Genomic DNA, 115,343 nt, shown 5'->3' on the forward strand with positions numbered 1-115,343 from the left:
CAGAGGCTACAGGAACATGGGACGAAGGCCAATCGAGACCTTTTTGATCGGCAAAAAGCGGCGGGAGGAACTCTCCGGGGTCGCCGCCTAAAACCACTCGCCCGAGAGGCCAACTGTCCGGCAGGTCCTTGACTTTTACAGTTTGAGGCTCAACTTTAGGCTAATATGCTGCAGAGGCGAGAGTATTGAAAAGAATTCAATATGTCAGAAAATAATACTTTTAATCTTGTACGATTTTTTGCATTTTCCATCAATCTTGAGCCCTACCGGTGTGTCTATCCCGGCTGGAGCATTTGTGACTGTTTCACTATTGACTTGTACTTGCATTACTTTAACCGAATACCAATTGTTACTTGAATTTTTGATTAATAGTAGCGATCCAGGTATCAACTCAACACCACGAGAATAAATACAAACTATGTTATGATTATAAACAGCAATTGGTAATCCATGATCAGTGCCATATTTTGCAATATAATTTATGAAAGTTTGGTTGATCACCGTTGTAAGGCCTTTACAATACGCGCTTAGCATATCACAATATGGGATAATTTCACTATGAGCAAGCACATTTGATGTATCGCCATGTGCAACCTCATTTCTCCGCACTACAAGATCATTAATCAAGTCAAGAACAGTTTCTGGTCGTTCGTTCGACGCAATACGATCATATGATTTGAGAAAAGCATCAAACTCATCAGTTTTAACACATCTGCGACTTGCTGACTCTATACCTATACGCCCAAAAAACTCATCAACCATTGGAACCCTAAAATTTGAGGTATGGTACCTCATAGATTCAACTATAAACCTATAAGGAATTTTTCCAGAGAGACATCCTGAAAAAGCATCAACAATTTGAATCGCATCATAGCGCCCATCATAGCGACTACCACGTGTGCGCTGAAGGTGGCTTACAGTTAGATCAAAATGAGCTTCCCTGAGCTTATCGGGTAGGGCATCATATGTAGGTGCCACTTTTACTACATTAGTAATGAACTCTTCAGCGATTTCCTCAATGAAGCGCTCCAATACCCCATAGAGAAGGACTATTGAGCAGGCATAGTCGTAAGTCCTACCCGGAGAAAAATTTGAAATTTTGTTTGCCCATTCGAATGCAGGACCGGCAACATTTAAATCAAGAGTCAATAAATGCTTGACCGCCGTAATCTTATTCTCGGATAATTCTGAAAAACATCGCAAATCATCCAAGCGAGCCAATGCAGTGGAGAGCGCTGCATAATTCACGATAAAATGCTCTCAAAGAGTTTAAAAAAAAGATCATTACGAACTCTTAGGTTCTCACGATTTGTATAACGTCCTTGGAATTGACTATTCTCAGTTTCATAAAGGTCCCTAATTGCTCTGACTATTTCATCTTTCTTGGCGATTAAGTTCTCGCTTCGATCAAGAAATTGACTGAGAGCGAACATCAATGGATCGTAAACGACAGTTGTAGGGCGTCTATACCACAGCCATCCTGTTGTTCGCTTACGCCAAAGAAAAAATGCTTCTTCACCCAAAAGTTGACATGCTAAGTCAATCGTATTTCTAAAGAGACCTTCCAACGCGCTAAGAACTTCTTCGGTGAAGAGATTTGCTCGTTGTAAATAAATATCCATAAAAATTTTTAATGGCCCATCCTGATTCAATAGTCGTTGACGGTACGCGAAAAATCGAAGAACCAACTCGACATCATCCATTCGACGAAAAATATCATTTTCACGGGTAATCTCATTAATTTCTCCACCCGCCAACTCAGTCTCATCAGGTTCGGGAATTCCCCACGTTCGACAAAGCGCAGGGGTTCGACTCAACTTTATGCACAACCGGTTCATCTTGCCATCGAATATTGCATTACGGCTTTCCTGGTCGGACAGGCTTACACCACCACTATTGATCCGCTCGAATACTAACTGCTTTAGGCGTTGAGCTTCAGTTGGATCACTAGCGGTTTCGCGCATCAGAACCACTGAAGATAAATATCTGCGATCCACACCACGCCGAACAGCTTCTGGTAAAGTCTCATATGTTCGGCCATTTAATTCCGGCCATTCTTCTAAACCCGCCAATATCAATTTGCTCTGATAGAAATCGCTAATAGTAGTTAATCGCTGCAATCCGTCCATTACTTCATATTTAGCATAGCCTACTTCATACAAAAATACTGGGGGTATCGGTACGTTAATGATGAATGATTCAATCAAGCGAGATTTTTTTATGTTGTCCCACCGATGTCTTCTTTGGAAATCCGGGTCGAGCCGATAGTCTGAACTCGCAACCATTTGCGGAATTTGAGGCAATGGATACCTCGCTTGTTCTGTAACTATTCGGACAGCGCCAGCGTTGTATCTTTCGTTCAAAGCATCGTCACTTGCTTGAGTTGGGTTCGGACCTTTCTCCACAGTAAAATCGATCTTTTCATTTTCAAAAAGAAAATCTGATTGCATATTCTGAACCATCCCGTGGGAAGAGTTAAAACTTTTCAATATTTCTTTTGAGCATACTCTCCTTAAAACATAAGAAAATTATGCGGGCTGGGAGAGGAAGGCTCAGAAATCCGTATAGTAGAATATACCAAAAATTGTCAAAATTCAACATACATTGAAGAACTTGATCGCTCGGGACGTAAGCACCATCTGAATTACCGGCTTCCCGACCTGCCCAATGAGCCCGAAGTATGCGGCCGGGCAAACGGTTTGATAGCGCGCGCCCTGGCTGCTCTTGCCTCAAGGTTCAACAGCACGGATGTCAAGGTGGACGTGACCGTTGGAAACGCTGCCCGAATATGGAAGCTATACGGCACGATGGCGTGCAAGGGTGATGACACCCCCGGCAGGCCACACCGCATAAGCTCCCTGTTTAAAGGTGCCCCCCTGGTACTTGGGGATGTCCCCGTATCAGACAGAGATGCGTTGGAGCGACTTGCCGCCACGGCTCCGACTGCTGCAGGAAAGGGTCGGCAACGTCAGCCATCGTCACCCGGAAAAAACAAGTCTCTTCCTCAAGACGGAAATCTTGGGCCGATAAATATTCCCGCTTATTTGAATCATTACGGTGTCACTTTTAGAGGCACCAAGCAGGAAGGGGCCGCGACGTATTATCTGCTGGAAAACTGCGTATTCGATCCTGAGCATACGGACGGCAAGGCCGCCATAATCGGATCTCCTGAGCCCCCCTATCTTTCTTACGCCTGCTTTCATCAAAGCTGTTCAGGCAAAACCTGGAAGGAAGCCAGAACGGCCATATCCGGCGATGACCCGTTGGCGCGTTTTTGTGACGGATACGACCCTGACTGGCAACCGGAACGCAAAAAACGAATGTTGCGCGACCGCTCCGGCAATGAGCCTGCGGCGATTTGTGAATCGGCGGGAAATGTTGACAAAAGCAACCTATTTGACGTTGATTTTGAGGCCCTGCCTTCAATTCCGACACCCAAAGAAGTTGACCCGCTATTATTTTTCGATCTTGGGCCTGAAGGGAAACGCAAAAGGGGCAGCTTTGTTGAAATGAAGATGGCGCAATACCTTTCCCTGTATTTTGCGCCCATCCTTAAAACCAACGGAAAATTCTATCAATTTAAAGATGGGGTTTGGAAAATCCTTTCCGAGACCGTGATAGAAAAAGCAGTGGCGCATTCGCTGAAAAACCTCTGCAAGGCTCCACATCTGGACAGTTCTATAAGAGTGTTCGGAGCACAGGTAGGCCAGGAAGAGGAGGAGTGGCCCGATTATCCCAACCTGATCAACTGCAAAAACGGCATGGTGAATATGGAGGCCGACTATTTGGAGTTCAAAGGCAAGAGCAGAGACGTTTTGCTCCCTCACGATCCCAAGTACGGCAGCCGGGTGCAACTGCCTGTCGAATACGATCCTGAGGCAACGTGCCCCAGGTGGGAACAATTTTTACAGGAAATTTTTCCGACAAGCCCGGAAAGGGCGGCTTTGCTGCAGCTATTTTCGGGTTACGTGCTCTTGCCGCATACAAAATTTGAAAAGGCCCTGTTCCTTTTCGGGACCGGAGCCAATGGCAAGAGCACGGTCATCTCCGTGCTGGAAAAGATACTTGGGCCTGAAAACGTTTGTACTGTCTCATTGAGCGAGCTCAGCAGACCATTTTCGGTTCTGTCCTTGCAGAATAAGCTGCTTTCTGTGGCCTCTGAAATGGAAACCAAAGAGGCGCAAAGCACGGAGGTTTTAAAGAAGGTCATATCCGGCGACTCCATATCGGGGGAGGAAAAATTCGGAAAGCGGATCGAATTCAAAAGCTGCGTCAAATTCATGTTCGCCATGAACAACCCACCCGCCGTCTCGGATAAGACTGAAGGCTTCAAACGAAAAATTCTGGTGTTATATTTCGACCAGAGGATTCCTGACTCAAAAATGGACAGGGGCCTGGTTGAGCACCTTGTACGTGAAGAATCCGCCGGGATATTCGCCTGGATGGTCATGGGGGCTGCAATTTTAAACAAGAAGGGCGGCTTCCTGAACCTTGGAAAGATTGTTGAAAACGACACGAACAGCTTTATGCATACCTTGAATCCGCTTTTGGACTTTCTGGATGAGAAAACCCACCTGGACCCGGAAGCAAGCGTGCCGAGTGATGATTTTTATCGGGCGTACAAGGCTTGGAGCGAAGACAGCGGCTTGAGGCCTTTGGGCAAAGTTCAGCTAAATTTGCAGCTTCTAAGCGCCATGCCCAAGGTGAGCAAGAAAAAGATAACGGTCCCATTCGGTGGAACCGAGAGCCGCCGCCACTGCTATACGGGCATAAGACTTCTGTCATAGGGCTGAGCCATGCACAAATGACGCGAGGAATTAATAAGGGTTGTGGGTTTTAAGGTGGAGCAAGCCCCGTGACGATATTTGAAAAAGCCTTAGTACCGGTCTGGAGTACCGTTGCCGCCGCAGCGCCGTTGTTCGGCATGGGCGAAAGGCGCGTGATAGAGCTTATCCGCTCCGGCATGGTAAAGGGTTATCAGGCGAACCAGCAGGACGACGCCCGGCGCTCGTGGTGGGTGGACACCAGGAGCCTTGACCGGTATCACGGAGACAGGGCGGCACAATACCAGGGCGAAGCGGATCTTGTGGCGCAGGACGCCCTTCGCAGGATGCGCAAATGAATCCTTCTTGCCCAACAGATAGTCTTCGTGCTACCTTTCCCTCCATGAGACTTTTTGAACGAAACGGCATATGGTACGTCCAGGTTCGCAGAGGCCAGAAAATCAGCCTCAAAACCTCGGACCGCAAGGTGGCAGAGTCCGCCTTCCGCAAGATGCAAAAAGAGGCTCTTGAGGGTCGTTTGTTCCAGTTGGACAAATCCGCCCGCATCCCCCTCCGGCAATGGGGAGAGGAATATCTCAAAAGCCGGGGGCACTTGGCTGACGGCACCCTCAAAAAAGACCGTATGGTCCTGGGGCTTTTGGGCGATGTGATCGGCCACGACATCGCAATTAAAGCTGTGACTAAAGCGAAACTGGACGAGTTCGTCCGCGCATGTCTCGCCCGTGGCGTATCCAAGCCAGGACTCAACTCCTATCTCCGCCACATCAGGGCCTGCCTCAATGCCGCCGAGGAGGCAGGGTACCTGGAAAAGCCCGTCAAGACCAAGATGGTCAGGGAGCCTTCCAGGTATCCAGGCATCCTGTCCCCGGAGCAAATCGCACAGGTAATCGCCTATGCCGAAATCCATGACCCGGAGATGGCCCGCATAATCCGTTTCGCCGTGTGGACCGGCTGTCGTCGCGTGGAAATCATCGGGCTGCGGTGGGAGCACGTTAAAGGAGACCTTGTCCATATTATAGGCAAAGGCGACAAGGAGCGGCACGTACCTCTGCTGTCAGGGGCGCTGGAAGCGATGGGAGATGTCAAGCATATCGGCCCGGTCTTCTGGCAGGTTCACCCGGATGTTGTCACCCATCATTTTAAAGACATTGCCCGCGCCTGTGGCATGGAAAACGTCCATTTCCACAATTTAAGGCACAGCTCAGCCACACAGATGCTTTCTTCCGGGATTCCGCTCCACATGGTCCAGGAAGTTTTGGGCCATTCCAGCATCGCAACGACACAAATTTACGCCAAGGTTTTAAAGGAGACTTTGACCAAGGAGATGCAGAAACTCAAGTGGTGATGCACCCAAAAGGCACCCAAGCCGCTATAACCATCTGAAATCATTCACCGCGCCAAAGCACTTAAAATCCCTCGATTCTTGCAATCGTGCCGGTTCGATTCCGGCTCCGGGCACCAGTAAAATCTGTACCACAATCGGTTCTGTCCAGACTGCGGTGGTGGCCTGAAAAGGCTTGTAAGGCATGCTCCAAGCCATACCGGCCAGCGCGGCCTTGTGCATTTATTGCGGCAGAGCGCTGAAGGTGAGCGATGATTTGCCCTTGAACGCAACAGTGGCCAGAATGCCGTCCGATGCCGTTGCAAGATATGTGATGTCGGCCTGATCCAGTTGAGCCGATAGAGCGATGCCGTCTTTGATGCGCAAGTTTACCAGATGCCTGTTGAGCATCGAAAGCCGTTTCGCAACCTCCGCCCTGATGTCCCAGTTGAGTTCACCCTGTATGCTTTTCACAAAATCATCATGCAGAAGGTAATCGGCGGTCTTGACCAGAAGATTATAGGTATCAAGGTCGTAGTCGAGCTCCTCCACCCAGAGCCGGTACGTTTCCGGGCTGAAGCGCAGCTTGCCGGTAAGGAACACGCTTCCCTTGGTATCGAAGGCCATTCCGGGCGAACGGGCGAGGAAATCTGCGCGCACCACGAGCGCCGGGCCGTTGCCGTAAATGTCGATGCCGGAGAGCGTCACCGTAACGTTCTTTTTTACCTTGTACTTTCGCCCGACCAACACCTTGCCCGCTATTTCCCGCGCCTGGCCGTAGTGGAGCTTGACCGGCGCGTTAATCACGAAACCGGGCTTTACCTCGCCCTTTTGAAGAGGTGGCAGGGGGCCGACTTCCCGGTCTGCCGGGCATGGCCCCACAAAGGTCGAGACCAACGCGTTCAAGCCCACAAGGATTCTGACCGCGTCCCCATCCTGGCCGAAACCGGAGTAGCTGAAATGATTCGGCGTTATGACCAGCCAGGTCTCCGGGCTTTTTGCCAGCAGAAGGGGTTTGCGGCACATCTCCCAGATTCTTTCGGCCTGCGGCCTCAGTTGCACCTTTTCCGGAACTTCCAGGTCGAATCTGGCGAGCGCCTCGTTCCATTTGGGCTTCACCTTTCCTTCCAGAAGCCCCTGGCAGCTAACCGGGATCAGGCCGAAAAGTTTGAACTCGGCTTTTTGGGCGAGGAAATCCCCGACCGTGTTCGTGCAAAGCCGCCAGTCCGGCGTGACGGCGATTGACGAGATTGCCGAAAGGTCCGCGATAACGTCTGCAGTTTCGCGGATACCCGCCTTTTCCGCAGTGATGGAGCCCTTTAGCCTGGTTCCGATGGAAACCCGGTTGTCATCCACCGATATCGTCAAATCGCCCCGCCTTACATCGGCCCTCCATTTGGCGCTGACCGTCGCCACTTTTATGTCATCCTTGAAAACCCCGTCTATGGGCCAAATATCTGTCAGGCCGCCAGCCCCGGTGCCGATGCTTATCTGTTTGGAAACCACCCCGGACTCCCTGAACTTCTGTGGGACCTTGCTTTCCAGGAGAGCCTTTAAGACATCGATGGGGATGGAAATGGCCATGTTGGCCACGGAAGCCTGGGGCGGCGGAAGCGCCGGGGACTGAAATTCGCGCGGCCTTATAGGCTCGATGCTTTTGGCGCAGCCCGAAAGCGCCACTGCCAGAAAAATCGCAAGTATATGGAATAAATATGGATGACGGCCAAAATGCCGACGTTTTGAAAAATTTTTCATCACCTGCCTCCTTAACGAGGCCTTCATGGTAACGCCTATCGTGCATTCTTTCAACAACTGTGGCACGGTGTCCTGAAAGCATTCCACAGAAGGCAGGCACTCAAAAAAAATGCGGATCACCGGCGTGATTGCAGGTACCGATCGATCCGGTGGATTTGGAGGAAAGGAAAAACCGGCTTTCGGAAATTGCCAGCCGGTTTAACCTTTCTTAGTCACCCAGGGTATACGAAGATAGAACTGCCGCAGGGCATTGGGCCAGCCCTTACGATTCTCCCCCGCTTTCGGCCTGATCTCCCTTGATCTTGTTGGCGAAAAAGCCCGTGAGCACCGCCGCCAGACCCTCTATGGCCCCTCCGCCGCCCGAAGCCCCCCCCGCCTGAACCTGGGGCACTATGGAAATCTGGTTTTCCGCAAGGGTCCGTATGACGTTTATAAGGGCCGTGCCGTCGCGCCCCATCGCCTTCACCTGCTCCTCGTAGCCCTTGGCCTGGGCTAGCCCCGTGGCCTCCACCTCGGCGGCCTTGGCCCTGCCCGTCTCCCTTATGTAATAGGCCTCGCCGTCAGCCTGGGCAGTGCGCGCCCTCGCGTTGTTCTCGTTGACCTTTATTCCGATCTCAGAGCCTATCAGTTCCTTTTGCTTGTCGGCCCTGGCCCCGGAGCTTTCCCTGGCCACCCTTTCGTCCTCGGCGAGCTTTTCCTGCTTGTAGGTCTCTATCTGCTGCGCCGCAATTTCACGATCCTGCAAAACCTTCACGAGTTCAGCCGGAAAAACGACGTCCTGGATATATACGCCCCTGGTTTCAACCTCGTACTTGCCAAGATGCATGGTCACGTGCTCGGATGCCTGCCTCTGAACCTCTTGGCGGGTGGAGATGAAATCCACAGCAGCCAGGGTCTGGAGCTTATCCCTCATGTGGTTTCCCACGGCGGCCTGCAAGACCTCGTTCACAAGGTTTTGCATTGTTCCCACCATGGAGATTATCTTCGGGGCCTTGGTATCCGGCACGTGAATCTGGACCTGCAGATCGATCTTGAAAACAAAGCCCTCCTTGCTCTTGGCCTCGATCTGGGAAAGTTTGGAATCAAGGTTGTGCGCCGCAGATGTCGCCGCCGCCCAGTTTAAGGTAAGAATGGAAGTGGGGACTATCTCAACTTTGTAGCAGCGCGGATTGATGGGGAATTTGCCTGTTCTGAGCGGTTCCTGCCAGATTCCCCTGTGACCGGGGCGCACCAGGGAGCCGAACTTGAAATTTTCACCGGAGGTGTCCTTGGTGGCCTGGCCCACGTAGGATTTCACAACCGCAACCTGCCCCTGCTGGACCACTGTCATGGGCACAGTTTCCACCTTCACCAAAAAGGGATTCAAGGCATAGGCCCCGTACATCAAGACGTCGTATTGAAGCCCTATGCGGCCTCCGTTATCGAGAAAAGCCTGGAAATCCTGATAGTTGTTATGGAGATCGTTCTTGTTGCCCAAAAGAACCTCTATTAGCTGGGCGTCCGATTTTTCCTCCCTTTCCAGGGTTTCCATGTCATCGAAACCGCCCAGTCGGCCTGCGATATCCCCGGACGGCAGAGGATTTCCCTCGAACACGGTGACGATTCCTATAACGTCCGTCACCTCGCCGGGATTGCCGTCTTTCTGGGGTTCGATGACGGTGAGCCTGAATCGCGCCGGTTCTATTCCAAAGGCGTCCGGGCTTAGATGGCCGTCTCTGGAGGTCCCGGCCCTCAGTTCCTCGGAAATGGGCACTCCGTAAACGTTATCGGCTGTAACCACCAGGAAAGCCACCGGGTGTATGGGAATCGTTGAACCGGGGGAAAGGACCGGCCTTTGTATGCCTTTTTGGCCGCCGTTATTAATGAAGGTGTTGACGTTTCTGAAATCGCCGAACTCCCGCTTGTATTGGGCGGACTTGGCCCCGATGGGAAGCTCGGAGCCCACCTGGGCTATGACAACCCCTATCTGGCCTGCCGGGACCTGCACCCAGGGATGCTTTTCAACGGCGTACACCGGCCAGAGCATGAACCGGAGGCCCGGCATTAGAAGCTCGGCCTGATACCCCGCCTCGCCGTTGAACGCTATGGGGTTGTCTCCTTCCAGTTTTTTGACCGCCACGCGCTTAATGACGAGTCCTATCTCGTTTTCCCCGATGTTGTGAAGGGAGCGCGAGGTTATGATGTGGGCCGCAATGCAAAGAGCGGCAAAGCAGATCACTATTATGCCAAGCGGGGAAAACAGGAAGGAAAGGCTCATTTAGATTTCCTCTTCGTTAACCGGTTATAAGACACCATCCCGAAGATATTGAAACTCACCGTCAATGCCCGCGCGACAGCAGGTGATCAATCATTCGCGTCCTTGCATTATGCTTTCAGGACGAAAACGTCAGGACATACATACTTCTTGCCTGTTCCCGTGCCCGTTTGAACCGGCAAGAGCGCGGTAGCAATTTTGTTTCAAGATATCAGCGCCTACCATATTCGACATGTTTATCGCAACATTTTCAGCGTAAATCGTCTGGCGGGCTTCGAGGGAAGGCGGGGTGTGCTTGCTTTGGGGCGGACGGCTGGCAAGGCCTGACGTGTGACGATCTGTAAAGCGGGTCCTGATCCTTAAACAAAAGCGACGGATCAAAGCCTTATCCGTAATTCTTCCTGTTGCGCTCCATGCTTCTTCTTCCTTTCCTTCATTTTTTTTCATGACCATGAAACTTACATTTTCAGGAAGCCTGCTATTGGTTGCCGTAGCCGTTAAGTTGTGAGCATTCCGGGCACTGCCACTGGATGCCGTTGCAGCTTAGGGTCCAGAAATTCTCGTCCATGCAGGGCTGGCACATGGCGAACCCGCACCGGCAGGTCCAGCAGAAAAGGTATTCCTTTTTGCACAACTGGCAGACCCGGTTCCTGGCCCGCCTGCCGGGCCGCCCCTTTTCCGCCCTGACCGGCGAAACCTCGTCTTTTGGCCTGTTTTCGTCCATTCCGTCATCCTCCAAGCGCCCTGCCCTCCTGTTTGAGCCCTTCCGCATCGCGTTCTTGAGATTGCAGACAATAGATGATAGGAATTTTGGAATCAACCGCAAGTATTACGCACCCCAAAATAGCGAGCCCCAATTCATGCCCCAGTCATTTTACATCATAGACGGATCCGCCTTCATCCACCGGGCCTATCACGCGGTGCGCGGGCTTTCCACATCGAAGGGCTTTCCCACAAACGCGATTTTCGCCTATACCCGGATGCTCCTGGCGCTCATGCGCGACAAGCGCCCGGATTACGCCGTGGTGGTTTTCGACGCCAAAGGCCCCACGTTCCGGCACGAAATGTACGAGGCATACAAGGCCAACCGGCCGCCCATGGACCCGGAACTTGCCATGCAGGTCCCCTACGTGCGCACCATCACCGGGGCGCTTTCCATTCCATACATCGAACTCATAGGCTTCGAGGCCGACGATATCGCCGGAACCCTTGGGAAACAGGCCCTTGGCCACGGCCTTGACGTGGTTTACGTAACCGGCGACAAGGATTTTCTTCAGCTTGCCGCCCCCGGCGTTTCGATAATGGACCCCATGAAGGAGACCTTCAAGGATTACGGGACGATCAAATCCGAGCTTGGCTTCGAGCCCGCGCGTTTCCGGGACGTGCTGGCCCTTTGGGGGGACAGTTCCGACAACATTCCGGGCGTTCCGGGAATCGGCGAAAAAACCGCGATGGCGCTTATAAAGGAATTCGGAAGCCTTGAAGGTGTTTACGAAAACCTCGACAAGATCACCAAAAAGAAGCAGAAGGAAAACCTTGAATCAAGCCGGGAAAACGCGTTTTTGAGCCTTAAACTCGCAACCATCGATACCAATGTTCCGGTGGAGTTTTCGCGGCAATCCCACAAGCCGGGGGAGCCTGACCGGGAAAAACTCGCGCCGGTTTTCGAGGAGCTGGAGTTTTCAAAGCTCGCTGCGGAATTTGCGGTGATGGCGGAAACGCCGCCCGCCCCCGTCCTCCCCCCGCCGGAATACGTGAGCATCACCGACGAGGACGCCCTTACGGCCCTTGCCGCCGAGCTTTCCCGATGCGCCGAGTTTAGCCCTGGTGGGCATCAGCCTCGCCACCGGCCCGGGCCGGGGGTGGTACGTCCCGGTGGATCACACGGCCCTTGCCGCCCCCAGGCAGGCGGGCCTTGAAAGCGCTCGCCGGATTCTCGGCCCGGTATTTGCCGACCCGCGCATCAAAAAGGTGGGCCAGAACATCAAGTACGATCTCATCGTGCTGGTTCGACACGGTTTTAAAGTGGAAAACATAGCCTTCGACACCATGATCGCCTCCTACCTCTTAAATCCCTCCTCCCGCGCCCACGGCCTGGACAGGCTTGCCTCCGACCTTCTGGGCCACAGGATGATCCCTTACGAGGAGGTGGCCGGAAAGGGCAAGGGGGAGGTAGGCTTCGACCACGTGCCCGTAAAGGAGGCCACCGCATATTCGGGCGAGGACGCGGACATCACATTGCAGATCAAGGAAAAGCTCGCGCCCATGCTGGAGGCCGAGGGCCTTTCAAGCCTTTTCGCGGAAGTGGAAATGCCCCTGGTGAGGGTTCTGGCGGATATCGAGATGAAGGGGATAAGGGTTGACACCGATCATCTGAAAACCCTGTCCCGCGAGTTCGAGGCGGAGATGAAAACCGTGGAAGCCGCGATTTTCGGGCTTGCCGGAGGCCCCTTCAACATCGCCTCGCCCCAGCAGCTCGGCCACGTGCTCTTTGAAAAGCTGGGCCTGCCCACCCAGAAAAAGACCAAGAAGAAAACCGGCTACTCCACCGACGCGGCGGTTCTGGAGCAGCTTGCGCCCAGCCACGAGCTTCCGGCCCAGGTGCTGCGCTACCGGACTCTCGCCAAGCTCAAATCCACCTACGCCGACGCCCTTCTTTCCCTGGTGAACCCGCATACGGGCCGGGTCCACACTTCCTTCAACCAGAACGTGGCCGCCACGGGCCGCCTTTCAAGCTCGGACCCCAACCTCCAGAACATCCCCATCCGCACAAAGGAAGGCCGACGCATCCGCGAAGCCTTCATACCGGAAAAGGGAATGGTGATGTTTTCGGCTGACTACTCCCAGATCGAGCTACGAGTCCTGGCCCACTGCTCGAACGACCCGGTTCTGATCGACTCCTTCAAAAAAAACGAGGACGTGCACACCCGCACGGCAAGCGAAATTTTCGACCTCGACCCGGCCTTTGTGACGGGTGAGATGCGCCGGCAGGCGAAAAGCATCAACTTCGGCCTCATCTACGGCATGGGGGCGTTCAAGCTCTCAAACGAGCTTGGAATCAGCCAGTCGCTTGCCAAGCGCTACATCGAGCGCTACTTTTTAACGTACCAGGGCGTGAAACGCTTCATGGACCTTTCCATCGAAACCGCGCGGGCCACCGGGAAAACCACCACCCTCATAGGCCGCATCCGGCGTCTGCCCGCCATAAACGGCAAGGACCGGGTGGAGCGCGAGGCGGCGGAGCGCATAGCCATCAACACCCCCATCCAGGGAACGGCGGCGGACATCATAAAAATCGCAATGATCCGGGTTCAGAACGCCCTTATCGAACGGAAGATGAAAACCGCCATGCTGCTTACGGTTCACGACGAGCTTGTTTTCGAGGCCCCGCCGGATGAACTTTTAGAGGCGAAAAGCCTTGTGCGGGATTTGATGGAAGGGGCGATGGAGCTTCTGGTGCCGCTAACCGTCAACATGGCCGAGGGCGAAAACTGGGCAGAGGCGCATTGAGGGGCAGGGTCGGCTCGACTCTTGAGTTTTTCTATCTAATCTGCAGCTTCTGAATATATATTATAATCTAACGCATCGTCAATTCGAGAATTTAAGATATCAAGCTCATCTTTGGCTTTATTTCGATCATGAATTCCAACATCTGTATCATGTATAATTTGATGTAATATCCTACATCTCAATTTTTGATGTACCATTATATCTTTACCTTCAATTATACGCCAGTATCTTGAAGCTTCTTTCCAGTTTTCTTTAGAAACATATAATTTACATTTTAATCCGTTGACAACATCCTTTTTATCAGGCCTCGGACCAAATTTTTTTTCAATTTTTTCAATCAGATTTTGTGCCTCATCATATTTAGAAAGTTCTATATATATGTCAGCTAGATTTGACAAATTCTCAAATCTAGGAGTATATTGCATTGATGTTTTCTCAGCGAAACTTAACGCTTCCTCATAAAAGCCTTTTGAAGAATAAAATATCGACATTCTATGATTATAACTACTATCGTCGCCAGCGCGTTTTAATAAATCTAATTTTTCAATTGCTTTATCATATTGCCCGAGCTTAATATATATTAGAGCTGATAAATCGAGAAGTAATGGGTTTTCAGCCTTTTGGCCTTTAATGCTTTCAATCGTATTTTTTGCATCTTTAATGCGTCCTGATGCTATAAGTGTATGAATTAAACCATGATAAGTAGCAACAGATCTATTTCCTGCATCTATTGCATGCTTAAAATATTTCGACGCTGCTTCGAATTCGTATCTCTTCCAATGAAAAAAACCTTTTAAATAAAGACAGTCATCAAATTTTTTATCACAAATAATTTGTAAAAGTTTTTTTGCATTATCCCATTCAGCCAGTCTAATATAGGTTTTACATAATAATGATGCTGCCTTTCGATTGTATTCTTGTATTTTTAATACATTTTCTAATAAATTTTTAGCAATTATCCATTCTTTTTGTCCACCGATATTGTAATAATCCCTTGCATTTCTCAGCAACATTGATGGAATAACAAAAGATTTGAAATCATCATTAATTCCTTTTTCTGATCTTATACTTGCTTGTATCGTACAATCAATTACATCCATTCTTGGCGATGTATTGATTATATCCCATATGTTTGTTTTCAAATTTGATAATATTTCATTATATTTTTCAGGGCTAATTCTACCTAACACTCTATTAACAGTAGATTTTATTGGTGATGCAATTATAAATGTTTCTTCTAATGCATAAATTAAGCAAAAATTAATAAGCTTTTTAATAATTTCGGTTAATCTTTCGGTTTTAAAGCGTGATATTATCTGCAGTGTTTGATAGCTTATAGCTGAATTTTCGGCGATATATTTTAATATAAATTTTTCATCTTCATGTAGAATTAATTTTTCAATTATTGGCGCATAAGCTTTGATTTGCAGATTAGATAAAAATTGTTTATCATTAAATAAAACCTCGACAGTGTATTGTTTTGCATAAGCTACTGATAGTGATACAGCAGGTGGAAATCCAGCCATGTAATATGATAGTTCTTGAATTTGTTCTTCATCTAGAGCGATATTCGCATCTTTAAACAATAAAAAAATTAAGGTTTTGGTATTTTCTAAATCAATAGGCGGAACTTTTAAATATATGGGGTCTAAAAAACTCCAATCTTTATCTTCAATAGTTGGTCTGAATTGATGAATTACAGCAAAATATTTTTCTTTATATTTTGATAAACTTTTAAAAAGTTGTATAGCTTCATTAGTATATCTAGATAGCGAATCTGTTAATGCTCCATTGTCAATAATTGTAGGCAATTCATTTTTTCCAGATGTCGATGTAAGCAATAAAGCAATTTCATTTATTTGATCTTTTAAATTAAGTTTTCGAAATCTATTCATTTCACTATTAATTTGATCTTTTGAGTATAATTCACCTGATTCATCGATTAATGCCATATATAAACTGTCCATCCCATCATCTGGGTCTAACACTATCTGTGGACCAAGATTTTGCGAAATAATGTCTTTGGCTACTTTTGTCAAAAATGTTCTTCTGCCTACATTGGGTAAGCCACCAAGTATAATTAAATTTTCATATTCATGGCCAATTCTTTTTCGCAAACTTGCCGAAAATGAATCTTGTAAATTTGATCTACCAAGACATTTAAATGTTTTTCCCATATCCAGTAATCTATTTAAACTTGATTCAATTATTCTTGATGCTCTACCAGGGTTCGTAACTTTTTCAATTATTATATGTTTCATCCATTCTGGAATATTATCAATTTCTGTATCATCAATTATTATTACAATTGCTTTCTTAATAATATTTAATGAATACAACTCTTGAGCATAGTTTATTTCAAAGTTTACCCAAGATGATTGCAATGAATTTTTACTAGCTAATAAAACGAAAATGCTGGTCTCTTTAAGTTTTGAACGAATTTCATCAATCAATAATTGACCAGTTTCAAAACAATATTCATCGAGAATAATATTGCGACGCTTTAATCTGTTAGCCAAGGTTTCAACAAATGCCTTTTCTTTTTTTGAATGACACAAAAAAGCTCTCATGATTTAGCTCCTTATAGGCTTTTTTTGTCTATTTCAGCTTATCAATTGCCGTTTTGGCCATAGACATATCCCACAATGAGATAAGGAGGTCAACTTGTCGGCAAGGTCCTCGAATTCGATAAGTTAAACTTCAAATTAGACTCTCAAGCTTCCTTCCTTTCCGGTTATGATTATGGAACGATTTCGTACAGATGTTTCTATCCTATTTTGTTCCAACTCGCTTTTCCAATAACTATTTTATACTAAGGATTTTTTTGAATATCAAGTCCCAACTGTATCCTGAAAAATTTTCTGTGTGGGGGAACCACCTTAAAAATCCTCTTGCAATTATTTTGAAGCTCGTTTACTCTTTGAACCGGATTCAATAAATGAACTTAATTTCACTTCGGCGGTTTCCTCTGTCCCCCAAAACAGGCGGAAAGCCGCCCTCACCGCTTTTCCATAATTAATCCCGGAGGCGTCATGGACTTTCAATTCACCAAGGATCAGTTGATGTTCAAGGAGGAGGTCATCCGCTTCGCAAAAAAGGAGATCGTCCCCCGCGTTCAGGAACACGACCTTAAAAACGAGTTCGATTTCGAATCCTTCCGCAAAATGGGCGAGTTCGGCATTCTTGGCCTGCATTTCCCCGAGGAACTGGGCGGCCAGGGCGCGGACGTGATCACCACGGTGCTGGCTGGCGAAGCATTGGGGGAAGCGGGCGTTGACGGCGGACTCACCCTGGCCTACGGCGCACATACCTTTTTATGCGCGGACACCCTCTTCCGCCACGGAAACGACGCCCAGCGCAAAAAATACATCCCGAAACTCGCAAGCGGCGAGTGGATAGGCTGCATGGGCCTCACCGAGCCGGGCGCGGGGAGCGACGTGGCCTCCATGACATCCACCGCCGAAAAACGGGACGGCAAATACATTTTAAACGGCAACAAGATGTTCATCACCAACGGCCCCATTGCAGACGTGGCCGTGGTCTACGCCAAGACCGACCCGGCGGCCCACCACGCGGGAATCTCTGCCTTCATCATCGAAAAAGGGACCCCCGGATTTTCCGCAGGCCCGCCCCTCATCAAAATGGGCGTTCACACGTCCCAGACCTCGGAACTCATAATGCAGGACTGCGCCATCCCGGAGGAAAACCTCCTTGGCCAGGAAGGCATGGGCTTTCTGATGGCAATGGGCACCGTTGAATGGGACCGCTCGGCGCTTCTTGCCCCCTTCATAGGCTCCGGGGCGTATCTCCTTAAAAAATGCACCCGCTACGCCAAGGACCGCGTGCAGTTCGGCAGGCCCATCGGCCAGTTCCAGGCCACCAAGCACAAGCTCGCCAACATCCGCATAATGCTGGAAGCGGCCAAGGCCCTTGTTTACCGCATCGCCTGGTGCAAGAACACGGGAAAGCCCTTAAATCACCTGGAAGCCGCAGTGGCCAAGCTCTTTGCGGGCGACTGGACCCTAAATCCCATGAACGACGCCATGCTCCTTTTCGGCGGCTACGGCTACTGCCACGAGTACGACGTGGAGCGCTGCTTCCGGGACAGCCGCCTCGCCCCCATCGGCGGCGGCACCAGCGACATCCAGAAGATGATCATCTCAAAGATGCTGTAGAGGCCGCCTCAAAACGCGATCTGCTGTGTTGTGCTCAAAGCCAATTCCGTCACGTACGAAAAGTACGCTTGACTCATTGGCTTATCGCACGCCTTGCAGCTCATCGTTTTGAGACAGCCTCTACGGGCGGCGCATTTGAACATCTTGGTGGGCTCTTTGAACAGGCGGGAGCCGAACCGAAGCAAATATAAAGGAGCAATAACATGAACTTCGAGTTCAACGAAAAGGAACAGGCATTTTTGACCCAGATTGAGTCAATAATGACCGATTTTGAGCCCATGGCGGGAAAGAGCGTGACCGAGCCCCTGGCCGCCATCCTGGAAAAGCTCGCAGCCACCGAATATCTTAAGCTCGGCCTGGAAAAGACCGAGGGAATGGGCGTCCCGGTCATTCTGGCCGCAGCCCAGGAGCGCTTCGCCGCCGCCTACCCCTCGCTCTATCTCACTGTTGAAATGAGCGCCAGGGTTTTCGGGCGCATCCTTTTTTATCACGCGGACGCCGCCCAGAAGGCGAAATACCTCGCGCCCCTTCTGGCCGGAAAACTCGTCGGTGCGCTGGCGCTTTCGGAAAGCTCCATGAACGTGGACAACGAGCCGCTTTCCACCACGGCCACGGCTGACGGCGGCGGATACGTGGTTTCCGGCGCGAAAAGCTACGTGGTGAACGCGGGCGTTGCGGACGTGATCGCCGTCGCCTGCCGGGTAGACGACAAGGTGGGCTTCGCGCTTGTGGACAAAAATGCTGCTGGCCTTACCATCGGAAACCCCTACGCCACCCTTGGCTTCGAGGGAGCCCTGATAGCGAGCCTCACCCTTGAAAACGTGAAGGTGGAAAAGGGCGCTTTCCTTGGTCCTTACGACGCCAAAACCGCGCTTTCGGCGGTGCGGATGTTCGAAAACCAGGTCCTCACCGGAGCCGCCGTGGGGGCCATGAAGGCCGCCTTCGAGGCCGCAAAAAAGCACGCCAAGGAACACAAGAGCGGCGGAAAGCCGGTCATCGCCTTCCAGGAGGTGGCCTTCAAGCTGGCGGAGATGCTGACCTCGCTTCAGACCGGCGAGCTTTTCGCCATGCGGAGCGCCTGGGTTGCGGAAACCACACCCAAGGAAGCGGAGGACATCATCCTCTGCGCCAAGGTCTTCTGTTCGGAATCGGCGGAAAAGGTGGCCTCGGACGCCCTCCAGATTCTGGGCGGCGCGGGCTTCACCATCCCCAACGCGGCGGAGCGGGCCTACAGGAACGCCAAGTATACGGCCATCGCCGGGACTTCCACGGAAATCTGCCGGGTTAAAATCGGCGACTCGGAACTCGGATACAGGTAAACCATTCGCCCGTCTAAAAACGCGAATGGCGGTGTCACGCATCACGGCACGGGTCGTCATGTACGAAAAGTACTACTCCTCCCCGCGCCGCTCGCGAACCTTAGCGTTTCATCGCCAAAACTCAACAACTGACATCCAGGCTTCATATCAAGCCTTTTTCAACGGACTCATAAATGACTGAAGCGGCAAAAAACGGAACGGTTTCAACAAGCGCCCTTCGCAGGCAGAGGGAGCGGGAGCAGCGGTATCAAACGATATTGTCGGTGGCCGAAAACCTTTTTTCCACAGAGGGCTACCACGCCACCAGCATGGACAGGATCGCCCAGGCGGCGGAGGTCTCGGTAGGCACCCTGTACTTTTACTTCAAGAACAAGGAAGACCTTCTGGTCCAGCTCTTATCCGACATCGGCTTTCGCATAAGGGAGCTTGTGGGAAGCGAATTTATCCGCTCTGACGCGACACTCGTTGGTTTCGAGCAGGCGGGCCTTTCGTTTTTCACACAGTTTTGCGTTAAGCACCCGGAAAAGATCACCATTTTTTTCCGGGAATCCGTAGGCCAGGGACAGGCCGTGGAGGCCATGCGGAAAAAAATATTCAAAAAGTTCACCGCCGATATAGTCGGCGCCCTTGAGCGGCTTTCCAAGAAACTTGGCGTGACCTTCAGAAGCGGGCTTTCCACCGAAGTGATGGCCGTGTCCATTGTGGGCATGTACGAGAAGGTGGCCTACCAGTATCTTATCTGGAACGACAGGTCGGACGAGCTTCAGCGCGTGGCGGAAGACGCCCTTGCCTTCATCGTGGGCGGCGTCAAAAACCTGTGCAAAGAGTAAAGCCATGCACTTGAAAGGCGCACTCCACGTACACACCACCTGCTCGGACGGCACCCTGTCCATAAAGGAGGCCGTGGAAGCCCACGAGGCCCAGGGCTTTGACTTCATGGCCCTCACAGACCATGATTTTCTGATGCGCAAGGGCTGCTACGACGTTGTTTCGCGCCTTCGCACGGACATGATAATTTTTCTGGGCGAGGAGATCATGTTCCACGAGAAGGGCTACATCCACATAAACCGGGTGCAGGGCGACCGGGAAGTTCTCCACGTTTTCAACCATCCGTCGGAGCTTGGGCTTCCGGTTCCCCAGACCATCGAGCGCATGAGGGCAGTTTCCGAAAAACTGCGCCTGGATGCGGTTGAAATCACCACCAGGGGCTTTTACACGAAGGAATTCGACGTCCCAGAAGTATGGCTTAAAAAGATCGCAACGGACGACTCCCACGAGCGCCACATGATAGGACGCGCCTGGGTGGAGATGGACGCCCCGCGCGACAAGGACGCAATTTTGCGGGCCATAAAAAACGGGGATTTCTGGAACTGCTTCGCATCGAGAAGGCACAGATAAATATCTTTGTGGCTCTGAACTATTTTCAGCAAAGCGCTTTTCCTGGGAGCGCGGGCGTCCCGCCCGCTTTTGCAGCGTAATGCGGGCGGGACGCCCGCGCTCCCAGGGTAAAAGTTTCCTGTCCATTTTACGGCAAAGTTGAGAATAGCATAAAGCCACGAAGATTTTTTCGGAAGGGCGCGACAATCCGCGCCATTTTTCAATCACTGGCATAAAAGGCTTCGGAGGGTTCAACCATGAACAAAGTCGGCATCTGCGCGGTTGCGCAAGGTCCCTTTGAACGGAACACCTGGCACGAGCGCTTCCAGGGCATGGCCATGCCCGTACTGGAATCGCTCCTTTCGCAAACCGGCCTCGACTTCGCCGAAGACACGGGCATAAACGTCATCGTCTCCTGCTCGGACGACGTTTTCGACGCCCGCACCATTTCGGACAACGGCATGACCGATGTTCTGGGCGGCCACATGCGCTGCGAGGAAAAGGTGGCCCAGGACGGCATCCAGGCGGTCTACTACGCATCAAGCATCATAATGAGCGGCTACACCGACGTGGTGCTGGTTTTGGGCCACTCGAAGGAATCCCAGGGCCAGAGCCGCAACATGGTGACGCACCTTGCCTTCGACCCATTCTACACAAGGCCTGTGGGGCTTGATTTCACGGCGGCGGCGGGGCTCCAGGCAAGGGCCTACGGAAAACTTTCCGGCGTCTCCGAAGAAGAACTCGCCGAAATCGTGGTGAGAAGCCGCGAGAACGCGAAGAGAAATCCGCACACCCAGGACCTTGCGCCTGTTTCGATGGACGACGTTCTTTCCTCCCCCATGCTGGCCGACCCCATCCGCCAGCTTCACGCCTACCCGGTATCGGACGGCGTTGTGGGAATGATCTTCGCTTCCGAGGAACGCGCCAAAAAACTCTGCAAGAACCCGGTCTGGGTCACGGGCCTGGGTAACTGCATGGACGGCTTCTTTCTGGGAGACCGGGACATCGCCGACAACTTCGCTCTTAAAAAGGCGGCGGAGCGCGCCTACAAGCGGGCTGGAATCACCGACCCGGCCAAGGAAATCGACATCTTCGAGGTGTCCGATCACTACGCCTACCAGCAGCCCATGTGGCTTGAGGGCCTGGGGCTCGCCGAAACCGGAAAGGGCCCGAAGTTCCTGGCACACGGAGGCAAGGACCGGGTGAATCCTTCGGGCGGGATGCTTGCCGGAAACCCCCTCATGCTGGGCGGCCTCGTTCGCGCGGCGGAAGCCGCCGTGCAGCTTAAAAATGAGGCCGGGGACAGGCAGATTCCGGGAGTGAAGAAGGCGCTCGCCCACGGAGTTATGGGGCCGGCGGGGCAGTTCCATGGCGTTGCGGTTTTATCAAAGGACTAGGAGGAATAACGATGAGCAAACACAAGAAAAACCGCAACGTGGGCGTCGTGGGGGTGGGCATGTCGGTCTTTTCCAGCCACCGCGAGGAAGTGAACCAGCCTGAAATGATTTTCGAGGCAGTGGCCGAGGCCCTCAAAAACGCCGGAATAACCATGGATGACGTTGATTGCGTGGTTCACGGCAACATGGAGCTTTTTGAAATGGTCCATCAGCCGGACCTCTGGCACACCCTCGGCACGGGCTCGCGCGGGAAGGAAGTCTTGCGGGTCACCACCGGCGGCACCACCGGCGCGACCCTGGTCTGCGCGGCGGACGCCCTGGTTGCCTCCGGGCTTCATGACATAGTGCTGGCCATCGGCTTCGAAAAGCTCCAGGAAGGCCACACCACGGGCGGCATCACCAATATGGCGGATCCCTTGTGGGCGCGCCAGCTTCAGACCGGGGCTCTCACCGGCATGACTGCAGCCGACATGATAGAGGAGTTCGGCGAGGAGAGGGCCAAGAAGGTTTCCATGCGTTACCGCATCCTCATGGATGAAAACTGCATGAAAAACAGGAAGGCCCACCGCCGCCTTGGCCTCACCATGGATCAGGCCGACGATCTTGCGGTCAACTCCCCGGCCCTGGTGGGCGAGCTTCGCATGATCCACATGTGCTCCCAGAGCGACGGGGCCTGCGCCATGATCTTCGCCTCCGAGGAAAAGGCGAAACAGCTCTGCAAGCGGCCCGCATGGATAAAGGACCACATCACGGTCCACCGGGAGGAGATGTTCTGCATCTTCGGCGATGCCCCATACAAGACCACCATGCGATACGCCGCCGAAAAGCTCTTTGAGCGCAACGGCGTGAAAAATCCGGTTGAGGAATTCGACGTTTTCGAGATGTACGACCCCTCCTCCTGGTGGGCCACCGACTGGCTGCGGGAGTTCCTGCTTCTCGAAGGCGACCAGCACCTGAAAATGGTGGAAAACGACGAGATCGCCATAAACGGGAAACTGCCCATAAACCCGTCGGGAGGCGTCATCGGTTCCAACCCCATCGGGGCCACGGCAATGGTGAGGGTAGCGGAGGCCGCCATGCAGATAATGGGAACAGCCGGGGAGCACCAGGTTCCGCACGAAGTCAACAAGGCCCTTGCATCGGGCTTCGGCGGCACCATGTGGACGGTCCTGTTCATTTTAACCAGCGAAGTTCCCCAATAGGCGAAGGGAGGAAGATAACATGAATCTTGGAAATTACCTGGACGAGGCGGTCAGGAAGTACGCCCAAGTGCCCTACCTTCGCTTTTACGACGAGACCGTCACCTACGCCGAATTCGGGCGAAGGGTGAACGTCCTTGCCAACGCCCTTAAAAAGCACGGCGTGAAAAAGGGCGATTTCATTCATGTCCTGGTGCAGAACAGCCCCTACACCCTGGTGAGCTATTTCGCCATAATGAAGATTGGCGCGGTGGCGGGCCCCATCAACGGCTGGTGGAAGGCCAAGGAAGTCGAGTATCTGTTGAACGACTCCCAGGGCCCCGGCCTCATCATCGAGGACCAGTATCTCGATATTTTGAAGGAAATCCGGCCCAACTGCCCCAATCTCAAAACCGTCATCCAGGTTAACGGGGAAATCCTGCCGGGCCACCTCGATTTCGACGCCCTCCTTGCCGAAGGCGACGAGACCCCTGTCGTCTGCGAGGCAGCGCCCGACGACGACGCCTACATTTTCTACACCTCCGGCACCACCGGAAACCCCAAGGGCGTGCTTTTGGCCCACAAGAGCGTTCTCGCCGACATCAACGGAGTGAACGCGGCGCTCAACACCGAAGAAGGCATGGTGGTTCTCATCTTCCTGCCCCTTTTCCACGTGAACGCCATGCTCTCCACAAGCTCCTCCATGCAGAAGGGAAACACGGTGGTGCTTCGGAAGCAGTTTTCGGCGTCCGAATTCTGGGAGGTGGTGGATAAGTTCAAGGTCAATTTCTGGAGCGCGGTCCCGGCGGTTTACCAGATACTTTTAAAAGACCCCGGTCGCCAGAAGTTCGATCTCTCAAGCCTCAAGTTCGGCGTCTGCGGCGCGGCCCCGCTTTCTACCGAGACCATGAACGAATTCCAGGCCACCTTCAACATCCCCATAGTCGAAGGCTACGGACTCACCGAGGCCACCTGCGTCTCCACCATCAACCCCCGCGACGGCGTGCGCAAAATCGGCTCCATCGGCCTGGCCCTTCCCGGCCAGGAGGTGAAAATCCTGGACCCGGACGGAAAAGAGTGCCCGCCGAACGTTCCGGGCGAAATCTGCATAAAGGGTGACGTTGTGATGAAGTGCTATTACAACCGCCCGGAAGCAACCGCAGAGACCATAAAGGACGGGTTCCTGCACACGGGCGACGTGGCCTACAAGGATGATGACGGCTACATCTTCATAGTGGACCGCATAAAGGACATGATCATCCGTGGTGGCGAGAATATCTACCCCAAGGAAATCGACAACGTGGTGATGGGCCACCCGAAAGTGGCCGAGGCCGCAACCGTTGGCGTTCCCGACAAGACCATGGGCGAGGAGGTCCAGGTCTTCATAGTGCCGCGCGAGGACGACATCACCGAAGAGGAAATCATCGAGCACTGCAAAAAGCACTTGGCGTCCTTCAAGGTCCCGAAATACGTCACCTTTTTGTGGGACGAGGACATGCCGCGTAACGCCGTCGGCAAGACCCTCAAAAAGGAACTTCGCCAATACGGAACAGCCCCCCGGCCCAAGAAAACCGGAGGCCCTGTCGTAACAGTGGCCGACATCTTCGGTACCATGGAAAGCCGGGTCAACCCCGAAGGCGTGGCGGGAATCACCGCCAACTACGGCTACATAATTACCGGCGAGGGCGGCGGCGAGTACACGGTCTCGGTGAAAGACGGAGTGGTGAAGGTACTCTCCGGCATAGTCGACCCCGGCGTCACCACCATGGTGGCTGCCAAGGACTGGATAGCGATAACCCTGGGAACCCTGGACGGCATGACGGCGTTCACATCCGGCAGGCTCAAGGTTGAGGGCGATTTCGGCCTTCTGACAAAGGCAACCAAGTTCTTCAAGAAATACACGCCGCCCGCTGCGGCCCCCCAGGCAACGGTTGCCGACATCTTCGGAACAATGGAGTCCCGCGTCAATCCCGAAGGCGTGGCCGGAATCACCGCCAACTACGGCTACATCATAACCGGCGAGGGCGGCGGCGAGTACACGGTTTCGGTGAAGGACGGCGCGGTGAAGGTTCTCTCCGGCATAGTCGATCCCGGCGTCACCACCACCGTTTCCGCCAAGGACTGGATCGCCATCACCCTTGGAAAACTGGACGGCATGACAGCCTTCACCTCAGGTCGCCTGAAGGTGGAGGGAGACTTCGGACTTCTTCCCAAGGCCACCAAGTTCTTCAAGAAATACGCTCCGCCCGCCCCGGTTGCCGAAGCCACCGTGGCAGACATCTTCGGAACAATGGAGTCCCGCGTCAACCCCGAAGGCGTTGCCGGGATAACCGCCAACTACGGCTATATGATCACCGGCACGGGCGGCGGCGAGTACACCGTGTCGGTGAAGGACGGCGCGGTCAAAGTTCTTTCCGGCATCGTCGATCCCCAGGTGACCACAACCTGCTCGGCCAAGGACTGGATCGCCATTACCCTTGGGAAACTGGACGGCATGACCGCCTTCACCTCAGGGCGCTTAAAGGTTGAGGGCGATTTCGGACTTCTCACAAAGGCCACCAAGTTCTTCAAGAAGTACGCCCCGCCAAGCGCTGCGGCCGACGAGCCCAAGGATGAGCTGATCGTCCTCAAGCAGGTCCTTTCCATTCCCCAGAAGTTCTCCACAGGACCCGTGATGGGAAAATTCCTGAGGAGCCTTAAGGACAAGAAAATAATCGCCAACAAGTGCCCGAAATGCGGACGCCTCCAGCTTCCCGCCCGCGAAGCCTGCGCCGAGTGCCGCGTTCGCGCCACCGACTGGGTGGAGGTCGGCCCGGAAGGCGTCCTCACCATCACGGACGTGGCCTTCTACGCCTCGCCCGACCCTCTCACCGGCGACACCCGCGAGACGCCCTACTGCGCCGCCCACATCCTTCTGGACGGCTGCAAGGACCACGAAACCCTTTGGCACGAGCTGAACCCGGACGACATAGGCCGCGCCAAAAAGGGAATGCGCGTGAAACCCGTGTGGGACGACAAGCGCAAAGGAGCGATAACGGACATAAAGTACTTTACGCTAATTGACTGACAGCCCGTCTAAAAACGCGAACTGACAGTGCCAGAGCTTCAAAGCCAATTCCGCCACGTACTTTCAGTACGCTTGCTCATTGGCTTATCGCTCTCCTTGCATTTCATCGTTTTTATCCAGGCTGTAATCCAAGCCTTTTGGGGACGGCTGTTAAAAGGAGGAAATGACATGAGTCAGGAACATAGAGACTGCTTCGTGGTGGCTGGCAAGCTCGCCCTTCCCTACCAGTATTTTGCGGGAAGCACGGGGTCGAAGTTCATCACAACGCTTAGGGACAAGAAACAGATTCTCGGAGTCAGGTGCGACAAGTGCAACAAGGTTTTCGTTCCGCCCCGCAAAAACTGCGAGGTCTGCCTGTCGCCTACCGGCGACAACTGGGTTGAACTGAAGGACACCGGCACGGTGGTCAACTGGACCGTCATCCGCTACGCCGAGCCGCACCAGCCCGTTGCGCCGCCATACATTCTGGCCCTCATCAAGCTGGACGGCGCCGACACGCCCTTCGCCCACATAGTGACGGGCATCGCCGCCAGCCAGATGAAGGAAGGCCAGAGGGTCAAGGCCCGCTTCGCCAAAAAGACCACCAACACCATCATGGACATAGAATGCTTCAGGCCGCTCCCGCCCAAATTCCAGGTGGGCTACACCTACGACGAGCTTGAAATCGGCATGTCCGCAAGTTTCACCAAGACCATCACAGAGACCGACGTCTACCTTTTCGCGGGCATTTCGGGCGACTTCAACCCCATGCATCTTAATGAGGAATTCGCAAAGCTTACGCCCTTCGGCACCCGCATAGCCCACGGAGCCCTTCCCCAGAGCCTCATCGCAAGTGTTCTGGGCATGAAGCTTCCGGGCCTTGGCACGGTGGCCCTTGAAATCAACACGCGCTTTCTCGGCCCCACCTACTTCGGCGACACGGTGACAGCCTCCGCCGAAGTTGTGGAAAAGCTCGAAAAAAAGCGCTGGGTGCGTCTCAATCTTTCCTGGACCAACCAGAAGGATCAATTGATCGGCACGGGCACAGCCTTGGTCATACCTCCCGCCCCCGTGCAGACCGACTAAAAACGCGAATCGCTGTGTCAGAGCAAAGCGGGCGGGTCGTCATGTACGGCAAGTACTATTCCTCCCCGCCCGCTTCACTCTTCCTTGCGCTTCATCGTTTTTATCCGGTCTGCATGTGAATGCCTCCGGGCAGCAGTCCGATTAGTCATGGGGTTTTCCATTATGGGGGGCTTGTCCATGATCGATTTTAAAAGCATCGCCCGCGATTTGAAGGCGGGCAGGCCCCCGGCCCTGGGGGATTTTCCGCCCCGGATGCTGGATTTTTTCGCCGAAGCGGCGAGTCTGCGGGGCAAATTCTCCACCCTTTCCAATCTCGAACGCCTCACATGCTGCATAAGGCACAAATCGCCCGACCGGGTTCCGGTTACGCCCCTGGCCAATGCCGCATCCAGGCAGATTCTCGGAATCAGCTTCCCCGATTACTCCCAAAAAGCGGAATCAGCAGCCGACTGCTTCATGGCGGGGCTTAATCTCCTGGGCGGGGACATGGCGGTGCTTCTCGTTGATCTTTCGGTGGAAGCCGAGGGCTTCGGCCAGAAGATAATTTATCCGCTCAATTCCACCGCCCGTCCCGACTACGGCGATCCTGTGGTCAAATCAACCGACGATTACGAAAAAATCCGCCCGGTCCTGCTTGAAAATTCAAAGCGGATGAAAGAATTCGTGAAGCTGTGCGAAATAATGGTCGCCCGCTGCGGATTTTCCTATATGGTGAGCGGCTTCGTCTTCGGGCCGCTTGGGGTTCTGGCCATGATGCGCGGGGCCGAGCACCTTTTTAAAGACTGCGTGCTTCACCCCAAAAAAGTGATGAAGGCCCTTGAGGCGATAACCGAGACCCTTTGCGAATTCACCCAGGCCCAGTGCGACGCGGGCGTGGGCGCAATCGCCATAGACACCCTTTTCGCCTCCTATAACGGGCTTTCCAAGGAGCTTTGGGAGAAAATCGAAGGCCCTTTTGCGAGGGAAATCGCCCAGGTCATCAAGCGAAACGGCAGGGTCGTGGGCATCCACAACTGCGGCCACGGCATCTATTTCGACGCCCAGATAAGAAGCATGGAGCCTGAACTCATCAGCTTCGCCCATCTTCCGGACGACTGCGCAACCGAGCGCGACCTCGTGGAGCGCTACGGCGACTCCATCACCCTTGTGGGCTGCGTTCCCACCCCCCTCCTGATTCACGGAACGCCCCAAGAGGTCATGGACGAGAGCCGAAGGCAAATCGACGTTTTCGGAAAAAACGGCGGCTTCGTGCTTGCCCCCGGCTGCGAGTATCCCCCCAACGTCCCCCTTGTGAACGCCCTGGCCCTGGTCAGGGCCGCAACGTCGTGAGGAGAGAGCTATGAAACAAGTGGTTTCGTATGAAGCTGTTTCTTCCGACATCGCCCGCGCCGTGGCTTTGAGGGACTCGGAAAAACTGGACAGCCTTGTCATCACCGCCAAAAATGCTGACATGCCCAAACATGATGCAATGGCGGCCCTCACACGCGGCATCGAAGTGGCCAGGGGCGAATTTTCGGCAAACCGCCTTGCAATCCCTGAATTTCTGATCTGCCTTGATCTTATGAACGAGGCGATGGACGCTTTTTCCGATCTGCCCGACTCCGGGCCTTCACTGATAAATCGGCCCCGCATGGTGATAGGAGTTGCGGAAGGCGACGTTCACGACCTCGGCAAAAACGTGGTGGCGGCTGTCTGCCGGGCCTATGGTTTTGAGGTGACTGACCTTGGCCGCGACGTTACGCCTGCGGTTTTCATCAATGCGGTGAAGAAAACGGAAGCTCACGTTCTGGCGGTTTCGGCCATGATGTCCACTCCTTTGAACGCCATGCGGGAGACCGTGGCGCTGTGCCGAAGGGAATGCCCGGAAACCCTTGTTTTCGTCGGCGGGGCCGCAGTTGACGAAAAGCTCGCCCTTGGCATGGGAGCAAACGCCACGGCGGTAAACGCGGCTCTTCTGCCCGGAGTCTTTTCAAAGCTCAGGCTTCTTCCGTCTCCCTGAAAAACCCAAGGAGGAAACTTACGTGAAAATCCGCAAAAGAATGATCGCCGCCTTGATTGCGCTTGCGGCGCTTCTCTTTCTCATGGCCGCTCCCGTGCTGTCCGGGGCTCCTTCCTACCTCCCCATTGACGGCGACATAATCTTCCAGACCTCAAAATCATCCCAAAGCCGCCTGGTGCAGACGGCCACGGCCTCCCCCTTGAGCCATATGGGGCTTGTGTTCATCGAAAAGGGGCGTCCGGTGGTGTACGAGGCGGTAGGCCCGGTCAGGGTCATGCCCTTAAAGGACTGGATCAAAAGGGGGGAAGGGGAAAAATTCGAGGTGAAGCGCCTGAAAAACGTGAAAGAGCTTCTGAAGGCGTCGGCTGTAAGGAAGTTGAAGGCATCCGCCCGCACTTTTCTCGGCAAAAATTACGACGCCCGTTTCCAGTGGAGCGATGAGAGCATCTACTGCTCCGAACTGGTGTGGAAGGCTTATGACAGGACGCTTGGCATTAAGCTTTGCCCCTTGAAAAAAATGAAGGATTTCAACCTGGCTGACAAGGCCGTGAAAACCGAGCTTGAAAAACGCCACAACGGGCGAATCCCCATGGACGAACCAGTCGTAGCGCCGGTGGACATTTACCGTTCAAAGCTCCTTGTAACAGTGGTCGGCAAGGCTTCATAACATGTCTTTATAATTGTCTTTTCCGTGGGGGGACAGCCCATCAGGAGGATAAAATGTCTTTCGAGTTCAGCACCAAGGCAGGATGCCAGGAGTACTTCACCAAGGCCCACGAGATGTTTCGGAAGGCCGTGGCGGATTTCGTGAAAAAGGAGATACTCCCTTTTGTGGATGAGTGGGAGGAGGCGGGCGAGTTTCCCCGCGAGCTTTACAAAAAGGCCGGTGACGCGGACATATTATCCATCTGCTACCCTGAGGATGTGGGCGGAACACCGGCTGACGTGTTTTTCGCGGTAACGCTCACCGAAGAGCTGATGAAATGCACCTCGGCGGGGCTTGTGGCAAGCCTGGGAAGCCACGGGATCTCGATTCCGCCCATAGTGCGCCACGGAACGCCGGACCAGAAAAAGCGCTTCGTGGAGCCGGTTTTGAGGGGCGAGAGGATTTCCGCCCTTGGAATCACGGAGCCGGGGGGCGGCTCGGACGTCGCCAACATCCAGACAACAGCCTTGCGCGAGGGCGATTTCTACTTGGTGAACGGCTCCAAAACCTTCATCACCTCCGGCTGCCGGGCGGACCAGATAACGACAGCGGTGCGTACTGGCGGGCCGGGTCACGCCGGAATCAGCTTTCTTCTCATCGAAACGAACACCCCCGGTTTCAAGGTGGGGGCGAAACTCAAAAAGATGGGCTGGTGGGCCTCGGACACCGCAGAGCTTTATTTCGACAACTGCAGGGTTCCGGCTGAAAACCTTATCGGCGCGGAAAACGGCGGGTTTTACATCATAATGGAAAACTTCCAGACCGAGCGGCTTTCCCTTGCCATAATGGCCAATACCACCAGTGAAATCGCGCTCAACGAGGCGCAGAAGTACGCAAAGGAGCGCCACGCATTCGGAAAGCCAATTTCTGCCTTCCAGGTGACACGGCACAAGCTGGCGGACATGGCCACCCTTTTGACCGCAAGCAAGGAATTCACCTACCGGGTGGCGGCCAAAATCGACGCGGGCCAGAACATGGTGAAGGAAGTTAGCATGGCCAAGAACTTCGCCTGCTCGGTAGCCGACAAGGTGACGTACGACGCGGTGCAGATTTTCGGCGGCGCGGGCTACATGCGCGGAACAGTGGTGGAGAGGCTTTTCCGCGACAACCGCATTCTTTCCATCGGCGGCGGAACCCAGGAGATAATGAAGGAGATCATCTCGAAACTCATGTGACGGGTGGTTTTTCCCATCGGAAAAAAATGCCGGGGCCCGACGTTTCGGGGCTCCGGCATTTTTTTCGCCAGCCGTCCGTTCTCCCGGCCGCGTCATTCGGCGAACCACTTGAGCCAGACAACCGCCACCGCCAGGACCAACATGAGGATGCCCGTCAGCCAGTAGGCCAGGGTGTGCTTCTCCTCGGCGTAGGGGTCGTTCATAAGCCTTTCAGCCCCGGCGGGGAGCTTGGCGAGGGAAGTCAGGCTGTGGCCGAAGGCGATGTTGATCTTGGCCCTTGTGTTCACCGCCCAGCCGGACGCGTCCAGAAGCGGCCCAAGGTTCCTCTGGCGCAATTTAAGCCACGCCATGAGCATTGAAGGCCCTGAAATCAGGAGAATAATTCCGATCAACGCAATGGGCATCTTCCACCAGGAAAGGGCCATGAAGCCGGTCACCACCGAGGCTATGGCGGTGCCTATGGCACCCACCGCAAGACCGATGGCTGCGAAGATTCCGGCGAAGCGGGCCACGTCGAAGGGGGCGGGAAGAGCTCCGGGCTTGGGCGCGGGTTTTGACTCCTCCAACTTTTTACCGGCATCGGCGATTTTTGCGGCCCCCGCGTCCCCTACGGCCTTGTCCTTGGCCGCCGCGAACTTATCCACCTGCTCGCCTATCATGCGGGCGACCCGCTTGTAGGGAGCGAAAAACGCCTGCCTGATGCTTATGGGATGCTCCACTATCTTCACTATGGTTGCGTCCCAGTCATTGCCGGCCTTGTCGTAGAACACCCCGTTCCGGCCCACCATCAACTGGTCGCCGTCGCCGTTGGTCACCGCTCCCGCGATGGTCATTTTGGCGTCTGAGCCTTTGCGTGTGCAGTCGCAATAGGCCAGGTACATGCGGCTCAAGCCCGCAAGCGCGCCGTGCTTTGCCATGTCGTGAACCTTCACGCAAAGGTCCAGGGCCTTGCCGTCAATGTAAAGTGTTCCGGCCTGAAAAACAGCCGTATCCAGCCCCTTGTAAAACTCGGCAAACGACACGAAATTAGTAAGCAGCCTGTGAAGGTCGCGGGTGTAGCGCACCAATCGTTTTACGGAAGAGACCGACTCGAATTCGACCTTTTTGGCCTCGTCCATTTCGATCAAGGAAATTATGGCTTCTCTTACCCCGCCTTCAATAATCTCCCGAACCCTTTTGCGACCAAGCTTTTCAACGGATGTTTCCACGCGCTTGGCTATGGTTTCCTCGTAACGGGCAAATCGTGAAACAAGATCGCCAAACTCATTCTCGGTAAGGCTGTCTTTGGGACCGATGAGCGGAACCACGACTTTGGAGGAGAAATCCTTCATGGCGGCCAGAAACGCCGGGTTGACTCCCTCGAACATCGGCAGGGGGCGTCCGGGAGCCACTGGGGCAAGCGGGAAACGGGCGATGGATGCAAGGGAGGCCGAAAGCTCCTCGCCCGATATCGCCTCGTAATCGGCGGGGGTAAGGTTCAGGGCCGCGCCCGCCTCGGCGTCGAAGCCCGCAAGGCGGCAGCGGATATAGTAGTCTTCAATCTTCGCCTTGACAGCCGTCAATGATGCGTGGGCGGCCCGGGTTTCCTCTCCGAGAATGAGAATGGCCCCGTTTTCCCTGTCCAGCTCGTCCCGCCAGGTCAAAAACGTTTCAGCCTCATCGAAAAAATTATACAAAAGCTCCCGGCTTACGCCAAGCTCGCCGGAGCGGTCGGTTTCGCCTCCCGCGCAGTTCAGAATATCCTTCATGGCGGCGGCAACCTTTGGATCTTCAACCGACGAAACCGGCACTATTCCGTCGCCGTTAAATCTGGCTTTGGCGAACAGCTCCTCGACATCGTCGATGTCTTCGGCGCTGATGGATGTGGCGTCGGGCTTTTCAAGGGTTTTCAGTATCTCCCTGGCGCTCGCGAGAACCGCCCTGCCCTCTTCGGTGTCGTCTTTTATGGAATCAAGGGGAAGCTCGGTAAGGCGCTTTACGAGATCGTCCGGGTTTTTCAGAAGGGATGAGGCCAGGCGCGCCGCCTCGATGACTTCGGGAACCCTTATGCGCCCATCGCCGTCGGTATCCATGAGGGATAGGGTCTCTTCATCGAATTCCAAGCCCTTCACCGGGCAGGCCAGGGCTGTCCAGAGCTTGGGATCGAGTTCTTTTAGGGCCGCGATGTCGCGCCCCGAATCCAGCATCACCTGGTCGAAACCGCCTAACCGGAAAAACCTGAACCTGTGACCCGCCCCGTTTTTTTTGAGAATCTCCATGATGGCCAAGATATCTTCCTTTCCGGTTGCGAAACGAAAGGATCATGGCCTTTCGATAAACTCGATTCTGGCCTCCTCCCGCTTTACAATATTGTCAATTTTGCCCTGTGGCCAGCCGATGACGAGGCTGGTGATGATCTTGAACGGCTCTTCGATCTTGAGCATCTTTTTTAAGTCGGGAAAAAAGCTGATGGCCTTGGCAAGGCTCACGTAGCAGGTTCCGAGCCCCAGGGAGTGGGCCGCAAGAACCATGTTCTGGCCGCAAATGCCGATGTCGAGGTCAATGTCGCCGATGCCCCTTTTATCGGCCAGCAACAGCACCAGGCAGGGCGCGCCGAAAAAAATGTCGTAACCGGGGTCGGAGGATGCCGCGTTTATGCCGCCTCGCGCCCTTGGCTCGATCTCGCCGGTCTTGAGTTTTATCAGGAGCGGCAACACGGCCTGCTGCCAGGGGGCGAGGCTGGCCTTGGCGTCGCCCGGCGTCTTCTTGTTGATCCATGGGTGCGGCAGGGTGAGCCAGGACACCCAGTAAAGAGCTTTTTTGCATTTTTCGTTGATTTGGTCAATAAGGCCCCGGTCGTCCACAACCACGAATTTCCAGGGCTGGTTGTTTCCCGCCGACGGCGCGAAGCGGCCCGCCTCGATGACCCGCCTTATCATCTCGCGGGAAACGGGCTTTTTACGGTACATGCGGTTGCTGCGCCTTTTGTATATGACCTTCTCCGTTTCCGTGAGAAGAGGTTCGATTTCATCAAAGGGCGTCTTTTCCATTCCGGCGATGGGCGCGGGCGGGGTTTTCCCGCCGGAAAACAGGTGATCGTTTTTCCAAAAGCCTTTTTCCACCCTGTAGTCGCCTTCTATGTTAATTGCTCCCTGGGGGCATACCGCCGCGCAGTTCTGGCATGTTATGCAGCGGAAATGATCGTAGCGCCCGTTGGGGCGGCTCTTTTTTTCGAAAAGCTCCAGAAGCTGGATCGGGCAGGATTTCACGCACCTGCCGCAGCCGTTGCATTTTTCCGCATCCAGAACAAACCTTGCGTATTTTGCTTCGGGAAGATTCAGAAGCCTTATGTTTTCAAGCATGAGACTCTCCTTTCGAGTCGCTTTGCGCAGATGATCCAGGCGGATTTCATGAGCCCCTAAAGCCAGGGAACCAACGGTGAAAAAAATCAGTAGAAATCCAATATTCGTGCGATTATCGCAACTCGACCTTTACGTCAATCAAATTTCGTACAGCGGGTCAACAGGATTGATGCCGGGAATAGCAGCATGTGGACAGAATGATTTTACAATCGTAAAAATTACATGATTTCAAATGGCTATAATCATTTCCAGAAAATTTGACTTGCGTGGGACTCGAAAACAGATTATGAACAGTAAGAAGTTAGTAAGCCTATTTTATACAACAGGAGAAAATTATGGATTCGCCCCCGAAATGGTTCCGCATAGGGCAGTTGGAGAAGCTCTCAGGCGTCAACCGCCGCACCATCCATTTTTATCTCAAGGAAGGGCTTCTTCCGCCGCCCATGAAAACCGGCAAAACCATGTCCTATTACGACGAAACCCACCTTAAACGGTTGAAAGCCATAGCCGAATCCAAGGAGGAGGGCCTTCCCCTTTTCGCCATAAGGGAAAGGCTTTCGGAGATGGAGGAGGAAAAAAGCCGGACTCCTGCCCAGGTAAAAAACCCGTCATCCAAAAAGGCCCTGCCCAAAAGCGCCCAGGGCAACCGGACCCGCGAGGCCGTGCTTGAGCTGGGCTGTCGGCTTTTTCGCCAGAAGGGTTACAAGAACACCAAGGTTTCGGACATCACCAAGCGCCTTAACGTGGGCAAGGGAACGTTTTATTTTTATTTCACGGATAAAAAGGAGCTTTTCCTTGAATGCGTTCCCAGGATTTTTGCCGAGATTTTTTCAACAGGCTGGGAAAAAATAGCAAAGGAAAACGATCCGGCCATAAGGCTCAAGATTCGCGGCCAGCTCGTCTGGCCGGTGCTTGGCGAATTCTGTTCCATCCTCTCCCTTTCCAAGGAGGCCATGGAGGACCCGGACCCCAAGCTCAGAAAACTGGGCGAGCAGATTTACGCCTCCATCTGGGGGCCGGTGGTGAGCGACATCAAAAAGGGCATCGCAATGGGGCGCTTCCGGCAGGTTGACCCAAAGGTGCACGCGTCCATCATAATAGGGGCAACCGAGGGCCTTCACCACCTTTTCAAGCACCACAAGGACGTGCCCGCCGGGGCTTACGACGACGCCATTTTTCATCTTTTCGCCAAGGGGATAATGACCGACGCCCCGGAACCCCCCGGAGAAGCCTTTGCCTGAAACCGCCTTTCGGTGATAAACTTTACACCTATTGGCTATAAGCTGGCTCTTTTTTGACGCTGGGCGTCCTGGCCTGTGACGCCCAGCCCGTCAAGCCTGGTCCGCCCGAAAAACTCCGATCCGACTGCTTTTGAACATCATTCTTCCATGCCCCTCAAACGTCGCTGAGACTATCCAGTTCCAATCCCAGGAATTTGTCCACCCGTAAAATTTCGCTTGACTATCGAGTCAGAATCTTCTAAATTCCGACCTTAAAGTCAACGACTTCAAACCGCGCCGCCGGGAAGGTTTTTCACCGGTTGAAGGCTGCGGCAAAGACCTACGGAAAGGATTTTTTTCATGCGAGATGTTGCGGTTGTGGGCGTGGGAATGACCCAGTTCGGAAAATGGCCGGAAAAGGGCATAAAAGATTTGGTGCGCGAAGCGGTTACCGACGCAATGGCCGACTGCGGCGCCGAAATACCGGACTTCGAGGCGGCCTATGTGGGCTCGGCGGCTGCGGGCCTTATGACCGGCCAGGAGCAGATAAGAGCCCAGGTCACCTTGTCTGCAATGGGGATAGAAGGCATTCCCATGTATAATCTCGAAAACGCCTGCGCAAGCTCCTCCACGGCTTTTCACACAGCGTGGGCGGCGGTGGGCGCGGGCCTTTACGACTGCGCCCTGGTTGTGGGCTTTGAAAAACTTTACGATGTTGACAAGAAAAAATCCTTCGCAGCCCTGGGTACGGCCGTCGACGTGGAGATGGTGAAAAAATTCCTGGAGGATTTCGCCAAGCAACAAAAATCCAAGGAAAAAATCCTCTCCGAAGGCGCGGGCGAGAAAAAATCCATCTTCATGGACATGTACGCCTACTACACCCGCATGTACATGGATAAATACAACCTGACCCAGGAGCACTTCGGCAAAATCGCCGTAAAGAGCCACAAGAACGGCGCGAAAAATCCCCACGCACAATACCGCGAGGAAGTGACCCTCGAACAGGTGCTTAATTCCGGCGACGTTGCCTTTCCCCTCACCCGCATGATGTGCTCGCCCATCGGCGACGGGGCGGCGGCGGCCATAGTCTGCTCCAGGGAACGGGCAGCCAGCTTCAAAAAGCACGCGCCGGTCTGGGTGGCCGCCTCGGTGGTGGGTTCCGGCAAGCCCTCGGCGGGCCTTTCGGACACCTTGACCAAGCGCCTCGGCCCCAAGGCCTTCGCCGCAGCCGGAGTCGACCCCAAAGACATCAACGTGATAGAGGTCCACGACGCCACAAGCCCCTCCGAGATCATCACCCTGATAGAGCTTGGACTGGTTCCGGGCGACCAGGCAGGGCGCTACATCGATGACGGGCTCCTGGAAATCGACGGAATCCTTGCGTCCAACACATCGGGCGGCCTGGCCTCCAAGGGGCATCCCATCGGGGCCACCGGAACCGGCCAGATTCACGAGATCGTCAACCAGCTTCGCGGCACAGCAGGCCCCCGTCAGGTGAAAAACCCCAAGATCGGCATGACCCACAACGGAGGCGGAATACTGGGGGTGGATGCGGCGGCTATGACGCTTCACGTTTTCAGGGCGTGACAGGCGTCCAAAAACGCGAACTGGCAGTGCCAGAGCTTCAAAGCCAATTCCGCCACGTACTTTTAGTACGCGCGGCTCTTATGGCTTCTCGCGCGACGCGTTCATCGTTTTTGACCGCCCTTTCCGGTGGTGCCCTTAAAGAAACCAAACAATATTCATTTTCAACTGGCATTACAAGGAGGCGTCAGCATGGATACCGCCCGCAAATACTGGAACATGGAGATTGAGGAGAAGCTGGGAACCGAAGCCATCCGGGAACTCCAATGGCAGAAGCTCCAGAAGGCTCTTGTCTGGCAGTATGAAAACACCCCATTCAACCGGGACCGCTTCGACAAGGCGGGCGTGAAACCAGGCGACATCAAGAGCCTCGAGGATTTTTCGCGCCTCATTCCCGTTGCCGGGCAGCCCGAAGTGCGCGAGGTCATCGGCAAGGTGGGGCTGGACATGAAGGCTCTGATGCTGCATCTCTTCGGCCAGAGCCGGGTTGACGATCTTTATCTTCTCACCACCACCAGCGGCACCACCGGCATTCCCACCCCCTACCCCAATTTTCGCAAGGCCATAGACGGAGCCAAGGAAATAATGTGCCGGGCAGCCTGGCGTATGGGGCTGCGGCCCAAGGACACCATAGGCCTTTGCTTCGGGCTTTCCATGCACGCGGCGGGAACCCCCCAGCTTCTCTGGTACCAGGACTTTCCGGGCATCACCATGGTTCCCATCGGGGCCGAGGCCGGCACGGAAAAAATACTCATGTTCATGAAGCTATTCGGCGTCAACGTGTTCACCGGCACGCCTTCGCTGGCCCTTCACCTGATCGAGCGCTGCCCCGAAGTCCTTCACGAACCCATCAAAAATCTTGGAATCAAAATCCTCATTCTTGGGGCCGAACCCGGAGCCGGAATCCCGGAAGTGCGCCAAAGGCTTGAAACCGAGTACGGGGCCAAGGTCTTCGACGCGGGCGCTGGCTACGGCTGCTCCTGCGAACACCCGGTTTACCAGGGAATGCACTGGCTGGCGGACGACAAGGCGTATTATGAACTGGTGAACCCTGAGACAATGGAGCCGGTTCCCATGGAGCACGGTGCCACCGGCATCATGGTGGGGACCTCCCTTGAGCCGGAAAGCGCCGTGTGGTTCGACATGCGCTTCACGTTGGGCGACATCCACCAGGTTTTCACCGAGCCCTGCCCCTGCGGGCGCTCCGGTTTCCGCTACAAGGTTGTGGGCCGCAGCGACGACATGCTGAAGGTCAAGGGCGTTCCCGTGTATCCGGCGGCCATCGAGGGCGTCATCCACTCGTTCCCGGAAAAACTCACCGGGCATTTCCGAATCATCCTGGAAGAACCGCCACCCCGAGTTGTTCCTCCCCTTAAATTGAAGGTGGAGCATGCTCCGGGCGTGACGGCGGACCAACTTCCGGCCCTTGAAAAGGAAATAAGCGAGCGGATGCACAAGCTCCTGAAGATCCGACCGGCCATAACCTGGCTTGCCCCCAACACCCTTTCCAGAGAAACCAAAAAGACTCAGCTCCTGGAAAAAGCGTACGAGAGCAAGTAGCCACCTGTAAATGGGCATTTGAGGAACCACCCGGCCATCGCCATTGAATGACAGATGCCGGGCGGACCCGCCGGGATTCCGCCGGATGAAACCGGTTGCATAACATTAATTGCAAGGCTACATTATTCCGGGTATCCTATGATTAATTTTAATGCGCTGCGGCGGCTGAGCCGCAGACTGGCCGGGGAGCTTTTCCAATGCCTCCGTCAGGCTCAATGCCCGCGAAACCCGGCGTGTTGCGGCGTGCCGTTCTCCCGGTTCTGGCCGGGCTGATTCTCTGCGCCGTTGGCGCTTTTGTTCACCAGCGTTATTTGGCGGTCAACTTCGGAGTGGTGGCGCCCGGCGCTGTTTACCGCTCGGCGCAACCCTCCCCGGAGGATCTCGCGCGATTTGCTCGGGAACGCGGCCTGAAAAGCGTTCTCAACCTCCGCGACGACACGCCGGACCTCATTCTTGAAGCCGAAACCAGGGCTGCCCAACGCCTGGGCCTGAGCCTTTTTTCCGTACCCCTTTCCGCCAGGACTCCCCCCACTCCAACGCAGCTTTTTCAGATCATCCATGCCATCCGAAACGGCCCCAAGCCCATGCTCATCCACTGCCGGGCCGGGGCGGATCGCACAGGCGTCGTCTCGGTTCTGGCCGCCATGGCCATAGCCGGCAAGCCTTATCAAACTGCCCGAAAGCAACTTTCCGTAAGGCATCTGCGCCTGCTTCCCGCCAACCACGGCATCGGCTCCCTGCTTACCGCCTTTGAACACCATGCAGATCAAAAAAGCCTGGAAAATCCCTCCTGGCCCGATTTTGTCGAATGGGCCGCATCGCATTATGCCGACAAACAGTAGCGATACGCTTTATGGCGACCTCCCATACGGAACAGAGGCAGTGAAATAGAACACTCAAAAAAAGCGCGTACCGCTCTTGCCGCCTTCCGATAGCTGTGCTATGAATCATACATTCCACTACACATTTCAGCGCCAGCCAGCCATGCCTGGAGGCCATTTTCCATTTTTATTACCTGAAAGGATATCGTAATGAACGAACGCTCATTCCCAAGGCTCCGTATGATTTGCGGAATGATGTTTGCCTCGATTCTGCTTCTGGGGACCCCGGCCCTGGCCCAGAATGTCTACCCGTTAACCATATCCGGCCAGCAGAATGTTTACGTGGACACAAACGACAACGGAGTTTGTGATACCGCCACCGATGGCTATTTCACCTTAAAGCTCGTAAAGCTGGTTAACGCTGGTGCGGATGCAAACAAATGGGCGGTGCTCCTTGAAGGCAACAGGGGCTTGTCTCCGACCAACGGATTCGGACAGATTTTCGTGCTGGACGGAGATGTGGACAGCAACGGTAACTTCAGCATCCGCGAACTCGCCATTGACGCGACCTACCTGGGAGACGACAACCTGCCCGTCACGGTCAAAAATATTTGGGCTCACATCGGCCTCGCGGACCAGGTGGTTCCCGATTATGCAGGCTTTCTGCATTCCCTGGTACTGGAAATGTCCGACCCGGCCAATCCGTTTTCCGGATTCAACAAGGCCACGTTCCGGGTTGAGGGCGATGCAGACCTTGTCCTCGGCAACGATATCGACGAAAACTCCGTTACCGTCGAATTCAACGACGGAGATTACTCCGACACAATCAACTTCGCAGGCACGATCTATGGAACGGGCGTTGAGGGCAACGTACTCACCGATCTGGAGGGCGCGGTTCACGGGACAGACCTTGTCGGCGAAGGCGGCGACCCCCTCTGGCTTGTTCAGGAATTCGGCATCATACTCGATAATCTGGCTTATGGCGATCTTGCCATGTTCATCCCCCTTGGCGCGGACGGATCGATTGTCATCACCGACGGGCAGGCCAACGGATTTTTGCTCAAATCGGGGGTAAAGCCTGTCCATGAAGACTCGCCCACGCCCGGACGCATGCCCGGAATGGCCGCAGCCATAGCGAAACTGGCGCATTACTCAAAAGATTCCGGTTTTTGCATGATCCGGACCCTGAAAAGCCGTGAGGAAACGGGGCCTCTTTGGATGGGTCTGATGCTGATGCTGGGTATAGGGGCGGCGTTTGTGCTGAGGAAAAAATAGCAGAAGCAAAATTTTAACTGCGGACGCGCACGGAATGAGAGGGGCGCACGGTGCATGAAAAACCGTTGCGCCCCTTGTATCGTGGCTTTCCCGGCAGGATGGCGGGCTCTCGAAACCTTGGGGAATCAGCAGTCCTTCCCGGCTGCGCCTCCCATGGGCAGGCGCAGAAGACTCGCCCCGGCCAAAAAGCCGATGGTAAGGAGGGCGGGCATAACCAAAAGCTCCAACAGCGCTCCCCGCCGAAGGTCCAGGACGCCGTAAGCAAACCTGTTGTAGATGATCTGAAAAACAAAATGGGACAAAAATAGGATCACGAACACCTTGGCCGTATCCACCAGTGAAAGATTTCTTTTGAATTTCATTTTTCACCATTAATTGTTAAGGTTGGCCCCGGCTGACCATCGGGCGGGGAAAGCCCTGCCCGATCTGCCTCATATGTCAATCACAGGACAGCAAACTTGAATTCACGGCCTTTGTCTAAATGACCCCGAAACCCACCCTCGTCGGCTATCTCCGCCCATTGTGGCCGCGCATCGCGGCCACGATGGGGGCCGTGGTGGTCATGTCGGCCATCAACGTGGGCGTCATTCCGGTGGTCCAGAAAATCGCCGAGGTCATCACCCTTCACGACTCTCCGGCGCTTCTTGCATGGATATCCTTCGCGGTGGCCATTTACCTGGTAAGGGCCGCCGCCGCCTATGTAGAGGTCACGTGTTCGCTTTCCATCGGCCACCATATGGTCGCGGCCATGCGAACGGACGTGTTCGCCCACCTGCAAACCCTGTCGCTCGACTTTTTCGCCCGGAAGCACACCGGGGACCTTCTTTCACGCATCATCAACGACCTGGCCGCGATCCAGTCCACTCTCACCGAGGCCTTCGTCCGGGTCCTTCCCCACATCCTGACCCCGTTCGGCGTCCTGGCCTACCTCTTCTACATCAACTGGAAGCTCACCCTGGTCGCTCTGGCAATGGCCGCCATGGTGTTTTTCCTGTTCTCGCGCTTTCGCGGGCTCATGCGCGACGTGGGGGAAAGCGTAGTCCGCAATCAGTCCGACATGGCGGTGCTCGTTACCGAAAACATACGGGGTGCCAAGATTGTCAGGAGCTTTTGCATGGAAAAGTCCGAGATCGGGAAAATGGCCCTCGCCACGGACGCCAGCCTCGACTCCCGCACCAGGGAGGCCCGCATCATAGCCATCCAGGAGCCCCTGGTCGGGCTCTTCCAGATACTGCTTCTTGTTTCGCTCATCGGCCTTGGCGGGCATCTCATCATAAAGGGGGAAATGACGCCCGCCCAACTCGTGGCCTTTTTCATCGGTATGATGCTGCTGATCGACCCTGTTCGGGAGATGAGCCGCATCCACGTCATGATCCAGCGGACCAGGGCCTCGGCTTCCCGTGTGCTGGAGCTTTTGGAGGAAACTCCGTCCGTGCCCGAATCGCCGGAGGCAGTTGAACTGGGGCCTCAACCGGGGGCCGTGGAATTTTCCAACGTCTCGTTCGCCTACGAAAAAAACGGGCCGACCGTTCTTTCCAACGTCTCCCTTCGGGCGGAACCGGGCCAGACCCTGGCCATTGTCGGGCCAAGCGGCGCGGGCAAGACCACCCTGGCCAACCTGGTGTGCCGTTTCTGCGACCCCTCCCTGGGAGCGGTCCTGGTGAACGGCCAAGACGTGCGCTCGCTCACCCTCGCATCCCTCAGAAGCGCCGTGGGGCTGGTGCCACAGGACACCGTGCTTTTTTCGCACTCGGTGAGGGAAAACATCGCCCTGGGCAAACCCGGCGCTTCCGGGGGCGAAATCGAACGGGCCGCCCGCCTGGCCCACGCCCACGAGTTTATCGCCTCGCTTCCGGACGGCTACGAAACCCGGATCGGAGAAAACGGCGTCCTTCTTTCCGAGGGACAGCGCCAACGAATAGCCATTGCGCGCTGCTTTTTAAAGGACCCCGCTATCCTTGTTCTGGACGAGATCACCGCCTCTCTGGACGCAGAGTCCGAACGCCTGATCCAGGACGCTCTTCGCGGACTCATGGCCGGCAGGACCACCCTATTGATCGCCCACAGGCTTTCCACCGTCGCCCACGCGGACCGCATAGTCTTTCTGGACAAGGGGGCCGTCGCGGAACAGGGAACCCACCGGGAACTCTTCGAAAAACGTGGCGCTTACTGGCGTTTCTGCAGGCTCCAGTGGGGCGTCGGGCGTGACTCGGACATCTTTTGAAAAGGTTATTCAGGTGATCGTCTTTTACCTTAAAGGCCCTTGACGATCTCCACCCCCGCGCCCGCGCCGATGCGGCTTGCCCCGGCCTCCATCATGGCAAGCGCGGTTTTCGCGTCCTTTATGCCCCCCGACGCCTTGACGCCCATGTCCGGCCCCACGGTTTTTCGCATGAGGGCGATATCTTCCGTTGTGGCCCCGCCTCCGGCAAAACCGGTGCTGGTCTTGACGAAATCCGCCCCGGCCTTTTTGGCCATAAGGCAGGCCCGGATTTTTTCATCATCATTCAAAAGGCAGGTTTCGATTATCACCTTCAAAACCACCGGGGCCGGGGCCGCCCGTCGCACTGCCAGGATGTCGGACAAAACCCCGTCGTCGTCGCCCGATTTGAGCGCGCCGATGTTCATCACCATGTCAAGTTCCGTTGCCCCGTCCGAAACCGCCCGTCCCGCCTCGAAGGCCTTGGCCCTTTCGTCCGTGGCCCCAAGGGGGAACCCGATCACCGAGCATACCGCCACACCGGTCCCCTTAAGCCTTTCTGCGACGTATGAAACCCTTGCCGAATTCACGCACACCGACATGAACCCGTGCTCCACGGCCTCGCGGCAGAGCTTGTCGAACGCGGAATCGGCGGCGTCGGGCTTCAAAAGCGTGTGATCTATCATGCGGGAAAGTGAGGCCCTCGTAATGATGGGGCCGGTGCTTTCGGGTGCGGCGTGGGTATCGAGGATTCCGGGCGGAAGGTCCGCCGCGTGCGGAAAGCTGGTCTGGGTTCCCTGGCCCATTACGCTTATGGCCGCAATTCGGTTGGCCAGCCCTACGGCTTCATCCAGAGCCTTGCCCCGCGCCAGGAAAAAGGCGAGGCTTCCCACGAAGCAGTCCCCCGCTCCCGTGGTGTCGATGGCCTTCACCGGCTCGGAGGGGATGTGCCGTACGCCGCCCTTGTCCATCACAAGGCTTCCCCGTTCGCCCAGGGTGAGGACCACGGCCTTGGGGCCGCGCCGCAGAAGTTCGGCTGCCGCCTTTTCCGCCTGGCCGGGGGTATTGACAGGCATCCCGGTGAGCATCCCGGTCTCGCTTTCGTTGGGGCAGATGAGATCGCTCAGTAAGTATATCTCTTCGGGAAGCTCAAGCCGCGCCGGGGCCGGGTTGAAGATGGTGAAGACCCCGTGCTTCCTTGCAATCCGAAGCGCCGCGAGGCTTTTCTCAAGCTGCGATTCCAGCTGGCACACGAGGATTTTTGCGCCTGCGATCACATCCGCTGCGGCCATGATTCCGTCTTCGGTAAGAAGGTCGTTAGCGCCGGTGACTATAATGATGGAGTTGTCGCCGTTTTTGTCCACCGCTATGGGGGCGACGCCTGAAAAGGCCTGGTCCGTGAATGAGACGTGCCGGGTGTCCACGCCCTGGCTCTTGAAATTTTCCAGCGTGTCCCGTCCGAATACGTCGGAGCCCAGCTTCGCCACCATTGCCACGCGGGCTCCCAGCCTTGCCGCCATCACGGCCTGGTTGGCCCCTTTTCCTCCGAAGCCCATTGAAAAGCGCTCGCCGTGAAGGGTCTCCCCAAGGGCCGGAAGCCTTGGAACGTATGAGATGAGGTCCATGTTGCACGCGCCCACCACGCAGATTTCAGGCTGTTCCATTATCTCTCCTGGGATTGAATGGCTTTCCGGCAAGTCCTCACAAAATCGTTGCGGAGCCCGCCGGTAAAATTTCTCTACGGTTAAAGCCCACCATAGCAGAGAATTACGACACGTGCCACATGATATGGGCCGCCGTATTTGAAACAAATAAAAGGTTTCCCCTCCCTCCCCCTGCATTCTCTCCCTCCCTTTCCAAAACACTTTTAGAGACTAAATAATGTAATTTAAGATACTTATGTGTGGCCAGCCATTACCGGAAGACAACCCGGTTTCATGAAATTGACAAGGGAACACACGTTGAAATGAAACGCCTTCCCTGTTTTCAAACCCGGCGGCCCGGAATCCAACAAAAACGGCCCGTGAAGGCTTTTCCGCCTTCACGGGCCGTCCGGGCTTCACTTCAAATTTGCCTAATTTTTGACGGTGATGGTGTCTGTAAGGGTTTCCGCTCCCTTTGCAGTCGTTACCTTGGCCTTCACCTTGACGATGTAAGCGCCCTTCTGCTTCATGATTACGTCGGCCCCGTAGCCGTTGTTCATGCCCATGGTTAGAGTCTTGACGGTTTTTTTGTCAGGGCCGGTTATCATGAATCCCACCTCGCCCGAAACGGGCTTTCCGGCGGCGTCCTTGATGAAGACGATGAAATGGCCGGTAACTTCGTTGCCCTGAATCATGCCCGCCATTTCCATCCCCAGCATGTCCTTCATTACAATATCGCGTTCGGCCCGGCTCAGGAGAACGTAATGGAGGATGTAGCCCTTCACCTTGTGATCGCCGATGACCTTGCCCGGCTCCTTTGCGGCAGGTGCGGGTTTGGCCGGGGCCGAGCTTGCCGTGATCACGGCTCCGTGGCCGTGGTGGTCCGCTTCAGCCGCCATGCCTAAATTTGCGCCCAAAAAAGCCAGAATAGCGATAAGCGCCAGGGTGGAAAATCTGAAATTTTTCATCGAAAAAGCCCTTTCATGTCAGGTTTGATAAGGTACGGCTTCCGGCGACCGTGAATCGGGCAGGTACTTGTTCCGCTTCCACAGGAAAAAGACCGCCGGATAGACCAGAAGCTCCAGCAGAAACGACGTCACGAGCCCGCCGATCATTGGGGCCGCGATGCGCTTCATCACGTCCGAACCCGCCGAGGTGGACCACATTATGGGCAAAAGACCCATGAAGGCCGCCGCAACCGTCATGAGCTTGGGCCTCACCCTTTTCACCGCGCCGTGGACCACGGCCTCCACGAGGTCCGCCCGGTTGTTGAGACGCCCCTCCGCCCTGGCCTCGCTGTAGGAAAGGTCAAGGAAAAGAAGCATGAACACGCCTGTTTCCGCGTCCAGGCCCAGAAGGGCGATAAGCCCCACCCAGGCCGCGATGGAGACGTTGTAATCCAGGAAATAAAACAGCCAGATCGCGCCCACAGCCGAAAAGGGAACCGCCATGAGAACTATCCCGGCCTTGACCGCCGAGCGGGTGTTGGCGAAAAGAAGCACGAAAATGAGAACCAGGGTTATGGGGATGATGACCTTCATGCGCTCCTTTACGCGCATCATGTTCTCGTACTGGCCGCTCCAGGAAAGGGTGTAGCCGGTGGGAATCTTCACGCTTTGGGCCACCCTTTGCTTGGCTTCCTCCACGAATCCGCCGAGGTCCCGGCCCGCCACGTAAACATAGACATAGGCGGACAGAAAGCCGTTTTCGTCCCGCAGCATGGAAGGCCCCTGGGCGAGGCTTACTGACGCAAGCTGCCCAAGGGGGGCCTGGGCTCCTGTAGGCGTGGGGACCAGAATCCTTGAAAGGCGCGGTACGTCGTCCCTAAGCTCCGACGGGTAGCGCACGTTCACCGAAAAGCGCTTTCTGCCCTCAACCGTCGTGGTGACCTCCTCGCCGCCCACCGCCGCCGCCACAACCTCGTTGAACGCTCCCACGGAAAGCCCGTAGCGGGCAAGCTGATCCCGATTCGGGGTGATGTCCAGGAAGTATCCGCTGGCCGCCTTTTCGGCGAAAACGCTGGTTGTACCCGGAACGGTCCTTATGGCGTTTTCGATGTCCGCGCCGATTTTTTCGATTTCAGCCAAATCCGCGCCGAAAATCTTGATGCCCACCGGGCTCCTGATTCCGGTTGTCAGCATGTCGATCCTGGCCTTTATGGGCATGGTGATGGCCCCACGGCTGGAAACGCCGGGAATGGCGAGCTTTTCGTCCATTTCGGCGATTAGCTCCTCGTAGGTCATGTGATCGGGCCAGAAGGGGCGGAAAAGAGCCGCCAGAAATCCGGGAGCCCAGCCGGAGTACCAGGCGTCCTTCGCCCGCCACTGGTTTTCGGGCTTTAGGACGATGGTTGTCTCCATCATGGAAAAAGGCGCGGGATCGGTGGATGTCTCGGCCCGGCCCGCCTTTCCGAAGACCCGCTCCACTTCGGGAAATCCCTTTAAAATCCTGTCCTGGGTTTCCATTATCCGCCGGGCCTCGGCAACCGAAATGCCCGGGAGGGTGGTGGGCATGAAAAGGAGGGTTCCCTCCCTAAGGGGCGGCATGAACTCGCTTCCGAGCTTGAAGTAGACAGGGATCGATACCGCCACCAGCAAAACGGAGGCTGCCGTCACCCACAAGGGAAAACGCAGAACGAACCGGCAGGCGGGCTCGTAAATTTTGAAGACCACGCGGCTTATGGGATGGCGCTCCTCCGGGTGATAAACCCCCACGAAAAGGGACGAGGCCATGCGAGCCAGAAACCTTGGCCGGAACATGAAAGGATCCATGCGGGTGAAAAGCATCCGCATGGCAGGGTCCAGGGTGACTGCAAGAATGGCGGCGATGGCCATGGCGAGGTTCTTGGAATAGGCCAGGGGCTTGAAAAGACGCCCTTCCTGGTCCACCAGGGCGAACACCGGCAGAAAGGCCACCGCTATCACCAGAAGCGAGAAAAACACCGAAGGCCCTATCTCCTGCAGGGCTTCAAGCCTCACCTTGTGGAAGTCCCCCTTGCGCCCCCCCGCCTGCCACAACTGGAGCTTGTTGTAGGCGTTTTCCACCTCCACTATGGCCCCGTCCACAAGAACGCCTATGGAAATGGCGATTCCGGCCAGAGACATTATGTTAACAGTGACTCCCATGAAATACATGGGAATGAAGGAAAAGAGCACCGCAACGGGGATGGTCACGATGGGCACTATGGCCGAGGGAACGTGCCACAGGAAAAACAGGATGACCGCGCTGACAATAAGCATTTCCACCAAAAGCTCGTGGCGGAGAGTTTCCAGGGCGCGAAGGATGAGGTCCGAGCGGTCGTAGGTGGTGACGATTTTTACCCCTTCCGGCAGGGACGGCTCGATTGATTTCAGCTTTTCCTTCACCCTTTTGATTACGTTCAAAGCGTTTTCCCCGTGGCGCATCACCACTATGCCGCCCACGGTGTCGCCTTCGCCGTCAAGGTCCGCGATGCCGCGCCTTATCTGGGGCCCCAGCTCCACCCGGCCAATGTCCGCGATGGTGACGGGTACGCCCTCAACCGGGGTTTTCACTGCGGCCCTTAAAAGGTCCTCCCTGCTTTTGAGGTAACCCCGGCCCCGCACCATGTACTCGGCCCCGGTGAACTCGATGAGCCTTCCGCCCACCTCGCTGTTGGATTCCCGAACTGCGGCGGCCACATCATTTATGGAAACCCCGTATGCGGCCAGCCGGTTGGGATCAACCACAACCTGGTACTGCATCACGTAGCCGCCGATACCGGCCACCTCGGCCACGCCCGGCACTCCCTGGATGGCGTAGCGCAGGGTCCAGTCCTGGTATGTTCTAAGGTCCGCCAGGGAGTGCTTTCCAGATTCATCTTTTAAAGCGTACTGGTAGACCCAGCCAACGCCGGTTGCGTCCGGCCCAAGCTCGGTGGAAACCCCCTGGGGAAGCCTTGGCTGAATTTTGGACAGATATTCCAGGACCCGGCTTCTGGCCCAGTAGATGTCCGTGCCGTCTTCAAAGATGACATAGACGTATGAAAAGCCGAAATCCGAAAGCCCGCGTATGGCTTTTACCTTGGGCGCTCCCAGAAGGGCCGTGACCAGCGGGTAGGTGACCTGGTCCTCAATGATGTCGGGGGAGCGGTCCCAGCGCGAATAGACTATGACCTGGGTGTCCGAAAGGTCCGGGAGGGCGTCCAGCCGGATGTTGTTCAGGATGTGGATCGCCATCACCCCCACTGCCAGCGTGAAGACGATCACTATCCCACGATTATTGGCGCAAAACGCTATGAGCCGCCTTATCATTTCGCGCCCCCCGATGCCGCCGCGCCCGATGCCGCCTCTATGGCCGCAGCCAGCCGGCTTTCGGAATCCATAAGGAAATTGGCGGAGACGACCACCTTCTCCCCGGCGGAAAGACCCGTCAGAACCTGGACCCGGCCCTGGCCTGCGGCCCCCGGAGTCACGGCCTTGGGCTCGAAGCGGCCTTCGCCCTTTTCAACGAAAACAACGGTGCGGGCTCCGGTGCGCAACAAAGCCGTATCCGGCACGGATACTGATTCACCGAAATCGGAAACAAGGTTCACATCAACGAACATTCCGGGCTTTAGGGCAAGGCCGGGGTTTTTGAAGCTCAGGCGCGCCGTGAGGGTCCGGGAATCGGGCTTTAAAAAGGGAAGCAGAAAAACGATGCGTCCGGAAAGCGAAAGGCCGGGGTCGTAGGAGGAGGTCACAAGGGCGGTCTGCCCTTCTTTCAGGCTTGCCGCGTCCTGCTCGTAGAAGTCCGCCTCCACCCAAACGGTGGAAAGATCGGCAACGGTTAAAAGCACCGCGCCCGGCTCCACCTGCTGGCCAAGGGTTACTCCCTTTTCCAGCACCAGACCCGTAACGGGCGAGAAAATGGTCACAAGCCGCTTTACCCTTCCGGTCTTTTCAAGCTCCCGGATGAAGCTTTCGGGCACGTCGAAAAGGGTGAGGCGCTTCCGGGCCGCATTCATGAGATTTTTGCCCATGGCTCTGGTTTCAGGGTCGGGTGATGACGAAAACTCGCGGGCTGCAGCCCTGGCCCGCAAGAATTCCTCCTGGCTGGCCACAAGTTGGGGCGAGTAAAGGGACAGGAGGGGCTGGCCCTTTTTCACTGCGATTCCCGTGGTGTTGGCGTAGAGGGTCTCCACCCAGCCGGAAATCTTGGTTTGCACCCGAAAAATCCGGGCCTCGTCCGGGGTTACCCTTCCCACCGTGCGCACGCTTTTGGTGAAATGCCCGGATTCCGCAGGTGCAAGGCGAACACCCGCCAGGGACAGGGCCTTGGAATCCAGCACCACAGGCCCAAGGCCCGGAACCGCGCCGGATTCTTCGTCTTCGGCGAAAAAGTCCTCGGCCTCTTCCTCGAAGGTTTTCTTCTTTGCCGGAGCCGCGCCCTCGTCGCTGTAAACGGGGGTGTAGTCCATGCCCATCTCGTCCTTGGCGGGCACGGGCGAGGTAATGGCTGGGTTCATGGGGTTTCTGTAAAAAAGAATCTTGCGCTCTTTGGACGCGCTGGCCGTTCCGCTCTTCGCAGCCCCGGTTTCCGAGTTGCCGGGTGCGTGTTGGCGGCCCAGGAGGAACCCCGTAACCAGAAGCGTCGCCGCAGCCAGCGCGATAAGCCCGAAACGCAGGATTTTTCCCTGTTTTTTCTGCATGGATCAGTTCCCCCTAGTGGAGAATCAGGCGCTTTGGCTTATCGCGGTTTTGACGCCGGAAACTCGTCGGTTCCCACCGCCTCGTAAAGTTCAGCCAGGGCAAGGCCAAGGTCGCGCCGGGCGGAAAGGGCCGCAGTCCCCGCCTCCAGCCGGGCAAGGGCTATTTCGGTGAGATCGGATAGATTCAAACCGCCTGTTTCGTAGTCTTTGAGGGCAGAGGAAAAATTGAGGCGCGCCAGGGTTTCGACGCGCTCCGAGTAAAGGGCGGCTTCCCTTTTTGCCTTGTCCGCGCGGGTCCAGGCATCCCGCACAAGGGCAGGGGTTTCGGCTATGGCGCTCGCAAGATCGGCCTTGAGAGCGAGAAGCCGCGCCCTTGTTTCAAGGAGATAGGCGTAAGTTGGGCCTGAAAGCCTGGGCGCTACGGAGCCGGTCGCGCCGTTCATGGCGGCTTCCTCCCCCTGCCGGGAAATCCGTTTTGAGGGTAGGGACAGGTTGAATGGCCGCCCGAAACCGGATTCCGCCTCCATCATCAAAATCGATAGTTCCGCGCGGGCAACCGCCGCCTCCAACTTTTTGATCTCCTGGCGGCGGGAAAGGGCCAGGAGGATCAGGCTTTCGGGCCTTGGGAAGGCCGAAGAAGGCCCCGACTTTCCCGGATGTCCAAGAACAGCCCCTGACGGAAGCTCCAGGAGGGCCGCGAGACTTGCGCGGAGAGCCTCCCCTTCGCGCTTTAAGGTAAGCCGCTCCTCCTCAATTTTCTGCTTTTGCACAAGGGCTTCGGTCACGTCCTTCAAATCCGCTTCCCCTGTTTCGTAGCGCCGCGCCAGGGTATCGGGCAGGCCGCTTACGAGACGCAGGGTTTCATCTGCTATACGCAGAGCCCCTTGATTATACCAAATCTCCCAATAGAGACGCCGGGCCGTGGTGAGCGCGGTTCGTCGGGCCATTTCACGCTCGAAAAAGGCTTCCGCCGCTTCCCGGCCCGCCATCTGCCCTTGCAGGGCAACCACCTCGGGATAGGGAAACCCGGCGGCCATGCCAGCCCCCAGGTCTCTTGCAAAGACCGAGTACTGCGATAACTGGTCCATCAACTCCGACAACTGCCCGTAGGCGTTGAGGGAGGCCGCAAGGCTCGAATCTGCTGCGCGGACCGCCGGGTTCCGGCCAAGGGCGAGGGTTTCAAGGGTTTCCAGTGAAAATTCGCCCGAAAGAGCTTTTTGGGCCAGACTGCCATCCGAAAACGCGGGGGAAAGAGCCTTCAAAAGCCGGGGCGGCGTCTGATGGAACACAGATATTGCGGAGGGCTCCGAAACCGCCTTTTCCCATTCCGCGCGCGCCTGCCGCAACTCATCGACCCATGGGGCGGGGACGGCCTCAACGGAAACCGGGCCGCCTGCATCCTTTTCCACAGCCGCCTTGTAAAATGATGAGGGCTCGTAGGCTTCGGGAATTTTGACCGCGCAGGAAGCGGAAAAAGTCACGGCGACAGCCGCTAAAAAAGCAAGTGAGACGGAGGCGCGGGTTTTCATTGCGCCCCCTTTTCCGCGCAGGGCTCCGGGACATCCTTCACCGTGAGTCTCGCTCCCGCGAGCCCCTCCAGGCGGGCGAGATTTTGGGCATGGTCGGCTTCGGCCCGTAAAAGGGCGAGCCGGAAAGAATACCAGGACGATTCGATTTCGACCGCGTCCGATAAACTTCCCAACCCCTGCCGGTACCAGGAGCGGGCTGTTTCCATGGACCGGGCCGCCTGGGGGATGAGGCTTTCCCGGTAGAGCCCGACAAGACGCCTGGCGTTTTCCATTTTAAACCAGGTTTCACGGATCATGGAAAAGGTATCGTTCGTCATGCCGCGCTCGTTGGCCAGGACCTTATCCACAGCCGCCAGGGCCGCTTTCCTGCGCCCGGAATTTTTCGCGCCCCACACGGGAAGACTAAGCCCAAGCTCCAGCCCCACCATGTTATCCGGTTCGGCCATGCCGTCGCCGGGCTCGGTGTTTTCCACCATGAGGCCCAGCATGGTTTCGGGATAGGTCTCGTAACGGGCCATGTCATATTCGGCGCGGGCCGCCGATATTTCGGCGCGGGCCATCAGAATTTCGTAGTTGTTGGCGCGGGCGAGGCAGTAGATTTCCGAAAGGGTGTAGGCGACAGGTTCGGCGGGAGCTGCCAGGAGAGCGCCCAACGGGGCTTCCGGCGGCCTGTCCAGAAGGGCGTTCAGCCGCGCAAGCTCGGTTTTTTCCGATTCCATAAGATAGACAAGGTCCAGGGCCGCCTGGGCGGTCTGGCTTTTGGCCTTCATCACGTCCACCAGGGCGGCCCGGTTTCCAGCGTAGGCCGACCCGGCAAGCGCGGCCATCGATTCCAGGGCGGCCTGATTCTGCCGGGCCAGCTCCTGCGCGCCCCTGAGGTAGTCAAGTTCATGAAAACTTGTGGTGACGGCGGTGACCATGTCCCGTACTGCTGCGTCGACGGCGATCCGGCCAGAAAGCGCGGCGGCCTGTGCGGCCCTTCTTGCGGCGGCGGTTTTTCCCGGAAGGGGGACGGCCTGGTTGATTGCCGCCGTCCATTTCTGATCGCCGGAGTCGCTCCACGCGCCCGGCCAGAAACCAAGGGACAACTGAGGATCGTTCCAGGCCCCGGCCACGGCCACGTTCCGCCGGGCCTCGTCAAGGGCCGCTTTTTTGGAGAGAATTAGAGGATTATGATCAAAGGCATAGGTTAGAAGATCTGTGAGGGCTACAGATTCGGCAAGGGCCGCCATTGATGCGCCGGGACCCTCACGTGCTGGTGATCGTGGTTGACCTGATGCTGCAGAGCCCGTCGCTGAAACGGCAAGGACGGCGAGGAAGGCCAGAAAAGCCGCGCCGGATAATGCCTTTTTCCGCCCCCTGATGCTTTTCAATTTGCGCCTCCTAAATTCATTAAATCCTACCTTGACGGTAGGATCTAAAAATAAGAGGACTAAAAACCTTGTCAACCTTGAACATCTTGCAAAAAAAACAAAGACAATTAAAAGTGTATTATAAATTCAGTACTCAGGCAACATTTTCAAACATGTTTTTAAGGCCAAAATTCCGTGAGCGTACGAAGGCTTGGTTTGCATGTACGTTTACGGCATTGTGAAGCGCTTTAACGCCCGCCATATTTTGATGCCATATTTTGATTGAAAGGACGCCTGATTGGCTGTATGGTGAACCCCATTAACAGCCTGTTGAAAACGGCTGGAAGTAAAGCCCGCCGAAAAACGATGAGTTGCAAGGCGCACGAAAAGCCAATGAGTCAAGCGTACTTTTCGTACGTGACGGAATTGGCTTTGAAGTGCGAACACTGCCAAATCGCATTTTTCGACGGGCTGTTAACGCAATAATGATGGGCCTGTAACAAGCCCCGGCTGTGAAGGCGTCAAAGAAGCATGGCGGCCCGGAAGTTTAAAGAAGTGCCCAGAAGGCGTTTCGGAAACCCTGCAAGGCCTTTCCAAAACCTGACCCGCAGACAAAAGGAGGAAACATGGAAGCCACGTTCAAGAGGATATTGGCCCCGGTGGACCTTTCGGACGTTTCGCCCGTAATGGTGCCTTTCATCAAGAGCATAGCCAAAAAGTGGGACGCGGAGGTTCATCTTCTGTTCGTGGTTCGGGTTCTGGAGCATTTTACGGCCATGTACGTGCCCGACATCTCCATCACCCGCCTGGAGCAGGAGATGGTGCAGGGAGCGGAAAGAAAGATGGAGGAGTTCATCCAGCAGCATTTCAAGGACATCCCGGTGGTAAAACCCAAGGTGGTCCTGGGGGATGCCTCCGAAGAGATTCTGAACCACGTGAACCGGGAAAAGATCGACCTTGTGATCCTTGGCACCCACGGGCGCAAGGGCCTGGAAAAACTCTTTTTCGGCTCGGTGGCTGAAAAGGTCGTCAAGACCTCGCCCGTGCCTGTGCTTTCCATCAACCCGTACCGCGCGCGCAAGGATCAGACAGCCGCAAAACCGTGAATCCTGAGCTTTACGGCGACTTTGTTCGAGGCCGCCGGGGCGGAATGGTTCAAAAACCCCGGCGGCCCCAAACATGGTATCTGCGCGCCCTTTGGAACCCATCTCAACCACGCGGCAGGCCTGCCTGCCGTCTCCCGCCTTAAAATCATTCATGCGCCTGCCCCTTGCGGCGGAAAATATTCCGTTCTTCAATTGATTAAAGATGAAAAGGCGACATGGACCAACTTTACGAAGCCATATGGAAACGGGCGAAAGAGATAGCGAAACGGTATCCGCCGCCTTCTTTTTACGATGAAAATTCGCGGGAATGCGCCTTTTCCAGAAGGTTTTTCGAAACCGACGAAACCGTGGGCGACCTCTACTCCTACGTTTCCGCACGAATCGACGATGACCTTGGTCACGGCCTTGACCACGTCACCAAGGTCACCCTGGACGCCGGGGCCCTGGTGCTCGCCGAGGAGGGCTCCGGGGGCGAGCCCGGCCATGAGGCCCTAAGAAGGCTCTTTCTGGTCCAGTGCGCGGGTCTTTTGCACGACATTGCCAGAAAGGAAAAAAACCACGCGGCCAAGGGCGCGGAAATGGCCGAAGATATTCTTTCCGGCTACGCGCTTACCGATTCCGAAAAGGCCGAGGTGTGCCAGGCCATTTCAAACCACGAGGCCTTCCGCCCCGTGAGCGCCGCCATCACGCCACGGGCCGGGCTTCTGTCGGACTGCCTTTACGACGCGGACAAGTTCAGGTGGGGGCCGGACAACTTCACCGATACGGTTTGGGCCATGATCTCCTTTTTCAAGGCCCCACTCTCGGTTTTTCTGGACCGTTACGCAGAGGGGATAGAGGGCATCATCCGCATAAAATCTACCTTCCGTTCCGTAACGGGAAGGCGCTTCGGCCCGGAGTTCATAGATACCGGGCTTTTGATGGGGGATGAAATTTACAGGATGCTAAAGGACGAATTTGAAGACAAAAATCATTGACGCAAGAAGCTTCAAAGTTTTTACTGTCCCTGTAAAAATCCAGGGGTGATTAAAAGACTTCTCGAAGGACATGGCCAGTGACCAGCCCGTCAAACACGTCGGTTAAAAGCCTCCGCATGGCAGTCATGCTCATTTTCCTGGCGGCCCTGCCCTTGTGCCTCTATTTTTCCACCCAAAACAACGGGTTCGTTGATTTCGACGACGATGTTTACGTCACTGCCAATCCTGTAACCTTGAAGGGTCTTTCGGGCGAGGGGCTTTCAGCGGCCCTGGGTTTTCCCGATTTTTCCTACTGGCAGCCAGTAGCCCTTTTGTCCCATCAGGCGGACGTGAGCCTTTTCGGGCCGAACCCCCGCCCCATGCACCTTGTAAACGCCCTTTTGCACGCTGTAAACACCCTCTTGCTCTTCGCCCTTCTTTACACGATGACGGGGGCTTTCTGGCGAAGCGCATTTGTGGGGGCCCTTTTCGCGGCTCACCCGGTAAACGCGGACACCGTGGCCTGGATTTCCGAGCGCAAGAACCTCCTGGCGGTGTTTTTCTGGTTTTCGGCCATCCTGTCCTACGCTTGGTACGTCAAAAAGCCTGAAGTCGCGCGCATGATTCCGGTGATCCTTCTGGCGGCCCTGGCCCTTGGCTCCAAGCCAGTGGCGGTCACCCTGCCCTTCACCCTTCTCCTGCTGGATTTCTGGCCCTTGAACCGCCTTTCCGGCAATTTTTGGAAGCGGGTGGCGGAAAAAATCCCCCTGTTCGTATTGACCTGCGCGGCGATAGCCCTTGGGCTTTTTTCCAGCGCCTCCTTCAACTCCGAAATTTCCGGCTCCTGGCCCCTCTGGCCGAGGCTCGCCCACGTCCCCGTAGCATTTGCGCGCTACCTTGAAATGGCCTTCTGGCCCCAAGGCCTGTGCGCCTTTCATCCCTTTCCCAAGTCCGTGGGCTTTTTTCAGGCCACAGGAGCGCTTGTGCTTCTGGCGTCCCTCATCTGTCTGGCCTGGAAGACCCGGCATCGAATGCCCTATCTCTTTTTCGGGATTTTCTGGTTTCTGGGAACCCTGGTCCCCTCAAGCGGCCTTGTGATGGCCGGCCACTGGGCCTCCGTGGCCGAACGCTACGCCTACGCGCCCTACGCGGGGCTTTTCGTGGCCGTGGTCTGGGGGGCGGCGCACCTTGCGGGCGGCTTCGGCAGAAAGGGACTGATCGGGGTCGGCGCAGCGGGTTTTGTCATGATCCTGTTTCTGGGGTATCTGGCAAACGCCCAGTCCGGGTACTGGAAGGGCTCGGAGACCCTTTTTTCGAGGTGCGTTGCGCTTTATCCCAACACGAACTACTTCGCCCTCACCCGCCTTGGGGCGGTTTACGCAAAAAAGGGCGGGACGAAAAACCAGGCCGAGGCGGAAAGGCTCTTTTCCCGCGCCCTGGCCGCAGGCCCGGACTTCGCCCTGGCGGAAACCCGCACCCGGATGGGAGGTCTCCTTATGGCCCAGGGCAGGACCGATGAGGCCATTGCTCATCTTGTGGCCGCCCGAACCATCGCGCCCCGTTACGTTCCCGCCCTCACGGGCCTGGGAGCGGCGTACCTTGAGGCGGGAAAAATCCCCCAGGCGGAAAAGGCCGCTCAGGCGGCCCTGGCGGAAAACCCGGATTCGGTGGAAGCCCTGATCCTTGCGGGCCTCATCCACGGGAGGAAATCCGCCTGCAAGCCAGCCCTGTCGCTTTTCGAAAAGGCCGCGCGCCTTGATCCGAATAACCCGGACGCGGCCTTTCATTACGCGGCAAGCCTGGGAGCCTTTGGAAAACTGAAGGAATCTGCGGACGAATTTAGAAGGACGCTCGCTCTGGACCCCGATTACCCGGAGGCCCAGGCAGGTCTTGCCGGAATCGAGACCCGGCGGGGGGAGCTTAAGGACGCCTCCCAAGCCTATTTAAAGGCCGTTTCCCTCAACCCGGAAGACTTCGCCCTAAAGGTCAATCTGGCCCAGGTCCTGCTTTCGACGGGCCGTTCCAACGAGGCCATAAGCCACTTCAAGGCCGCGCTTTCCATCAATCCGGGCTTCGCTCCGGCGCGTCTCGGCCTTGCCGACGCCCTCTCCGCCTCAGGAAAGAGCCGGGAGGCGGTTGGCGAGTATGAAAAAATCCTCGCGTCCGCCCCGGATGACATGGCTGCCCTTTACGGCCTTGCAAAAACCCTTGAAAAATCGGGATGCCTTGCCAAGGCCGCTTTTTATTACGAAAAGGCCCTTCTGATCAGACCAGGATGGGACGCGGTGAAAAGGCTGCTTGAAGGGATTAAGGGAAAGCCTGACAGGCCGGGGGCAGATTGCCCTTGAAAGCGCTCAAAAAACGAGATCCGCATGTTGTGCAAAAATCATCTGTAGGTTGGGTGACCCTGCCCTTGGGCTTAAACCACCCAACCTACAATGGATAACGGCTGCCATAAGCTATCATATCAACAGGAAATGATATAAGTTACCGCCGAAGACACTGCCGACCTTTTTCATCCCCCCGCTATAACAGCCGCAAGCTCATCGTGGATAAGGCCGTTGGTGGCGAGAATCTCCTGCTTGAAGGGGTTCCAGCCAGCCTGGGCGAAGTCCGTGACGTGGCCGCCAGCCTCGGTTAAAATGAGCGCCCCCGCCGCCGTGTCCCAGGGTTTCAGGCTTTCCTCCCAGAATCCGTCAAAACGCCCGCAGGCCACAAAACAAAGGTCCAGGGCCGCCGAACCAAGCCGCCGGACCCCCTGGGCCGCGCCCACGCAACGGGACAGCTTGTCGATGAGAGAGGGCAGGCGTTCCGAAAGGTCGTAGGGAAAACCCGTCACCAGAAGGCTTTCGTTTAAGGTGTCGTTGCGGGAAACCGATATTGCGCGTCCGTTAAGGGTCGCTCCCCTGCCTTTTTCGGCTATGAAAAGCTCCTGGGTTATGGGGTTGAAAACCAGCCCGAAAAGGGTGTCGCCCTCCGAGGTGAAGGCTATGGAAACCGAAAATATGGGCAGGTGGTGGGCGTAGTTGGTGGTGCCGTCCAGGGGGTCCACTATCCAGGAATACTGGCTTGGGGCCCCTATCTCGCCCTCCTCCTCGGCCAGTATGGAATGGCCGGGAAAGGCGAAACGGATGGTTTCCACGATTGCCGCCTCCGAGGCAGTGTCCGCCTCGGTCACAAGGTCTATGCCGCCCTTTTTCCGCACCGTGTGCATCCTGCCGAAGCGGTCCGTGAGAATCCGTCCGGCCTCGTAGGCCGCTGCAACCGCCGTGCGCCTTATGGCGTCTATCTCCATGTTGGATGTCTCCTTGGCATCTTTCAGTCATATCAGGGCATGGTTAAAAATTGCATGTACCATCCGATGATGGGCTTGCCGTAAAAAAGCGCGATCATGGCCCCTGAGGCGAGAAACGGCCCGAACGGAACCCTGAGCTTAACGCCTTTTTTCCGGGCGGCCATGAGCACAAGCCCCGCCGCCATGCCTATGAAGGCCGCAGCCATCAGGGTGAGAAGAGCCCCCTTCCAGCCCAGGAACGCGCCGACCATGGCCAGAAGGTCGCCGTCGCCCGCGCCCATGCCCTCGCCTCCGCGCACCAGCATGTAGGTCCGGCGCAGAAGGTAGATTCCGCCCGCGCCGGTAAGAGCTCCGATCAGAGATTCCATGAAGCCCATTTCCGGCAGCCAGCCCGAAGCCAGAAGCCCCACGGCCACGCCCGGAATGGTGATTATCATGGGGATGCGGAAAAAATCGAGGTCTATGAAGCTGACCACTATGAGGGCCGCCAGAAAGCAGAAATAGATGGCGGCTGCCGGGCTTCCGCCAAAATGCCGGAACGCGGCCACCGCAAAGAGACCTGCCGTAAGCTCCACCAAGGGGTAGCGCCACGAGATGCGGGTGCGGCAGTCCCGGCAGCGGCCCCGGAGAACCATGTAGCTTAAAAGCGGGATGTTGTCGTACCACCGTATGAGCGCCCCGCATTTGGGGCAGTGGGAACGGGCCCCCTCGGCCTTTGAGGGCGAGGGCCGGGGGTCGTCGTCCTTTATCTCTTTTCCGCAGTGGGGGCAGGCAATGGAAAGTATTTCCTTTTCGCAGTGCGGGCAAACAAGGTCGTCCGAGCCCATGAAGCGGCTGCGCGGAAGCCTGTGGATGGCCACGTTCAGGAAGCTCCCCACAACTATCCCGAAAAGAAAGGTGTAGGCGTAAAGAAAAAAGTCCAGGAAGTTTATCATGGCGCAATTTCCGGAAAAAGGGGTTGTTCGGGCGTATTTTTCAATATTCAGTTTAAGCCCGGCTAGTTTGTTCTTGTCAAGTCATGGTTCTGTTCTATAGTAACGGAAGGGACTTTTTATGGAAAAAACCTGGAGAAAATGATGGCGAAACCCGATACAGACGATCTGGTGGGACTTCTGGAAGACGAAGACGCCCACGAAGCTATTCCCACCACCCTGCCCCTCCTGCCAGTAAGGGACGTGGTGATCTTCACCCATATGATCCTCCCCCTTTTCGTGACCCGGGACAAGTCCGTGAGGGCCGTGGACGCGGCCATGAACAAGGACCGCTACATCTTTCTGGCCACCCAGATGGACGCGTCCCAGGAAGACCCCTCCTTTGACCAGATATACAAGGTGGGGGCCGTTGGGAGGGTGCTCCGGGTGCTGAAGCTGCCGGACGGCAGGGTGAAGATACTGGTTCAGGCCACCGCCAAGGCGAGGATTCTTTCCTTTGTCCACAAAAAGAGCCTGTTTCGGGTGAAGATCGAAAAGCTCGTGGAGGAGGAGTTTTCCGAAAACCTGGAACTCACCGCCCTCATGAGAAACGTCCGGGAGCAGTGCGAGAAGATTCTTTCCATGCGCGGCGAGCTTTCGGACGACGTGACCACAATTTTGAAGAGCATAGACCATCCGGGCCGACTGGCCGACCTGGTGGCGTCCAACTTGAATCTCAAGATCGAGGAGGCCCAGTCGGTTTTCGAGTTATCCGACCCCGTGGCCCGGCTCAACCGGGTGAACGAGCTTCTGATCCGGGAGGTGGAGTTGAGCTCCATGCAGGCCCGCATCCAGGAAAACGTCCGGGACGAGATAAGCAAGAGCCAGAAGGATTATTTTCTGCGGGAGCAGATGCGGGCCATAAAGGGCGAACTGGGGGAAGGCGACGAGCGGGCCCAGGAGGCCGACGACTACCTGAAACGCATCAAAAAGGCCAGGATGCCCAAGGAGGCCGAAACCGAGGCCGTGAAGCAGCTTAAGCGCCTGGAGCAGATGCATCCCGAATCCGCCGAGGCCCCGGTGGTGCGCTCCTACCTGGACTGGCTGGTGGAAATCCCCTGGTCCGTCTCCACAAAAGACGCCATCGACATCAAAAAGGCCCAGAAGGTTCTGGACGCGGACCATTTCGGCCTGGACAAGATCAAGGAGCGCATCCTGGAATACCTTGCCGTGCGCAAGCTGAACCCTTCCATGAAGGGCCCCATCCTCTGCTTCGTTGGCCCTCCGGGCGTGGGAAAAACCAGCCTGGGCCAATCCATAGCAAAAGCCATGGACCGCAAGTTTTTCAGGATGTCCCTGGGCGGGATAAGGGACGAGGCCGAAATTCGGGGGCACCGCCGCACCTACATAGGCGCGCTTCCGGGCCGCATAATCCAGGGTCTCAAAACCTGCGGGGCCAACAACCCGGTTTTCATGATGGATGAAATCGACAAGGTGGGAACCGATTTCCGGGGCGACCCCACATCGGCCCTGCTTGAAGCCCTGGACCCGGAGCAGAACAACGCCTTTTCGGATCACTACATCAACCTGCCCTTCGATCTTTCCAGGGTGATGTTCATCACCACGGCCAACATCACGGACACCATCCCCTACGCTCTTCTGGACCGGATGGAGATAATCAACCTTTCGGGCTACACCGAAGACGAAAAACTGGCCATCTCGCAAAAATACCTCATAGGCCGCCAGATCAGGGAAAACGGCCTGAAGGAAAAGGACATCACCATAGCCGACAGCGCCATAAAGAAAATGGCCACCGAGTACACAAGCGAAAGCGGGCTTAGGAACCTTGAGCGCGAGATAGGGACCCTGTGCCGAAAGGTGAGCCGCAAGATCGCCGAGGGCGAGAAAGGGCCTTTTTCCATAACCGGCAAAAACCTGGAAAAATACCTGGGCCTTCCCAAGTTCTTTCCCGAAATGGACCAGGACACCCCCCAGGTGGGGCTGGCCACAGGTCTTGCCTGGACCTACGCGGGCGGGGAGGCCCTGTACGTTGAAGCCACGGTGATGCGTGGAAAGGGCGAGCTGGTGCTTACCGGCCAGTTGGGGGAGGTAATGCAGGAATCCGCCAGGGCCGCCGTGAGCTACACCAGGGCCTACGCGGAAAAGCTCAAGATCGACCCGGACATCTTCGAGTCATACGATCTTCACATCCACGTGCCCGCCGGAGCCATTCCCAAGGACGGGCCGTCCGCCGGAGTGGCCATGGCCGTGGCCATGATCTCGGCCTTCACCCAAAGGCCGGTAAAAAACGACGTGGCCATGACGGGCGAAATTACCATCAGGGGCAGAATCCTTCCCATTGGGGGCCTGAAGGAAAAATCCATAGGAGCTCTCAGGGCCGGGATCAAGACCCTCATCATGCCGGAAAAAAACCGCAAGGAGCTTTCCGAGCTTCCCCCCGAAGTGCGCAAAAAAATGGTGTTCATGCCGGTCTCCCGCATGGATGAGGTTCTTCCAATGGTTCTTCTGCCGCCGCTGGCGAAAAAGCTCCCCCATCCGCCGCGCAAAAAGGGCGGCGACGGCGACGGCAGAAAGTGACTCCATCGCCATGCTGATTCTTGGGCTTGACACCACCGGGCGGTCCTTTTCCGTGGCGCTTTTAAACGACGGCGAGGTCTTGGGCGAGATCACCGAAAACGCCGCAAGGGGGCAGGCGGGGCTTGTGATGGACGCCCTTGAAAGGCTCTTTGACCTTACCGGGAAAAAACCCTCCGGCCTGGACGGCGTGGCGGTGACCAATGGCCCCGGCGGCTTTTCCGGCGTGCGCCTGGGCGTTTCCATAGCCAAGGGAATCTGCATGGGCGCGGAAAAACCGGCGGCCGCAGTTTCGAGCCTCGCCTGCCTGGCCTTCCAGGCAATGGAGCCGGTGGGCGCCGTGTGGGCCGTGCTGGACTGCCTCAGAAACGAGGTCTACGCGGCCTCCTACGTTTTTGGCCCCGAAGGCCCGGTTGAAACAAGCGCGGCTTCCGTGATGAAACCAGGGGAACTGGCGGAAAGCCTGTCCGGCCCCTGTGTGCTGGTGGGCGACGGGGCCGTAAAATACGCGGGCCTTCTGACCGGCGATGGAAAGGCGCGGTTGGCGGACGAATCGAGCCACACCATAAGGGCCTCGTCAGTGGCCATCCTGGGAAGCCGCCTGCTTCCTGCTGCGGAACCGGATTCCGCCGACCTTCTGGGTCCGTTATATTTGAGGCTCTCTGACGCCCGGCTTCCCGAAAAGCCCCTTTGCTGAAGAATCGCGCCACGCCGCACCAAAGTTGACAGGGCGCAGGGTTTTGGCTTAAAATGAATCGAATAAAATCATAAGGAAAGGACCCGGTAAAAACAGTGGCGGACAACAAGGAAACAGGAAACAGCGAGAAATATGAATGGGCCGACCCACCGGCAAGCACGCCCTTTCCCATAGCGAAGGACGGTTACTCGTATATAGCGGCGGCGGCCTTCATCACCCTGGTGCTTGCGCTTCTGCACCTGCCCTTTCTGGCCTTTTTGAGCCTTCTTACCACCGTGGCCGTGTGCCTTTTCTTCCGGGACCCGGACCGGCTCATCCCCACCGACCCCGGCGCACTGGTGGCCGCCGCCGACGGCAGGATAATATTTGCCGGCCTCGTGGACGAAAACCCCTTTCTGCCAGGACAGGTGCTGAAAATTTCCACCTTCATGTCCGTGGCCAACGTCCACGTCAACCGTTTTCCGGTCACCGCCACCGTGGAAAAGGTGGTCTACACCCCCGGCGACTACATGGTGGCCAGCCACCCCAAGGCCAGCCTGGAGAACGAGCACAACGCAGTATATCTCAAGGATGAAAACGGAAAAAGGCTCTGCGTGGTTCAGGTGGCGGGCCTGATCGCAAGAAGGATCCGCTCCAACGTGAAGCCGGGCGACAGGCTCCTTAGAGGCCAGCGCTTCGGGCTCATCTGTTTCGGAAGCCGCGTGGACCTCTATCTTCCGCCCGAAACCAGGCCCACGGTAAACGTCGGCGACGTGGTGAGGGGCGGAACATCCATTCTCGCAAAAATCTGACGGATCAGGGCGGCAGGAACGGTTTTCCGAATCTGGCGCCGGTTTCATAATTCTCCCCTCCGGGAGTCGGCTAAAAAGGTGCAAGCAATGAACGCCATGAAAAAAAGAAGACGCCCGAAGTCCGAAGAGCGGCGCAGGGGAATCTACCTCATTCCCAACCTCGTGACCTCGCTCAACATGTTCTGCGGCTTTTTCGCCATCATTGCGGCCCTTGACGGCCATTACTTCAAAGCCGCCGTCGCCGTGATAATTGCGGGAGTCTTCGACAACATGGACGGCAAGATCGCACGGGCCACCAACACGACCAGCAAGTTCGGCGTGGAGTACGACAGCCTTTGCGACCTGGTTTCCTTCGGCGTGGCCCCGGCGATAATAATGTACCTGTGGGCCCTGCAGGATTTCGGGCGCGTGGGCTGGCTCGTGGCCTTCCTGTTCATGGCCTGCGGAGCCTTGCGGCTGGCCCGCTTCAACACCCAGGTTGGGGTGGTGAGTTCCGACCACTTCGTGGGCCTCCCGATCCCTGCGGGCGCGGGCATGTGCATGGTAACGATATTGATGTGCTACTGGCTGGAACTTTCCACGGACGCCAGTCCCGTACCGCCCCAGCCGGTTCTCATTCTCATCCTCATGTTCGTGCTGGCCTTCTTGATGGTTTCCAACATCAGCTACGACAGTTTCAAACACAAAGACCTTGCGACGAAAAAAAGGAGCTTCTCCACCCTGTCATTGGCGCTGGTCCTTATGGTGTTTATAGCCTACAAGCCATCGCTGGTGCTCTTTATAATTGGCGCGACATACGTTCTTTCAGGCCCGCTGGGGGTATTGAGGCGCAGGTTCTTCGCGCCCGCCATGCCGCCGGAGCAGGAGAAGAGCCCGACTCCGCTTGCCTGAGCACCGGTTTTTACGGATGAACGCCGCAGGCTTTAAGGGCCTGCGGCGTTTTCGCATTTCAAACCCCTGATGTTTCCCGGCTGGCGGGAATTTTATCCCTCTCATTTTAAACTTGCGTTGGGGCCGAAAATCGGGATAATGAAACCATCCGACCGGGCAGGGTAACCCGGATCGGAAATTTTTTTTAGCAGCTTGAATAAAACGCGAACTGCTTTGTCAGACTTCGTTGGGCGAGGCGTCGCGTACTTTTAGTACGCGTCCTTCCCGCCCTTCTTGTCTTCCTCGCATTTCATCGTTTTTATACAGGCTTTAAATCCAGCCACTTCCAATGGCTGCTTTGGAGAATCAATCATGGGAAAAACGTACAACATAGCCGTGATCGGCGGCGACGGAACAGGCCCGGAGGTTGTGGCCGAGGGGCTCAAGGTTTTGAACGCGGTTGCGGCCAAGGAAGGCTTCACCCTTGATCTTACATATTATCCCCTGGGCGGCGAGCACTACAAGAAAACCGGCGAAATCCTCCCCGAAGGAATCACCGAAAAGCTCGCGTCCCACGACGCCATTTTCCTTGGAGCCATAGGGCACCCGGACGTAGCACCCGGAATCCTTGAAAAGGGCATTTTGCTGAACCTTCGTTTCGGCCTCGATCAATACATAAACCTTCGCCCCGTGAAGCTCTACGAGGGCGTGGCCACCCCGCTGAAGGACAAGGGCCCGGCTGACATAGACTTCGTGGTGGTGCGGGAAAACACCGAGGGCCTCTACGCCGGGGCGGGCGGGGTCCTCAAGAAGGGCACCAGGGACGAGGTGGCGGTCCAGGAGTCCATCAATACGCGCAAGGGCGTGGAGCGCTGCATACGCTACGCCTTCGAGTACTGCAGGAAGCGCAACAAGGGCAAAAAACTCACCCTCTGCGGCAAGACCAACGTGCTCACCTTCGCCTTCAATCTATGGGAACGCGTCTTCAACGAGGTGGCCAAGGAATACCCGGACATAAAAACCGACTACGCCCACGTTGACGCCACCTGCATGTGGATGGTGAAAAACCCGGAGTGGTTCGACGTGATAGTGACCGACAACATGTTCGGCGACATAATCACCGACCTTGGAGCCATGATCCAGGGCGGCATGGGTATTGCGGCGGGAGGCAACATCAATCCCGAAGGAGTCTCCATGTTCGAGCCCATCGGCGGCTCGGCCCCCAAGTACACCGGCATGGGCGTGATAAACCCCATCGCGGCCATTTCGGCGGGCCAGCTCATGCTGGAAACCCTTGGCGAGGACAAGGCGGCGGCCCGCATCGAAAAGGCCGTGGCCAGGGCGCTTAAGGACGACATAAAAGACGTCGGAGCCGGGAAAATGGGCTATTCCACCTCCCAGGTTGGGGATCTGATAGCGAAATACGCCACGGAATAAAAGCCCGGATAAAAACGCGAACAAGCTAACATAAGGTATCTTCGCCATGTCGAAAAAATTCAATGTCGCGGTTGTTGGCGCAACGGGCGCGGTTGGAAACCAGATGATCGACTGCCTAATGGAGCGCAGCTTTCCCGTAAACCAGGTGAAGTTTCTGGCCTCGGCCCGCTCCCTTGGCCGCACCCTCAAGTGGTACGGAGAAGATCAGCCCGTGGAGGTTCTGGACGAGAACTCCTTTGCGGGCGTCGACATCGCCATTTTTTCGGCGGGAGGAAGCACCAGCCAGCGCTTCGCGCCCATAGCGGCGACAGCCGGGGCCGTGGTGGTGGATAACTCTGCGGCGTGGCGCATGGACCCGGACGTCCCCCTGGTGGTGCCCGAAGTCAACCCCCACGCGGTTGCCGGTTACACCAAAAAGGGCATCATCGCCAATCCCAACTGCTCCACCATACAAATGGTGGTGGCCCTGGCCCCCATTCACCGCAAGGCGGGCATAAAACGCATCGTGGTTTCCACCTATCAGGCGGTTTCCGGAACGGGCCAGAAGGCCATTGAGGAACTCAAAGCCCAGGTGATGGCCTGGGCTGCGGGCCTGCCCATGGAAAACAAGGTCTATCCGCACCGCATCGCCTTCAACTGCCTTCCCCACATAGACGTTTTCTGGCCCAACGGCTACACCAAGGAAGAGATGAAGATGGTGCTGGAAACCCAGAAGATAATGGAAGACAAGGACATCGCGGTCACGGCCACAACGGTCCGGGTTCCGGTCTTTTACAGCCACTCCGAGAGCGTGAACATCGAAACCCGCAAGAAGATCACTCCCGCCGAGGTCAGGGAGCTCATGGCCAAGGCCCCCGGAGTCAAGCTCGTAGACGACCCCGAAAACAAGGTCTATCCCATGCCCATCGATTCTGCGGGCCAGGACCTGACCTTCGTTGGCCGCATAAGGGAAGACGAGAGCATAGACAACGGCATAAACATGTGGATCACCGCCGACAACATCCGTAAGGGCGCGGCCACCAACGCTGTGCAGATAGCCGAAATACTGGCCGAGAAGTATCTTTAGGAAGTCATGGTTTCCGGGCTTCCGACTTTCCGGCAGCGCCTTTTTTCCGTGTCGTAAAACCGCACCCGTGACGCAGAATTTAGACGCTGCGTCACGCGCACCACAAGGAGCCGTATCAAAGTGGACCGCATTCCCATCACTCCCCAGGGACTCGAAGTTCTCAAGGCCGAACTGACCAGGCTGAAGACCGTTGACCGGCCCGAAAACATCCTTGCCATCGAAGTCGCCCGCGCGCACGGCGACCTTTCCGAAAACGCCGAATACGCGGCGGCCAAGGAGAAGCAGAGTTTCATCGTTGGCCGGATCCAGGAGCTGGGGCACAAGATCGGCCACGCGGAAGTGATAGACCCGGCCAAGACCTGCAAGGACAAGGCCCTATTCGGAAACACGGTGGTCCTGGAAAACGTGGATTCGGGCGAAGAGGTCCGTTACCAGATGGTGGGCCCGGACGAGAGCGACATCAACAACGGCAGGATTTCCGTCACGTCCCCGCTGGGAAAGGCCTTGCTTGGTAAAAAGGTGGACGACGAGGTGAGCGTCCAGGCCCCCAACGGAACCAGGCGCTATATCATAGTGGAAATCGAGTGAGGCAGGCTTGACCCAAGCTGAAACGAACGCCCCCGTGGGGCTGTCCCTTCATCGGGATGGCCTTTCGGGGGCGTTTTTGTTTCGCGGGAAAACAAAAACCAAAGAAGCTGGATCGAAGCCTGCCTATCAGTCTTAATATTCGCGATGAAGTGCAAGGCGCGCAAGCGAGTGGCGAGGGAGCGTACCCGCCGAAGAAATCGCAGAGTTCTTCGGCTAATCAGGCTGGCTGTACGTGACCGCCTTTTCTGTGACGCCTGACACAGCAGTTCGCGTTTTTAGACAGGCTTCTAAAAAAACCAGAAAGAGGCGATCCCCGCACTAACCACCGGAATGGTGAAATTGTCGTTTATTGTCTGGCTGAAAAGCTCGGTGGCGGCTCCTGCCGCAGCCGTAACAATACACGCGGTAATCATGCCGGAAAAAGACAGGCCCCCGTCCACAATGCTCAATAAAACCACCAGGGAAAGCAGCGAGGACACAAAAAACGCGGTCGTCCCGGCAACGCTCTTTTCATGCCAGAGTTTTAGCCTGCCATAGCGCCGCCCGATCACCGAGGCAGCCGGGTCTCCAATGGCCAGGACCAGTATTCCCATTTCCAGCGCCGTCTTGGGAGCTATTGCGGTCATGAGAAAAAGGGCCGCCACGTACCAGGTGGATGCGTTGATTTCAAACCGCTCCTTTGGCCTTGAAATGAGGCCGAAAACCCGGTCCACCAGAAAATCGTTCCATTTGTCGGAAAACCTGCGAGAAATTTCAAGGCTCGTGAAAACCGCGAGAATGGACCCCAGGATGACGAGGGCCTGATGCTTGGTTAAAAGCGTCTCGTAGAGGGAAACCGCCAGAACCCCGTTGAATACGTGAAAGACGTTGCGGTAATAATTGGTGGGCTTGAGGTTTCGGAGCTTCATGGCCGTGGGCGAGGCCCCCACCGCCACGAGTTGCCTGTAGATGCGCTCGTAGGTTCGGGAGAGGCTTCCGCGCATGTCTTTTATGCGCTGGCTCTCGTTTATGTGGGAGAGCTCGCCGGAGTACTCCGAGAGCTTTTTTCCGGCCTCGTCCATGAGCTCGGCCAGGCTCTCGTGGGTTTCCGAGAGGCTTTTTCCCGCCTGGCTTGCGGCATGTGAAATATCGCGGCTTATGTTGGCGGCCTTTTCCCGCCACGTGGAATCGTGCGGGCGGGGTTTTTGCAGCTTCACTATGAACCCGAAAAGGTCCTTCGCCACCGATCCGGCAGTCTTTTCAACGGGTTGATCCTCTTTTTCTTCCATCGCGCCCGGCTTTTCCCTGAAAGGTTCTCCGTCAGCCAACCTGAAAAGGCTCTGTGGGCGTCTGGAATGCCGCTTGGTATCCCGGCTGATGCCGCCTCGACGCAACCTTGCCCACGGCCAGACGAATAGAACATCCGCTCGGATTATTCAAGCGCTAACATTGAAGAAACCGCCGGAAACATGGTTCCGTTATGTAAAAAAACGCCCCGTCCGATTTTCGGACGGGGGCGTTTTTTTGACACGATAACTTTTTCAGGAAGAGTCTTGCCCGACTCTTTAAAACAGCGGCTTTAAAGCCTGGATAAAAACGATGAAATGCAAGGAAGGCGAAAAGCCAATGAGGGAGCGTACTCTTTTCGTACGTGACCGAAATGGGCTTTGATGCCTGACACAGCAATTCGCGTTTTTAGACAGGCGACTAGTTGATCTGGATACCTCCGGGCTGCGGCGCCTCCACCGACTTGGTCATGACGCAGCCCAAGGGCACGTCCTCGCCCGCGAAGAGGCTTTCTCCCTCCTTTAAAACCAGGGCCTTTTCCAGCACGTCGTCCATGTTCTTGACCAGGCTCACCTTCACCTGGCTCAGGATGGCTTCGGGGATGTCCTTCAAGTCCTTCTCGTTTTCGTCCGGAACCAGGACTTCTTTTATGCCGGCCCTGTGGGCCGCGAGGATTTTCTCCTTAAGGCCGCCTATGGGCAGGACCCTTCCGCGCAGGGTGATCTCGCCGGTCATGGCCAAGTCCCGGCGCACGGGCCTGTTGGTGAGGGCCGACACCAGGGATGTGCACATGGTAATCCCGGCTGAAGGCCCGTCCTTGGGAATGGCCCCTTCAGGGATGTGGATGTGGATATCAATGGTCTTATAAAAATCCGGCTCAAGGCCAAGCCTTCTGGTGCGCGAACGCACGTAGCTCGCTGCCGCCTGGGAGGATTCCTTCATCACGTCGCCCAGTTTTCCGGTGACTATGACGTCGCCCTTGCCGGGCATGGTGATGGTTTCCACCACCAGTATCTCGCCGCCCACCTGGGTCCAGGCTAGGCCTGTGACAAGGCCCACCCGGTCGTTCTCCTCCACCTGCCCGTAGCGGAACTGGGCCGGACCAAGGAGTTCCTCAACGGTCTCCTCGGTGATTTTGATCTCACCCTCGCCCAGGTCCTTCCTGGCCACCTTGCGGGCGAGCTTTCTGCACACCGAGCCGATTTCCCGCTCCAGGTTGCGGACTCCCGCCTCCCGCGTATACTTGCGGATGATGGCGTTTACGGCTTCATCCGTGAAGTTCACCCTCTCCTTTTCCAGGCCGTTGGTTTCCGCCTGCTTGGGAATGAGGAAGCCGCGCGCTATGTGGAACTTCTCGAACTCCGTGTAGCCCGGAATCCTTATGATCTCCATGCGGTCCTGCAGGGGCATCGGGATGTCGTGCAGGGTGTTGGCCGTGGTTATGAAAAGGATGTCCGAAAGATCGTAATCGCAATCCATGTAATGATCGTTGAAGGAGTTGTTCTGCTCCGGGTCCAGGACCTCCAGGAGGGCGGCTGACGGATCGCCCCGGAAATCCATGCTCATCTTGTCCACTTCGTCCAGGCAGAAAACGGGGTTGGACACCCCTGCCTTTTTGAGGGACTGGATGATCTTGCCGGGCATCGCGCCTATGTAGGTGCGCCTGTGGCCCCTTATTTCGGCCTCGTCCCGCACGCCGCCAAGGGAGAGTCGCACGAATTCGCGGCCCGTTGCCCTGGCCACGCTTTTGGCTATGGAGGTCTTACCCACGCCCGGAGGCCCCACGAGGCAGAGGATGGGACCCTTGATCTTCTTCACCAGGGCCTGAACCGCCAGGTATTCCAGGATGCGTTCCTTGGGCTTTTCAAGGCCGTAATGGTCCTGGTCCAGGATCAGTTCGGCTTCCCCGATGTCCGTGCGGACCTTGGTTTTCTCGAACCAGGGAATGGCCAGAAACCAGTCGATGTAATTGCGGACCACCGTGGCCTCGGCGCTCATGGGGCTCATGAGCTTCAATTTCTTGAACTCCTGGCGCACCTTGGTGGCCGCCTCCTTGGACATCTTCTTTCTCTTGATCTTCTTTTCCAGCTCGTCCAGTTCGCCGCCCTGGTCGTCGTCGCCCATTTCCTTGCGGATGGCCCGCATCTGCTCGTTTAAGTAGTACTGGCGCTGGGTCTTTTCCATCTGCTCCTTGACCCGGCCCTTTATGCGGTGCTCCATCTCGTTTACGGCGATTTCCGAGCGCATGAGCCGAAGGAGAAGCGTTAGCCTCTCGGAGGGCGCGAAAGCCTCCAGAAGCCTCTGCTTGTCCTCTATCTTGAAGGAAAAGTGCGCGGCCACCGTGTCGGCGAGCTGGGACGGATCGACGATTGATGTAATGTTCTGCAAAAGGTCCTTGGGCACGTTCTTGTTGATCTTGGCGTAGGACTTGAACGTGGCCATTATCATGCGGTTCATGGCTTCGCTCTCGGTGTCGCTCATGGCGACTTCGCCCATGAGTTCCAACTCCACCGTGAAATGGGGGTCCTGCCCCACGAAGTCGGTGATCCTGCCCCTGGCCTTGCCCTCCACAAGGGCTTTGACTGTTCCGTCGGGAAGCCTCAAAAGCTGCAAAACGTTCCCCACGGTACCCACGGTGTGGATGTCTCGGGGGCCGGGGCGGTCGATGGAGGCGCGTTTCTGGGTGGCCAGAAAGACCTGCTTATCGCGTCCCATTGCAGCGGTAAGGGCATTGATCGAATGTTCCCGCCCCACGAAAAGCGGCACCACCATGTGGGGAAACACGACGATATCCCGAAGCGGCAGAAGCGGCAGCCTCATGCGTTCCTCCGGTTCTTCCTGGTCTTTTTTCTTGGTGATTCCGAACATGTCTTACGCACCCGCTTTTTGGGTTGATGGGCAAAAGATACCGTCAACAACCCGGAGATGATGAAACCTTCCGTGAAACCCGCCTCTAAATGCCGTCAAACCGCTTTTTTCCGGCCTTCCGCCAACCCTATAAAGGCCCACCATGCAGCCTGGATAAAAATGATGAAATGCAAGGAACGCGAGAATCCAATAAGGGAGCGTACTCTTTTGTACGTGACCGCAATTGGATTTGAAGTGTGACACAGCAGTTCGCGTTTTTAGACAGGCTGCGCTGTCAGGCTTTCTTTTTACTCTGTTCGTATAATAAGATCGGCGCTTCATTATTCAAGATCACTTCCTCGGCCACAACGCATTCTTTTACGTTCTGGGCGGAAGGAATCTCAAACATTATGTCGAGCATGGCCTTTTCCAGGATGGCCCTGAGTCCGCGAGCCCCGGATTTCCTGGCAAGGGACTTGGAAGCCACTGCGGCCAAGGCCGTATCGGTGAAGCGGAGTTTCACGCCCTCCATCTGGAAGAGCTTCTGGAACTGCTTCACCAGGGCGTTTTTGGGCTCGGTGAGAATGCGCACGAGGCTTTGCTCGTTCAACTCGCCAAGGGTGGCCAGAACCGGAAGCCTGCCGATGAATTCGGGGATCATGCCGAATTTTAAAAGGTCTTCTGGCTCCACGTTCAAAAGAAGCTCGCCCATGCTCTTTTCGGAACGGTCGCTCATCTTGGCGCCGAATCCTATGACCTTTTCGCCCATGCGCCGGGCGATCACCTCTTCAAGGCCGTGAAAGGCCCCGCCGCAGATGAACAGGATGTTGGTGGTGTCCACCTTCACGAAGTCCTGCTGAGGGTGCTTGCGGCCCCCCTTGGGCGGAACCGAGGCCATTGTGCCTTCGATGATCTTCAACAGGGCCTGCTGCACGCCCTCGCCGGAAACGTCGCGGGTTATGGAGGGGTTGTCGCTCTTTCTGGCGATCTTGTCGATTTCGTCGATGTAGACGATGCCCTTCTTGGCCCGCTCCACGTCGTAATCGGCGTTCTGGAGAAGGGCCAGGATGATGTTCTCCACGTCCTCGCCAACGTAGCCCGCCTCGGTTAAGGTGGTGGCGTCGGCGATGGTGAAGGGGACATCCAGGAACCGGGCGAGCGTCTGGGCCAAAAGGGTCTTGCCGCTTCCCGTGGGGCCGATTAAAAGCACGTTGGATTTCTGAATCTCCACGTCGTTGGTGTCCGTGGTGGATTCGAGGCGCTTGTAATGGTTGTGGACCGCCACGGAGAGGATGCGCTTGGCGTGCTCCTGCTCTATGACGTACTCGTCCAGCATCGCCTTTGTTTCCTTCGGACTGGGAATGCCCTTGGCGTCCCCTTTCCGCGCGGGCTTCTTGTCCGTTTCCTCTGCGATGATGTCGTTGCAAAGCTCGATGCACTCATCGCAGATGTAAACAGCGGGGCCCGCGATGAGCTTTTTGACTTCTTCCTGATTCTTTCCGCAAAACGAGCATCTCAAATGATCGTTCACGTCCCCTTTTTTCGCCATGGAACCGGTCTCCGAAAGACAAGGAAGGTGGTGACGGAATAAAAGCGGAAAAAGACGCCTTATCTTTTCCCGTAAAGACTTCAGACACTATAGTAACGATTTTTTCCTTTGGCAAGCCTTACGAAACAACAGATGGAGCGGGACGCCGCACGCGGCCCCGTTGGATAAAAACCTCCGGGGCCGCGCGGGCTTTGACTGGCAAGGGCTCACTTTTGCGCGATTATTGCGTCCAGGTCGGCCCTGTTGGTTATCACGTGGTCTATGATGCCGTATTCCTTGGCCTCCAGGCCGCTCATGAAATAGTCGCGGTCGGTGTCCTGCTCGATCTTTTCCAGGGGCTGGCCGGTGTGGTTCACCAGTATTTCGTTCAGGGTCTGCCTCATGCGAAGGATTTCCTTGGCCTGGATGGCGATGTCCGTGGCCTGGCCCTGGAACCCGCCCATGGGCTGGTGTATGAGGATTCGGGAATTGGGCAGGCTGTAGCGCTTGCCCTTGTTTCCCGCCGTGAGGAGAATGGCCCCCATGCTGGCGGCCTGACCAATGCAGACGGTTGTAATGTTGGGCTTGATGTAGGCCATGGTGTCGTAAATGGCCATACCGGCGGTAACGCTTCCGCCGGGCGAGTTGATGTAGAAGTTGATGTCCTTGTCCGGGTCTTCGGACTCCAGGAACAGGAGTTGGGCGATTATGAGATTGGCGACCTCGTCGTAAACCGGGGTTCCCAGAAAGATGATCCGGTCCTTAAGGAGTCGGGAATAGATGTCGTACGCCCGCTCGCCCCTGCTGGTCTGCTCCACCACCATTGGAATGAGGGTCATGTCTCCTCCGATCCGAAAAAGGTTTTGATGCCGATAAACCGCCAAACCATCAGGACTAAGAAGCAGTTGCCTCTTCGAGAACCGGCTCTACCTCTTCAATGGTTGCGCCTGCTCTCAACTGCTTTAGGACCTCTTTTTGCAAAAGGGTGTGTACGAAGGCTTCCAGGCGGTCCTGGTCGCCCTGGTAGAAGGCCTTGATGCGGTCTGCGGGAAGGTTCAGGCTCTTGGCCATGTCGTCGAAGGCCGCGTCAATCTCGCCGTCCGGGAGGGTCGTCCCAAGCTGTTCGATGAGATGATCCAGCACGATGTAGCGCCTCACCTGCCTCTCGGCGGTCTCCATGTACCGGGCCGCCAGCATCTCCCTGGTGATTCCGAGGTCGGAGAGCTTCACCTCCTTGTGCTCCAGGGTCTTCTCGTAATCCTCAACCATAAGGTCCATCTCGCGTTGGACTAGGCATTCGGGGGTCTCGAAGGGGGTGCGGTCAAGAAGGGCCTGGTAGATCTGCTCGTCCAGCTCCTGCTCGCGGCGCTTGTCGTAACCGTCCTGAAGGTTCTTGCGGATGATGTCCCTGAGATCGCCGATGGTTCCGAAGGGCCCCAGGGTTTTTGCGAACTCGTCATCGGCTTCGGGAAGGATCTCCTTCCTGATGTCTTTGACGGTGATGGAAAACTCGACTGTTTTTCCGGCCATTTCCTGGTTGAAATAGTCCTCCGGGAAAGACACGGGGAATACCCTGGTTTCGCCCTTCTTCATGCCGGTGACGCCTGCCTCGAAGTCCTTCACCACCTTGCCCGCGCCGATCTGGAGGCTGAAGTTGTCGGTTTTGGCGAAGTTGGGATCATTCGCGTGCTCGCCCACGCCCTCGTAGCAGATGAGGACGAAATCATCGTGCTGGGCCGCCCTGTCCTCTTCCAGGGGAATGAGCTTACTCATGTTCTTGCGGAGCATCTCGATCTGGATTTCGATTTCCTTATCGGTGGCCACGTAGTTGGTCTTTTTCAGGCTAAGGCCGGAAACGTCTATGGTCTCGATGGGCGGAAGGGTTTCCAGGTCGGCGGCGTAGTCGTAGGACTTGCCCTGTTCAAACACGGGCGGGTCCACGTGGGGGCGGCCCACGACCTTCAGCTTGGTCTCGGTGATGGCTGCGGGCAGGCTGTCGCCGATGATGGCCTGGGTCACCTCGTCCTTGATCTCTTCCTTGTACATTCTCTCGATGACCGAACGGGGGGCCTTGCCGGGACGGAAGCCCTTGATTTTCGACTTCTTGGATATGGCGGAGATAACCTTTTCCAGCTTTTCCGTAACGGTTTCGGCGGGAACCGAAACGTGAAGAATCTTTTTGACGGTGCTTACATCGGTGACGGTTACTTGCATTGTTGAAAAATCCCTTTCTTGGCCTTTTACGGCTTGATTTTGAGGCATAAATCAGCTTCGGCGAAAAAACCGCCGGTGGTTTCCGTGGGGAAAAAACCCGCAAGCTTTATGGGCTATTGCCCGGAGCGCCATGAATGCGAGAGAGGAGACTCGAACTCCTACTCCTTACGGAACTGGATCCTAAGTCCAGCGCGTCTGCCATTCCGCCACTCTCGCGCGCTTACGGCAATATAATAACGGTAAGGCCGTTTCGCCAGCCCCAAGCGGGCTTTTCGGCTTAAACGATATTAACTAATAGGCGGCCTGTAGGCTGTCAAGGACAATCTGGGGACAGGAAGACTACGATAAGGGAGGATGCGTGTGAAGGTCGGAGGCGGGCGGCGGTCAGTCGGGCCGGACCAGCCCCAGCCGCTTCATGCGGTAGCGCAGGACCCGCTCGGAGATGCCCAGTTCGCGCGCGGCCTGGGTCTGGACGTGCCCGGTCTTTTCCAGGGCGGATATGATGAGGCGCTTTTCAGCCTCGGCCAGAACGGCGTCCAGCCCGGCGCTTTCCGTGGAAAGCCCCTCGCAGGACTGGTTGGCCCCGTGAAGGAGGTAGCCCGGCAGGTCCTCCGAGGAAAGGTTTTCAGTGCGGCACAGCACCACGGCGTTTTCCACGAGGTTGGAAAGCTCCCTCACGTTTCCCGGAAAGGGGTGCCTTATGGCCGCGTCGTAAAAATCCTTGGTTATTCCCTTTATGGTCTTCTTGTGTTGATCGGCGAACTTTTTAACGAAATGGCGCAACAGGGCCGGGATATCCGCCACCCGGTCACGCAGGGGCGGCAGGGATACGGTGACCACGGCGAGCCTGTAATAGAGGTCCTCCCTGAAACTGCCGTCGGCCAGGGCACGCACAAGGTCCCGGTTCGTTGCCGCCACCAAGCGCACGTCCGCCTTCTGGACGGCGTTTCCCCCCAGCCTCTCGAAGGTCCTTTCCTGGAGAAAGCGCAAAAGCTTTACCTGGACCGAGGGAGGCAGGTCCCCCACCTCGTCCAGAAACAGGGTGCCCCCGCCCGCCGCCTCCACCTTGCCGGTTCTGCGCCCAACGGCCCCGGTGAAGGCCCCCTTTTCATGGCCGAAGAGTTCGCTTTCCAGGAGGGTTTCGGGAAGAGCCGCGCAGTTTAAAGCCACAAACGGCCCCTTTGACCTGGCGCTTCCGGCGTGAATGGCGCGGGCCACAAGCTCCTTGCCGGTTCCCGATTCGCCCAGCACCAGGACCGTTGCCTCTGTGGCCGCCACACGGTTGATCTTGTCGTAAACCTCGCGCATGGGCAGGCTGTCGCCCACCATCTCAGGCGCGCCGCCTTCCCGGAGGCGGCTTTTGAGGTCCTGGTTTTCCCGTACCAGGCGACGAATTTTTTCGGATTTTTCCAGGAGCACCAGCAGATGCTCCAGGTCCACGGGCTTGGTGAGATAGTCGAAGGCCCCGGCCTTCATGGCGCTCACCGCGTCGGTTACGGACGAATAGGCGGTTATGAGGATGACGTGGAGTTCAGGATCGACCGCAAGGGCCTTCATGGCAAGCTCCAGGCCCGTCATGCCCGGCATCCTGTGATCGGTAAGGAGGCAGTCGCAGCCGTCCTCCACAAGGGTCTTTAAGGCGGAAACTCCGTCTGCGAAGCCACGGGCCTCGTAGCCGTGCTCGGAAAGGGCCTCCACAAGCATTTCTCTCTGGACAGGCTCGTCGTCTGCAACAAAAATGCGCATGGTGCTCCTTGGGCGGGAAAGTGGCCTATATCGATCAGCCCTTATAGGGACGAAAAAAAATCGCTGGAAGTGTCAGGCAAGGGGAATGCGTATGGTGGACACGGCTCCGGCCGACTGTTCCCTGTTGGCCAGGGAAAGCGTTCCTCCGTGCTCGCGCACCGAGGCCAGGGCCGTGGCGAGTCCCAGCCCGCTGCCCCTGACCTTTGTTGTATAGAACGGTTCAAAGGCCCTGTCCAGGGCTTCTGCGGTGAATCCGGGCCCGGAATCGGTAACGGTCATTAAAAGCACGCCTTCGGAAGACGACACCGAAACAGATACCGAGCCGCCCTCGTTGGAGGCGTCAACTGCGTTTTTCACCAGGTTGGCCAGGGCGCGGAAAACCTTTTCCTGGTCCAGGCGAGCCATGATGGGCGAGGCAGGCCTTTCCACGGCAAGCACCACGTTTTTCTGGGCCGCCTCCTCCCTGTAAAGGGCGGCCACCCTTTCCACCAGGTCGGCGGCGTCGGTTTCGGAAAGGCTCAGGCGGGGGGCGCGGGCGAGGTTCAGAAATTCCTCCACTATGCCGTTCAACCTGCCTATTTCGCTTCTTATGACCCCTGAAAGCCGCCTGAAGCGCTCCTGGTGAGCGGGCTCCACCGCCACCTCCCTTGAGAGCCTGCCCACCGTGAGGGAAATGGCGTTCAAGGGGTTTCGCACCTCGTGAGCCACCTGGGCCGCCATCTGGCCGAGGGAGGCTAGGTGCCTTGTGCGGCGCACGTCCTCCTCCAGGAGCCTCACTTTTCTTTCGTTTCTGCGCTGAAGGTGGAAAATGGCGAAAAGCCCGGCTGCACCCATGAAAAGGGCGGCCCCGGCAAAGGAGAGAATGTTTATGCGGGCCTGGTTCAAAAGCTCTTCGGTGGAGCGGGTGGAAAGCGCCACCACCAGCGTGGCCTGGGCTCCGGAATCTATCTTCATTTTTCTGAACCGCACGAGGCTTTCCCTGGCCCCGTCGGCGTCCGGCCTGAAAATGCGCCCCACCCGCGAGCGGTCCGAGTGGGCGAGTATCCTGTTGTCCGGGCCAAGAAGGGCCACGAAGGCGATTTTAGGCGATAGGGTGAGGGTGGAAAAGAGCCTGCCCACGTCGTGGCGTCCCATTCTGGCCGGCCTGGGCCTTCCCCTTAAAAGAATGACTCCGCCGTCCTTTCTCCTGACGGCCACGGCGGCCACCGGAGGCCCGCCGCAAAAGGGCTGGAGGGCCTGGGAAACGACCATTTCGCGCATCCCGCTTCTTATGAAGGCCGAAAGCCTCGGCTCCGTTTTTTCGATTTCGCCGGGCTCGCAGTTTTCCTGCTGACTTGGGTGACGGGGGCGAATTGATCCCGGACCTGCAAAAAGGGCGGGACCGGAACCGGATGCCCCTTCGTTATCTGCGAAAGGTTCCGGTCCCGGCAGGGGGGGGGGCGAAAGGCGGGACAAAAGCAGGTTTGACTGCGGGTCATAAATGAGGCCGGCTTCCAATCCACGCTCCGAAACGATCCTTGACAGGAAAAATCCGTCCTTGTCGGGATCGCCGGAAAGACTCAGATCAATCTCCCTTGCTAAGTGTTTCAATCCTTCAAGATAAAGCGCCTGTTGAAAACCGAAGGAAGCCAGGCTGAATACGGTGCTGCCCGCGATGCTCTCAGTTAGGGTGTCGGCCTCGTTCTCCAGGGCCGTTCTGGCGGTGTCCACCGTCTGCCGCCAAAGCACCAGGCTCACGCCGGATACCAGGAACCATAGAAGGACCAGGCTCAAGGCCAGATAGGGCACCGATTTTTTCACGGTTGATTCATCCGATTGAAGGTCCGGGTGATTGGATAAACATCACCCGGACCCGTTGGGTGGAAAACCTGCTTACCGGGAGCAGGGTCCGCGACCGCCGCCCCTCATTCCGCCCTGGCCGCCGCAACCGCCGCCGTCACCGGGGCCGAAAGCTGCACCGCATCCGGGGCCGGGGCCGAAGCCATTGGCGAAGAAGTCGGGAAACAGGTTACGCATTTTCAGGCGATGGGCAAGCACTTTCTGGTCCATCTGGCCCCTTAGGTCCGAAAGCTCCCTCTGGACCGCCACGGCTTTTTTCTCGTCGGGCTTGTCTGCCCTAAGCTCCCGGCCAAGCTCCCATTCCTTGTCCTCGATGCGGTAGCGAAGGTCCTTGGTTTCCTTGAGAAAGGCGGCCCTTTCGGCCTCAAGTTTCTCCATGTCCTTTTCGCTCAGGTCAGCCACAGGCCCCGGATGACCCGGATGGCCCTGGCCATACCCCGGACCGCCCTGCTGGCCGCCCCGGAATGCAAAGGCGTCCGAAAGGGTCAGGATGGGCAGGGTAAGGACCGCGACAGCCAGCACTACAAATGCGGCTTTTTTCATTTTGGCTTCCTCCGGTTGATTTTTTTTGTTCGCCGCTTTCGGCGTTTGTTCTGATATGATAGCAAGCGGCGTGCCAAAACCGGAAATTTTTCCGCAACATGCGGACATCAAAAGATATATGAGCATCGGACGCTGGACTCCGCCAGGCGGCGTCCTCGACAAAATTGTCGAGGCTTTTGCCGTTTTATACGTCTAATCAGCCTGTTGTGCAATCATGATGGTTGCGTGAAGGTGCCGACCATTTTGTCGAACCGGATTCGCGCACGAAAACCAGCATCCCAACGGACACCGGCTTATCCCTGCAGGCTGCAAGCCGCCCAAGCCTGTTCAATCCCGCTATGATTTGCTGATGGACACATTCTAAAAATTTTATGCTATATTGACAGGAAATTAATAGGATATTATATTTGCAAACAGGAATTAGTATCATCAACACCTTCCGATTTACCCACTGCCCCTTCCGCAGCCGGAAACACAAGGTTGAACGGGGGCGCTTCACCAACTCAATCCCTGAAGGGAGAAAAGCGACCCATGACGATAGAAAAACCCGTAAAGGCCTCTATTGCGGAAAAACCTGACAAGAAGGAAGCGGACCTGGCGGACTGCACCATCTGCGAAGCCACCAGGCAGATGCTTGTAAAGGCCAGGAAGGACGGCGTGGAAACAGCCTTCGACCGGGCGGCCAGCATGAAGCCCTGCCCAATCGGAGCCGAGTCGGCCTGCTGCAAGCACTGCTCCATGGGCCCCTGCCGCTTGAACTCCAAGGACCCCTACGGCAAGGTTGGCGTTTGCGGGGCGTCCATCGACACCATCCAGGCCCGCAACTTCGGTCGCATGGTGGCCGTGGGCTCGGCCTGCCACACCGGCCACGGCATGAGCATGTTGTCGCTCTTCCGGGACGTAGTCAACGGCAAGATCGACGACTACGCCATAAAGGACCACTTAAAGCTCGAGGAAGTCGCCCAGTCCCTTGGCATTCCCATCGAGGGCAGGACCGAGAAGGAAATCGCCCTCAATCTTTGCGACGAGCTGGAAAAAACCTACACCCAGCTTGAAGGCGAAATTCCCTTCATGAAGCGCGTTCCCGAACGCACCCTGGAAACCTGGCGCAAGCTGGGCATAGTTCCGCGCGGGGCCATGCGGGAGATCATGGAAATGGTGGACCGCACCCACATAGGCATGGACCAGGAGTACGGCAACCTCACCAAGCAGGCGTTCCGCACGGCCATTTCGGACGGCTGGGGCGGAAGCATGGTCTCCACCGAAATCTCCGACATCCTTTTCGGGACCCCCGCACCGGTCCTGGCCGACGTCAACATGGGCGTGTTGAAGGCCGATCACGTGAACGTCATCATTCACGGCCACGAGCCCAACCTTTTCGACTCCATGATCGCCTCCGTGAACGACCCCATTTTTATCGAGGCGGCGCATAAGGCCGGGGCCAAGGGCATCAACCTCGTGGGCATGTGCTGCTCCGGCGCGGAAATGCTCGGAAGGCGCGGCATTCCCCACGCCGGCAACTTCATGAGCACCGAGGCGGTCCTCGTCACCGGCGCGGTGGACGCAATGGCGGTGGACGTTCAGTGCATCAAGCAGGGCCTTGTGAAGGTAGCCGACTGCTACGGCACCAAATTCTTCACCACCAACCCCAGGTGCCGCCTTGAGGGCGCGAACCACATGGAATTCATCGAGCACGAGCCCAGAAAATGCACCGATGAAATCGTGATCCAGGCCATCACCCGTTTCAAGGACCGGCCCGCAGTGGTGGAAATTCCCAAGATCAAAAACGCGGGCGTTCACGGGTTCTCGTACGAGTACGTCAATTACATGCTGGGCGGCTCCTTCCGGGGCTCCTACACCCCCTTGAACGACAACATCATAAACGGCCGTATAAGAGGCGTCGCCGGAGTCGTGGGCTGCACCAACCCCCGCGTGAAGCAGGACTGGGTCCACGTGGAGCTGGTGAAGGAGCTCATCAAGAACGACGTCCTGGTGCTTCAGACCGGCTGCTCCCAGATCGCCCTGGCCAAGGCCGGGCTCATGACCCCGGAAGCCGCGCACCTCGCGGGCAAGGGCCTGGCGGAAGTCTGCGAAACGGTGGGAATGCCGCCGATTTTAGGCCTCGGCTCCTGCGTGGACAACACCCGCATACTCATAGCGGCTTCAGAGATGGTGAAGACCGGCGGGCTCGGAAACTGCCTCCAAGACCTTCCCGTTGCGGGCGCGGCCCCTGAATGGATGAGCGAAAAGGCGGTGGCCATAGGCCACTACTTCGTGGCTTCGGGCGTTTACACGGTGTTCGGGGTCAGCTTCCCCATCGTGAAGAACACCAAGTTCTACAAGCACCTGACCGAGGATGTAGAAACCATGGGCCTCGGCAAGTGGGACTTCACAGCAGACCCCTATGAAATGGCGAGGCTCATGATCGCCCACATAGACAAGAAGAGGAAGGCCTTGGGCATCGACAAGAGCCGGGAGCGGGTACTCATGGATATGGCGGCGCGCCAAAAACTCGACGCAGCCTGACAGGCTGTCCCAAAACGCGAACTGCGGCGTCAGATTTCGCCGGGCGGGTCGTTACGTACCCAAAAGTACGCGGCCTCCCCGCCCGGCTTCATCTTCCTTGCATTTCATCGTTTTGGATCAGCCTGTCGCGTCACAGAATACCTGTCGCAAGGCAAGGCTTTCCTGGTAGCGCGGGCATCCTTCCCGCATTAAAGGCAAAAGCGGGCGGGACGCCCGCGCTCCCAGGAAAAAATTTTCTTCGACTATTCTCGTTCAATCTGAAAATTTTTTAGGGGCACATTTTTACAGCCCTGAGGGGATTCCGCATGGAACCCTCTCAGGGCTTTTATTTTGAAGGGGTTGCCAAAGAACAGTTGACATTTTCTTCGCTGTAAATAATAATGCGTTTCACTTTCAAAGTTAGCCCGCAAGCCGCCTTATCAGCTTCAATTCATTGCATTTCAAGACGGCTTGAAATAAAATATGACTTGTTGATTTTTACAGCCACACAACTTGGGAGGAGGAATGGATACCTTACTGCTGTCCCGGCTTCAATTCGCCGTAGCCACGCTCTTTCACTTCCTGTTCGTGCCGCTCACCCTTGGCCTTTCGGTCCTGGTGGCGACCATGGAGACCCGCTACGTAAGAACCGGAAACCCCGTTTATCTCAGAATGACCAAATTCTGGGGAAAAATCTTTCTCATCAACTTCGTGGTGGGAATCGTAACGGGCATCTCCCTGGAATTCCAGTTCGGAACCAACTGGAGCCGCTATTCAATATTTGTGGGCGACATCTTCGGCTCGCTTCTGGCCATAGAGGCCACGGCGGCCTTTTTCCTGGAATCCACCCTCATAGGCGTATGGGCCTTCGGCTGGAACAGGCTCTCCAAAAAGGCGCACGCCGCCGTGATCTGGCTCATCGCCATTGCCTCCACCGTCTCAGCCTACTGGATTCTTGCCGCAAATTCGTGGATGCAGCATCCGGTGGGTTACGAAATAAGAAACGGACGCGCCGAACTCACCGATTTTTTCGCGGTGGTCACCAGCAAGTTCGCCGTTCTCCAGTTTCTTCACACGGTTCCGGCGGCCTACATTTTGGGCGGCTTTTTCGTCATGGGCATTTCGGCCTGGCATCTTCTGCGCAAAAACGAGACCGATTTTTTCACCCGCTCCTTCCGCACGGGCCTCGCCCTTTCCCTTGTCATGTCCCTTTTCGTGTTCGCCGAAGGGCACATGCAGGGAGCTGACCTTGCAGAAGCGCAGCCCGCCAAAGTCGCCGCAATGGAAGGCCACTGGGAGACTTCGGAACGAGCGCCCATCTACCTTTTTTCCTGGCCCGACCAGGAAAACCAGAAAAACGCCATTGAAATTCTTCCCGTTCCGGGGCTTTTGAGCCTTCTTGCCCACCACGACATGAACGCAAGCGTAACGGGCCTGAAGGACATTCCAAGAGACGAGCAGCCGCCGGTTCTCACGGTTTCCCTCTCGTTCAAGCTCATGGTGTGCCTTGGGATATTGTTCATCCTCCAGACCCTTTACGGATTCTTCGTCAGAAACCGGCTCGCCGAGAACCCCAGGTTCCTCAAGATGATGGTATGGTCCATTCCGCTTCCCTACATCGCCTGCTCCCTTGGCTGGATCATGACCGAAATGGGACGCCAGCCCTGGATAGTCTACGGGATGATGAAGACAAGCGACGCCCATTCGGCAACGGTTGCCGCCTCATCGGTGGGGATAACCCTTGTGGGCTTCATCCTGGTCTATTCCATACTGGGCGCGGCGGGGTTCGGGCTGATGGCCAAAACGGCGCGGAAAGGCCCTGAACCTTCTTAATCGCCTGTCCAAAAACGCGAACTTAAGTGTCAGGCTTCGTAGCGCGGGTCGGTCATATACGAACAGTATTATTCCTCCCCGCGCTTCTCGCCAACCTTAGCATTTCATCTTTTTTGATCAGGCTTTATTTCCAGAAATTTTTGAGGCCTTCACGTCGCCTTAAAATTAAGCAAGCAACCATCCAATGATCGAGGGGTTCATCATGGATCATTCCACCTATGCGGCAATCTGGTTTTTCCTCTGGGGACTTCTTTGGGCGGTCTATTTCGCAACGGACGGGTTCGATCTGGGGGTCGGCATGATGCTGCCCTTTCTGGGCGAAACCGAAGAGGACAAACGCGCCATGCTGAAAAGCGTGGGGCCCTTGTGGGACGGAAACGAGGTCTGGCTCATCGCAGCCGGAGGCGTCACCTTCGCGGCCTTTCCCAGGGTTTACGCCGTGATGTTTTCGTCCCTGTACCTGCCGCTCATGCTCATCCTTTTCGGGCTGATCATAAGGGGCGTTTCCTTCGAGTTCCGCGAGAAACTGGACGGCGCGGGCTGGAAAAAGCTCTGGGACGCCTGCCAGTTCACGGGAAGCCTTCTTCCGGCGCTCCTTCTTGGCGTGGCCTTCGCCAATATCTTCGCCGGGGTTCCCATAGACGGCGACGGGGCCTTCCACGGCACGATTCTCACCCTGCTTACGCCCTACGGCCTTCTTGGCGGAATCTTCTTCATCCTGATGTTCCTCCTGCACGGAAGCCTGTGGCTTTGCGCGCATACCGAGGGGGAGCTTCTGGCCAGAAGCGCAAGGACCGCAACGATCCTGTGGCCTGTAACGGTGCTGGCCTTCGCGGCCTTCGCGGCTTTAAGCTTTTTCGCAACAAACCTTTTCGCCAATTTCCTGGCCCACCCGCTTCTCCTTGCCGTACCCGCGCTTGGAGCAGCCGCTGCGGTATCGGCAATGTTTTGCCTGAAAAAGGAATTTTACTGGAGAGCCTGGTTTTCAAGCGGCCTTTTCATCATCTGCGTAACCTTTTTCGGCATTATCGGCCTTTTCCCCGATCTCTTCCCGTCCAATATGTCGCCCGAGTTCAGCATAAGCACGGCGAACGGATCGTCATCCCTCCTTACACTGAAGATCATGCTGGGCGTGGCGCTCTTTTTCGTGCCCATAGTGATCCTTTACCAGGCCTGGGCCTACCGGCTCTTCAGCAAGCCCGGCCCCTCCGGGGAGGAGGGATATTGACGGTCGATGGCAAAGATCATGTTTCGCCATTTTACAACATCCTGATATCACGATAAAAACGATTCGCCCTGACCCCGCCTTCCCACACTACCGGACGGCGGGGTCAATTTTTTTGACGGCCTTTGCGTTGACAAGCAGGCCCTTTTGGACTTACAAGCAACATACTGAACATTCCGGGGCCACGAGCCGCCCCTTGTAATTTTTGCATGTTTTAGAGGAATTATGGAACTGCGCACCGGCCTTGTTGTAAACGGAAGAAGCTGCCCCTACGAACCCGGCGAAACCATCCTGTACGCCGCAGAACGCGCCGGAATCGAAATCCCCACCCTCTGCCATTTTCCCAGAGTCGCCTCCCCGGGAACCTGCGGCGTGTGCGTGGTGGAGATAAAGGGAAGGCAAGGCCTTGTCCCGGCCTGCTCCACCAAGGCCGCGCCCGGAATGGAGGTTTTCACGGAATCGGCCCGCGTGGTGGAAGCAAGGCGGGAGGTCATCTCGGCCATGCTCGCTACGGGCAACCACAACTGCGCGGCCCGTGGTGCGGACGACGGCAACTGGGCGGATTTCCAGCTCTCGGTCCAAAAATCCGAGGGCGACATAAGGCTCTGCCCGGCCTGGGGCGACTGCCGCCTCCAGGACCTCGCCTACCGCTACCAGGCAAACCCCGGCGGAGGCCCCCAGGTATTGCGGATAATGCCTGTAATGCCCGAAAACCCTTTTTTCAGGAGGGATTATACAAGGTGCATACGTTGCGGGCGCTGCGTCACGGCCTGCAACATGGTCCAGGTCAACATGGCCCTTGAATTCGATTTTTCCGCGCACAACACCGGTTCGGAAAAGGATTTCCCAATTCCCAACGAGTTGTGCGTGCATTGCGGCGAATGCGTCCAGGCCTGCCCGGTTGGCGCCCTGGTTTACGCGCAAGGCCGCATCGAGAAAACCGGCCCCAGGCGCAAGCGCTCCCCTGCCGCAGAAGCCGTTGAAGCGAGAGCCTGATTTCGGAAAGGCTGTAACCTTTCCGGCTTTTTTAAGGACTCATCCCCAAAGGGGCTGCTTGGGGGCCGGAATCACCGGCAACAGTTTCCAACCTCAAACAAATCAAAAACAACGGGCCGAGGAAAATAAATGAAAAGGTCTTCACGCCTTGCGGGTATCCTTTTGCTCCAGGCGCTCATCGCTCTGTCGGCTGTTTCAGCGGCTGCGGCGGCCAATCCCGGCCCCGCCAAAGTCGGCCCCAAATATCTCTGGAACTTCGCCACCATCGTCCCCAAGGGCATGGGATGGGTGCAGCAGTATGAAAAGCTCGTCGCGCCCACCCTGGACCAGATCAGCAACCAGGAATTGAAGCTCAAGATTCACTGGGGCGGATCCCAGGGCAAGGACGAAGATGTCATAAAAAAGATCAGGGCCGGCAAACTCCAGGGCGCGGGGCTCGACGCGCGCGGAACAGTAATGGCGGTGAAGGAATTATCCGTCCTTGAACTGCCCTTTCTTTTCAACGGCTACGAGGAGGTTGATTACGTGCGCGGCAAGATGCACACAACCTTCGACAAATACGCCGAAAAAAGCGGGTTCTGCCTGGGCCTTTGGATAGACCAGGATTTCGACCAGCTTTATTCCTCGAAATACGACTTTTCCGATCCCAAACATTTCGCCCAGGCCCGCTTCGCCAACTGGTGCGGGGACCTGGAAAAAAGGGTGCTGGAAAACGTGGGCGGCCCCGGCTCCACGGTGCCCGCCGACATCAACACCTTCATATCCATGATCAGCAAGGGAACAGCTGATTCCGCCGTGGCCCCGGCCCTGTGGGTCGTGGGCACCCAGCTTTTTTCGGTCTTCACCAGCGTAAACCCGGTGAAGATCCGCTACAGCCCCGGCTCGGTCCTTATCGGCAAAAAAGCCTGGGACGAACTTCCAGACGAATACCGCAAGCGCTTCATGGAAAAAAGGACCGGGCTTGAGACCACCATAAACCAGGCGGTTCGCCTGGACAACAGGAAGGCCCTGGCTGCGATGGTGCGCTACGGGGTGAAGCTGGCTTCGGTGAGCGATGCCAATGTGGCGACCCTCAAGGAAAAGACCCGGAAGATTTACGGCGAAATGGCTGACAGCGCCTACCCCAGGCAGCTTCTGGAAGAGGTGAGCGCCAAACTTGCCGAGTTTCGCAGGCAGAAGCCGGGCAAGGCGGCCTGACGCGTAAATGAAAGCCGGTGCGCCAAAATGAGCTCAGACGAATCGATAACGGAAAGCGTTGCCCGCCTGAAAAAACAGATAGAGGCGAGCGAGGCTGTCACCGTCTCAATCGCCCTTTTCGGGCGCACGGGCGCGGGCAAGTCCTCCCTCATCAACCGGCTGATGGGCAAGAACCTTGCCAGGGTGGGAGCTTCCACGGACACCACCGTCGATGCGTCCACCTTTCAGTGGAACGGCGTCCACCTTGTCGACCTTCCGGGCTTCGACACGGCGAGGTTCCCCAAGGAAACCTTCTGGGAGCGCTTCAACCTCGATTCCTTCGACATCTTCCTGTGCGTCTTTTCCGACAAGTTCGGCTCGGCGGAAAGCGACTTTTTTCTCAAGCTGCGCCAGAAGAAGCGCACCTGCCTCTTTGTCCGCAACAAGGCCGACCAGGTTTGCGACACCAGCGGGGAGCGCTCCACCAACGAGCTTTATGGCGAAATCGAAAAGGACGTGGCGCGCCAGGTGCTGGAGCCCACCCGTGTGCATTTCACGAGCTGCGCCACGGGAGCCGGCCTTGCGGAACTTTCCGACGCCATTTCAAAGGCCCTCCCCAAAGCCAAGCAGGAGCGCTGGATTGAAAGCGCCAAAGCCTACAGCCGGGAATTTCTGGCCGCCAAGGAGGAGCTTTGCAAAAAAAAAGTCCGCCTCTACGCGGGCCTTTGCGCGGCGAACGCGATTAACCCGGTTCCCGGGGTGGACGTGGCAGTGGACCTTTCGATCCTCGTAGCCATGATGAAGGCCATCAGAAACGCCTACGGGCTTTCCGACCAGAGCATCCTGAAGGCCAAGGAACTGGGCATCCCGGCAATCGCCCAGCTGGCCAACAACGTCGTGCGCTACGGAACCCGCGAGGGCGCGGTCTATCTTCTCCAGAGGTTCATGGGCCGCGAGATCACCAAGGAGGTGGCCAAGTACATCCCCCTCGTTGGCCAGATCGTGGCGGCCAGCGCCGGTTTCGGTATCACCCTCCAGGCGGGCGGGACCTATCTTGCCGACTGCCACGGGATAGCCGGAGAAATACTTTCCAGGGAGCTCGCCTTCCGGGCCTGACGCCCGCCTTGTTTTCAATTCCTGTTGTCAACGCTTGATTTTTACCCGATGCCATGATAAGAAACAGTTGTTTTCCGAAAAACAACCGTGCCGTACTCTTAGCGGATCACTGCAGGGCGACAATTATCAAAGCCCGTCAGCCTGTGCGACCAATGCTCAACCACAACCAATGGAAGGGGGAAAGATGAAGCTTTCTCGTATCGTTTTGGTTCTTTTAGTCCTGGCCCTGGCGGCGGCTCCCGCCCTGGCGGCTGAAAAAACCTTCGGCTTGGGTCTTCAGTTCGATACCGGAGCCAGGGACATGGCTTTTGACGATTTCACCACATCTTTGGGCAAGCTTACCAGCGACGAAATAACCCAGATGGACAAGTTCTACGACTACAAGGAGACCTATCACTCCCTGGCCCTCCTTGGAACCTGGAACATCAACAGCAATTTCACCGCCAGGGCGATTCTGGGCCTTTCCGACTACGAGCTCAAAGGCGATTATTTCGGCGACCAGTCCAACGCCTTCGTGGGCTTCAAGATGAGCGACGACTATTCCGACTTCATCTACGGCCTGGAGCTCGATTTCAAGGGCCCCATCACTGACAGTTGGGCCGTGGGCCTCTCCCTTGCCGGAAAAGCCATCAGCTACCGCGACGGCTCTTATTCGGTCAACGGAACCCAGGTTCTTCCCGGCGGAGCGGTCACCAGGGTCGACGTAGACACCCAGAAGTGGGCCATCGAATTCTTCCCCCGCGTGGTCTATACCGGCAAAAAGGTTGACCTCTACATCGGCCCCACCTACACCATGGCCAATGCCGAGATGGAAGTCCGCCAGTACACCACCGCAGGCGTGACCACCAGCACCCTCACCCTTAACGAGGAAGAGCCCTGGGCCGTCCGGGTCGGCGTCTGCCTGCCCCTGGGCCAGAACATCAAGACCGACATCGCCGTCAACTTTCTTGGCACCACCGGAGCCACGATTTCCGCATCTTACGGATTCTAAGCCCCACCGAAAAACATGATAGCCTGTTGAAAAAGGCAAGATGTGAAGCCTGGATAAAAACGATGAACACGGCGCGCAAAAAGCCAATGAGTAAGCGTACTTATGGTACGTGACGGAATTGGCTTTGAAGCGCAACACAGCAGTTCGCGTTTTTAGACAGGTGGATAGGGCTTCACATAAAAGCCTCCCCCGATTCCGGGGGAGGCTTTTTTATCACCGCAGATTTCCCGCTTCGTCACCCGAAAAGCCCCATTATCGCCCGCACCACGCCGCCCTTCGAGGGAAAATACGCGGCCTCGAGGGTCGGGCTTGCGGGAACCGAAAGATCGGGGATGCCAATGCGCAACGGCGGGGCCAGGAAGGCCCCGAAGGCTGCCTCCGCCACCCTTGCGACCAGTTCAGCGGCAAGCCCGCCTGCGGGATAGCCCGTATCCATGACGACGAGCCTTCCGGTGCGCCTCACGGATTCAGCCACAAGTGCCGCGTCAAGGGGTTTCGCCGACCGAAGGTCGACGACTTCGGCCTCTATGCCTTTTTCCTTCAGTGTCTCAGCCGCTCCAAGGGCCATGACCACAGCAGAGGAAACCGCCGCAAGGGTCACGTGGCGGCCAGCCCGCCTTATGATTCCCCGCCCGATGGGCGTAAAATACGGCCCTTCGGGAACCGGGCCCGTGAGCCTGAAATTGTCCCGGTGATCGAAAACCATAACCGGGCCGGGGTCGGCAAGGGCAGCGAGCATCAGTCCCTTGGCGTCGCCGGGGCTTGACGGCAGCACCACCTTCAGGCCCGGAACGTGCAGAAAAAGGCCGTGAAGGGCCTGGGAATGCTGGGCCGCAGCCCCCCACCCGCGACCCGTGCAGGCCCAGACCACCAGGGGAACCTTTCCGGCCCTGCCGCCGTACATTTGGGTCCACTTGGCCGCATGGTTCGCTATCTGGTCCATTGCAAGAAGCAGGAAATCCGGGCGGTTGTGCATGTAAACGGGCTTCAGGCCACAGATGGCGGCTCCCGTCGCAACGCCCGCAAGCGCCGCCTCGCTTAGGGGTGTGTCGAAAACCCGGTCAGGGCCGAAGCGCCCGGAAAGCCCCGAAGTTGTCCCAAACATGGCCCACGGGTCATCCACACCCTGGCCCATGACGAAAACCGACGGATCGGCCTCCATTGCCTGGAAAAGGGCCTCGCGTATCGCTTCGGGGTAGGTGAGTATTCTGGATTCGGACACCTTTGGCCCCTTAGGTTGCCTGAAATAAATCAGAAGAATCGGGCAGGGGGCTTTTCCGGGCGAAATCAAACGCCGCCCCTATTTCGGCGGCGGTTTCATTTTCCATGCGGGAAAAGACGTCCGAATCCACGCCCTGCTTCACAAGCCGCCTTTTTAGCCTTTGAACCGGACACCGGCGTTTCCAGCGCACAAGCTCCTTTTGGTCGCGGTAGCCTTCAACATCCCAGTCGGCAGGCCCGGCGTGCCCGGCTATTCTGTAGGTTACGCACTCCATGAAGGACGGCCCTTGACCCGCTCTGGCTCTTTTCACAGCCCTTTCCGCCAAGGCCAAAACCGCTACTGCGTCGTTGCCGTCTATACTTGAGGCCTTCAGGAGCCTTTTGTCCACGCCCTTCAAAAACACGCTGGGGGCGGCCTGGCGGGCGGAAACCTTCGAGCACACCGAAAAGCCGTTGTTTTCCAGCACGTAGATTATGGGGAGCTTTTTCAAAACCGCGAAATTGACAGACTCGTAGAGCACCCCCTGGTCTGCGGCCCCGTCCCCGAAAAAGACCGCCGTCACCCGGCCGTCGCCCTTCATGCGGCTTGCAAGGGCAGCTCCCGTGGCGATGCCAAGGTTCCCGCCCACTATGGCGGAGCCGCCCATAAAGCCCGCGCCCCGGTCCACAAGGTGCATGGACCCGCCGAAGCCCCCGGAAGATCCGCCGCTTTTTCCGAAAAGCTCGGCCATCATGGCGTTCAGATCACCGCCCTTGGCCAGGTACGGCCCGTGGCAACGGTGAGTGGCGAATACCATGTCGGAAGGCGAAAGGGCCGCGCACACGCCCGCAGACACCGCCTCCTGGCCCGTTGAAAGGTGAACCGGTGTGGGCATGGAATTTTCGGGATACTCGGCCTCTATTGCCTCGCTCACGCGCCTTATGCGAAGCATGGCGCGGAAAAGGCCCAGGGATTTTCGGGTATTGAGGCTCATGAAAAGCGCTCTTTGGCCAGAGAGTAGGTTTCGGGGGTGCCTATGTCCCAGAAACGGCCTTCGGTCCTGAATCCGTAGAAGCCTTTGCCCACGGCCTGAGGCAGGGTCTCGCGCTCCAGGGAGACCGGCCTTCCCGAAGGAATTTCCAGAAGAAAGTCGCGGCGGAAAAGATAGGCCCCGGCGCTGGCCCAGGAATCGCCCCCCTGCCCTGTTTCCGGCTTTTCGCTGAAGGCCGTCACTTGGCCTTCCCGGTCTGTTTCCACCCTGCCGCAGTTATCGGAATCAAGGGCTGGAACCAAAAGAAGCCCGGCGGAAGCTCCTGTGCTTTCAAACCAGCGGATGAAAGCGCCAAGGTCGGCGTCAACCAGGGTATCGCCGTTTACGGCCAGCAGGATGTCGCCTTCGGCCAGATCAAGGGCCGCGCGCAGGGCCCCTGCGGTGCCCAGGGGAGAGGGCTCCCGGCTGTAGTCTAGCGACATCGGGCCGAATCCGTTTCCGAGGCTATTTTCAACTGCGTCCGCCCCGAAGCCCGTGCAGATAAACGCCCGGCAAATCCCGGCGGCGGCGAGCCTCTCAAGAACAAGGGCGATGAATGGCCGACCCGCCACCGGGGCCAGGACCTTGGGTAAGCCTTCGGGAAGCGCGGCGCGGAGCCTGGTTCCGGCTCCCCCGGCAAGGATAAGGGCTGTGATTCGGTACGGGTCCAAAAGCCTCTCCCGGCTAAAATTCGCCCCGCCGCTCAGACGTTGGCGTAGATGTTGGGTTTGAGCATCCGGTAAGCCATGAGAAGCTCCCGTATGCCCTCATCCAGCGACACCTTCGGGCGGAATCCAAGGGCCTCGATCTTCTCGTTCGATACGTAATAGTCGCGCCTGTCAGGGTCCGTCCCCACCTTTGCCGACAATATTGCAAGATCGGGGCAGTGCTCCCGAATTTTTTCGCAAAGCTCGCGCTTGGTGAGGTTCGCGTTCGAAAGCCCGGCGTTAAAGGGCTCGCCCCTCATCTTCCCGGCGTTTTCCAGTGAAAAGAGAAAGGCCCCTGCGGCGTCGCGCACGTGCAGGAAATTTCGCCTGAAATGCTCCTCGAAAAGCACTATGAAGCGGTCCTTAAAGGCCCGGAAAACGAAGTCGTTCACCAGTAAATCCATCCTCATGCGCGGGCTTGCCCCGAAAACCGTGGCAAGCCGAAGGGTTATGGCGTTTCCCCTTTCCAGGAAGGCGGCCTCGATTTCGACCTTGGCCCTGCCGTAGGAGGACACCGGGCGAAGGGGGGATTCCTCGGTGCAGAAGGCCCCGGCCTCCCCTATTCCATAGCCCGAATTGGTGACCGGAAAGATGACGAGCTGGGAGGCGGAGACGCTCTTGGCCATGTGCCGGTGAGCCTCGACGTTCACCATTCGGGCGGTTTCGGGGTCCTGGTCGCAGGCTGGCGCGCCCACCAGGGCAGCCAGGGGAATGATCACGTCCGCACACGAAATTTCCGCGTCCATTAGGGCCCTGTCGCAGACGTTGCCGCGCACGAATGAAAAATCCGGGTTGAGGCAGCAGGTGACGAGGGATGCCTGGTTGAAAACAAGGTTGTCCACCACTCGCACGCGACAGCCCGCGCCAAGGAGCACGGGAACGAGGGTGGAGCCTATGTAGCCCGCCCCTCCGGTAACCAGAACCCTGGTTTTTTCACTCATCGTTCTTTTCCCTTGCCGCGTAAAAATCTCGCCGGAATTCCTCGAAGCTGTCCTGCAATATGGCCCGCCGCATCCTTTTCATGAGGTCCGCGTAATAATGAAGGTTGTGGATGGTGTTTAAGCGATAGGCCAGAATCTCGCGGCTGGTGAAAAGGTGCCTTAGATAGGCCCTGGAGTAGTTGCGGCAGGTGTAGCATCCGCAGTTTTCCGAGATCGGCTGCTCGCTTTGCCTGTGGGCCGCGTTGGAGATGACCACCGCGCCCCGGTCCGTGAAAAGCTGGCCGTTTCGGGCGTTTCGTGTGGGCATAACGCAATCTGCCATGTCGCAGCCCCTGTAAACGAATTCCACGAGGTCCTCCGGCCTTCCTATGCCCATGGCGTAGCGGGGCCTGTCCTTGGGCAGGAGAGGCAGCGTGGTTTCGGCCATTTCGTACATCAGCTCCTTGGGCTCCCCCACGGAAAGCCCGCCCACAGCGTATCCGTGAAATCCGATTTGAACAAGCTCCTGCGCAGAGCGCCGCCTGAGATCGGGAAACATGCCGCCCTGGACTATACCGAAAAGGGCGTTTTCCGGCTTCATGGACCTTTGGGCCTCATCCTTGCACCGAATGGCCCAGCGGCTGGTGAGGGCCAGGGCCTTTTCGGCCCGCTCAAATTCCGCCGGGTACGGGATGCACTCGTCCAGGCACATGGCGATGTCCGAATTCAGGGCCGCCTGAATCTTAACGGCCTTTTCAGGGGAGAGCATGTGCCTTGAGCCGTCTATGTGGCTCTGGAAATCCACACCCTCCTCGGATATCTTTTTCAGGTCTGCCAGGGAAAAGACCTGGAAGCCGCCGGAATCGGTGAGAATGGCCCCGTCCCAGTGCATGAACCGGTGAAGGCCGGAAAATTTGCCGATGACCTCGGTGCCCGGCCTCAGGTAAAGATGGTAGGTGTTCCCAAGAATAAGGCCAACGCCCATAGCTTTAAGGTCTTCGGGGGCTACGGCCTTTACGCTTCCAAGTGTGCCCACGGGCATGAAAACCGGGGTTTCGATGAGTCCGTGGGCCGTGGCGAGAACTCCGGCGCGGGCTTCGCTTCGGCTGGACTTCGAGATCAGCTGAAAAGAGAATGGATTCAATGTATTATGGCTCCGGAGGAAGTGTTTCCGGGCGGAGTATAGTGCAAAATCGCTTTCACCGCAATCAATGTGTAAGGGCCTTGAAGTAAGGGCCTTGAAATAAAGTATAATTTGCGCCCGCACAAAAAAGACGCACTGACGCCGGATTTTTGCTTGACAGGAAAGGGGGGATTTGATTAGGTTGCTGAATCTTTCGGGCGAGTAGCATGCGCCTGTGAACGACCGAGAGGGCGGGTAGCTCAGTCGGGAGAGCACCGGCCTTACAAGCCGGGGGTCACAGGTTCAAGCCCTGTTCCGCCTATACAGATTGCCTTTTTTCGGGGGCGTAGTACAGTTGGTTAGTACGCCGGCCTGTCACGCCGGAGGTCGCGAGTTCGAGTCTCGTCGCTCCCGCCATTTAAATCAAGGGGTTGCATCCGAAAAGGTGCGGCCCCTTTTGCTTTGGTTGCGTGAAAACTGCCTGAATTTCAAATAAAATTTAAAATACATTTTGAGGCTTTCCTTCAGAAGGCTGCCGATTCTTTCGGCAGCCTTTTTTTGTTGTTGCGTACCAAAACGGTACAGATACAACCAGCTATTATTTATAAGTATTTTATCTGAGGCGATTTTTTTTGTACCAGAATAGAACATTTTTGATGCTAATTTTTGCGGGCCTTTTTTTATACATACTATTTTTATATTAAATATCAAATAGTTATATCCAAGATGCTTGTCGGCATGTTTTTTGCTTTATTTAGTAAGCGTTCTCAAAATTTGGACTTCAAATCTCCATGCCGCTTTTCGTCTGACCTAATCAGCATGGCTGTACGGCAACTGCAACCTAAAAACAGGAGAATACGCAAGACAGAGGAAAGGAAGACCCACCGAGCCAATACAAGGCAAAACCAAGCCAATTAGCATCAACCACACGAAACAAGGAAAGGAAAGAGATATGCCACGGAAGCATGTTTTAAGGGCTGGCATGATTTTGGTCCTAGCGCTGGGACTTATCCTGCCGATGTTTTCAAGCCGTTCCCAGGCTGCAATGACGCCTGCCGACACGGTTATAGGAAACGCGGCGACGGCCATTTACCGCGACCAGAGCAACAACGACTACACCACCACCTCCAACATCGTCCAGTCCGTGGTACTGGAAGTCTGCGGGCTCGATGTATCCCCCTCAGGCCCCACACCCTTGCGGGCGACCCCCGGCCAGAGCATTTATGTTCCCATAATAGTCACCAACATGGGAAACGGCCTGAACACCTTCAACCTGGCCACCGGCGGCCTTGGAACATACTCCAAGAGCATTTACTTGGACGCCAACGGAAACGGCGTGGTTGATCCGGCCGAGTCCGCAGGCATCGCCAGCGTGACCCTCAACATGGGCGCAAGCGCCAACATCATAGTGGGCATAACCGTTCCCCCGGCTGCCGCCCCCGGCGACACCGACGTAAGCAACATTACCGCCACCGGAACCGCTCCTGCCGGATGCTCCGACACCTCCGGCGATTTCACCGTCACAGTGGTCAACGACGCAGTGATCACCGTCAGCAAGGCAGTGGACAAGAACACGGCCCTTCCTGGCGAAACCCTGACCTACTCGTTCAGGTTCAAGAACGTGGGTTCCAAGCCCGTTTATTCCCGCGCGGGAGTCAACGGCTACGACATTGACGCCGCAACCGTTGACGGCGTGATGCTGTACGATCAGCTTCCCTCCGGCGCTTCGTACGTTGCGGCTTCCGCATCGGGAACACCGGCGGCCAACCCCAACGGATACCCCATTTACTCCGCAAACGGCACGAACTGGTTCACTGCGGAAGGCGCAGTTGTGGGCACGATAACCTACGTGGCCTATTTCATGCCGGACGGCACTCCGGGCAACGGCACCAGCGAAACCGTTCTGGACGTTGACCAGCAGGGAACCTTCACCTATCAGGTGACGGTTAATAGCCCCTTCGCCGAGGCTGACGGCGAAATCAACAACACGGCGGCCTTCTATTATAACACCTTTACCGCCACGCTCCAGACGGTCTTCACCAACGAGGTAATAACCACCATCCCGGCCAACGCCACTTCCGACATCGCGGTCAGCCACAGGGTTGTTGATCCCTACACCAACGTGGAGGAAGACGCGGCCCTCAACTACCAGAACGACAACACGGCGGCCCTGGTTCCCGCAGGAAGCTGGGTCGAGTTCACCCACTCCCTGGCCAACCGCGACGCCATCAACAGCGACCTGATCGACCTTTCGGCTATCAACGTGCCCGCAGGCTGGCTGGTTGAGTTCTGGAACGCCAACGGAACAGCCAAGCTCATAGACACCGACGGATCGGGAAACGTTGACCTTGGGACCATCGCCCCCCAGACCAGGGTTGATTTCATGGTAAAAGCCTGGGTGCCCGCTGCCGCTTCAGGCGGTCCCTATTTCTTCGACATCCAGGCCACCAGCGGCAACAAGCCCGCTGAAATCGACCTTTCCCGCGACAACGTAACGGCGGTTCTTTCCGTTGACGTTGACATCGCTCAGTACGCCGACGCGGGCGACGCCACCGACGAGCCTTCGGACGGCGACACCAACGGCGCGAACGACGCCGACGACATCCTCGCCGCCGAAACCAGCGCGGTACTGCCCGGAAGCACGGCTTCTTACAGGCTTCAGGTGGTCAACATCGGCGGATCGTCAGATTCATACGCCTTGAACGTTTCCGGCAACCCCGCAGGAACCGTCGCCAAGTTTTATTCCGATCTGAACAACGACGGCGATCACGCTGACGCAGGCGAAGCCGAAATCACCGACACCCCGCTTCTTGGCGGAACCGTGGTAAGGGTTGCAGGCGTTTTTGGCGGCGGCAACACCACCTTCACCGTTTACGGGGTGGCCAACTTCGTGGCCGGAGATGTCATCCGCCTGAACAAGACCGTGACTGCAACCATTTTGAGCGTTGACGCAGTCAACAAGACCATAACCGTTGCAGGCGACCAGACCGCCAACACGGACGCCGGGGACCTTGTATCGGAATCCTACAGCGTGATCATGGAAGTGGCAACCACTCCCACCACGCCGCCTTCCGTCAACAACCTGGTGGTCGCAGCCATTTCCAACACCAGCGGCACCGTAGACAACATGGACGTGTATTTCGAGGTTCTGGAAGTCTGCTCGGTTGCGGTAAATCCCAACAGCTCCGACCAGATCCCGGCCACGGGCACCACCACCTACATCCACACCGTGACCAACTCCGGAAACTCCACCAAGTACGTCAAAATCGACCTTAACATGGCGGGCCTCGGCCTCACCTACCTCTTCCTGGCGGAAGGGGCCAACTGGAAGGCCTTCGGCGTTGACGGACTTGCCGGAACCGGTGACGACGTTGCTCTGGCTGACGGCGACACCGCCGCCGTGGGCACCGTATTCATCCAGCTTGCGGCAGGAGCTTCGGCCAATTTCAAGATCAAGGTCTTCGCCCCCGCCGGAACCGCGCCCGGATTGGTGGAAAGCGCCAACATTCAGGCAGTGGCATCCTCGGACGGCGATTTCACCACCCTTGGCGACCAGTGCTCGGATACCGCATCCGAAACCACCACGGTCATCGAAGGCTTCCTCCAGGTCACCAAGGCCAGAACGCATCTTGATGTCGCATACATAGGCGTCATACCCTCACCAGGCGACGAGATCGTCTACTCGCTAACCTACAAGAACATAGGTCAGCAGACCGCAGTGGCCTGCGTGATCACGGACCAGATCCCCGACCACACCACTTACGTGGCAGGCTCCCTTTACATTGACGTCAACTGCGACGGCCTCATCGACGGCGGAGACACCCTCCTTACCGACGGTTCCGGCGACGACACCGCAGAATACGACGGCGTCAACAACATGGTGCGCTTCCGCGTGGGCGCAGGCGCTGACGCCGCAAACGGCGGCAGCCTTGCCCCCGGCGCGCAGGGCTGCGTGCTGTTCAAGGTGCTGATCCAGTAGGAAAGTGACAGTGCTGATCGTTTAACAACAACCATTCCGGGCGTCTTCCTTGGTGGAGACGCCCGGAAACCCAAAAAGGCGTTTTGGCAGGCATGGCAAGGGCTAATACCACATTCCAGGGAAAGCTGATCAGGGCAATACTGGCGATAGCCTGTGTCGCCGCCCTGGTTTCGCCCTCCAATGCCGCCCAGACAACCATAACCAACAGGGCTTCCGCCACTTACAAAGATGCAAACAACTCGCCATACACAGCGCTTTCCAACCAGGTCAGCGACCAGGTGGCGACTGTTTACGGAATTTCAATTTCGCCGGACGGCACGGCGGCCAACCCCGGAAGAACAATTACAGTCTCTCCGGCGTCAGTTGTACACATCCCCTATACATTGGAAAATACAGGCAGCGGCGACGATTCCTATCAACTCGACCTGAGCAACCTTCAGGGCGACGATGGGAACATTTCCGGCCTCGCCCTTTACGTAGATATCAATCAGAACGGACGGGCGGACGCCCTTGAACCTGCCTACGACAATAACGCCCCCCCAGTGCTCGCTCCAGGCGGAGTGATTCACCTTGTGGCAATGGGACAGGCGCCCGCAGGGCTTGCGGGCGGCTTCATCCTTGTGAATCTTTCGGGTTTTTCAAACAATGATCCAAATGCAAGCGACACTCAAAACGCCGCCAGGGTGGAGATATCAAACGAAGGATTGATGAGTGGCACAAAAAGCGCCGCGCCCGGCAACGTGAAACCGGGCGACACGGTGGCCTATACCATTATATTTGCCAGCGAAGGCGCAAGCCCGGTTAAGGCTGCGTCCTTTAACATTGATATTGACGGTAACGGGGTCGCGGAAGCGAAAAGCGGCCTTCTGGTTTCAGACGCCCTGCCCCAGGGAACGGCCTTTTCAGCCGGAACCCTGGCTTTTGTTTCAAACATTGTCGGCTCCGCGCCCATTTACGAAGGCTCGGACGGCATGTGGCGGACGTCGTTTGCGGCCACGCCTCTTCCGGTAATCAAGGTTGGCCTTTTCCTGCCGGAAAACCCGCAAGGCACAGCCTTCAACAATGGCGTTTCGGGAAGTCTTTCGTTCAGAGTCCTTGTTAATCCGGGTTTCGGAACCGGCGTTCTGGTCAACAAGGCCATAATCGATTATGCCGGCGCTTCGGGGCCAAAAACCGCCGAAACCAACGAGACCATAGTTAACGTGGCGTCCCCGGCGAAGGTGGTGGCCGACGACACCGACGACAACGGCGCTCTTTCGGGTTCGGGCCAGGCCGATGACCCGGATGATCTCATGTCCGTGGATTTCGCCGCCAAGGGTTCCCAGGTGTCCTTTCTCAACGAGGCGGCCAACCTGGGAAGCGGGAATGACACCATTAATATTCTTTTCGATTCCGCAAAATCCCTCAACCTGCCTCAGGGGGCTGCGGTTGAATTTCGCAGCATTCAGGGACTGCCCCTCACAGACTCCGACGGCGACGGCAACCCCGATCTTGGAAGCCTCGCCCCCCAGGAACGCAAGAGCTTTTTTACAGTGCTTTCGCTTCCCGCAGGCGTCTCGGCCAGCGACATTTTGGTGGCCGTAAAGGCGGTGTCTGCTATTGATTCTTCGATTTCCGATCATACCTATGACTTTGTGGGCAGGGTTGACACGGTTGACGTCAAGGTGGAGGTGGGGGTAAGCGCCTCGGTCCAGATAGGGGCAACCACGGCCCTTGCCCGCCAGGCCCTGGTTAACGGCAAGATCACGGCCCACGAATACGACGCAGCCGGAAATTTCGTAAGGAGCAAGGTGTTTTTAACCGACGGCTCGGCGCTCATCAACCGCGACGCGGCAGGCAACGCCTATCCCCTCTACAACTGGCTGCGGGACGGCTTCTCCTACCGCACAACAATAGCCGAGGAGATCAACGGTTATTCCTACTACGGCACTCCCATTTTCTACCGGTCGGATTTCACCACGGTGACCAATCCGGGCGACGTGTTCACGCGAGGCGAGATAACGGTAAAAGTGCTCGTCGACGGCACCAAGCTCCTTATCGTTCCCCTCGATCCAGCGGGCTATGTTTATGACGCCATAACCAACGCCAGGGTGGATGGAGCCTGCGTCACCTTCTACCGCTTTGACGGACCGGATTTCACCACTTATACAAAGGTTGACCCGGCGCTTCTGGACATCTACCCCAACGGGCAGACCAGCCAGGAAAACAGCCAGCTTTCCGGGCCGTTCGACGCCGCAGGCCAGGTTGACACCGGAAAATCATCAGGCGCATTCGAGTTCCGCTTCACCAACTACAATCAGAACCTGGACGGCTGGTACTTTATCGAGACCACCTTCGACTGCGGCCTTCCAGGCTCCAGGCCCGATCTCGCCAAGACCTACGCGCCCGTGACGCTGAACCGGAACGCAATCTGGAATCCGGCGGACGGCAAGCCGTACAGGGGCGAGCGGTTCTATATTGATTCGGGCTTTCCGGGGGCCATCCTTTTAAGGGTGCCGCTTTATCCGGCAAGCCTGGAACCTTTGCGGGTGGAAAAGACCGTCAGCCCAGACAGCGCTGAAACCGGCGACATAATGACCTTCACAGTCAAGGTCAAAAACGCCGACCCGGACCATACGGTTTACGGGGTCGAAGTGTACGACATAATGCCGCGTGACGTGCGCTATGTTCCGGGCTCCACCAAAACGGACGGCAAGGCCGCGCAGGACCCCGAAATTTCTCCCCAAGGCGTGGGCCTTACCTGGAAGATCGGGGAGATTGCGGCGGGAAAAACCATTTCCATTACCTACAAGGTAAGGGTGGCGGCGGGGGCCACGGACGGCAAGAAGGCCAACACCGCCAGGGCCGCCGGGTTCGCGGATCCGGGAAAAAGCCAGCAGGTGTCATCCAACGTGGCAACGGCCTTCTTCACCATCAAAAAGGACCTTTTCACCGACAGGGCCTTTATAATCGGCAAGGTCTTTTCGGACGACAACGGCGACCGGATTCAAAACGGCGAAGAACAGGGGCTTTCCGGCGTAAAGATATACATGGAGGACGGGCGCTACGTCGTTACGGATTCCGAGGGCAAGTATCACATGGATAACATTGTCCCCGGCACCCACATTTTAAAGGTTGACCCTTCCACCCTGCCGCCCGGCTCCATCCTGGCCCCTCTGGACAACCGCAGCGGCAAGGAGCCCGGAACCGCCTTTGCCGACGTTTTTCCGGGCGATCTTTTCAAGGTCAATTTCCGGGTTGTGCCCAAGGCCTTTATCCCCGCCCTGTGCATAGACGGCGGAGACATTCCCGGAAAGCTTGTGGTTGCAAGGACCATTGCGGACGTTTTGGTGGACGCAGAGGGCAAGGTAAGGATCAAAAACCGGGTCGAGCTTAAAAACGCCTTCGGCTTTGCTCTCTATGAACTTGAATATAAGGAAAAATCACCTGAACTGCCCGGAAAGGGGACCGCAACGCTCAACGGCTCGCCCTTCGAGGACCCGTCAATATCGGCGGACGGATATTCCTGGAAACTTCCCCTTATTGAGCCGGGCCGCACCCTTCGCCTTGAATTCCTCTCCGATCTTCCGGCCAGGGAAGGAAAGGTGGAAGCCTCATGCGCCTTCAGGGCCGAGCCTGCCGGAAAGGATGTCGTCATCCCGGTTTCTGCGGATGCGGTTTTCTCCGTGGCCGCGCCCAGGGAATACAGGCTCTCCTTAAACTTTGCCCAGGGCTCGGACGAACTTTCTGCGGAAGCGAAAAAAAGCCTTGGGCCGGTGGTCCAGCATTTGCGCAAAAGCGGTTATTCCAAACTGTTGGTCGAGCTTGAAAAGGGTGCGCCTGTCAAGGGCAAAACCGCCCCGGACAGCCCGGAGCTTTCCCGCAGGCGGTCCGAATCGGTGGCCCGGTTCCTCAAGGAGTCTTTGCTTGACACTTCAAAGGTGGCAATAGGCTTTGGGGCGCCGCCCGCCGGGAACGAGCCGGAAAAGCCAGCCTCACGCAAAGATGCCGATCACGGCATTGAAATCAAGGTTCTTTCCATAGGCGCAGGCGCTGACACAAAAGAGATCGCCGTCGGCGACCAGATGGGCAAGGGCATCTACAGGCTGCGCCTGGGTTTTGTGAGCCAGTATCCGGTTGCCGAATTGAGCGACCCAAAACTTTTCGTGGGCTTTCCCGAAGGATTTTTCTACCTGGGCGGCACCGCCACAATAAACGGCGAGCCTGCGGCCCCGGTAAAAACCGAAAACTTTTTCACTGTCCCGGTTGAAGAAAAGCTCATTTCGGAGCCTGTTTATTTTGCCATGGATTTTCTTTCCTCCGGCGCGATCTCCTGGAAAAGCACTCCGGTCTGCGTCCTGGTCCGCACCAAAAACGGCAAGGTCGTGGTCATTGCCTCCAATATTTCCGATTCCGATCCTGCCGCATTGAAGCTCCTCACCCTTTACGAGGGCGGTGGCCAGGGCGGGGCACCGGCCCCGGAAGACCTGGAGAGACTCCGCAAGGCACAGCCTCCGGGAATTCTCTATCCCGAACCGGGCCAGACCAATGCCGGCTCGGCCACATCCATAAAGATACGGATAGCCACAGGCTCCGGCCACAGGCTTCTGGTGAACGGAAAGGAAATCGGAAAAGAGAGGGTTGCCCAGTCTTCATCCGACAAGGCTCTGGGACTTGAAACAATTGAATATCTTGGCGTGCCGCTCGACAAGGCCGAAAACACCATCGAGCTTTTTTCGGGTGAAACCCTCCTGGACAGAAGGGTTCTCGTAAAGGGCGGCGAGGCCAGGAACCTTTCCTTTGAAATTTATCCCAAGCGCCCTCCCGCCGACGGCAAGAGCCCGGCCTACGTGGCCATAAGCCTTGTGGACGCAGCGGGAAACCCGGTAAACGACGAGACATCCCTGACTGTAGCCGTTGACAGGGGGGACGTGTTCGACAAGGAAACCGGAAAATTCAAGCGCATGCCCGATGACGGCTTTGCAGTGAAAACGGTTGCAGGCAGGGCCGTGGTGAAACTATCCCCTGCTTCCACCACCGAAAGGCGTAGGCTAACGGTTAGTTACGGCGACATCGAAAAAACCCTCGAAGTGGGATATTACCCGGAAAAACGCGAGCTAATCATGGTGGGCGGCCTGGAGGCCTGGGCAGGGTTCGGAAACGCCGAGCCGGAAAAACAGCCTGAATCGGGCGACATGCCATTCGATCATTCCAATGGCGGCACCGAAACCTACGGCAGGGCCTCCATTTTCGCAAAGGGCAGCAGGGACGGCTTCACCGGCACCCTCCGCTACGACACCAGGGCCAACCCGGACGCCGACGTGCTTTTGATGGAAAACACGCCCGGAACCTCTGACAACAGGCTTTACCCGGTTTACGGGGACGACGCCGAGCAGTTTTTCGAGGCCAAAAGCGCCGAGCGGCTTTACTTGAAGGTGGAGCGCGACCTTTCCTACGCCATGTTCGGCGACTACGCCACGGGCCTTGGAAGCGACCTTTCCTTCAACCGCTACCAGAGAACCTACAACGGCGGCCTAATAAACCTGGAGGATGAAAACCTTGGCTCGGCCCGCCTCTTCGTTTCCCGCAACCGCCAGTCCCTCGTAAGGGAAAACATCGAGGCGCGCGGGCTCTCAGGCCCATACAGGCTGCAAAACGCCGACATCACGCTTTATTCGGAAACCGTGGTCATCGAAACCCGCGACCGCCACCATCAAAGCGTGGTGATAAATGAAAAGACCATGAGCAGGAACTCCGATTACGACATCGACTATGAATCGGGCGTTCTGCTGTTTCACGAGCCCATCGGCAGTTTTGATTCAACCTTCAACCCTCAGATCATAAGGGTTACCTACGAGACGAAAAACCTCGATGAAAACCGCTACGTCTACGGCGCAAGGCCCCAGGTCAAGTTCTTTTCGGGAAAGCTGAAACTTGGTCTTCTGGGAGTCGTGGAGGAACACGCCGTTTCGGACAAGAGCCAGGGCGGCGCGGACATCGTTTACGACGACGGAAAACACGTGAAGGTCATTGCCGAGCTTTCCACAACCGAGAGCTTCGACGCCGAAACCTTCGATCCCGCAAGCGGAACCGCCCGGAGGGTCGAGGCCGAAATCAGGGATGTTAAACGAACCGGCATCAAGGCCCGCTACCAGAAGGTTGACGACGGTTACGAAAATTTCTCCACAGCCGCAACCGGAGAAGGAGCAGAGGTTTTCGGCGCATCGGCCAAAACGGAATTCGGCGAGGATGCCAAAAAGACCGCCTTTGTGGCTGATTTTTCCGGTGAAAACAGCGAGAGCTATACCAGAAAAAGCTCCGAGGTCCGGGTTGAGCGGAGCTTCGGAAAAAACCTCACCCTTCTCGGGGGAACCAGGTGGGCCAGGGACGAGGGAGGAGCCGACCCGGAAGAATCGGTGCTTGCGGTGGCCGGGGCCAAAATGAGCCCCACTTCCCGCCTGAGCCTTTCACTGCGAAGGGAACAGAGCCTCACCGGCGAGGTTTCCGGAGATTACGCATCCACCAAAACAGTGGGCCAGGCAAGCTACCGGGTGACTGATAACGTCACTGCGGAAATGGCCAGCGAATACCAGGAACGAGCAGACAAGGACATCTGGCTCACCACTGCGGGCCTAAGCTCCAGGCTTGGCGAAAACACCACCGCCTACGGCAAGTACACCCTGGACGATTCCGTGAGCGGTTGGCGCAACGCCAGCAACCTTGGGCTCACCCACCAGTTCATCAATCGCGGCGGCTTCACCGCCGACGGCGGCGCTGAGTGGGTGAAGACCATATCCGGCGACAGCGCGGACGGCGATTACGTCGCGCCCAGGTTCGGGTTCACCTATCTTCAGAGCAACCGCTACAAGATTACGGGCCGCGAGGAACTCCGTTTCGGCGAAAACGGAACCGAGTCCGTAACCACCCTGGGCGGCACAATGAAGGCCGGGCGCGACCTTACGCTTTTTTCCCAGGCAAGATACTTTGCGGCTGAGAACGACGAGTTGAGCCTTCTGTTGGGCTCCGCTTACAGGCCGGTGGGCAAAGACCGACTTCAGCACCTCACAAAGTTTCGGTGGACATCAAAAACCGGCGACTCCGACGAGGAAAGAATCGTCCTTTCCCATCACGTCAACTTCGAGCCCCTGCCCCGCCTGAAATTCATGGGCGAAGTGGCGGGCAAGTACGTCAGCATGGATGACGAGGAGGCCACCTCATACCTCACCAGGGGCCGGGTGATTTACGACATCACCGACAGGGTGGATGTGGGCTTTCAGGCAGGATTCCTTCATCAGGTGGATTCCGACACAAGGCTCACGGCCTGGGGGCCGGAAATAGGCGTAATGATGTTCTCCGATTTCTGGCTCTCTCTGGGATACAATTTCAACGGGTTCCGGGACGAGGATTTCAGCGAGGCCAATTACTGGTCGGAAGGTTTCTACGTCAAGGTGCGGTTCAAGTTCGACGAAAACACCCTCTACGACATAAACGACCGTCTGCGCAGGCCCTCGGAAAAAGGCGGGGCCGCAGTTGAATAACTTGCGATGTCGCAGCGACTGGTATAGTCTAAAATATACATCTGGAATTTTTTTTGAGCGGCGCGTTACCAACGGAATAATCAGCCCTGGGGAGGAAACCGATGCGGAAAAGGGATTGGGATAAGGCAAGCGGCCCCGGCTCCGGGCCGTTTCCGTTTAAACGGAAAGGGCTTTTTTTCACGGCGGCCCTGGCCTTCCTGGCTCTTTTCAGCCTGTTTGCCGTCACGGACCTTTTCGCCGATGCATATCCCCCTTACTGGACCTCAGTCCCGCCCCAGTCACCGAACCCCGTGCATTACCTGCCGGTCGCCTGGCCCGCAGACAGTGCCTGGATCGGCACCAAAAGCCAGGGCGCTGACCTCCGAGACAAGAAAAACAGCGACCAGTCAACGGGCGGCACGGTTCCCAACGGCTACGTCAGCGTCAGCTCGGGCTGCACCGACCAGTCCCTGCCCAGCGTTTACTGGTACTACGACAGCGCCACCCAGGTCCTTTTCTTCCGCTGGCGTGTGGAGTCGGGACCCCAGACCTACTGCACGAGCGGCGTCGCTCCTCCAAGTTACGCTTCCGGTGACCCCTGGAACTCGGCCCTCTATACGGTTCTTATAGATACGGACGGCGACGGATACCGGGAATACGCCATGCATCTTGACGGCAGTTCCGGCGGCCCGGCAACCGCCGTGGACCGCCTGGTGGGAATTTACAGCAACGACAACACCCAGAACGTCGACTACGTAACCTACAACACCACGGTTTTCGCCACCGCCCACAACCCGTCGGCCTTCGTGGACCAGGCCACCAGCCGGATACTTAATTTCCAGAACAGCCTCACGCCCACTACCACCTGGCCAAGGTGCGGCACAAACACGCTGTGGGATTTCGGAACCTCGCGGGTGGTCCCGGTTCCCGGAAGCACATGCGGCGAAATGTTCGTGGATTACCAGATCCCTTACGCGCTTCTAAACGGCCCCGGCGGTCCGGCCCGGCCTGCCCTTACCCCCAATACGCCCATAGCACTTGCATTCGCTACGGCGAACAGCTTAAACGATCCTTTTCAAAAAGACTTTGTGGCAAACGGCTCCTTCACTGCCAATGCAAACAACTGCTTTCCCTTTTCCGATTACATAGTGCCCGGCCAGTTGCTGACCCTTTCAGGCCCTTTGATAAACGACGTTACGGCAACGGCTCCAACCGCCTTAGACTGCACCAGCGATATTACCGCCTGGGTTCAGGACGCCCTTGCCAACGTCTCCGGCTCCTGCGGGCTCACCATCAACAGCGTGGAGTTCTGGTACTACGCGGATAAGAACGGAGATGGAAATGCAAACGACGGTTCCACCTGGACCAAGTTGGGCGATGCTTCGGCCGGGCCCACGCCGACTTGGGTATATACCTGGAACACCAGCGTCGTTCCTAACGGTGATTATATAATCGGAGTTAAAGCCACGGATTCGGAGGGCAACAGCACCTTCAGCTACAAGACGGCGGCCGAGGTCTCCCCGCCCAATTACTCCAACCCCTCACCGACTCCCGGCATACAGACAGTGTCCATTACGGTGGACTGCGGGGTTGATTCCCTCATATCAGGTTACGTTTACAACGATGCCAACCGGAACGGGGAAAAGGACTCCGGGGAAACCGGCACCGGCGCAAGCCCCCATTACGTGAAGGCCTGCCAGAGCGGAAGCGTTGTGGCCACGGCCACCGTTGACCCTGCCACCGGATATTATCAGATGGCAGGGGTGCCCTACGGTGCAATCACCATCCTTGAGGACACTGACAACCTTGCAAACTGTGTCCCGGCGGACCCGGCGGGCTGGGTCTCCACCACGTCCAACACCATTTCCTTCACCTATTCTTCGAGTGACCCGATTCTTGAAAATATCAATTTCGGAGATTACAATGGCTGCCAGGTTAGCGGCACCGTGTTCAGGGACAGCGGCGACGGAAGCGCCGGGAGTACAGATGCCACCAATTCCGTGTGGAACAGCCCCAACGAAAAAGGCATCCCCCAGGTAATAGTGAAGGCCTGCGCCGACACATCCTGCGCCACAACAATAGCCACCACGGCCACCTCCGACGCAGGGGCCTACACGCTATGGGTTCCGGCCTCATATAACGGGTCCACGGTTTACATTGTAAAAACCGACCCGGCGGGCTGGCTTTCGAGCGGCAACTCAATAGGCGCGGCGGTCCAGAACAACGCGGAACAGCCCCTTGCCAACAGGAACCGCCTCTCCTTTACAATGGCGTCGGGAACCAACAGGACGGATTACAATTTCGGCAACGTCGAAAACATATCCATAACCCCGCCCCAGTCTTACGTGGTGTCGCCGGGCTCCAGCCTCACAATACGGCATACCATCAACATTAAAACCCCGGGGAAAGTCGCCCTCTCCCTTTCCTCTCAACAATCTTGGACTTACGCCGTTTACGCCGACCTTGACTGCGATGGCCAGCTTGACGGCAATGCCCTCGTACCGGTGGGCGGATATTATTCGCTGAACGGGGGGGCGAGCCTGGGAGCGGGCGATGCCTGCGTGATTATTCGCACTGTGGTTCCCACATCTGTCGGGCTTGGCACAGTTGAGGGCCTCACGGTGGCCGCCAACGAAGACTGGTCCAACACAGCGGTTTCTTACAACGACATTGATTTCACATCCGATACCATTACGGCATCAGGCCCGGCTGCCCAGCTTCACCTTGAAAAATTTGTCAGAAACGTCACTCTTTCGCATTCGTTTTCTTTCTCCAACGAAGTCTCGCCCACCGACGTTCTGGAATACAGGATAGATTTCAAGAACATCGGGGCCGAACCCCAGAAGGACATTGTGTTTGGCGACAACGTGCCTGACAACACCCAATTCCTGCCGCGACTTTACCTGGGAGCCACGAAGGATGTCATGGTTACGGTGAACGGCGGCACCTATTACGGCACCGTTGACGACAGCCCGGATACGGACGGAGTAACCCTTGAATACGACATTCTTTCCATAAGGCTTCAGTCCCTTTGCGGCGCTCCCTGCATAACGCTTGAACCCGGCCAGACAGGAAGCATCTATTACCGGGTAAGTGTAGATTGAGCCAGGGCGTAAAGCGTCTCTGGCGCGCGTTTTGAATTCGTGTTATAGTTTAATTTTGGGTTTGTTTCCCTCATTCGCAAGAAAAGGAGCGGCAAATGGCATCTTTTATCGGCAGGATCGGCGTTACGGGGGGGCGGGTAAGACCGGCGCATCTCGCGGCTGTGGCTTGTCTTGTTGTTGCGATGGCCGCTTCTGCGGTTGTTGCGGAAGGCCCTGCAAAGGACCCTCTGAATTTGAAGACCACCGCCTTCATGGTTGAAACAACAACTAAGGACGGCAAACAGGTTGAGGCTTTGAAGCCCCTGCCCAAGGGCATTCTTCCCGGAACCCTTATCCAGTACAACATTACGGGCAAAAACCAGGGCAAAGTCGAACTGAAGGACTTAAGGACCGAAGGCAAGGTTCCGCCCGAAACCCGTTACGTTGACAAATCCGCCAGATGCGACAACGCCGGAGAGGTTCAGTTTACCTTCAACAGCGGCAAAACCTGGGCAAAAGCGCCCCTGACCAAAACAATAACCACGCCCGAAGGCCAAAAAATGACCGTTACCGTTCCGCCAGAGGAATACAACGGGGTACGCTTCGTGGTGAAAAAACTCAAGGCCGGAGCCTCCTTCACCGGCGTTTACAGGGTTCTTCTCAAGTAAAAACCTGGGTTTTGCTCCAGACAACAAAGCCCTCCGGGAATTCCCGGAGGGCTTTGTTGTCTGAGCAGGCCTATTACCGCCTTGACCAGCTTCGGCCTTGGGGCGGTTACTGTGGCTGCCCCTTGATTTATTACTCGGAGCAATAAATATTTCAATTTTAGCGACCTGTGCTATGGTCCCGCACATGAACCTCAACGACACCCGCAAATTGAGTCCCAAGGCACAGGAAGCACTGCGTATTCGCGCCGTCCAGGCGGTCTTGGACGGTAAGGCGCAAAAAGAAGTGGCCCAGGTCTTTGGAGTGACCACTCGATCCGTCAACACCTGGGTCAAGATATATCGCGCACGGGGTTTCGAGGGCCTCAAAGCCGCTCGACAGGGACGCCCCAAGGGTGGCGCGCTTCTGCCCTGGCAGGCCGCCCAAATCGTTCGGTCCATCAAGGACAACATGCCGGATCAATTGCATTTTCCCTTTCATTTGTGGACCCGCGAAAGCGTGGCGCTTCTGATTGAAGACCGTTTCGACATCCGCCTGTCCCGCTGGACCGTGGGGCGCTACCTGAAGCGCTGGGGCTACACCCCGCAAAAGCCCCTGAAACGGGCCTACGAGCGCGACCCGGTGGCGGTTAAAATTTGGATGGACGAGGATTATCCTGCCATCCACAAACAAGCCCACGCCGAAAACGCGCTCATCCTCTGGGGCGACGAGATGGGCATGCGCTCCGACCATGCGGTTGGGCGGACCTACGGCAAACGCGGCGAAACGCCTGTGGTGAAGACGCCCGGCAAGCGTTTTTCGTGCAACATGATTTCCGCCATCAGCAACATGGGGCATCTGCAATTCATGGTGTTTGACGGAACTTTCGACGCAGGGGTGTTCATCGAGTTCCTGCGCCGCCTGGTCCGCTCCAATGACCGCAAAATGTATCTGATTCTGGATAACCTTCGTGTTCATCATTCAAAGCGGGCCGCCCGGTGGCTGGAAAAGCATCATGAACAAATAAAGCTGTTTTTCCTGCCAGCCTACAGCCCGGAGCTGAACCCGGACGAGCGCCTGAACCAGGACGCGCGGCCAATGCCGATAAAAACCGACGCGCCAGGAACGCAGAAGAGCTTAAAAACAATATCCGAGGATACCTGAGAAAGCGCCAGTGCCAGCCGGACATCGTCCAGAATTACTTCGAAGACAAGGCTGTTCGATATGCGTTCTGAAATGAAAACCTTTTATGCTCCCGGTAATATGCAAACCAGGTCACATCTAAATAAACATTATGAATTCTCCTCTTCGGCACCATTTTTAGGAAAACGGGCGGTTCCGGGTACATACCGGTCTCGCCCGTTTTCGTTCGGTCAGAATGCCAGCCCGAAAAATGGAGCCCTGCCCCCCTGATAACAGCTATGGCGAACTTTACAGGTCCTTCATCCGGTATCCCACGCCGGGTTCGGTTATAAGGAGCCGGGGCCGGGCCGGATCAGGCTCCACCTTGCGGCGGAGCTGGGCCATGAAGACCCGTAAATATTGCGTCTCAAGGGCGTAGGGCGGTCCCCAGACCTCCTTTAAAATCTGCCGGTGGGTGAGAACCTTTCCCGCGTTTTGGGCCAGCAGGACCAGAAGCCTGTATTCCAGGGGCGTTAAGTGGATTTCGTTGCCGTCCACCGTAACCTTGCGGCTGGAAGGGTCAAGGCGCAAGGGTCCGATGTCAAAAACAGCAGGAGCGCCGGAAACCCCGCGCGCCGCATGCCGAAGGGCCACCCTTATGCGGGCCATGAGTTCCGGGACCCCGAAGGGCTTGGTGAGATAGTCGTCGGCCCCCGCGTCCAGGGCCTCCACCTTGTCGTTTTCCCTGCCCCTGGCCGAAATCACGATTATGGGAACCTGGCTCCACTCCCTTATTTTTTTGGTGAGCGTTATTCCGTCGCCGTCCGGAAGGCCAAGGTCCATAAGGATTATTTCGGGATTCAAAGACGTGGCGGCAACCAGGGCCTCCTTCGCCGTTCCGGCTTCCGCAGCGCGGAAGTCCCGCGATTCAAGGGCCGTCACCAAAAAGCGCAGCATGGGGGGCTCATCCTCCACCACCAGTATGAGGGGCTGGTTCGCTGTCATTCCTGGCCGCCTTCCAGTCCGTCGGGCAGCTTGGTGGGCGGAGGCTCGGAAAGGGGCAGGCGCACGGTTAACACCGAGCCGCCCTCCGGCCTGTTTCGGGCCGTAATCACCCCCTGATGGGCGGCCACTATGCCACGGCATATTGCAAGCCCAAGACCCACCCCGCCCACTCCGGGATGGGAGCCCCGCAGAAATTTCTCGAACACGCGCTCCTCCTGCTCCTCACCCAGCCCCGGCCCCGAATCCGCCATGGAAACCGTGAAAAAGCCCTCGCCATGCGCGGCGGAAATTTCAATGGGGCTTTCCGGCGGGGTGTATTTGGCGGCGTTGTCCAGAATATTTACGAAAACCTGCTCGAAAAGCACCGGGTCAACGTTCACAAGTGGAAAATCCGGGGCAAGGTTCACTGTAATGGCTCTCCCGCCAAGGCGCTTTTCCATGCGCGAAAGGGCCGAGCCCACGATTTCCTCCAGGGGCGTCCACTCGTTTTTTGGCTTCATCCCGCCTGATTCCAGTTTTACCATATCCAGAAGATTTCCCACAAGCCGCTCCATGCGTTCAGCCTCGGTGCAGATGGAGTTGAGCATCTCCGACTTGCGTGACTCGCATAGCCTGCCGCCCTCGTCCCTCAGAAGCGTGGAAAGGCCCGTTATGGCGGCAAGGGGGGTTCTTAAATCATGGGAGGCCGCACTTAGAAGCGAGCTTCGCATCTCCTCGGTCCTGGCCTTCAAGGCCGCCGACTTTGCCTCCTCGGAAAGCCGGGCGCGGGAAAGGGCAAGGGCCGCCTGACTCACGAAGGCTTCCAGAAAGGCCCTGCGATCCACGGTAAGGGTTTCCGGCGCGATTTCCCACATGGCCAGGACTCCCGGCGTTATCGAACCGAAAACCAGGGGGATTGCGGTGAGCTTCGCCCCCGGAAAGGTGTCCGTGCCCCGCCCGGCGCTCCTTGCCTGTTCTGCGGCCCAGCGCACCACGGCCAGTTCCTCATCCGAGATGGCGAAATCATCGGGGCTTTTCGCCGCCACGTAAAAGGCCCCCGAAGATACGGCAAGTAGCATGGCGGCCCGGCCCCCGAAAACCTCCGCCGCGTGCCGGGCGGTGATCCTGGCCGCCTCGTCCTCGTCCCTTACGGCAACGAGGTCCCTTGACAGGGCATAGAGTGCGGCGGTTCTTTCCTCGCGCTTTTTGGCCTCGTGCTCCTGGCGGCGTATGCGGGAGGTAAGCCCGCTTATTGAAAGCCCGACCGCGAACATCATGGCGAAGGTCAATATGTGGCGGGCGTGTTCCACGTTGAAGGTGTGATAGGGCGGCACCGAGAAAAAATCGTAGGCCGCCACGGAAAGGGCGGCGGCAAGAAGCGAGGGGCCGCGCCCGAATATGAAGGCTGCGCCCATTATGGCGGAAAGATGCAGCATCACAAGGTCAGGCAGGGCCAGAAAATTTCTGCCGATAACGGACAGCACGGCAGCCAGAGCCACCAGGGCGGACGCTGCGGCGTAGGGAGCAGGACGCAAGGCGGGTTTTGCAGGGGCTGGCGAATTTTCCGGCACTCCTTCACAAGGCCCGCCTGATATGAAATGAACCTCGATTTCCCCGCTTTCCCTGACCAGTTCATCCACCAAAGAGCCCTTGAAAACCTCCCGAAGCCGCCTTCTTAATGGCTTTCCTATAACTATGCGGGTTACGTTGTGCAGGCGGGCATAACGCAGGATTTCATCCCCCACCCGGTTGCCGGAGACCCTTGCAGTGTCGGCTCCAAGGGATTCGGCCAGCAGAAGGTGGGATTCAAGGCGTCTCCGGTCGGGCTCCCTTAAGGGGTAGGCATCCGGGGCGTCGGCGTAAATGGCGGTAAAGGGGGCGCGAAGCCCGGCTGCCATGCGCCTTGCGCCTCGGATCACACGCTCTGAAGAAGGGCTCGCGCCCACGCACACAAGGATGCGCTCGGCGGTTGGCCACGTTGCCGTTACACCGTGCTGAGTCCTGTACTCCCGGACGTCGGTATCAAGCCTCTCTGCTGCCCTTCTAAGGGCCAGTTCCCGCAAGGCCAGAAGATTTCCGCGCTTGAAAAAATTCTCAGCCGCCCTTTGGGCCGTTTCCGGCAGATAAACCTTGCCCTCTTTAAGGCGCACAAGAAGCTCATCCGGCGTAAGGTCAATAATCTCGATTGCGTCCGCCCTGTCCAGAACGTGGTCCGGCAAGGTCTCCCGCACCTTTACTCCCGTTATCTGGGCCACAACGTCGTTTAGGCTTTCAAGATGCTGAATGTTGACGGTGGTGTGGACCTCGATTCCGGCGTCCAGAAGCTCAAGCACGTCCTGCCACCTTTTGGGATGCCTGCTCTGTGGGGCGTTGGTGTGCGCAAGCTCATCCAGTAAAAGCACCTGGGGCCTTCGGGCCAGGGCGGTATCGAGATCGAACTCGAAAAGAGAGGCTCCCCTGTGGATCACCTCGCGCCGGGGCAGAACGGAAAGCCCATCCATCAGGGCCGCAGTCTCGGCTCTGCCGTGGGTTTCCACGCAGCCCACAACAACGTCAACGCCTTGTGACGCAAGCCTTTTGGCGGCAAGCAGCATGGAGTAGGTTTTTCCCACGCCCGGAGCGTAACCCAGAAAGACCTTCAAAACCGCCCGGTTCCGGCGATCCTCATCGGCTTTCACACGGGCAAGGAGCAGGTCCGGGTCGGGCCGGTCAGAGGGAGGCTGCATGGAAAAATTCGCCATTTCATTGACCCTTGTTCGGGCTTTTCGGAGTCAACCGCAAAAGGCTCAGATTCAGCTTTAATACATTTACCCTGGGCTCGCCAAGAATTCCGAAGGTGCGGCCCTCCACGGACCCGGCAACGAGCTTTTGCACCGCTTCCCGCGAAAGGCCCCTTTCCCTCGCCACCCGGTCAACCTGAAAAAACGCGGCTGCGGGCGAGATGTGCGGGTCGAGGCCGCTTGCCGATGCGGTGGCAAGATCAACGGGAACCTTGCCGGTGCTTGCCGGGTTTTCGGCGCGCAGCTTCTGTGCTCTTTCCGCCGCCGCCGTTTGAAGGGCAGGGTTCAAAGGCCCAAGATTGGACCCGCCTGAAAGCGCCCCGTTATACGGATGAACAGACGTTGCGGACGGGCGGGGCCGAAACCATCCGGGGCCTTCAAAGGCTTGTCCGATCAGTTCCGAGCCCGCAGCCTTGTTGTTTTCCATTATGATACTCCCGTTTGCCTCAAATGGAAACATTGCCTGGGCCAGGGCCGTAATCAGGGCCGGATATCCCAGTCCCAAAAGAAGGGTGAAGGCCAAAAGGAGCGTGAGAGCCGGACGGAATGCTGGTTGGGTTTTCATTTCACCCCCATTAGGCTCAAAAGGATGTCGGTTATCTTTATCAGCGGGAAGGGGAAAAGGAGTCCCCCAAGACCGTAAATCAGGATATTCCTCCGCAAAAGCACCCCTGCGGGGGCGGGTTTCATGCTGATTCCCCTAAGGGCCAGGGGAATCAGGCCCACTATCATAAGGGCGTTTACGATGACAGCCGACAAAACCGCGCTTGCGGGGGAACTTAGACCCATCACGTTGAACGCCCCAAGGGCCGGGTAGGTGGAGGCGAAGGCCGCAGGTATTATGGCGAAATACTTTGATACATCGTTGGCTATGGAAAAAGT

At 56.7% G+C, this 115,343-nt stretch carries 76 protein-coding genes, 3 tRNA genes and 2 pseudogenes (1 of these 81 running past the window's edge); 46 read left to right on the forward strand and 35 right to left on the reverse strand.

Annotated features, from left to right (window positions below; translation table 11 throughout):
• Window positions 1–204: 204 nt before the first annotated feature.
• On the reverse strand, window positions 205–1,248 hold the full coding sequence (locus HZB23_13730) for a hypothetical protein (protein ID MBI5845717.1): 1,044 nt from the start codon (window positions 1,246–1,248) through the stop codon (window positions 205–207).
• Window positions 1,245–2,450: a DUF262 domain-containing protein gene (locus HZB23_13735; GenBank protein ID MBI5845718.1), complete on the reverse strand. Its 1,206-nt coding sequence runs from the start codon at window positions 2,448–2,450 to the stop codon at window positions 1,245–1,247. Before HZB23_13735 ends, HZB23_13730 begins: the two co-directional genes overlap by 4 nt.
• A gap of 306 nt (window positions 2,451–2,756) precedes the next feature.
• Between HZB23_13735 and HZB23_13740 the strand changes: the two genes are divergently transcribed.
• From HZB23_13740 to HZB23_13750, 3 genes are all read left to right on the forward strand, one after another.
• Window positions 2,757–4,787, forward strand: a complete 2,031-nt coding sequence (locus HZB23_13740; protein MBI5845719.1) for a hypothetical protein — start codon at window positions 2,757–2,759, stop codon at window positions 4,785–4,787.
• 68 nt (window positions 4,788–4,855) lie between these two features.
• Window positions 4,856–5,122 (forward strand): hypothetical protein, encoded by a 267-nt coding sequence (locus HZB23_13745; GenBank protein MBI5845720.1) that lies wholly within the window; start codon window positions 4,856–4,858, stop codon window positions 5,120–5,122.
• A 44-nt stretch (window positions 5,123–5,166) separates the two neighbouring features.
• Window positions 5,167–6,129: a site-specific integrase gene (locus HZB23_13750; protein MBI5845721.1), complete on the forward strand. Its 963-nt coding sequence runs from the start codon at window positions 5,167–5,169 to the stop codon at window positions 6,127–6,129.
• 219 nt (window positions 6,130–6,348) lie between these two features.
• Here HZB23_13750 and HZB23_13755 read toward each other — a convergent pair whose 3' ends face one another.
• The 3 genes from HZB23_13755 to HZB23_13765 all read right to left on the reverse strand — a co-directional run bounded on the left by HZB23_13755 (window position 6,349) and on the right by HZB23_13765 (window position 10,838).
• Window positions 6,349–7,860 (reverse strand): DUF4403 family protein, encoded by a 1,512-nt coding sequence (locus HZB23_13755; protein MBI5845722.1) that lies wholly within the window; start codon window positions 7,858–7,860, stop codon window positions 6,349–6,351.
• Window positions 7,861–8,122: 262 nt separating this feature from the next.
• Entirely contained in the window at window positions 8,123–10,117 is a 1,995-nt protein-coding gene (locus HZB23_13760; GenBank protein MBI5845723.1) for a hypothetical protein, read from the reverse strand.
• A 475-nt stretch (window positions 10,118–10,592) separates the two neighbouring features.
• On the reverse strand, window positions 10,593–10,838 hold the full coding sequence (locus HZB23_13765; protein ID MBI5845724.1) for a hypothetical protein: 246 nt from the start codon (window positions 10,836–10,838) through the stop codon (window positions 10,593–10,595).
• Between the two features lie 136 nt (window positions 10,839–10,974).
• Here HZB23_13765 and polA point away from each other — a divergent pair.
• A pseudogene (gene polA, locus HZB23_13770) lies at window positions 10,975–13,624 on the forward strand (DNA polymerase I).
• Window positions 13,625–13,659: 35 nt separating this feature from the next.
• Here polA and HZB23_13775 read toward each other — a convergent pair.
• Window positions 13,660–16,194 carry a TIR domain-containing protein gene (locus tag HZB23_13775; GenBank protein MBI5845725.1) on the reverse strand — a complete coding sequence of 845 codons (2,535 nt, stop codon included), beginning with the start codon at window positions 16,192–16,194 and terminating at the stop codon, window positions 13,660–13,662.
• Window positions 16,195–16,656: 462 nt separating this feature from the next.
• Between HZB23_13775 and HZB23_13780 the strand changes: the two genes are divergently transcribed.
• The 12 genes from HZB23_13780 to HZB23_13835 all read left to right on the forward strand — a co-directional run bounded on the left by HZB23_13780 (window position 16,657) and on the right by HZB23_13835 (window position 31,082).
• Window positions 16,657–17,799, forward strand: coding sequence for an acyl-CoA dehydrogenase family protein (locus HZB23_13780; GenBank protein ID MBI5845726.1), 1,143 nt, complete (start codon window positions 16,657–16,659; stop codon window positions 17,797–17,799).
• A gap of 203 nt (window positions 17,800–18,002) precedes the next feature.
• Window positions 18,003–19,118 carry an acyl-CoA dehydrogenase gene (locus tag HZB23_13785; protein MBI5845727.1) on the forward strand — a complete coding sequence of 372 codons (1,116 nt, stop codon included), beginning with the start codon at window positions 18,003–18,005 and terminating at the stop codon, window positions 19,116–19,118.
• A 173-nt stretch (window positions 19,119–19,291) separates the two neighbouring features.
• Complete coding sequence (locus HZB23_13790) at window positions 19,292–19,948, forward strand: TetR/AcrR family transcriptional regulator (GenBank protein ID MBI5845728.1); 657 nt, start codon at window positions 19,292–19,294, stop codon at window positions 19,946–19,948.
• A 4-nt stretch (window positions 19,949–19,952) separates the two neighbouring features.
• The gene (locus HZB23_13795; GenBank protein ID MBI5845729.1) at window positions 19,953–20,516 is read left to right on the forward strand and encodes a hypothetical protein; all 564 of its coding nucleotides are present in this window, start codon (window positions 19,953–19,955) and stop codon (window positions 20,514–20,516) included.
• A gap of 236 nt (window positions 20,517–20,752) precedes the next feature.
• Window positions 20,753–21,892: a thiolase family protein gene (locus HZB23_13800; protein MBI5845730.1), complete on the forward strand. Its 1,140-nt coding sequence runs from the start codon at window positions 20,753–20,755 to the stop codon at window positions 21,890–21,892.
• Between the two features lie 11 nt (window positions 21,893–21,903).
• Window positions 21,904–23,094, forward strand: coding sequence for a hypothetical protein (locus HZB23_13805; GenBank protein ID MBI5845731.1), 1,191 nt, complete (start codon window positions 21,904–21,906; stop codon window positions 23,092–23,094).
• A 19-nt stretch (window positions 23,095–23,113) separates the two neighbouring features.
• A complete protein-coding gene (locus HZB23_13810; GenBank protein ID MBI5845732.1) occupies window positions 23,114–26,137 on the forward strand; it encodes a long-chain-fatty-acid--CoA ligase in 3,024 nt (1,007 codons plus the stop codon).
• Window positions 26,138–26,305: 168 nt separating this feature from the next.
• Window positions 26,306–27,202 carry an OB-fold domain-containing protein gene (locus HZB23_13815; GenBank protein ID MBI5845733.1) on the forward strand — a complete coding sequence of 299 codons (897 nt, stop codon included), beginning with the start codon at window positions 26,306–26,308 and terminating at the stop codon, window positions 27,200–27,202.
• Between the two features lie 180 nt (window positions 27,203–27,382).
• Complete coding sequence (locus HZB23_13820) at window positions 27,383–28,531, forward strand: uroporphyrinogen decarboxylase family protein (GenBank protein MBI5845734.1); 1,149 nt, start codon at window positions 27,383–27,385, stop codon at window positions 28,529–28,531.
• Between the two features lie 10 nt (window positions 28,532–28,541).
• On the forward strand, window positions 28,542–29,201 hold the full coding sequence (locus HZB23_13825) for a cobalamin B12-binding domain-containing protein (protein MBI5845735.1): 660 nt from the start codon (window positions 28,542–28,544) through the stop codon (window positions 29,199–29,201).
• A gap of 22 nt (window positions 29,202–29,223) precedes the next feature.
• The gene (locus tag HZB23_13830) at window positions 29,224–29,868 is read left to right on the forward strand and encodes a YiiX family permuted papain-like enzyme (GenBank protein ID MBI5845736.1); all 645 of its coding nucleotides are present in this window, start codon (window positions 29,224–29,226) and stop codon (window positions 29,866–29,868) included.
• A gap of 53 nt (window positions 29,869–29,921) precedes the next feature.
• The gene (locus tag HZB23_13835; protein ID MBI5845737.1) at window positions 29,922–31,082 is read left to right on the forward strand and encodes an acyl-CoA dehydrogenase family protein; all 1,161 of its coding nucleotides are present in this window, start codon (window positions 29,922–29,924) and stop codon (window positions 31,080–31,082) included.
• 92 nt (window positions 31,083–31,174) lie between these two features.
• Here the strand turns inward: HZB23_13835 and HZB23_13840 are convergent, their stop codons facing one another.
• Both HZB23_13840 and HZB23_13845 read right to left on the reverse strand, forming a co-directional pair.
• Window positions 31,175–33,340 carry a hypothetical protein gene (locus HZB23_13840; GenBank protein ID MBI5845738.1) on the reverse strand — a complete coding sequence of 722 codons (2,166 nt, stop codon included), beginning with the start codon at window positions 33,338–33,340 and terminating at the stop codon, window positions 31,175–31,177.
• Window positions 33,341–33,382: 42 nt separating this feature from the next.
• Complete coding sequence (locus tag HZB23_13845; GenBank protein MBI5845739.1) at window positions 33,383–34,423, reverse strand: nitroreductase family protein; 1,041 nt, start codon at window positions 34,421–34,423, stop codon at window positions 33,383–33,385.
• A gap of 335 nt (window positions 34,424–34,758) precedes the next feature.
• Here HZB23_13845 and HZB23_13850 point away from each other — a divergent pair, with 335 nt between their 5' ends.
• From HZB23_13850 to HZB23_13870, 5 genes are all read left to right on the forward strand, one after another.
• Window positions 34,759–35,664, forward strand: coding sequence for a MerR family transcriptional regulator (locus tag HZB23_13850; protein MBI5845740.1), 906 nt, complete (start codon window positions 34,759–34,761; stop codon window positions 35,662–35,664).
• 339 nt (window positions 35,665–36,003) lie between these two features.
• Window positions 36,004–37,230: a thiolase family protein gene (locus HZB23_13855; protein MBI5845741.1), complete on the forward strand. Its 1,227-nt coding sequence runs from the start codon at window positions 36,004–36,006 to the stop codon at window positions 37,228–37,230.
• Between the two features lie 189 nt (window positions 37,231–37,419).
• Window positions 37,420–38,787: a phenylacetate--CoA ligase family protein gene (locus tag HZB23_13860; GenBank protein MBI5845742.1), complete on the forward strand. Its 1,368-nt coding sequence runs from the start codon at window positions 37,420–37,422 to the stop codon at window positions 38,785–38,787.
• Window positions 38,788–38,984: 197 nt separating this feature from the next.
• Entirely contained in the window at window positions 38,985–39,629 is a 645-nt protein-coding gene (locus HZB23_13865; protein MBI5845743.1) for a tyrosine-protein phosphatase, read from the forward strand.
• Window positions 39,630–39,818: 189 nt separating this feature from the next.
• Window positions 39,819–40,883, forward strand: a complete 1,065-nt coding sequence (locus tag HZB23_13870; protein MBI5845744.1) for a hypothetical protein — start codon at window positions 39,819–39,821, stop codon at window positions 40,881–40,883.
• 125 nt (window positions 40,884–41,008) lie between these two features.
• On the opposite strand, the gene HZB23_13875 is transcribed toward HZB23_13870, so the two are convergent.
• Window positions 41,009–41,245: a hypothetical protein gene (locus HZB23_13875; GenBank protein ID MBI5845745.1), complete on the reverse strand. Its 237-nt coding sequence runs from the start codon at window positions 41,243–41,245 to the stop codon at window positions 41,009–41,011.
• A 119-nt stretch (window positions 41,246–41,364) separates the two neighbouring features.
• Here HZB23_13875 and HZB23_13880 point away from each other — a divergent pair, with 119 nt between their 5' ends.
• A complete protein-coding gene (locus tag HZB23_13880; protein MBI5845746.1) occupies window positions 41,365–43,107 on the forward strand; it encodes an ABC transporter ATP-binding protein in 1,743 nt (580 codons plus the stop codon).
• 29 nt (window positions 43,108–43,136) lie between these two features.
• On the opposite strand, the gene deoC is transcribed toward HZB23_13880, so the two are convergent.
• The 6 genes from deoC to HZB23_13910 form a co-directional block, all read right to left on the reverse strand.
• A complete protein-coding gene (deoC, locus tag HZB23_13885; protein ID MBI5845747.1) occupies window positions 43,137–43,889 on the reverse strand; it encodes a deoxyribose-phosphate aldolase in 753 nt (250 codons plus the stop codon).
• Between the two features lie 1,268 nt (window positions 43,890–45,157).
• Window positions 45,158–45,694, reverse strand: a complete 537-nt coding sequence (locus tag HZB23_13890; GenBank protein ID MBI5845748.1) for a hypothetical protein — start codon at window positions 45,692–45,694, stop codon at window positions 45,158–45,160.
• Between the two features lie 18 nt (window positions 45,695–45,712).
• Window positions 45,713–48,997: an efflux RND transporter permease subunit gene (locus tag HZB23_13895; protein MBI5845749.1), complete on the reverse strand. Its 3,285-nt coding sequence runs from the start codon at window positions 48,995–48,997 to the stop codon at window positions 45,713–45,715.
• Window positions 48,994–50,373 carry an efflux RND transporter periplasmic adaptor subunit gene (locus HZB23_13900; protein MBI5845750.1) on the reverse strand — a complete coding sequence of 460 codons (1,380 nt, stop codon included), beginning with the start codon at window positions 50,371–50,373 and terminating at the stop codon, window positions 48,994–48,996. The genes HZB23_13895 and HZB23_13900 overlap by 4 nt, the downstream gene beginning before the upstream one ends.
• A 38-nt stretch (window positions 50,374–50,411) precedes the next feature.
• Window positions 50,412–51,902, reverse strand: a complete 1,491-nt coding sequence (locus HZB23_13905; GenBank protein MBI5845751.1) for a TolC family protein — start codon at window positions 51,900–51,902, stop codon at window positions 50,412–50,414.
• On the reverse strand, window positions 51,899–53,134 hold the full coding sequence (locus tag HZB23_13910) for a TolC family protein (GenBank protein ID MBI5845752.1): 1,236 nt from the start codon (window positions 53,132–53,134) through the stop codon (window positions 51,899–51,901). The genes HZB23_13905 and HZB23_13910 overlap by 4 nt, the downstream gene beginning before the upstream one ends.
• A gap of 746 nt (window positions 53,135–53,880) precedes the next feature.
• Here HZB23_13910 and HZB23_13915 point away from each other — a divergent pair.
• From HZB23_13915 to HZB23_13925, 3 genes are all read left to right on the forward strand, one after another.
• Complete coding sequence (locus tag HZB23_13915) at window positions 53,881–54,360, forward strand: universal stress protein (protein ID MBI5845753.1); 480 nt, start codon at window positions 53,881–53,883, stop codon at window positions 54,358–54,360.
• A 215-nt stretch (window positions 54,361–54,575) separates the two neighbouring features.
• A complete protein-coding gene (locus HZB23_13920) occupies window positions 54,576–55,337 on the forward strand; it encodes a hypothetical protein (GenBank protein ID MBI5845754.1) in 762 nt (253 codons plus the stop codon).
• Between the two features lie 77 nt (window positions 55,338–55,414).
• Window positions 55,415–57,664, forward strand: coding sequence for a tetratricopeptide repeat protein (locus HZB23_13925; GenBank protein MBI5845755.1), 2,250 nt, complete (start codon window positions 55,415–55,417; stop codon window positions 57,662–57,664).
• Between the two features lie 167 nt (window positions 57,665–57,831).
• Here the strand turns inward: HZB23_13925 and HZB23_13930 are convergent, their stop codons facing one another.
• The gene (locus tag HZB23_13930) at window positions 57,832–58,611 is read right to left on the reverse strand and encodes an inositol monophosphatase (protein ID MBI5845756.1); all 780 of its coding nucleotides are present in this window, start codon (window positions 58,609–58,611) and stop codon (window positions 57,832–57,834) included.
• Between the two features lie 32 nt (window positions 58,612–58,643).
• Window positions 58,644–59,546, reverse strand: coding sequence for a prepilin peptidase (locus tag HZB23_13935; protein ID MBI5845757.1), 903 nt, complete (start codon window positions 59,544–59,546; stop codon window positions 58,644–58,646).
• Between the two features lie 141 nt (window positions 59,547–59,687).
• Between HZB23_13935 and lon (HZB23_13940) the strand changes: the two genes are divergently transcribed.
• From lon (HZB23_13940) to greA, 7 genes are all read left to right on the forward strand, one after another.
• A complete protein-coding gene (gene lon, locus HZB23_13940) occupies window positions 59,688–62,120 on the forward strand; it encodes an endopeptidase La (protein ID MBI5845758.1) in 2,433 nt (810 codons plus the stop codon).
• 10 nt (window positions 62,121–62,130) lie between these two features.
• Window positions 62,131–62,814, forward strand: a complete 684-nt coding sequence (gene tsaB, locus HZB23_13945; protein ID MBI5845759.1) for a tRNA (adenosine(37)-N6)-threonylcarbamoyltransferase complex dimerization subunit type 1 TsaB — start codon at window positions 62,131–62,133, stop codon at window positions 62,812–62,814.
• A 95-nt stretch (window positions 62,815–62,909) separates the two neighbouring features.
• Window positions 62,910–63,605, forward strand: a complete 696-nt coding sequence (locus HZB23_13950; GenBank protein ID MBI5845760.1) for a phosphatidylserine decarboxylase family protein — start codon at window positions 62,910–62,912, stop codon at window positions 63,603–63,605.
• Between the two features lie 96 nt (window positions 63,606–63,701).
• Window positions 63,702–64,496 (forward strand): CDP-diacylglycerol--serine O-phosphatidyltransferase, encoded by a 795-nt coding sequence (gene pssA / locus HZB23_13955; GenBank protein ID MBI5845761.1) that lies wholly within the window; start codon window positions 63,702–63,704, stop codon window positions 64,494–64,496.
• Between the two features lie 351 nt (window positions 64,497–64,847).
• Window positions 64,848–65,912: a 3-isopropylmalate dehydrogenase gene (locus tag HZB23_13960; GenBank protein MBI5845762.1), complete on the forward strand. Its 1,065-nt coding sequence runs from the start codon at window positions 64,848–64,850 to the stop codon at window positions 65,910–65,912.
• Between the two features lie 46 nt (window positions 65,913–65,958).
• On the forward strand, window positions 65,959–66,978 hold the full coding sequence (locus tag HZB23_13965; protein MBI5845763.1) for an aspartate-semialdehyde dehydrogenase: 1,020 nt from the start codon (window positions 65,959–65,961) through the stop codon (window positions 66,976–66,978).
• A 120-nt stretch (window positions 66,979–67,098) separates the two neighbouring features.
• A complete protein-coding gene (gene greA / locus HZB23_13970) occupies window positions 67,099–67,566 on the forward strand; it encodes a transcription elongation factor GreA (GenBank protein MBI5845764.1) in 468 nt (155 codons plus the stop codon).
• Window positions 67,567–67,853: 287 nt separating this feature from the next.
• On the opposite strand, the gene HZB23_13975 is transcribed toward greA, so the two are convergent.
• The 9 genes from HZB23_13975 to HZB23_14015 form a co-directional block, all read right to left on the reverse strand.
• Window positions 67,854–68,834, reverse strand: a complete 981-nt coding sequence (locus HZB23_13975; protein MBI5845765.1) for a hypothetical protein — start codon at window positions 68,832–68,834, stop codon at window positions 67,854–67,856.
• Window positions 68,835–69,252: 418 nt separating this feature from the next.
• Window positions 69,253–71,700 carry an endopeptidase La gene (lon, locus tag HZB23_13980; GenBank protein ID MBI5845766.1) on the reverse strand — a complete coding sequence of 816 codons (2,448 nt, stop codon included), beginning with the start codon at window positions 71,698–71,700 and terminating at the stop codon, window positions 69,253–69,255.
• A 274-nt stretch (window positions 71,701–71,974) separates the two neighbouring features.
• Complete coding sequence (gene clpX, locus HZB23_13985; GenBank protein ID MBI5845767.1) at window positions 71,975–73,228, reverse strand: ATP-dependent Clp protease ATP-binding subunit ClpX; 1,254 nt, start codon at window positions 73,226–73,228, stop codon at window positions 71,975–71,977.
• Window positions 73,229–73,434: 206 nt separating this feature from the next.
• Window positions 73,435–74,046, reverse strand: coding sequence for an ATP-dependent Clp endopeptidase proteolytic subunit ClpP (clpP, locus tag HZB23_13990; GenBank protein MBI5845768.1), 612 nt, complete (start codon window positions 74,044–74,046; stop codon window positions 73,435–73,437).
• A 55-nt stretch (window positions 74,047–74,101) separates the two neighbouring features.
• Window positions 74,102–75,421 (reverse strand): trigger factor, encoded by a 1,320-nt coding sequence (gene tig, locus HZB23_13995; GenBank protein MBI5845769.1) that lies wholly within the window; start codon window positions 75,419–75,421, stop codon window positions 74,102–74,104.
• A gap of 135 nt (window positions 75,422–75,556) precedes the next feature.
• Window positions 75,557–75,637, reverse strand: a tRNA-Leu gene (locus tag HZB23_14000).
• Between the two features lie 168 nt (window positions 75,638–75,805).
• Window positions 75,806–77,167, reverse strand: a complete 1,362-nt coding sequence (locus tag HZB23_14005; protein ID MBI5845770.1) for a sigma-54-dependent Fis family transcriptional regulator — start codon at window positions 77,165–77,167, stop codon at window positions 75,806–75,808.
• Between the two features lie 72 nt (window positions 77,168–77,239).
• Window positions 77,240–78,967 (reverse strand): hypothetical protein, encoded by a 1,728-nt coding sequence (locus HZB23_14010; GenBank protein MBI5845771.1) that lies wholly within the window; start codon window positions 78,965–78,967, stop codon window positions 77,240–77,242.
• 72 nt (window positions 78,968–79,039) lie between these two features.
• The gene (locus HZB23_14015) at window positions 79,040–79,549 is read right to left on the reverse strand and encodes a periplasmic heavy metal sensor (protein ID MBI5845772.1); all 510 of its coding nucleotides are present in this window, start codon (window positions 79,547–79,549) and stop codon (window positions 79,040–79,042) included.
• Between the two features lie 531 nt (window positions 79,550–80,080).
• Between HZB23_14015 and cooS the strand changes: the two genes are divergently transcribed.
• The 7 genes from cooS (at window position 80,081) to HZB23_14050 (ending at window position 89,391) form a co-directional block, all read left to right on the forward strand.
• Window positions 80,081–82,075, forward strand: a complete 1,995-nt coding sequence (gene cooS, locus HZB23_14020; GenBank protein ID MBI5845773.1) for an anaerobic carbon-monoxide dehydrogenase catalytic subunit — start codon at window positions 80,081–80,083, stop codon at window positions 82,073–82,075.
• Window positions 82,076–82,579: 504 nt separating this feature from the next.
• Complete coding sequence (locus tag HZB23_14025; protein MBI5845774.1) at window positions 82,580–83,887, forward strand: cytochrome ubiquinol oxidase subunit I; 1,308 nt, start codon at window positions 82,580–82,582, stop codon at window positions 83,885–83,887.
• Between the two features lie 202 nt (window positions 83,888–84,089).
• Window positions 84,090–85,115 (forward strand): cytochrome d ubiquinol oxidase subunit II, encoded by a 1,026-nt coding sequence (cydB, locus tag HZB23_14030; GenBank protein ID MBI5845775.1) that lies wholly within the window; start codon window positions 84,090–84,092, stop codon window positions 85,113–85,115.
• A gap of 222 nt (window positions 85,116–85,337) precedes the next feature.
• Entirely contained in the window at window positions 85,338–86,108 is a 771-nt protein-coding gene (locus HZB23_14035) for a (2Fe-2S)-binding protein (GenBank protein MBI5845776.1), read from the forward strand.
• A gap of 129 nt (window positions 86,109–86,237) precedes the next feature.
• Window positions 86,238–87,305 (forward strand): TRAP transporter substrate-binding protein DctP, encoded by a 1,068-nt coding sequence (dctP, locus tag HZB23_14040; protein ID MBI5845777.1) that lies wholly within the window; start codon window positions 86,238–86,240, stop codon window positions 87,303–87,305.
• 27 nt (window positions 87,306–87,332) lie between these two features.
• Window positions 87,333–88,400: a 50S ribosome-binding GTPase gene (locus HZB23_14045; GenBank protein MBI5845778.1), complete on the forward strand. Its 1,068-nt coding sequence runs from the start codon at window positions 87,333–87,335 to the stop codon at window positions 88,398–88,400.
• Between the two features lie 184 nt (window positions 88,401–88,584).
• On the forward strand, window positions 88,585–89,391 hold the full coding sequence (locus HZB23_14050) for a hypothetical protein (GenBank protein MBI5845779.1): 807 nt from the start codon (window positions 88,585–88,587) through the stop codon (window positions 89,389–89,391).
• Between the two features lie 235 nt (window positions 89,392–89,626).
• Here HZB23_14050 and HZB23_14055 read toward each other — a convergent pair whose 3' ends face one another.
• From HZB23_14055 to tgt, 5 genes are all read right to left on the reverse strand, one after another.
• Window positions 89,627–90,553 carry an alpha-ketoacid dehydrogenase subunit beta gene (locus HZB23_14055; protein MBI5845780.1) on the reverse strand — a complete coding sequence of 309 codons (927 nt, stop codon included), beginning with the start codon at window positions 90,551–90,553 and terminating at the stop codon, window positions 89,627–89,629.
• A gap of 70 nt (window positions 90,554–90,623) precedes the next feature.
• Complete coding sequence (locus HZB23_14060) at window positions 90,624–91,586, reverse strand: thiamine pyrophosphate-dependent dehydrogenase E1 component subunit alpha (protein MBI5845781.1); 963 nt, start codon at window positions 91,584–91,586, stop codon at window positions 90,624–90,626.
• Window positions 91,583–92,293, reverse strand: a complete 711-nt coding sequence (locus HZB23_14065; protein ID MBI5845782.1) for an NTP transferase domain-containing protein — start codon at window positions 92,291–92,293, stop codon at window positions 91,583–91,585. Before HZB23_14065 ends, HZB23_14060 begins: the two co-directional genes overlap by 4 nt.
• A 32-nt stretch (window positions 92,294–92,325) precedes the next feature.
• Entirely contained in the window at window positions 92,326–93,270 is a 945-nt protein-coding gene (locus HZB23_14070) for an NAD(P)-dependent oxidoreductase (GenBank protein ID MBI5845783.1), read from the reverse strand.
• Complete coding sequence (gene tgt, locus HZB23_14075; protein ID MBI5845784.1) at window positions 93,263–94,393, reverse strand: tRNA guanosine(34) transglycosylase Tgt; 1,131 nt, start codon at window positions 94,391–94,393, stop codon at window positions 93,263–93,265. Before tgt ends, HZB23_14070 begins: the two co-directional genes overlap by 8 nt.
• A 228-nt stretch (window positions 94,394–94,621) precedes the next feature.
• On the opposite strand from tgt, the gene HZB23_14080 reads away from it, so the two are divergent.
• From HZB23_14080 to HZB23_14110, 7 genes and pseudogenes are all read left to right on the forward strand, one after another.
• Window positions 94,622–94,694 (forward strand) — tRNA-Val (locus tag HZB23_14080).
• 18 nt (window positions 94,695–94,712) lie between these two features.
• Window positions 94,713–94,789, forward strand: a tRNA-Asp gene (locus HZB23_14085).
• Between the two features lie 535 nt (window positions 94,790–95,324).
• The gene (locus tag HZB23_14090; protein ID MBI5845785.1) at window positions 95,325–98,351 is read left to right on the forward strand and encodes a hypothetical protein; all 3,027 of its coding nucleotides are present in this window, start codon (window positions 95,325–95,327) and stop codon (window positions 98,349–98,351) included.
• A gap of 92 nt (window positions 98,352–98,443) precedes the next feature.
• Window positions 98,444–105,868: a DUF11 domain-containing protein gene (locus tag HZB23_14095; GenBank protein ID MBI5845786.1), complete on the forward strand. Its 7,425-nt coding sequence runs from the start codon at window positions 98,444–98,446 to the stop codon at window positions 105,866–105,868.
• 101 nt (window positions 105,869–105,969) lie between these two features.
• On the forward strand, window positions 105,970–108,951 hold the full coding sequence (locus HZB23_14100; protein ID MBI5845787.1) for a hypothetical protein: 2,982 nt from the start codon (window positions 105,970–105,972) through the stop codon (window positions 108,949–108,951).
• A 95-nt stretch (window positions 108,952–109,046) separates the two neighbouring features.
• Complete coding sequence (locus tag HZB23_14105; protein ID MBI5845788.1) at window positions 109,047–109,598, forward strand: hypothetical protein; 552 nt, start codon at window positions 109,047–109,049, stop codon at window positions 109,596–109,598.
• Window positions 109,599–109,782: 184 nt separating this feature from the next.
• A pseudogene (locus HZB23_14110) lies at window positions 109,783–110,810 on the forward strand (IS630 family transposase).
• Window positions 110,811–111,006: 196 nt separating this feature from the next.
• On the opposite strand, the gene HZB23_14115 reads toward HZB23_14110, so the two are convergent.
• The 4 genes in view from HZB23_14115 to kdpB are tightly spaced (at most 16 nt apart) and all read right to left on the reverse strand, a layout consistent with a single transcriptional unit that may run on beyond the window.
• The gene (locus HZB23_14115; protein MBI5845789.1) at window positions 111,007–111,702 is read right to left on the reverse strand and encodes a response regulator; all 696 of its coding nucleotides are present in this window, start codon (window positions 111,700–111,702) and stop codon (window positions 111,007–111,009) included.
• Entirely contained in the window at window positions 111,699–114,407 is a 2,709-nt protein-coding gene (locus tag HZB23_14120) for a sensor histidine kinase KdpD (protein MBI5845790.1), read from the reverse strand. The genes HZB23_14115 and HZB23_14120 overlap by 4 nt, the downstream gene beginning before the upstream one ends.
• Before the next feature lie 16 nt (window positions 114,408–114,423).
• Complete coding sequence (gene kdpC, locus HZB23_14125) at window positions 114,424–115,026, reverse strand: potassium-transporting ATPase subunit KdpC (protein ID MBI5845791.1); 603 nt, start codon at window positions 115,024–115,026, stop codon at window positions 114,424–114,426.
• Window positions 115,023–115,343, reverse strand: the 3' portion of a protein-coding gene (kdpB, locus tag HZB23_14130) for a potassium-transporting ATPase subunit KdpB (protein ID MBI5845792.1). 1,758 nt of this gene lie beyond the right edge of the window; the window shows 321 of its 2,079 coding nt (coding positions 1,759–2,079); the start codon falls outside the window, past its right edge — the gene reads right to left on this strand; the stop codon is at window positions 115,023–115,025. The genes kdpC and kdpB overlap by 4 nt, the downstream gene beginning before the upstream one ends.

The sequence above is a fragment of the Deltaproteobacteria bacterium genome, from assembly GCA_016235345.1.
GTDB lineage: Bacteria > Desulfobacterota > Desulfobacteria > Desulfobacterales > Desulfatibacillaceae > JACRLG01.

Coding starts and splice junctions, on each gene's coding strand:
- HZB23_13760 (MBI5845723.1), bottom strand. CDS start 10,117: ATGAGCCTTTCCTTCCTGTTTTCCCCGCTTGGCATAATAGTGATCTGC.
- HZB23_14060 (MBI5845781.1), bottom strand. CDS start 91,586: ATGAGCCTCAATACCCGAAAATCCCTGGGCCTTTTCCGCGCCATGCTT.
- HZB23_13965 (MBI5845763.1), top strand. CDS start 65,959: ATGTCGAAAAAATTCAATGTCGCGGTTGTTGGCGCAACGGGCGCGGTT.
- HZB23_13825 (MBI5845735.1), top strand. CDS start 28,542: ATGAAACAAGTGGTTTCGTATGAAGCTGTTTCTTCCGACATCGCCCGC.
- HZB23_13975 (MBI5845765.1), bottom strand. CDS start 68,834: ATGGAAGAAAAAGAGGATCAACCCGTTGAAAAGACTGCCGGATCGGTG.
- HZB23_14095 (MBI5845786.1), top strand. CDS start 98,444: ATGGCAAGGGCTAATACCACATTCCAGGGAAAGCTGATCAGGGCAATA.
- HZB23_13900 (MBI5845750.1), bottom strand. CDS start 50,373: ATGCAGAAAAAACAGGGAAAAATCCTGCGTTTCGGGCTTATCGCGCTG.
- HZB23_13845 (MBI5845739.1), bottom strand. CDS start 34,423: ATGCTTGAAAACATAAGGCTTCTGAATCTTCCCGAAGCAAAATACGCA.
- cooS (MBI5845773.1), top strand. CDS start 80,081: ATGACGATAGAAAAACCCGTAAAGGCCTCTATTGCGGAAAAACCTGAC.
- HZB23_13735 (MBI5845718.1), bottom strand. CDS start 2,450: ATGCAATCAGATTTTCTTTTTGAAAATGAAAAGATCGATTTTACTGTG.
- HZB23_13840 (MBI5845738.1), bottom strand. CDS start 33,340: ATGGAGATTCTCAAAAAAAACGGGGCGGGTCACAGGTTCAGGTTTTTC.
- HZB23_13870 (MBI5845744.1), top strand. CDS start 39,819: ATGAACGAACGCTCATTCCCAAGGCTCCGTATGATTTGCGGAATGATG.
- HZB23_14050 (MBI5845779.1), top strand. CDS start 88,585: ATGAAGCTTTCTCGTATCGTTTTGGTTCTTTTAGTCCTGGCCCTGGCG.
- deoC (MBI5845747.1), bottom strand. CDS start 43,889: ATGGGCCAGGGAACCCAGACCAGCTTTCCGCACGCGGCGGACCTTCCG.
- lon (MBI5845766.1), bottom strand. CDS start 71,700: ATGTTCGGAATCACCAAGAAAAAAGACCAGGAAGAACCGGAGGAACGC.
- HZB23_14035 (MBI5845776.1), top strand. CDS start 85,338: ATGGAACTGCGCACCGGCCTTGTTGTAAACGGAAGAAGCTGCCCCTAC.
- clpX (MBI5845767.1), bottom strand. CDS start 73,228: ATGGCGAAAAAAGGGGACGTGAACGATCATTTGAGATGCTCGTTTTGC.
- clpP (MBI5845768.1), bottom strand. CDS start 74,046: ATGACCCTCATTCCAATGGTGGTGGAGCAGACCAGCAGGGGCGAGCGG.
- HZB23_14100 (MBI5845787.1), top strand. CDS start 105,970: ATGCGGAAAAGGGATTGGGATAAGGCAAGCGGCCCCGGCTCCGGGCCG.
- HZB23_14015 (MBI5845772.1), bottom strand. CDS start 79,549: ATGAAAAAAGCCGCATTTGTAGTGCTGGCTGTCGCGGTCCTTACCCTG.
- pssA (MBI5845761.1), top strand. CDS start 63,702: ATGAAAAAAAGAAGACGCCCGAAGTCCGAAGAGCGGCGCAGGGGAATC.
- HZB23_14090 (MBI5845785.1), top strand. CDS start 95,325: ATGCCACGGAAGCATGTTTTAAGGGCTGGCATGATTTTGGTCCTAGCG.
- HZB23_14005 (MBI5845770.1), bottom strand. CDS start 77,167: ATGCGCATTTTTGTTGCAGACGACGAGCCTGTCCAGAGAGAAATGCTT.
- HZB23_13875 (MBI5845745.1), bottom strand. CDS start 41,245: ATGAAATTCAAAAGAAATCTTTCACTGGTGGATACGGCCAAGGTGTTC.
- HZB23_13750 (MBI5845721.1), top strand. CDS start 5,167: ATGAGACTTTTTGAACGAAACGGCATATGGTACGTCCAGGTTCGCAGA.
- HZB23_13910 (MBI5845752.1), bottom strand. CDS start 53,134: ATGGCGGCCCTTGCCGAATCTGTAGCCCTCACAGATCTTCTAACCTAT.
- tsaB (MBI5845759.1), top strand. CDS start 62,131: ATGCTGATTCTTGGGCTTGACACCACCGGGCGGTCCTTTTCCGTGGCG.
- HZB23_13895 (MBI5845749.1), bottom strand. CDS start 48,997: ATGATAAGGCGGCTCATAGCGTTTTGCGCCAATAATCGTGGGATAGTG.
- HZB23_13790 (MBI5845728.1), top strand. CDS start 19,292: ATGACTGAAGCGGCAAAAAACGGAACGGTTTCAACAAGCGCCCTTCGC.
- HZB23_13930 (MBI5845756.1), bottom strand. CDS start 58,611: ATGGAGATAGACGCCATAAGGCGCACGGCGGTTGCAGCGGCCTACGAG.
- HZB23_13795 (MBI5845729.1), top strand. CDS start 19,953: ATGCACTTGAAAGGCGCACTCCACGTACACACCACCTGCTCGGACGGC.
- cydB (MBI5845775.1), top strand. CDS start 84,090: ATGGATCATTCCACCTATGCGGCAATCTGGTTTTTCCTCTGGGGACTT.
- HZB23_13960 (MBI5845762.1), top strand. CDS start 64,848: ATGGGAAAAACGTACAACATAGCCGTGATCGGCGGCGACGGAACAGGC.
- HZB23_13810 (MBI5845732.1), top strand. CDS start 23,114: ATGAATCTTGGAAATTACCTGGACGAGGCGGTCAGGAAGTACGCCCAA.
- HZB23_13905 (MBI5845751.1), bottom strand. CDS start 51,902: ATGAAAACCCGCGCCTCCGTCTCACTTGCTTTTTTAGCGGCTGTCGCC.
- HZB23_13915 (MBI5845753.1), top strand. CDS start 53,881: ATGGAAGCCACGTTCAAGAGGATATTGGCCCCGGTGGACCTTTCGGAC.
- HZB23_13780 (MBI5845726.1), top strand. CDS start 16,657: ATGGACTTTCAATTCACCAAGGATCAGTTGATGTTCAAGGAGGAGGTC.
- HZB23_13755 (MBI5845722.1), bottom strand. CDS start 7,860: ATGAAAAATTTTTCAAAACGTCGGCATTTTGGCCGTCATCCATATTTA.
- HZB23_13855 (MBI5845741.1), top strand. CDS start 36,004: ATGCGAGATGTTGCGGTTGTGGGCGTGGGAATGACCCAGTTCGGAAAA.
- HZB23_13800 (MBI5845730.1), top strand. CDS start 20,753: ATGAACAAAGTCGGCATCTGCGCGGTTGCGCAAGGTCCCTTTGAACGG.
- HZB23_14045 (MBI5845778.1), top strand. CDS start 87,333: ATGAGCTCAGACGAATCGATAACGGAAAGCGTTGCCCGCCTGAAAAAA.
- HZB23_13815 (MBI5845733.1), top strand. CDS start 26,306: ATGAGTCAGGAACATAGAGACTGCTTCGTGGTGGCTGGCAAGCTCGCC.
- HZB23_13890 (MBI5845748.1), bottom strand. CDS start 45,694: ATGAAAAATTTCAGATTTTCCACCCTGGCGCTTATCGCTATTCTGGCT.
- HZB23_13805 (MBI5845731.1), top strand. CDS start 21,904: ATGAGCAAACACAAGAAAAACCGCAACGTGGGCGTCGTGGGGGTGGGC.
- HZB23_13935 (MBI5845757.1), bottom strand. CDS start 59,546: ATGATAAACTTCCTGGACTTTTTTCTTTACGCCTACACCTTTCTTTTC.
- HZB23_14070 (MBI5845783.1), bottom strand. CDS start 93,270: ATGAGTGAAAAAACCAGGGTTCTGGTTACCGGAGGGGCGGGCTACATA.
- HZB23_13850 (MBI5845740.1), top strand. CDS start 34,759: ATGGATTCGCCCCCGAAATGGTTCCGCATAGGGCAGTTGGAGAAGCTC.
- lon (MBI5845758.1), top strand. CDS start 59,688: ATGGCGAAACCCGATACAGACGATCTGGTGGGACTTCTGGAAGACGAA.
- HZB23_14115 (MBI5845789.1), bottom strand. CDS start 111,702: ATGACAGCGAACCAGCCCCTCATACTGGTGGTGGAGGATGAGCCCCCC.
- HZB23_13880 (MBI5845746.1), top strand. CDS start 41,365: ATGACCCCGAAACCCACCCTCGTCGGCTATCTCCGCCCATTGTGGCCG.
- dctP (MBI5845777.1), top strand. CDS start 86,238: ATGAAAAGGTCTTCACGCCTTGCGGGTATCCTTTTGCTCCAGGCGCTC.
- HZB23_13860 (MBI5845742.1), top strand. CDS start 37,420: ATGGATACCGCCCGCAAATACTGGAACATGGAGATTGAGGAGAAGCTG.
- HZB23_13835 (MBI5845737.1), top strand. CDS start 29,922: ATGTCTTTCGAGTTCAGCACCAAGGCAGGATGCCAGGAGTACTTCACC.
- HZB23_13865 (MBI5845743.1), top strand. CDS start 38,985: ATGCCTCCGTCAGGCTCAATGCCCGCGAAACCCGGCGTGTTGCGGCGT.
- HZB23_14105 (MBI5845788.1), top strand. CDS start 109,047: ATGGCATCTTTTATCGGCAGGATCGGCGTTACGGGGGGGCGGGTAAGA.
- HZB23_14055 (MBI5845780.1), bottom strand. CDS start 90,553: ATGGAGGCCGATCCGTCGGTTTTCGTCATGGGCCAGGGTGTGGATGAC.
- HZB23_13920 (MBI5845754.1), top strand. CDS start 54,576: ATGGACCAACTTTACGAAGCCATATGGAAACGGGCGAAAGAGATAGCG.
- HZB23_14120 (MBI5845790.1), bottom strand. CDS start 114,407: ATGCAGCCTCCCTCTGACCGGCCCGACCCGGACCTGCTCCTTGCCCGT.
- HZB23_13765 (MBI5845724.1), bottom strand. CDS start 10,838: ATGGACGAAAACAGGCCAAAAGACGAGGTTTCGCCGGTCAGGGCGGAA.
- tig (MBI5845769.1), bottom strand. CDS start 75,421: ATGCAAGTAACCGTCACCGATGTAAGCACCGTCAAAAAGATTCTTCAC.
- kdpC (MBI5845791.1), bottom strand. CDS start 115,026: ATGAAAACCCAACCAGCATTCCGTCCGGCTCTCACGCTCCTTTTGGCC.
- HZB23_14025 (MBI5845774.1), top strand. CDS start 82,580: ATGGATACCTTACTGCTGTCCCGGCTTCAATTCGCCGTAGCCACGCTC.
- HZB23_13785 (MBI5845727.1), top strand. CDS start 18,003: ATGAACTTCGAGTTCAACGAAAAGGAACAGGCATTTTTGACCCAGATT.
- HZB23_13775 (MBI5845725.1), bottom strand. CDS start 16,194: ATGAGAGCTTTTTTGTGTCATTCAAAAAAAGAAAAGGCATTTGTTGAA.